The sequence below is a fragment of the Aeromicrobium sp. IC_218 genome (assembly GCF_004336805.1).
Lineage (GTDB): Bacteria > Actinomycetota > Actinomycetes > Propionibacteriales > Nocardioidaceae > Aeromicrobium.
On record NZ_SJXM01000003.1, the window covers coordinates 1 to 110,455 of the forward strand.

At 73.2% G+C, this 110,455-nt stretch carries 111 protein-coding genes, 2 tRNA genes and 1 other RNA gene (1 of these 114 cut by a window edge); 57 read left to right on the forward strand and 57 right to left on the reverse strand.

What is annotated here, in order from left to right:
* Both E0W78_RS04075 and E0W78_RS04080 read right to left on the reverse strand, forming a co-directional pair.
* Positions 1-726: HAMP domain-containing protein (locus tag E0W78_RS04075; protein WP_131402594.1), on the reverse strand; the 726-nt coding region annotated here is incomplete at its 3' end.
* On the reverse strand, positions 723-1,388 hold the full coding sequence (locus E0W78_RS04080) for a response regulator transcription factor (RefSeq protein ID WP_131402595.1): 666 nt from the start codon (positions 1,386-1,388) through the stop codon (positions 723-725). The genes E0W78_RS04075 and E0W78_RS04080, both read right to left, overlap by 4 nt.
* Before the next feature lie 87 nt (positions 1,389-1,475).
* Here E0W78_RS04080 and E0W78_RS04085 point away from each other — a divergent pair, with 87 nt between their 5' ends.
* The 4 genes from E0W78_RS04085 (at position 1,476) to E0W78_RS04100 (ending at position 5,473) form a co-directional block, all read left to right on the forward strand.
* A complete protein-coding gene (locus E0W78_RS04085) occupies positions 1,476-2,054 on the forward strand; it encodes a M15 family metallopeptidase (RefSeq protein ID WP_131402596.1) in 579 nt (192 codons plus the stop codon).
* A gap of 133 nt (positions 2,055-2,187) precedes the next feature.
* Positions 2,188-3,411 carry a SpoIIE family protein phosphatase gene (locus tag E0W78_RS04090; RefSeq protein ID WP_242686220.1) on the forward strand — a complete coding sequence of 408 codons (1,224 nt, stop codon included), beginning with the start codon at positions 2,188-2,190 and terminating at the stop codon, positions 3,409-3,411.
* Positions 3,408-5,033, forward strand: a complete 1,626-nt coding sequence (locus E0W78_RS04095; RefSeq protein WP_131402597.1) for a sensor histidine kinase — start codon at positions 3,408-3,410, stop codon at positions 5,031-5,033. Before E0W78_RS04090 ends, E0W78_RS04095 begins: the two co-directional genes overlap by 4 nt.
* On the forward strand, positions 5,030-5,473 hold the full coding sequence (locus E0W78_RS04100) for a response regulator (RefSeq protein WP_131402598.1): 444 nt from the start codon (positions 5,030-5,032) through the stop codon (positions 5,471-5,473). The genes E0W78_RS04095 and E0W78_RS04100 overlap by 4 nt, the downstream gene beginning before the upstream one ends.
* Before the next feature lie 72 nt (positions 5,474-5,545).
* Here E0W78_RS04100 and E0W78_RS04105 read toward each other — a convergent pair whose 3' ends face one another.
* On the reverse strand, positions 5,546-6,586 hold the full coding sequence (locus E0W78_RS04105) for an NAD(P)-dependent alcohol dehydrogenase (protein ID WP_131402599.1): 1,041 nt from the start codon (positions 6,584-6,586) through the stop codon (positions 5,546-5,548).
* A 148-nt stretch (positions 6,587-6,734) separates the two neighbouring features.
* Here E0W78_RS04105 and E0W78_RS04110 point away from each other — a divergent pair, with 148 nt between their 5' ends.
* From E0W78_RS04110 to E0W78_RS04120, 3 genes are read left to right on the forward strand one after another with little or no spacing between them, the layout of a single operon-like run.
* A complete protein-coding gene (locus tag E0W78_RS04110; RefSeq protein ID WP_131402600.1) occupies positions 6,735-7,619 on the forward strand; it encodes a helix-turn-helix transcriptional regulator in 885 nt (294 codons plus the stop codon).
* A gap of 18 nt (positions 7,620-7,637) precedes the next feature.
* On the forward strand, positions 7,638-8,045 hold the full coding sequence (locus tag E0W78_RS04115; protein ID WP_131402601.1) for a cupin domain-containing protein: 408 nt from the start codon (positions 7,638-7,640) through the stop codon (positions 8,043-8,045).
* Between the two features lie 37 nt (positions 8,046-8,082).
* Positions 8,083-8,616, forward strand: coding sequence for a DUF488 domain-containing protein (locus E0W78_RS04120; protein ID WP_242686221.1), 534 nt, complete (start codon positions 8,083-8,085; stop codon positions 8,614-8,616).
* Here E0W78_RS04120 and E0W78_RS04125 read toward each other — a convergent pair.
* Genes E0W78_RS04125 through E0W78_RS04140 form a run of 4 tightly spaced genes read right to left on the reverse strand, consistent with a single transcriptional unit; the run spans position 8,613 to position 10,822 of the window.
* Positions 8,613-9,308, reverse strand: a complete 696-nt coding sequence (locus E0W78_RS04125; RefSeq protein ID WP_131402602.1) for an alpha/beta hydrolase — start codon at positions 9,306-9,308, stop codon at positions 8,613-8,615. The two genes, E0W78_RS04120 and E0W78_RS04125, sit on opposite strands and share 4 nt — an antisense overlap.
* 40 nt (positions 9,309-9,348) lie before the next feature.
* Positions 9,349-9,645, reverse strand: a complete 297-nt coding sequence (locus E0W78_RS04130; RefSeq protein ID WP_131402603.1) for a hypothetical protein — start codon at positions 9,643-9,645, stop codon at positions 9,349-9,351.
* Positions 9,593-10,138 (reverse strand): hypothetical protein, encoded by a 546-nt coding sequence (locus tag E0W78_RS04135; RefSeq protein WP_131402604.1) that lies wholly within the window; start codon positions 10,136-10,138, stop codon positions 9,593-9,595. Before E0W78_RS04135 ends, E0W78_RS04130 begins: the two co-directional genes overlap by 53 nt.
* Before the next feature lie 3 nt (positions 10,139-10,141).
* Positions 10,142-10,822 carry a hypothetical protein gene (locus tag E0W78_RS04140; RefSeq protein ID WP_131402605.1) on the reverse strand — a complete coding sequence of 227 codons (681 nt, stop codon included), beginning with the start codon at positions 10,820-10,822 and terminating at the stop codon, positions 10,142-10,144.
* Positions 10,823-11,003: 181 nt separating this feature from the next.
* Here E0W78_RS04140 and E0W78_RS04145 point away from each other — a divergent pair.
* From E0W78_RS04145 to E0W78_RS04155, 3 genes are all read left to right on the forward strand, one after another.
* Positions 11,004-11,077 (forward strand) — tRNA-Ile (locus E0W78_RS04145).
* A gap of 150 nt (positions 11,078-11,227) precedes the next feature.
* A complete protein-coding gene (locus E0W78_RS04150) occupies positions 11,228-12,487 on the forward strand; it encodes an MFS transporter (RefSeq protein WP_131402606.1) in 1,260 nt (419 codons plus the stop codon).
* Between the two features lie 45 nt (positions 12,488-12,532).
* Positions 12,533-13,312 carry a hypothetical protein gene (locus E0W78_RS04155; RefSeq protein ID WP_131402607.1) on the forward strand — a complete coding sequence of 260 codons (780 nt, stop codon included), beginning with the start codon at positions 12,533-12,535 and terminating at the stop codon, positions 13,310-13,312.
* Here E0W78_RS04155 and E0W78_RS04160 read toward each other — a convergent pair.
* On the reverse strand, positions 13,296-13,823 hold the full coding sequence (locus tag E0W78_RS04160) for a DUF2243 domain-containing protein (RefSeq protein ID WP_131402608.1): 528 nt from the start codon (positions 13,821-13,823) through the stop codon (positions 13,296-13,298). The two genes, E0W78_RS04155 and E0W78_RS04160, sit on opposite strands and share 17 nt — an antisense overlap.
* Before the next feature lie 75 nt (positions 13,824-13,898).
* Here E0W78_RS04160 and E0W78_RS04165 point away from each other — a divergent pair, with 75 nt between their 5' ends.
* Positions 13,899-14,492: a DinB family protein gene (locus tag E0W78_RS04165; RefSeq protein ID WP_131402609.1), complete on the forward strand. Its 594-nt coding sequence runs from the start codon at positions 13,899-13,901 to the stop codon at positions 14,490-14,492.
* Here E0W78_RS04165 and E0W78_RS04170 read toward each other — a convergent pair.
* A complete protein-coding gene (locus E0W78_RS04170; RefSeq protein WP_165570405.1) occupies positions 14,489-16,660 on the reverse strand; it encodes a SpoIIE family protein phosphatase in 2,172 nt (723 codons plus the stop codon). The genes E0W78_RS04165 and E0W78_RS04170 overlap by 4 nt on opposite strands.
* Positions 16,661-16,845: 185 nt before the next feature.
* On the opposite strand from E0W78_RS04170, the gene E0W78_RS04175 reads away from it, so the two are divergent.
* Positions 16,846-17,361 (forward strand): DUF3145 domain-containing protein, encoded by a 516-nt coding sequence (locus E0W78_RS04175; protein ID WP_131402611.1) that lies wholly within the window; start codon positions 16,846-16,848, stop codon positions 17,359-17,361.
* Positions 17,362-17,367: 6 nt separating this feature from the next.
* On the opposite strand, the gene E0W78_RS04180 is transcribed toward E0W78_RS04175, so the two are convergent.
* The 3 genes from E0W78_RS04180 to aceE all read right to left on the reverse strand — a co-directional run bounded on the left by E0W78_RS04180 (position 17,368) and on the right by aceE (position 22,123).
* Positions 17,368-18,180 carry an acyl carrier protein gene (locus tag E0W78_RS04180; RefSeq protein ID WP_131402612.1) on the reverse strand — a complete coding sequence of 271 codons (813 nt, stop codon included), beginning with the start codon at positions 18,178-18,180 and terminating at the stop codon, positions 17,368-17,370.
* Between the two features lie 46 nt (positions 18,181-18,226).
* A complete protein-coding gene (locus E0W78_RS04185) occupies positions 18,227-19,270 on the reverse strand; it encodes a phosphatase PAP2 family protein (protein ID WP_131402613.1) in 1,044 nt (347 codons plus the stop codon).
* Between the two features lie 93 nt (positions 19,271-19,363).
* Positions 19,364-22,123, reverse strand: a complete 2,760-nt coding sequence (gene aceE, locus E0W78_RS04190) for a pyruvate dehydrogenase (acetyl-transferring), homodimeric type (RefSeq protein WP_131402614.1) — start codon at positions 22,121-22,123, stop codon at positions 19,364-19,366.
* A 133-nt stretch (positions 22,124-22,256) separates the two neighbouring features.
* On the opposite strand from aceE, the gene E0W78_RS04195 reads away from it, so the two are divergent.
* From E0W78_RS04195 to E0W78_RS04230, 8 genes are all read left to right on the forward strand, one after another.
* Positions 22,257-22,643 carry a DUF3052 domain-containing protein gene (locus E0W78_RS04195; RefSeq protein ID WP_131402615.1) on the forward strand — a complete coding sequence of 129 codons (387 nt, stop codon included), beginning with the start codon at positions 22,257-22,259 and terminating at the stop codon, positions 22,641-22,643.
* Between the two features lie 43 nt (positions 22,644-22,686).
* Positions 22,687-23,148, forward strand: a complete 462-nt coding sequence (locus E0W78_RS04200) for a redoxin domain-containing protein (protein ID WP_131402616.1) — start codon at positions 22,687-22,689, stop codon at positions 23,146-23,148.
* Between the two features lie 147 nt (positions 23,149-23,295).
* A tRNA-Val gene (locus tag E0W78_RS04205) sits at positions 23,296-23,369 on the forward strand.
* A 58-nt stretch (positions 23,370-23,427) separates the two neighbouring features.
* On the forward strand, positions 23,428-25,521 hold the full coding sequence (locus E0W78_RS04210; RefSeq protein WP_131402617.1) for a DEAD/DEAH box helicase: 2,094 nt from the start codon (positions 23,428-23,430) through the stop codon (positions 25,519-25,521).
* Between the two features lie 141 nt (positions 25,522-25,662).
* The gene (locus E0W78_RS04215) at positions 25,663-26,805 is read left to right on the forward strand and encodes a Nif3-like dinuclear metal center hexameric protein (protein ID WP_131402618.1); all 1,143 of its coding nucleotides are present in this window, start codon (positions 25,663-25,665) and stop codon (positions 26,803-26,805) included.
* Positions 26,806-27,206: 401 nt separating this feature from the next.
* On the forward strand, positions 27,207-27,542 hold the full coding sequence (locus tag E0W78_RS16835; protein ID WP_242686245.1) for a C4-type zinc ribbon domain-containing protein: 336 nt from the start codon (positions 27,207-27,209) through the stop codon (positions 27,540-27,542).
* A 13-nt stretch (positions 27,543-27,555) separates the two neighbouring features.
* Positions 27,556-28,725 (forward strand): bifunctional RNase H/acid phosphatase, encoded by a 1,170-nt coding sequence (locus E0W78_RS04225; RefSeq protein WP_207392631.1) that lies wholly within the window; start codon positions 27,556-27,558, stop codon positions 28,723-28,725.
* Positions 28,726-28,779: 54 nt separating this feature from the next.
* Positions 28,780-29,856: an alkene reductase gene (locus tag E0W78_RS04230; RefSeq protein ID WP_131402619.1), complete on the forward strand. Its 1,077-nt coding sequence runs from the start codon at positions 28,780-28,782 to the stop codon at positions 29,854-29,856.
* Between the two features lie 3 nt (positions 29,857-29,859).
* On the opposite strand, the gene E0W78_RS04235 is transcribed toward E0W78_RS04230, so the two are convergent.
* The 4 genes from E0W78_RS04235 to E0W78_RS04250 all read right to left on the reverse strand — a co-directional run bounded on the left by E0W78_RS04235 (position 29,860) and on the right by E0W78_RS04250 (position 32,883).
* Entirely contained in the window at positions 29,860-30,627 is a 768-nt protein-coding gene (locus tag E0W78_RS04235) for a peroxide stress protein YaaA (protein WP_131402620.1), read from the reverse strand.
* Between the two features lie 17 nt (positions 30,628-30,644).
* The gene (locus tag E0W78_RS04240) at positions 30,645-31,709 is read right to left on the reverse strand and encodes an SLC13 family permease (protein ID WP_131402621.1); all 1,065 of its coding nucleotides are present in this window, start codon (positions 31,707-31,709) and stop codon (positions 30,645-30,647) included.
* A 30-nt stretch (positions 31,710-31,739) separates the two neighbouring features.
* Positions 31,740-32,324, reverse strand: a complete 585-nt coding sequence (locus E0W78_RS04245; RefSeq protein ID WP_131402622.1) for a TMEM165/GDT1 family protein — start codon at positions 32,322-32,324, stop codon at positions 31,740-31,742.
* A 157-nt stretch (positions 32,325-32,481) separates the two neighbouring features.
* Positions 32,482-32,883: an ACT domain-containing protein gene (locus E0W78_RS04250; protein WP_131402623.1), complete on the reverse strand. Its 402-nt coding sequence runs from the start codon at positions 32,881-32,883 to the stop codon at positions 32,482-32,484.
* 47 nt (positions 32,884-32,930) lie between these two features.
* Here E0W78_RS04250 and rnpB point away from each other — a divergent pair.
* The 4 genes from rnpB (at position 32,931) to E0W78_RS04270 (ending at position 35,453) form a co-directional block, all read left to right on the forward strand.
* An RNA gene (rnpB, locus tag E0W78_RS04255) (RNase P RNA component class A) lies at positions 32,931-33,328 on the forward strand.
* Between the two features lie 93 nt (positions 33,329-33,421).
* A complete protein-coding gene (locus tag E0W78_RS04260; protein WP_131402624.1) occupies positions 33,422-34,876 on the forward strand; it encodes a GGDEF domain-containing protein in 1,455 nt (484 codons plus the stop codon).
* Positions 34,877-34,909: 33 nt separating this feature from the next.
* Complete coding sequence (locus E0W78_RS04265) at positions 34,910-35,257, forward strand: hypothetical protein (RefSeq protein ID WP_131402625.1); 348 nt, start codon at positions 34,910-34,912, stop codon at positions 35,255-35,257.
* A 1-nt stretch (position 35,258) separates the two neighbouring features.
* A complete protein-coding gene (locus E0W78_RS04270) occupies positions 35,259-35,453 on the forward strand; it encodes a hypothetical protein (RefSeq protein ID WP_131402626.1) in 195 nt (64 codons plus the stop codon).
* Here E0W78_RS04270 and map read toward each other — a convergent pair.
* Positions 35,450-36,298 carry a type I methionyl aminopeptidase gene (gene map / locus E0W78_RS04275; protein WP_131402627.1) on the reverse strand — a complete coding sequence of 283 codons (849 nt, stop codon included), beginning with the start codon at positions 36,296-36,298 and terminating at the stop codon, positions 35,450-35,452. The two genes, E0W78_RS04270 and map, sit on opposite strands and share 4 nt — an antisense overlap.
* A 52-nt stretch (positions 36,299-36,350) precedes the next feature.
* On the opposite strand from map, the gene E0W78_RS04280 reads away from it, so the two are divergent.
* Complete coding sequence (locus E0W78_RS04280; protein ID WP_131402628.1) at positions 36,351-36,533, forward strand: hypothetical protein; 183 nt, start codon at positions 36,351-36,353, stop codon at positions 36,531-36,533.
* 4 nt (positions 36,534-36,537) lie between these two features.
* Here E0W78_RS04280 and panB read toward each other — a convergent pair whose 3' ends face one another.
* From panB to E0W78_RS04295, 3 genes are all read right to left on the reverse strand, one after another.
* Positions 36,538-37,401, reverse strand: coding sequence for a 3-methyl-2-oxobutanoate hydroxymethyltransferase (panB, locus tag E0W78_RS04285; RefSeq protein WP_131402629.1), 864 nt, complete (start codon positions 37,399-37,401; stop codon positions 36,538-36,540).
* A 110-nt stretch (positions 37,402-37,511) separates the two neighbouring features.
* Entirely contained in the window at positions 37,512-39,263 is a 1,752-nt protein-coding gene (locus E0W78_RS04290; protein ID WP_131402630.1) for an NAD+ synthase, read from the reverse strand.
* A gap of 62 nt (positions 39,264-39,325) precedes the next feature.
* A complete protein-coding gene (locus E0W78_RS04295) occupies positions 39,326-40,375 on the reverse strand; it encodes a hypothetical protein (RefSeq protein ID WP_131402631.1) in 1,050 nt (349 codons plus the stop codon).
* A 109-nt stretch (positions 40,376-40,484) separates the two neighbouring features.
* Between E0W78_RS04295 and glnA (E0W78_RS04300) the strand changes: the two genes are divergently transcribed.
* The 3 genes from glnA (E0W78_RS04300) to E0W78_RS04310 all read left to right on the forward strand — a co-directional run bounded on the left by glnA (E0W78_RS04300) (position 40,485) and on the right by E0W78_RS04310 (position 45,687).
* Positions 40,485-41,822: a type I glutamate--ammonia ligase gene (gene glnA, locus E0W78_RS04300; RefSeq protein WP_131402632.1), complete on the forward strand. Its 1,338-nt coding sequence runs from the start codon at positions 40,485-40,487 to the stop codon at positions 41,820-41,822.
* Between the two features lie 61 nt (positions 41,823-41,883).
* A complete protein-coding gene (locus tag E0W78_RS04305; protein ID WP_207392632.1) occupies positions 41,884-44,802 on the forward strand; it encodes a bifunctional [glutamine synthetase] adenylyltransferase/[glutamine synthetase]-adenylyl-L-tyrosine phosphorylase in 2,919 nt (972 codons plus the stop codon).
* A gap of 30 nt (positions 44,803-44,832) precedes the next feature.
* Complete coding sequence (locus tag E0W78_RS04310; RefSeq protein ID WP_131402634.1) at positions 44,833-45,687, forward strand: DUF3152 domain-containing protein; 855 nt, start codon at positions 44,833-44,835, stop codon at positions 45,685-45,687.
* Here E0W78_RS04310 and E0W78_RS04315 read toward each other — a convergent pair.
* The 6 genes from E0W78_RS04315 to E0W78_RS04340 are packed head-to-tail and all read right to left on the reverse strand — an operon-like array spanning position 45,684 to position 51,590.
* Complete coding sequence (locus E0W78_RS04315; protein WP_131402635.1) at positions 45,684-46,928, reverse strand: cyclopropane-fatty-acyl-phospholipid synthase family protein; 1,245 nt, start codon at positions 46,926-46,928, stop codon at positions 45,684-45,686. The two genes, E0W78_RS04310 and E0W78_RS04315, sit on opposite strands and share 4 nt — an antisense overlap.
* A complete protein-coding gene (locus E0W78_RS04320) occupies positions 46,925-47,671 on the reverse strand; it encodes a DUF1365 domain-containing protein (protein WP_242686222.1) in 747 nt (248 codons plus the stop codon). The genes E0W78_RS04315 and E0W78_RS04320 overlap by 4 nt, the downstream gene beginning before the upstream one ends.
* Entirely contained in the window at positions 47,668-48,954 is a 1,287-nt protein-coding gene (locus E0W78_RS04325) for an FAD-dependent oxidoreductase (RefSeq protein ID WP_131402636.1), read from the reverse strand. Before E0W78_RS04325 ends, E0W78_RS04320 begins: the two co-directional genes overlap by 4 nt.
* Positions 48,955-48,969: 15 nt before the next feature.
* Entirely contained in the window at positions 48,970-49,182 is a 213-nt protein-coding gene (locus E0W78_RS04330; RefSeq protein ID WP_131402637.1) for a hypothetical protein, read from the reverse strand.
* 4 nt (positions 49,183-49,186) lie between these two features.
* On the reverse strand, positions 49,187-50,476 hold the full coding sequence (locus E0W78_RS04335) for a fatty acid desaturase (protein ID WP_242686223.1): 1,290 nt from the start codon (positions 50,474-50,476) through the stop codon (positions 49,187-49,189).
* Positions 50,477-50,489: 13 nt separating this feature from the next.
* The gene (locus E0W78_RS04340) at positions 50,490-51,590 is read right to left on the reverse strand and encodes an FAD-binding oxidoreductase (RefSeq protein ID WP_131402638.1); all 1,101 of its coding nucleotides are present in this window, start codon (positions 51,588-51,590) and stop codon (positions 50,490-50,492) included.
* 141 nt (positions 51,591-51,731) lie between these two features.
* On the opposite strand from E0W78_RS04340, the gene E0W78_RS04345 reads away from it, so the two are divergent.
* Positions 51,732-52,364, forward strand: coding sequence for a TetR family transcriptional regulator (locus tag E0W78_RS04345; protein WP_131402639.1), 633 nt, complete (start codon positions 51,732-51,734; stop codon positions 52,362-52,364).
* Positions 52,365-52,380: 16 nt separating this feature from the next.
* On the opposite strand, the gene E0W78_RS04350 is transcribed toward E0W78_RS04345, so the two are convergent.
* The 3 genes from E0W78_RS04350 to pip form a co-directional block, all read right to left on the reverse strand.
* Positions 52,381-52,776, reverse strand: coding sequence for an SRPBCC family protein (locus E0W78_RS04350; protein WP_131402640.1), 396 nt, complete (start codon positions 52,774-52,776; stop codon positions 52,381-52,383).
* 66 nt (positions 52,777-52,842) lie between these two features.
* The gene (locus E0W78_RS16465) at positions 52,843-53,001 is read right to left on the reverse strand and encodes a hypothetical protein (protein ID WP_165570406.1); all 159 of its coding nucleotides are present in this window, start codon (positions 52,999-53,001) and stop codon (positions 52,843-52,845) included.
* A 23-nt stretch (positions 53,002-53,024) separates the two neighbouring features.
* Positions 53,025-53,963, reverse strand: coding sequence for a prolyl aminopeptidase (gene pip, locus E0W78_RS04355; RefSeq protein WP_131402641.1), 939 nt, complete (start codon positions 53,961-53,963; stop codon positions 53,025-53,027).
* 45 nt (positions 53,964-54,008) lie between these two features.
* Between pip and E0W78_RS04360 the strand changes: the two genes are divergently transcribed.
* Both E0W78_RS04360 and E0W78_RS04365 read left to right on the forward strand, forming a co-directional pair.
* Positions 54,009-54,284, forward strand: a complete 276-nt coding sequence (locus E0W78_RS04360; protein WP_131402642.1) for an MARVEL domain-containing protein — start codon at positions 54,009-54,011, stop codon at positions 54,282-54,284.
* Positions 54,277-54,519, forward strand: coding sequence for a hypothetical protein (locus E0W78_RS04365; RefSeq protein ID WP_131402643.1), 243 nt, complete (start codon positions 54,277-54,279; stop codon positions 54,517-54,519). The genes E0W78_RS04360 and E0W78_RS04365 overlap by 8 nt, the downstream gene beginning before the upstream one ends.
* 68 nt (positions 54,520-54,587) lie before the next feature.
* Here the strand turns inward: E0W78_RS04365 and E0W78_RS04370 are convergent, their stop codons facing one another.
* Positions 54,588-55,214, reverse strand: coding sequence for a LysE family translocator (locus E0W78_RS04370; RefSeq protein ID WP_131402644.1), 627 nt, complete (start codon positions 55,212-55,214; stop codon positions 54,588-54,590).
* An 80-nt stretch (positions 55,215-55,294) separates the two neighbouring features.
* Between E0W78_RS04370 and E0W78_RS04375 the strand changes: the two genes are divergently transcribed.
* Positions 55,295-56,299 carry an SMP-30/gluconolactonase/LRE family protein gene (locus E0W78_RS04375; RefSeq protein WP_131402645.1) on the forward strand — a complete coding sequence of 335 codons (1,005 nt, stop codon included), beginning with the start codon at positions 55,295-55,297 and terminating at the stop codon, positions 56,297-56,299.
* Here the strand turns inward: E0W78_RS04375 and E0W78_RS04380 are convergent.
* Positions 56,296-57,435, reverse strand: coding sequence for an FAD-dependent oxidoreductase (locus E0W78_RS04380; RefSeq protein WP_131402646.1), 1,140 nt, complete (start codon positions 57,433-57,435; stop codon positions 56,296-56,298). The genes E0W78_RS04375 and E0W78_RS04380 overlap by 4 nt on opposite strands.
* Positions 57,432-57,587: a hypothetical protein gene (locus E0W78_RS16470; protein ID WP_165570407.1), complete on the reverse strand. Its 156-nt coding sequence runs from the start codon at positions 57,585-57,587 to the stop codon at positions 57,432-57,434. The genes E0W78_RS04380 and E0W78_RS16470 overlap by 4 nt, the downstream gene beginning before the upstream one ends.
* A gap of 108 nt (positions 57,588-57,695) precedes the next feature.
* On the opposite strand from E0W78_RS16470, the gene E0W78_RS04385 reads away from it, so the two are divergent.
* From E0W78_RS04385 to E0W78_RS04400, 4 genes are all read left to right on the forward strand, one after another.
* Positions 57,696-58,040 carry a hypothetical protein gene (locus E0W78_RS04385; RefSeq protein WP_131402647.1) on the forward strand — a complete coding sequence of 115 codons (345 nt, stop codon included), beginning with the start codon at positions 57,696-57,698 and terminating at the stop codon, positions 58,038-58,040.
* 45 nt (positions 58,041-58,085) lie between these two features.
* The gene (locus tag E0W78_RS04390; RefSeq protein ID WP_131402648.1) at positions 58,086-60,368 is read left to right on the forward strand and encodes a bifunctional diguanylate cyclase/phosphodiesterase; all 2,283 of its coding nucleotides are present in this window, start codon (positions 58,086-58,088) and stop codon (positions 60,366-60,368) included.
* Between the two features lie 173 nt (positions 60,369-60,541).
* On the forward strand, positions 60,542-62,617 hold the full coding sequence (locus tag E0W78_RS04395; RefSeq protein ID WP_131402649.1) for a hypothetical protein: 2,076 nt from the start codon (positions 60,542-60,544) through the stop codon (positions 62,615-62,617).
* Positions 62,618-62,730: 113 nt separating this feature from the next.
* On the forward strand, positions 62,731-63,105 hold the full coding sequence (locus tag E0W78_RS04400; protein ID WP_131402650.1) for a hypothetical protein: 375 nt from the start codon (positions 62,731-62,733) through the stop codon (positions 63,103-63,105).
* 3 nt (positions 63,106-63,108) lie between these two features.
* On the opposite strand, the gene E0W78_RS04405 is transcribed toward E0W78_RS04400, so the two are convergent.
* Positions 63,109-63,543 carry a MarR family transcriptional regulator gene (locus tag E0W78_RS04405; protein ID WP_131402651.1) on the reverse strand — a complete coding sequence of 145 codons (435 nt, stop codon included), beginning with the start codon at positions 63,541-63,543 and terminating at the stop codon, positions 63,109-63,111.
* A gap of 76 nt (positions 63,544-63,619) precedes the next feature.
* Here E0W78_RS04405 and E0W78_RS04410 point away from each other — a divergent pair, with 76 nt between their 5' ends.
* Positions 63,620-64,834, forward strand: coding sequence for an MFS transporter (locus tag E0W78_RS04410; RefSeq protein WP_242686224.1), 1,215 nt, complete (start codon positions 63,620-63,622; stop codon positions 64,832-64,834).
* 3 nt (positions 64,835-64,837) lie between these two features.
* Here the strand turns inward: E0W78_RS04410 and E0W78_RS04415 are convergent, their stop codons facing one another.
* The 5 genes from E0W78_RS04415 to E0W78_RS04435 all read right to left on the reverse strand — a co-directional run bounded on the left by E0W78_RS04415 (position 64,838) and on the right by E0W78_RS04435 (position 72,500).
* A complete protein-coding gene (locus E0W78_RS04415) occupies positions 64,838-66,973 on the reverse strand; it encodes a methyl-accepting chemotaxis protein (protein ID WP_131402652.1) in 2,136 nt (711 codons plus the stop codon).
* Positions 66,974-67,074: 101 nt separating this feature from the next.
* A complete protein-coding gene (locus E0W78_RS04420) occupies positions 67,075-67,578 on the reverse strand; it encodes a hypothetical protein (RefSeq protein ID WP_165570408.1) in 504 nt (167 codons plus the stop codon).
* Positions 67,579-67,667: 89 nt separating this feature from the next.
* Positions 67,668-70,160, reverse strand: coding sequence for a polynucleotide kinase-phosphatase (locus E0W78_RS04425; RefSeq protein WP_131402654.1), 2,493 nt, complete (start codon positions 70,158-70,160; stop codon positions 67,668-67,670).
* A complete protein-coding gene (locus E0W78_RS04430; protein WP_131402655.1) occupies positions 70,157-71,542 on the reverse strand; it encodes a 3' terminal RNA ribose 2'-O-methyltransferase Hen1 in 1,386 nt (461 codons plus the stop codon). Before E0W78_RS04430 ends, E0W78_RS04425 begins: the two co-directional genes overlap by 4 nt.
* Before the next feature lie 106 nt (positions 71,543-71,648).
* On the reverse strand, positions 71,649-72,500 hold the full coding sequence (locus E0W78_RS04435; RefSeq protein ID WP_131402656.1) for a 3-hydroxyacyl-CoA dehydrogenase: 852 nt from the start codon (positions 72,498-72,500) through the stop codon (positions 71,649-71,651).
* Between the two features lie 157 nt (positions 72,501-72,657).
* Here E0W78_RS04435 and E0W78_RS04440 point away from each other — a divergent pair, with 157 nt between their 5' ends.
* Positions 72,658-72,873, forward strand: coding sequence for a DUF2945 domain-containing protein (locus E0W78_RS04440; protein ID WP_131402657.1), 216 nt, complete (start codon positions 72,658-72,660; stop codon positions 72,871-72,873).
* Positions 72,874-72,877: 4 nt separating this feature from the next.
* Entirely contained in the window at positions 72,878-73,216 is a 339-nt protein-coding gene (locus E0W78_RS04445) for a DUF3140 domain-containing protein (protein WP_131402658.1), read from the forward strand.
* 4 nt (positions 73,217-73,220) lie between these two features.
* Here E0W78_RS04445 and E0W78_RS04450 read toward each other — a convergent pair whose 3' ends face one another.
* Together E0W78_RS04450 and E0W78_RS04455 are read right to left on the reverse strand one after the other, a co-directional pair.
* Positions 73,221-73,994 (reverse strand): glycoside hydrolase family 16 protein, encoded by a 774-nt coding sequence (locus E0W78_RS04450; protein ID WP_242686225.1) that lies wholly within the window; start codon positions 73,992-73,994, stop codon positions 73,221-73,223.
* Positions 73,995-74,110: 116 nt separating this feature from the next.
* The gene (locus E0W78_RS04455; protein ID WP_131402659.1) at positions 74,111-74,587 is read right to left on the reverse strand and encodes a MarR family transcriptional regulator; all 477 of its coding nucleotides are present in this window, start codon (positions 74,585-74,587) and stop codon (positions 74,111-74,113) included.
* Positions 74,588-74,669: 82 nt separating this feature from the next.
* On the opposite strand from E0W78_RS04455, the gene E0W78_RS04460 reads away from it, so the two are divergent.
* Both E0W78_RS04460 and E0W78_RS04465 read left to right on the forward strand, forming a co-directional pair.
* A complete protein-coding gene (locus E0W78_RS04460; RefSeq protein WP_131402660.1) occupies positions 74,670-75,074 on the forward strand; it encodes a RidA family protein in 405 nt (134 codons plus the stop codon).
* Between the two features lie 54 nt (positions 75,075-75,128).
* The gene (locus E0W78_RS04465) at positions 75,129-75,470 is read left to right on the forward strand and encodes a DUF1801 domain-containing protein (RefSeq protein ID WP_131402661.1); all 342 of its coding nucleotides are present in this window, start codon (positions 75,129-75,131) and stop codon (positions 75,468-75,470) included.
* Positions 75,471-75,475: 5 nt separating this feature from the next.
* On the opposite strand, the gene E0W78_RS04470 is transcribed toward E0W78_RS04465, so the two are convergent.
* The 3 genes from E0W78_RS04470 to E0W78_RS04480 form a co-directional block, all read right to left on the reverse strand.
* Positions 75,476-75,937, reverse strand: a complete 462-nt coding sequence (locus E0W78_RS04470; protein WP_131402662.1) for a VOC family protein — start codon at positions 75,935-75,937, stop codon at positions 75,476-75,478.
* A gap of 58 nt (positions 75,938-75,995) precedes the next feature.
* Complete coding sequence (locus E0W78_RS04475; RefSeq protein ID WP_131402663.1) at positions 75,996-76,385, reverse strand: VOC family protein; 390 nt, start codon at positions 76,383-76,385, stop codon at positions 75,996-75,998.
* Positions 76,386-76,507: 122 nt separating this feature from the next.
* The gene (locus tag E0W78_RS04480; protein ID WP_131402664.1) at positions 76,508-77,785 is read right to left on the reverse strand and encodes a Glu/Leu/Phe/Val dehydrogenase; all 1,278 of its coding nucleotides are present in this window, start codon (positions 77,783-77,785) and stop codon (positions 76,508-76,510) included.
* A gap of 154 nt (positions 77,786-77,939) precedes the next feature.
* Here E0W78_RS04480 and E0W78_RS16695 point away from each other — a divergent pair, with 154 nt between their 5' ends.
* On the forward strand, positions 77,940-78,440 hold the full coding sequence (locus E0W78_RS16695) for a DUF3253 domain-containing protein (protein ID WP_242686226.1): 501 nt from the start codon (positions 77,940-77,942) through the stop codon (positions 78,438-78,440).
* A 7-nt stretch (positions 78,441-78,447) separates the two neighbouring features.
* Here E0W78_RS16695 and E0W78_RS04490 read toward each other — a convergent pair whose 3' ends face one another.
* Positions 78,448-79,158 carry an SDR family NAD(P)-dependent oxidoreductase gene (locus E0W78_RS04490; protein WP_347559429.1) on the reverse strand — a complete coding sequence of 237 codons (711 nt, stop codon included), beginning with the start codon at positions 79,156-79,158 and terminating at the stop codon, positions 78,448-78,450.
* A gap of 147 nt (positions 79,159-79,305) precedes the next feature.
* Between E0W78_RS04490 and E0W78_RS04495 the strand changes: the two genes are divergently transcribed.
* Both E0W78_RS04495 and E0W78_RS04500 read left to right on the forward strand, forming a co-directional pair.
* Complete coding sequence (locus tag E0W78_RS04495) at positions 79,306-80,154, forward strand: helix-turn-helix transcriptional regulator (protein ID WP_131402666.1); 849 nt, start codon at positions 79,306-79,308, stop codon at positions 80,152-80,154.
* Positions 80,155-80,243: 89 nt separating this feature from the next.
* The gene (locus E0W78_RS04500) at positions 80,244-81,623 is read left to right on the forward strand and encodes an NAD(P)/FAD-dependent oxidoreductase (protein WP_131402667.1); all 1,380 of its coding nucleotides are present in this window, start codon (positions 80,244-80,246) and stop codon (positions 81,621-81,623) included.
* Positions 81,624-81,702: 79 nt separating this feature from the next.
* Here E0W78_RS04500 and E0W78_RS04505 read toward each other — a convergent pair whose 3' ends face one another.
* The 6 genes from E0W78_RS04505 to E0W78_RS04530 form a co-directional block, all read right to left on the reverse strand.
* Entirely contained in the window at positions 81,703-82,608 is a 906-nt protein-coding gene (locus E0W78_RS04505) for an ABC transporter substrate-binding protein (RefSeq protein ID WP_131402668.1), read from the reverse strand.
* Positions 82,609-82,623: 15 nt separating this feature from the next.
* A complete protein-coding gene (locus tag E0W78_RS04510; RefSeq protein WP_131402669.1) occupies positions 82,624-83,310 on the reverse strand; it encodes an ABC transporter permease subunit in 687 nt (228 codons plus the stop codon).
* The gene (locus E0W78_RS04515) at positions 83,307-83,981 is read right to left on the reverse strand and encodes an ABC transporter permease subunit (protein ID WP_131402670.1); all 675 of its coding nucleotides are present in this window, start codon (positions 83,979-83,981) and stop codon (positions 83,307-83,309) included. The genes E0W78_RS04510 and E0W78_RS04515 overlap by 4 nt, the downstream gene beginning before the upstream one ends.
* Entirely contained in the window at positions 83,978-84,784 is an 807-nt protein-coding gene (locus E0W78_RS04520; protein ID WP_131402915.1) for an ATP-binding cassette domain-containing protein, read from the reverse strand. Before E0W78_RS04520 ends, E0W78_RS04515 begins: the two co-directional genes overlap by 4 nt.
* 152 nt (positions 84,785-84,936) lie before the next feature.
* A complete protein-coding gene (locus E0W78_RS04525; protein WP_131402671.1) occupies positions 84,937-85,077 on the reverse strand; it encodes a methionine/alanine import family NSS transporter small subunit in 141 nt (46 codons plus the stop codon).
* Positions 85,074-86,630 carry a sodium-dependent transporter gene (locus E0W78_RS04530; protein ID WP_131402672.1) on the reverse strand — a complete coding sequence of 519 codons (1,557 nt, stop codon included), beginning with the start codon at positions 86,628-86,630 and terminating at the stop codon, positions 85,074-85,076. Before E0W78_RS04530 ends, E0W78_RS04525 begins: the two co-directional genes overlap by 4 nt.
* 257 nt (positions 86,631-86,887) lie before the next feature.
* On the opposite strand from E0W78_RS04530, the gene E0W78_RS04535 reads away from it, so the two are divergent.
* Positions 86,888-91,009: a M1 family aminopeptidase gene (locus E0W78_RS04535; protein ID WP_131402673.1), complete on the forward strand. Its 4,122-nt coding sequence runs from the start codon at positions 86,888-86,890 to the stop codon at positions 91,007-91,009.
* 19 nt (positions 91,010-91,028) lie between these two features.
* Here the strand turns inward: E0W78_RS04535 and E0W78_RS16700 are convergent, their stop codons facing one another.
* A complete protein-coding gene (locus tag E0W78_RS16700; RefSeq protein WP_207392633.1) occupies positions 91,029-92,342 on the reverse strand; it encodes an ankyrin repeat domain-containing protein in 1,314 nt (437 codons plus the stop codon).
* A gap of 138 nt (positions 92,343-92,480) precedes the next feature.
* Here E0W78_RS16700 and E0W78_RS04545 point away from each other — a divergent pair, with 138 nt between their 5' ends.
* Entirely contained in the window at positions 92,481-93,686 is a 1,206-nt protein-coding gene (locus tag E0W78_RS04545; protein ID WP_131402674.1) for a sensor histidine kinase, read from the forward strand.
* A complete protein-coding gene (locus tag E0W78_RS04550) occupies positions 93,683-94,309 on the forward strand; it encodes a response regulator transcription factor (RefSeq protein WP_131402675.1) in 627 nt (208 codons plus the stop codon). Before E0W78_RS04545 ends, E0W78_RS04550 begins: the two co-directional genes overlap by 4 nt.
* A 51-nt stretch (positions 94,310-94,360) precedes the next feature.
* Here E0W78_RS04550 and E0W78_RS04555 read toward each other — a convergent pair whose 3' ends face one another.
* A complete protein-coding gene (locus E0W78_RS04555; RefSeq protein ID WP_131402676.1) occupies positions 94,361-95,929 on the reverse strand; it encodes a hypothetical protein in 1,569 nt (522 codons plus the stop codon).
* Positions 95,930-96,145: 216 nt separating this feature from the next.
* On the opposite strand from E0W78_RS04555, the gene E0W78_RS04560 reads away from it, so the two are divergent.
* Genes E0W78_RS04560 through E0W78_RS04575 form a run of 4 tightly spaced genes read left to right on the forward strand, consistent with a single transcriptional unit; the run spans position 96,146 to position 100,567 of the window.
* Positions 96,146-97,504: an SLC13 family permease gene (locus tag E0W78_RS04560; protein ID WP_131402677.1), complete on the forward strand. Its 1,359-nt coding sequence runs from the start codon at positions 96,146-96,148 to the stop codon at positions 97,502-97,504.
* Positions 97,501-98,439 carry a LysR substrate-binding domain-containing protein gene (locus E0W78_RS04565; protein WP_207392634.1) on the forward strand — a complete coding sequence of 313 codons (939 nt, stop codon included), beginning with the start codon at positions 97,501-97,503 and terminating at the stop codon, positions 98,437-98,439. The genes E0W78_RS04560 and E0W78_RS04565 overlap by 4 nt, the downstream gene beginning before the upstream one ends.
* Before the next feature lie 29 nt (positions 98,440-98,468).
* On the forward strand, positions 98,469-99,716 hold the full coding sequence (locus E0W78_RS04570; RefSeq protein WP_131402678.1) for a CoA transferase: 1,248 nt from the start codon (positions 98,469-98,471) through the stop codon (positions 99,714-99,716).
* Positions 99,716-100,567 carry a CoA ester lyase gene (locus tag E0W78_RS04575; RefSeq protein ID WP_131402679.1) on the forward strand — a complete coding sequence of 284 codons (852 nt, stop codon included), beginning with the start codon at positions 99,716-99,718 and terminating at the stop codon, positions 100,565-100,567. The genes E0W78_RS04570 and E0W78_RS04575 overlap by 1 nt, the downstream gene beginning before the upstream one ends.
* Positions 100,568-100,610: 43 nt before the next feature.
* On the opposite strand, the gene E0W78_RS04580 is transcribed toward E0W78_RS04575, so the two are convergent.
* A complete protein-coding gene (locus tag E0W78_RS04580) occupies positions 100,611-101,615 on the reverse strand; it encodes a LuxR C-terminal-related transcriptional regulator (RefSeq protein ID WP_131402680.1) in 1,005 nt (334 codons plus the stop codon).
* 240 nt (positions 101,616-101,855) lie between these two features.
* Here E0W78_RS04580 and E0W78_RS04585 point away from each other — a divergent pair, with 240 nt between their 5' ends.
* From E0W78_RS04585 to E0W78_RS04605, 5 genes are all read left to right on the forward strand, one after another.
* Positions 101,856-103,004, forward strand: a complete 1,149-nt coding sequence (locus tag E0W78_RS04585; protein WP_131402681.1) for a glutathione-independent formaldehyde dehydrogenase — start codon at positions 101,856-101,858, stop codon at positions 103,002-103,004.
* A 1-nt stretch (position 103,005) separates the two neighbouring features.
* Entirely contained in the window at positions 103,006-103,581 is a 576-nt protein-coding gene (locus tag E0W78_RS04590) for a type 1 glutamine amidotransferase domain-containing protein (RefSeq protein WP_131402682.1), read from the forward strand.
* Positions 103,578-104,060 (forward strand): hypothetical protein, encoded by a 483-nt coding sequence (locus tag E0W78_RS04595; RefSeq protein ID WP_131402683.1) that lies wholly within the window; start codon positions 103,578-103,580, stop codon positions 104,058-104,060. The genes E0W78_RS04590 and E0W78_RS04595 overlap by 4 nt, the downstream gene beginning before the upstream one ends.
* Positions 104,057-105,232 (forward strand): zinc-dependent alcohol dehydrogenase, encoded by a 1,176-nt coding sequence (locus E0W78_RS04600; protein ID WP_131402684.1) that lies wholly within the window; start codon positions 104,057-104,059, stop codon positions 105,230-105,232. The genes E0W78_RS04595 and E0W78_RS04600 overlap by 4 nt, the downstream gene beginning before the upstream one ends.
* 204 nt (positions 105,233-105,436) lie before the next feature.
* Positions 105,437-106,039, forward strand: a complete 603-nt coding sequence (locus E0W78_RS04605; protein WP_242686227.1) for a DUF1345 domain-containing protein — start codon at positions 105,437-105,439, stop codon at positions 106,037-106,039.
* Here E0W78_RS04605 and E0W78_RS04610 read toward each other — a convergent pair.
* Both E0W78_RS04610 and glnA (E0W78_RS04615) read right to left on the reverse strand, forming a co-directional pair.
* Complete coding sequence (locus E0W78_RS04610) at positions 106,033-107,040, reverse strand: hypothetical protein (protein WP_131402685.1); 1,008 nt, start codon at positions 107,038-107,040, stop codon at positions 106,033-106,035. The two genes, E0W78_RS04605 and E0W78_RS04610, sit on opposite strands and share 7 nt — an antisense overlap.
* A 135-nt stretch (positions 107,041-107,175) precedes the next feature.
* Positions 107,176-108,597, reverse strand: coding sequence for a type I glutamate--ammonia ligase (gene glnA, locus E0W78_RS04615; RefSeq protein WP_131402686.1), 1,422 nt, complete (start codon positions 108,595-108,597; stop codon positions 107,176-107,178).
* 196 nt (positions 108,598-108,793) lie between these two features.
* Between glnA (E0W78_RS04615) and E0W78_RS04620 the strand changes: the two genes are divergently transcribed.
* A complete protein-coding gene (locus E0W78_RS04620) occupies positions 108,794-109,159 on the forward strand; it encodes an RDD family protein (protein WP_131402687.1) in 366 nt (121 codons plus the stop codon).
* Positions 109,160-109,220: 61 nt separating this feature from the next.
* Here E0W78_RS04620 and E0W78_RS04625 read toward each other — a convergent pair whose 3' ends face one another.
* Together E0W78_RS04625 and lipA are read right to left on the reverse strand one after the other, a co-directional pair.
* Positions 109,221-109,928 carry a DUF4191 domain-containing protein gene (locus tag E0W78_RS04625; protein WP_131402688.1) on the reverse strand — a complete coding sequence of 236 codons (708 nt, stop codon included), beginning with the start codon at positions 109,926-109,928 and terminating at the stop codon, positions 109,221-109,223.
* A 17-nt stretch (positions 109,929-109,945) separates the two neighbouring features.
* Positions 109,946-110,455 carry the 3' portion of a lipoyl synthase gene (lipA, locus tag E0W78_RS04630; protein WP_131402689.1) on the reverse strand. It continues 426 nt past the right edge of the window, so the window shows 510 of its 936 coding nt (coding positions 427-936); its start codon lies beyond the right edge, outside the window; the stop codon is at positions 109,946-109,948.

Sequence of the window (110,455 nt, forward strand, 5' to 3'; positions counted from 1 at the left end):
CCGCAGGTCGGCGTCGAGCCGGACGGGGGAGGGCGGGTCGATCCCGTCGACCACCGCACGTGCCACGTCCGCGAGGTCGCACCTCTCAGTCGGTCCGGACGCCTCCTGCTCGGTCCGGGCGAGGCGCAGCAGTGCGTCCACGATGGCGGTGGAGCGCGCGTTCATCTCCAGGGTCCGGTCGATCAGCCGGTCGACGTCACGACCTTCGGGGTCCGCCTTGGCCACGTCGAGCATCGCCTTGACCACGGCGTTCGGCGTCCGCAGCTCGTGGGACGCGTTCGCGGTGAACCGGCGCTGCTCGGCGAACGCCGCCTCGAGCCGGTCGAGCATCGTGTCGAAGACGTCGGCCAGCCGGCGCAGCTCGTCGTCCGGGCCGGGCAGGTCGATGCGGTGGGTCAGCGAGCCCTCGGCCGCCGTCGACGCCGCGGCGGAGATGGCGTGCAGCGGCCGCAGCACGCGGCCGGCGAGCAGCCAGCCACCGACCAGGCCCACCACCGCCAGGACGAGCGTCCCCGCCACGACCGGACGCACGGCGGCCTCGGCGAGGTCCGACCGGTTGGGTGCGGGCACCCCGCCGCGGGCGTCGACCAGGTTGGCGTCCGGCAGGTAGCGGAGCACGAAGGCGAGCACGAGCATGAATCCGGCCCAGGCCAGCATGAGGAAGCCGGCGTAGCTCAGCGTGAGCTTGAGCCGGACGCTCAGCCCCGGCCGCCGGGTGCGCGTCACGCGGGCTCGCCGAACCGGTAGCCGACGCCGGCGACCGTGTGGATGACGCCCGGTGGGCCCAGGCGCTTGCGCAGCGTCGAGATGGTGATGCGGACGGCGTTGGTGAACGGGTCGGCGGCCTCGTCCCAGGCCTGCTCGAGGAGGTCCTCGGCGCTCACGACGCCACCGTCGGCGGCCATCAGCACGCGCAGGACGGAGAACTGCTTGCGGGTGAGGGCGACGTAGTGGCCGTCGCGGTGCACCTCGCGGCGAAACGGGTCGAGCCGCACGCCGACCGCCTCCAGCACCGGGGGAGCGGCGCGTCCGGACCGCCGCGCCAGGGCCCGCAGCCGCAGCACCAGCTCGCGCATCTCGAACGGCTTGGTGAGGTAGTCGTCGGTGCCCAGTCCGAAGCCGGAGACCTTGTCGTCCAGGCTCGCCGCGGCGGTCACCATGATCACGCGCGTGCGGGGGTGGTCGGCCGCCAGCCGGCGGGCGACCTCGTCGCCGTGGACGACCGGCAGGTCGCGGTCGAGCACCACCGCGTCGTAGTCGTTGAGGCCGGCCAGATCGAGCGCGGCCTGCCCGTCGTGCGCCACGTCCGCGGCGATCGCCTCGAGCCGGAGGCCGTCGCGGATCGCCTCCGCGAGGTAGGTCTCGTCCTCCACCACCAGTACGCGCACGCCCCGATGCTACGAGCCGGGACCTTTCGTGGACGTATCGGAAATCGCGTACGTCCTGGCAACACGCCGGACGGTGCAGTGGATGCCATGACCCACCGACTCCGCACCACCGTCCTGGCCCTCGTCACCACCGTCGGCGTCGCCGCGCTCCTCGTGGCCGGGCTTCGCTCGTCCGGCGAGGCGTCCGCCGTGCCCGGCCTGTCGTTCCTGCCCGGCCCGTCGTCGACGCCCGTCGACAGCGCCGCCAGCCGTGAGGGCGACCTCGAGGACCGGACGGTGTCCGTGGACGCCGACGAGCCCGCCGTGACCCGGCTCGACCCCGCCCTGCGGGACGCGGTGCGGGACGCGGTCGCCGCGGCAGCCGACCAGGACGTCGAGGTGCGCATCAACAGCGGGTGGCGCAGCACCGGCTACCAGGAGCGCCTGTTCGCCCAGGCGCTCGTCAAGTACGGCTCGCAGGAGGAGGCGCTGCACTGGGTGGCGACGCCGGACACGTCCTCGCACGTCACCGGCGACGCCGTCGACGTCGCCCCGACGAAGGCGGCGTACTGGATGAGCCAGCACGGCGACCGGTTCGGGCTGTGCCAGGCCTACGCCAACGAGATCTGGCACTACGAGCTGCTCACCGAGCCCGGCGGCACGTGCCCCGACCCCGAGGTGCGCTGACGGGCCGGGACGGGTCGGCCGACCCGGTGCGGACGGTCACGGACGACTGCCCGCCGGGGCGGGAGCGCGGGTCGCTAGGGTTCTGCTGCGACCGCCTCCGGAGCGGTCGCCCGTCGAGAGGGGTTGAGTGCGGGTGTCCACGCGTCGCCCCGCCGCACCCGACGAGCCGCGGCTGCCCCGCACGGACGAGCCGACCATCCTGCTCGTCGAGGACGACGCGGGTGACGCCCTGCTCGTGGACGAGCTGGTCGCCGACGCCGGGTCGCCCATGCACCTCACCTGGGCCCGCTCGATGCGCGACGCCGAGGCGCTGCTCGCGGAGGGCCTCGAGCCCGACTGCATCCTGCTCGACCTCCACCTGCCCGACGCCCACGGGCTCGAGGGAGTCGCTCGCATCCAGGGCCAGGCGGGCACGGCGGCCGTCGTCGTCCTGACCGGCCTGGCCGAGCAGGGCTCGGGGCTGGCCGCGGTCGCGGCCGGTGCGCAGGACTACCTGGTCAAGGGACGCGTCGAGCCGGAGCTGTTCGAGCGCGCCGTGCAGTACGCGATCCAGCGCAAGCAGGCCGAGCAGGCCGCCGCCGCGCTGCAGGCGAGCCAGATCCGCGCCCAGGAGAACGCCCGGCTCGAGCGCGGCCTGCTGCCCACCCCGATGCTGGCCGCGTCCGGCCAGCTCGACGTCGCCGCCCGGTACCGCCCCGGACGCGCGCAGAGCGTCCTCGGCGGCGACTTCTACGACGTCGTGCAGACGGCCGACGGCACCGTCCACGTCCTCATCGGCGACGTCTCGGGCCACGGCCCCGACGAGGCGGCGCTCGGCGTGGGCCTCCGGATCGCCTGGCGCACGCTCGTCATCAGCGGCGCGACCGGCCCCGAGCAGCTGCGGCTGCTGGAGCGCGTGCTCGTCGCCGAACGCACGAGCGCCGAGGTGTTCGCGACGCTGACGAGCATCGAGCTCGACCCCGACCGGCGCCGGATGCGCGTGATGCGCGCCGGCCACCCGGGCGTGATCCTGCACCACCGCGACGGCGCCGAGCTGCTGGAGGTCGAGGGCGGCCTCGCGCTCGGTCTCGTCCCCGGCGAGGCGACGTGGCCCGTGGTCGAGCACCGCCTCGACGCGGGCACCGGCGTCGTCCTGTTCACCGACGGGCTCTTCGAGGTCCGCACCGGGGAGCGGGAGCGCCTGGGTGAGCAGGGCCTGCTCGACCTCGCGCGCGGTGCGGCCGGGCTGGACGCCGAGGAGTTCGTGGACCTGCTCGTCTCGCGGGCCGGTGAGCTGGCCGAGGCGCACGGCGGGCTCGGGGACGACGTGGCCGTCATCCACGTCCGTTGGACCGACGAGAACGACGAGGACGCATGAGCCAGGCAGCAACCCCCGGACGTCGCGGCTGGACGGTGTCGGCGATCTTCAACGCCGTCCTCGCGGTGATGCTCGTGCTGGTGCTCGCCGGCGCGACGATCGTCGCGATCCTCATGTCGCGCACGGCCTCGGTCACCGACGAGCTCGTCGGCGAGGTGCAGCCGGCCCAGGCCGAGGCGCTGCGCCTGCAGGCCGCCCTGGTCGACCAGGAGACGGGTGCGCGCGGCTACACGATCACCGCCGACCGCCAGTTCCTGACCCCGTACACGGAGGGCCTGGCGGCCGAGGAGGCGTCCGCGACGCACCTGATGGAGCTGGTCGAGGGGCGGCACCGGCTCGTCGAGGACCTGGAGCGCATCCGCCAGGCGGCCGAGCGGTGGCGGGCCGAGTACGCCGACCCGCTGATCGGCGGCGTCACGGCGGGCTCGCCGCGCCAGGCCGACGAGCGGGCCGCCCTGCGTGGCAAGGAGGCGTTCGACGAGATCCGAGCCCTGTTCGTGCGGCAGAACGCCGACCTTGCCGACGCGGTGGACGAGGGGCGCGACGACCTGGAGCAGATCCGCACGATCCGGTCGTGGGTGCTGTCCGGCGTCATCATCGCGTTCCTGGCCACCGCGGCGCTGCTCGTCGTGCTCGTGCGGCGCCTGGTGACCCGTCCCCTCGAGGCGTTGCAGGACGCGTCCCGGACGGTCGCGGGCGGCGAGTTCTCCCACCGCATCACGCCCCACGGCCCGACCGACGTCCAGGCGGTCGCGGTCGCCGTCGAGGCGATGCGGACGCGCGTCGTCGAGGAGCTCGAGACCTCGCTCGCCCAGCAGGACCGTCTCGAGCAGCAGAAGGCCGAGCTGGACGCCCAGGCGCTGGAGCTGCGCCGCTCGAACAACGAGCTCGAGCAGTTCGCCTACGTCGCGTCGCACGACCTGCAGGAGCCGCTGCGCAAGGTCGCGTCCTTCTGCCAGCTGCTCGACAAGCGGTACGGCGACGAGCTGGACGAACGGGGCAAGCAGTACATCGACTTCGCCGTCGACGGCGCCAAGCGGATGCAGGTGCTCATCAACGACCTGCTCACCTTCTCGCGCGTCGGCCGGGTCAACGACAGCCTCGAGCCGGTCTCGCTGGACGCCACGCTGGACAAGGCGCTCGCCAACCTGGAGGCCGCGATCGACGACGCCGGCGCCGAGGTCGTCCGCCCGGCGGCGCTGCCCGACGTGCTGGGCGACCCGACCCTGTTCGGGATGCTCTGGCAGAACCTGGTCGGCAACGCGATCAAGTTCCAGCGACCCGGGCAGGCCCCCCGCGTGGAGGTCGCCGTGTCGCGGCAGGCGACGGACGCCGGAGACGTCTGGCAGGTCAGCGTCACCGACAACGGCATCGGCATCGACGCCGAGTTCGCCGACAAGGTGTTCGTGATCTTCCAGCGGCTGCACAGCCGCGAGGCGTACTCCGGCACCGGCATCGGCCTGGCGCTGTGCAAGAAGATCGTCGAGCACCACGGCGGACGCATCTGGATCGACACCGACCACACCGACGGCACGCGCTTCTGCTTCACCGTGCCCGTCGCCCCCGAGACCAACCCCGTCACGGCGTCCGCGCGTGGCACCGCAGAAGGAGACCGCGCATGAGCCAGAGCACCGAGCCGATCGAGGTCCTGCTCGTCGAGGACGACCCGGGCGACGAGCTCATGACCCGTGAGGCGTTCGAGGACAACAAGATCCGCAACACGCTGCACGTCGTCCGCGACGGCGAGCAGGCGCTCGACTTCCTCTACCGCCGCGGCGAGCACGCCGACGCGCCGCAGCCCGACCTGGTCCTGCTCGACCTGAACCTGCCGAAGTACGACGGACGCCAGGTGCTGGAGAAGATCAAGTCCGACCCCGACCTGGCCCACATCCCGGTCGTCGTGCTCACCACGTCCAGCGCGGAGGAGGACATCCTGCGCAGCTACAAGCTCCACGCCAACGCGTACGTGACCAAGCCCGTCGACGTCGAGCAGTTCATCGCCGCGGTCCGCCAGATCGACGAGTTCTTCGTGACGATCGTCCGGCTCCCGAACCGCCGCTAGCCGCAGCCGCCCGCGCACGACCGAGGCCCGCTCCCGGGGAGGGGAGCGGGCCTCGGTCGTGCTGCGCGGAGGTCAGGCCAGCGTCGCGGTGTCGATGACGAAGCGGTACCGGACGTCCGAGGCCAGGACGCGCTCGTAGGCCTCGTTGACCTGCGCGGCGTCGATCACCTCGACCTCGGCGCCGATGCCGTGCTCGCCACAGAAGTCGAGCATCTCCTGGGTGAGCGCGATGCCGCCGATCATGGAGCCGGCGTAGGAGCGGCGGGCGCTGATCAGCGACATGGCGTTGAGGCTGAGCGGCTCGGCCGGGGCGCCGACGTTGACCAGCGTGCCGTCGACGGCGAGCAGACCCAGGTAGGCGTCGACGTCGATGACCGCGCTGACGGTGTTGACGATCAGGTCGAACGTGCCCGCCAGGTGCTCGAACGTGCTCGGGTCGGACGTCGCGAAGTACGCGTCGGCGCCGAGCCGCAGGCCGTCCTCCTGCTTCTTGAGCGACTGCGACAGCACGGTCACCTCCGCGCCGAGCGCATGGGCGATCTTGACCGCCATGTGCCCGAGGCCGCCCAGACCGACCACGGCCACCTTCCGGCCGGGGCCCGCGCCCCAGCGGCGCAGCGGGGCGTACGTGGTGATGCCGGCGCACAGCAGCGGCGCGGCCTGGGCCGGGTCGATGCCGTCGGGCACCGAGAGGACGTAGTCGGCGTCGACGACGACGTGGGTCGAGTAGCCGCCCTGCGTGGTCGTGCCGTCGCGGTCGGTGGCGGCGTACGTCCCCACCATGCCCTGGGCGCAGTACTGCTCGTCGCCGCGCCGGCAGCTGTCGCACTCGCCGCACGAGCTGACCATGCAGCCGACGCCGACGCGGTCGCCGACCGCGTGCCGGCTGACGTCGGCGCCGACCTCGGTGACGGTGCCGACGATCTCGTGGCCCGGGACGACGGGGAACGGCTGCGGGCCCCAGTCGCCGTTCACGGTGTGGATGTCGGAGTGGCAGATGCCGGCGTACTCGATGGCGATGAGGACGTCGTGCGGTCCGACGGCGCGGCGCTCGACCGTCGTCGGGACCAGCGGCTCGCCCGCGGCGGGGGCGGCGTACGCGTTGACGCGCATGGATCAGCTCTTCCTGTCGGTGGGCGGACGCCCTCGGGCGTCCGGGTTCGCCACCATCGAAGCGCGCCGCGCGAGCCGGTGACAGGGCGGACTTGTGGGGGTACAAGCTCGACCTGGCTAGCGGCCGTCGGCGGCCTACCGTGGAGACGTGGACAACCGCGACGACATCCGTGACTTCCTCGCCACCCGGCGGGCCCGGCTCACGCCCGAGCAGGTGGGCCTGCCCGCAGGCGGCGGGCGCCGGCGCGTCCCCGGGCTGCGCCGCGAGGAGGTCGCCGTCCTGGCCGGGGTGAGCACCGAGTGGTACACCCGCCTGGAGAAGGGTCACATCGCCGGTGTCTCCGAGGACGTCCTCGAGGCCGTGGCCCGCGCGCTGCGCCTGGACGAGGCCGAGCACACCTACCTGTTCGACCTGGCCCGGGCCGCGCGGACGATGAGGCGTCCGCCCCGGCGCCGCAAGGCCGACGACCTGCCCGCGCCGGTGCAGTGGATGCTCGACTCGATGGTCGACTCGGCCGCGTTCGTCGCCAACGGCCGGCTCGACCTGGTGGCGTCCAACGCCCTCGGCCGGGCGCTGTACTCGCCGGTGATCGACTTCGACCCGGTGCGGCCGAACATCGCGCGCTACCAGTTCCTCGACCCCACGGCCGACACGTACTTCACCGACCTCGCGGGCGCTGCCAAGGTCACGGTCGCGCTGCTGCGCACCGAGGCCGGGCGGCATCCCGACGACAAGGAGCTGCGCGGGCTCGTCGGCGAGCTGTCGACGGTGAGCGAGACGTTCCGCACCCGCTGGGCGTCCCACGACGTCCGCCTGCACCACGCCGGGCACAAGCAGTTCAACCACCCGGCCGTCGGCCTCATCGACCTGGCCTACCACTCGATGGACATCGCTCCCGGAAGCCCTCGGCCGCTCACCATGACCGTCTACACCGCCGAGCCCGGCAGCGCCTCGGACGAGCAGATGCGCCTGCTCGCCAGCTGGGCCGCGACCGAGGCCCCCGAGCACGTCCGCGCCGACCAGACCTCCTGAACCCCGAAGGACCCCGCCATGCAGATCACCCGCAGCTCCGTCGCCACCGTCAAGGGCCCGGCCGACTGGTTCACCGGCGACGTGTACATCGACGCCGTCGCCGCCGCGCCCGACCCGTCGCGGGTCAGCGCGAACCTGGTGCACTTCATGCCCGGCGCCCGCACCCACTGGCACCGGCACCCGCTGAGCCAGACCGTCTTCGTCACCGAGGGCGTCGGCCTGTGCCAGCGCCGCGGGGGACCGGTCGAGGTCATCCGTCCCGGGGACCGAGTGCTGTTCGAGGCCTACGAGGAGCACTGGCACGGTGCCGCGCCCGACCGGCTGATGGTCCACCTGGCCATCAACGAGGGCGACGAGCACCACGCGGTGGTCCACTGGGGCGAGCCGGTCACCGACGACGAGTACCGGGCCGAGCCGGCCGGCTGACGGTTTCGGTCGCGCCGCGTCCGGGCACCGTCGAGGCGTGGGAGCGCTGCTGTCGGTCGGGCACGGGACGGCCGGACGTGACGACCTGACCGAGCTGTTCCGCGGCGCCGGCGTCGAGCGGGTCGTGGACGTGCGGCGGTTCCCGGGCAGCCGGCGCAACCCCGAGGTCTCCACCGACGCGATGGCGGTGTGGCTGCCGGCGGCCGGTCTCGGCTACCGGTGGGAGGCCCGGCTCGGTGGCCGTCGCCGGGTGCCCGACGGCGGCCAGGACGTCGACCGGTGGTGGCGGGTGGAGGCGTTCCGCGGCTACGCCGCGCACATGCGCACCGACGAGTTCCGGGCCGGCCTGGACGCGCTCGTGGCCGACGCCGAGGCGGCGTCCGGCGCGGTCGCGTTCCTGTGCAGCGAGAGCCTGTGGTGGCGCTGCCACCGGCGGATGGTGAGCGACGCGCTCGTCCTGCTGCGCGCACGCGAGGTGCAGCACCTCGGCCACGACGGGCGCATGACGCCCCACGTCCCGTCCGAGGGGGCGCGCGTCGACGGCGACGCGATCTACTACGACGCCGGCTAGGCCTCGACCAGGAACGCCCGGACGTGCTCGACGAACCGCTCGGGCTCGCGCTCGTGCACGAGGTGCCCGGCCTCGACCGTCACCTGGCGGGCGTCCGGGAGGGTCGCCACGAGCGCGGCGACGTCCTCCTGGGGGACGGGGCTGGACGCTCCGCCGGCGACGACGAGCGTGCGGGCGGCCACGGACGCCGCCGTCTCCGGCCAGTGCGACGCGGGGCGGTCGATCTCGGGTCGCACCTGCTCGACGACGGCCCAGTCCAGCGGCAGGTCGCCGGGGGGACGGTCGGGCGGTGCGGGCGTGCGGGGCCGGGGGAGCGGCACGTCCTCGAGCACGACCCGGCGGACGAGCCGCGGGCGCCGGGCCGCGACCAGGAGGGCGACGAGCCCGCCGAGCGAGTGGCCGACCAGGTCGACCGGGCCCCGTCCCAGTCCGGTGAGGGCGTGCTCGACGTCGGTGGCCATGAGCTCGATGGCGTACGTGCCCGGCCAGTCGCTGTCGCCGTGCCCGCGCAGCGAGAGCGCCACGACGTCGCGGTCGCCGCTGAGGGCGTGGGCGACGGTGTCCCAGGTGCGGGCGGTGTCGCCGGTTCCGGGCAGCAGCACGGCCGTCGGTCGCGGCTCGTCCGCCGTGCGGCCCTCGTGCAGGAAGCCCCGCAGGCGGACCTTCCCGGCGTCCAGCTCGATCGGCCTCATGCCGGCAGCATGCCCCGGGCGAGGGGGCAGGCGGGGCGGGTCAGACGGGGGCGTCGACCTCGAGCGGACGGTGCTCGGCCCCGTCGCCCTGCAGCGCCTCCATGACGTCCTTCATCGGCAGCACCTTCGTGCCGGCCAGCAGCATGAGTGCCTCGACCTTGGCCGCGCTGCGTCCGACGAACGGCGCGCTGCGGACGGGGTTGTCGCCGATCCGCTCGCCCTCGTCCATCGACGCCAGCGCACGCTGGGCCTGGTCGATCACGTCGCGCAGGTGCCGTCGCAGGTCACCGGCCTCCGTCCGCAGGGTGTTGGCGAGGAAGGCGTTGACGTTGCTCATGAGGTCCTCTCGACGGCGTGACCCATCCGTGGTCATCGGCCCCATCGGCGGCGGGGGCGCCCACCTGAGCCGAACCCGGGACGTGCGGCGGGTCGAACGCCGACTCGTCGACCCCGGCGTGCGGGTCGACCGGGTCGGGTCCGTACCGGTCGAGCACGACGTCGTGCGGCCGGCCCACCCCGTCCTCGGGGCGGCACGCGGCGGCGACGCGCCCGGTCGAGCCGGTGAGTCCCCAGGGCTCCAGCACGCCGTGGTGGGCGGCGACGGCCACCGCCAGGCCCTGCAGGGCCAGCACGAGGGACGCCGTGGGCTCGAGCCCGTCCCCGGCGAGTGGCGGGGTCAGGAGGGCGGCCGCCACGACGAGGACCACCAGCGTCGTGGCCTTCACCGCCCGCGACGCCAGGCGCTTGGTGACGGCCGCGACGACCATGGGCAGGAGGAGCGCGACGACCAGGAAGGCCGCGACCGTGCCGGTGTCCAGACGGGTGGTCATGGCTCAGCCACCCTTCACCCGGTCGAGGGCCTCGGCGGGGAACCACTCCTTGGGGGCGGCGCGGCGGCGGTAGTTGCCGGTCGCGAACTTGGCCGTGAACGTGTACCCGCGCGGACGGTGGTGCAGCTCGCCGTAGTCCTTGCCCGGGCCGGCGAACGTCGTCGTCCCACCGGGGACGTCCACGACGTACTCGATCCGGGGGACCAGCAGGCGTCCGGCGATGGCCCGGGAGCGCCCCTGCCGCCGGGCCCACTGGACGCCGTCGCGCCAGCTCCGCAGAGGCATGGCGACGTCCGGGCCGTCGTCGTCGCCGCCCGTCCCGCCCGTGCCGAGCCCGTTCGCGTGGTGCTCCTGCAGGGCGGTCACCTGGTAGCGGGCGGGGCCGTTGTGCGGGCAGCCGTTGAGGACGCCGTGCTGGTGCTCCGGCTCCCACGCCGATCCCGAGCGCGACCACGCGGCGGCACCCATCTCGCGCGCGACGAGGACGGCCTCGGTGGACCGCTGCACGATGTCGTACGCGCCGCCCTTGGTGTGGGTCGGTCCGGACGCGGCGGCCGTGCCGATCAGCTGGTAGATGTCGATCGACCGGATGATGAGGCCGCGGCGCTTCAGCTCGCGCTCGTACACCGGCAGCCAGGCGGCGAGGCACGAGCAGGCGGGGCGGCCGCGGAACGTGGTGGCCATGGGGATCCTCCCGGACGTCGAAGGCGCCGGCTCCCCGCAGACCGACGGCCCTGATCAGGTCATTGTCGGACGTCCGCCGCCGAAAAGCGCCGGTGCGACGGCGACTTTCTCGCCCGCACGTCCACCGGGCGCGCGCTTCGCTACGCTCGTCGGGCGCGTCCGGCTGCGGCGGGACGCGCGAGGGGCGGTAGCTCAGCCGGTCAGAGCAGAGGACTCATAATCCTTGGGTCGTGGGTTCGAGCCCCACCCGCCCTACGAACGCCGTGCGGCGCACCTGGCGAGACCGGGTACCCTGGACCTGCTGGTCCACCGACCGGCCGGCGGGCTCGTCCCGCCGAAGGACGTGCATCTACCTCGGGCCCACGCGGGCCGTCCAAGGCGGCACCCGCGTACTGGAGACCCGGCATGACCCTTCCCGACGAGCTGCTTCGCACCGCCGGACCCGACGAGGACCTCACCCTGCGGCGCGCCGTCGGCCCCTCGTACTTCCCCGTGGCCTTCGTGGCCCGCTTCCCCTACGCGATGATGATCGTCGGCGTGCTGACGCTCGTCGTCGCCGCGCGCGACTCGGTCGCCCTGGGCGGCCTCAACTCGGCCGCGGTCGGCGCGGGCACCGCGATCTTCGGCCCCCTGCTCGGCATGGCCGCCGACCGCTTCGGCCAGCGCCCGGTGCTGCTGGTCGCGGGTGCCGCGAACAGCCTGGCCCTGCTCGTCATGGCCGCCGTCGCGTTCAGCTCGCTGCCCGACCTCGCCGTGCTGGCGACGGCGTTCGTCATCGGTGCCACCGCCCCGCAGGTCGCCCCGATGTCGCGCAGCCGCCTGTTCGGCGTCATCACCGAGCAGCTGCCGGCCCGCCGCCGGGTCAAGACGCTCAACGGCGTGATGGCGTACGAGTCGGCCGCCGACGAGACCGTCTTCGTGTTCGGCCCGGCCATCGTCGGTCTGCTCGCGACGACGATGAACCCGGTCGCCCCCGTCATCGGTGCGGCCGTCCTCACCGTGCTCTTCGTGACGGCGTTCGCGCTGCACCCGACCGGACGCGTGGAGCCCTCCGGCGCGGACGAGCGGGTCGAGGCGGCACCGGCCCGTGACCTGCTGCGCCCCGGCGTGCTCGTCGCGGTGCTCGGCACCCTGGGCGTCGGCATGTTCTTCGGCGGCATGCTCACCTCGCTCACCGCGGTCATGCGGGACGAGGGGACCGGCGACGCGGCCGGACTCGTCTACGGCGTCATGGGCATCGGCTCGACCATCCTCGCCCTGGCCGTGGCGGTCTTCCCCGAGCGGTTCGCCCTGCGCGCCCGCTGGCTCGTGTTCGGCGCGACCATGCTCGTCGCGGCGCTCGGGTACGCCCTCGCTGGCGGCATGGTCGGACTGGTCGGCGCGATGGTGGTCGCGGGCGTCGGCATCGGCCCGACGCTGGTCACCCAGTACAGCCTGGCCGCCACGCGCAGCCCGGTCGGACGCTCGGCCACGGTCATGACGATGCTCGGCTCGGCGGTCATCGTCGGCCAGTCCGCGGCGTCGGCGGTGACCGGCGCGATCGCCGAGTCGTCCGGCTCGGACGCCGCCCGCTGGGTCCCCGTGGTCGCGGCCGCCGTCGTCGTCCTCGCGGCCGTCCTCAACGTCCGCGTCCGGGACGAGCGTCCCGCGGCGCACCGCGACTGACGCCGTTCCGCCCCGCACGACCCGACCGGCGGGCATGCTGACGGGATGAACCTCCGGTCCGCCGCCGTCGTCCTGGCCGTCGCCACGGTGCTCGGTGCGTGCTCGGCGTCGGAGTCCGCGGAACCGCGAGCGACCCCTGAGCCGCGTCCCACCGCGCCGGTCCGCACCGTCGACGGCGAGCCGCTGCTCACCTGCGGTGGCCACGAGTTCCCCGTGTCCGCGATGGTCGACGGCATCGAGTCCCGGACGCCCGCGGCGGACATCGTGAACGCGCTGGACGGCCTCGTCCGGAGTGCGGGGATGGACGCGCCGCTCGGGCTCAGCAAGGACGGGGTCCGGCCCGGCGAGTGGAAGGTGCTGGCCGAGGACGCGGATTCCCTGCTGGTGGCCACGGGCCGGTGGGACGAGCGCGGCCCTGGGGAGCGTGCGCACCGGGTGGGTCTGGAGAAGCAGGGGGACCGCTTGCGCGTCGCCGGCTGGGGCGACTGCCAGCCACGGCCGGTGCCGGTCGACGCCGTGGCGTGGGCCATGGTGACGGCGTCGGCCGCCGACCTCGACCCCGACGCCGTGAGCGTCCCGGTCCGGGTGACCGAGCAGGAGTGCACCTCGTCCCGTGACCCGGAAGCGCACCTGCACGAGCCCGTCGTCGTCGAGACCGACCGGACGGTGACGGTCTACTGGACGACCGAGGTGGTCACCGGGCCCCAGAAGTGCCCGGGCAACCCCCTCGCCGATCGCATCATCGAGCTGGACGAGCCGCTCGGTGACCGGACCGTGCTCGACGGCTCGACCTGGCCCGCCATCCCGGTCACGCAGCGGTTCTAGACCGCGCCAGCATCGCGCGGCGTCCGCGTCGGTGCAGCAGCCAGCCGGCCACGACGAGCAGGGCACCGAGGGCCAGGAAGCCCAGGTCCCACGACAGCGGCCCGCCCAGGTCGTCGCGGACGTGGTGCACGCCCAGCACCTGGTGGTCGACCACGCCCTCGACGAGGTTGAACACGCCCCACCCGGCCAGCAGCAGGCCCAGGTGGAACGACCAGCTCGGCGCGAGCCGTCCCTGACGCCAGGCGTCGACGAGCAGCAGCGAGCCGACGAGCACGAACAACCAGGTCACGACGTGGAAGAACCCGTCGGCCATCGTGTTCACCTCGAGGCCCGCCAGCGTCGTGGGCTCCTTGCCGTGGATGTCGCTCACCATGTGGTGCCACTGCAGCACCTGGTGCAGCAGGACGCCGTCCACGAAGCCGCCCAGCCCCAGCCCCATCAGCAGGCCGCCGGCGATCGAGGGCGGCTCGGCGGACGGCGGGGGAGCAGGCGCTGCATCGGGTCGGGTCATGGCCGGGACGTACCCCGCTCACGCCCTGGGCGAACACGCAGGCGATGGGCCCCGCACCGGTGCCAGGCTGGAGGCATGGACCAGGACCAGCTCAAGCAGCACCTGCACCGCTACCTGCAGGCCGGACGTGACGCGCTCATGTGGAAGCTCGACGGACTCTCCGAGTACGACGTGCGGCGCCCCATGACGCGCACCGGCACGAACCTGCTCGGCCTGGTCAAGCACGTCGCCAGCATCGAGCTGGGCTACCTGGGGGACGTCTTCGACCGTCCCTCGAACATCCCGCTGCCCTGGCTCAGCCCGGACGCCGAGCCGAACGCCGACCTGTGGGTCCAGCCCTACGAGACCCGGGCCCAGGTCGTCCAGCTCTACCGCGACGCCTGGGCGCACGACGACGCCACGATCCGCGAGCTCGACCTCGACGCCGTGGGGCACGTCGAGTGGTGGGGCGAGGACGGGCGCGTGACGCTGCACCAGATCGTGCTGCACGTCATCGCCGAGACGCACCGGCACGCCGGTCACGCCGACATCGTCCGCGAGGCGATCGACGGCGCGGCGGGCATGCGGTCGCGCGACGACAACCTGTGGGGCCCGCCCGGCGGGTGGGACGCCCACCGCGAGCGGCTCGAGCAGGCGGCCCGCGAGGCGCAGGACGCGCCGGGGTCCTAGGCGGGCACCTGCGCCCAGACGGTCTTGCCCTCGCGACGCTCCATCGTGCCCCAGCGCGACGACAGCGCCTCGATCAGCAGCATGCCGCGGCCGCCGGTGGCCTCGGCGGACGCCAACCGAGGTCGTGGCTCGTGCGGGCTGTCGTCGCTCACCTCGATGCGCACCGCGTCGCTGAGCTGCCACAGCGCGAGGTGGGCGGTGCTGCGGGCGTGCACCAGCGCGTTCGTCACCATCTCGCTGACCAGCAGCAGCACGGCGTCCTCGAGCTTCTCCAGGCCCCAGCGGTGCAGGGCCTCGGCCGCCACCGAGCGGGCGGTGGCCACCTCGTCGCGCCGCTCGACGGTCGTGGTCACCCGCTCGCGTCCGTCGTGGCCCTCGTAGTCGCACACGAGTAGGGCCAGGTCGTCGTCGGCGTGCGTGCGGGCCGCCTGCACGATGGCGTCGGCGGTCGTCTCGGCGTCCTGCCCGTGCATGCCCTGCACGGACGTGACGAGGTCCGCGACCGTCACGTCCAGGCCGGCGTCGCGGCGCTCGACGAGGCCGTCGGTGTAGAGCAGCAGGCGGGAGCCGGGACGCAGCGTCGACCGGGTGACCGGCCACGTGGCGTCCTCGGCGGTGCCGAGCGGCAGGCCGCCCTCGCAGTCGAGCTCGGTGGCGTCGCCGGACGGGTCGACGACGATCGGCAGCGGGTGCCCGGCCCGGACGACCAGCAGCTCGCCGGTGCAGGGCGACAGCGTGGCGAGGCAGCAGGTGGCCAGCAGGTTGGTGCGCAGCGACAGCATGAGCTGGTTGACCTGGGCGACGGCCACGTCCGGGTCGTGGCCCTCGGCGATGTAGGCGTGCAGCGCCATGCGCAGCTGCCCCATGACGGCGGCGGCGCTGATGCTGTGCCCCTGGACGTCGCCGATGACGAACGTGATCGTGCCGGTCGGGGAGGCGATGACGTCGTACCAGTCGCCGCCCACCGCGGCACCGGCCGCGCCGGGCCGGTAGCGGACGGCGAGGGAGACGGTGTCGAGCTCGGGAAGCTCCTGGGGGAGCAGCGAGCGCTGCAGGGTGAGTGACGAGTCGGTCACCGCCGCGACGTGGGCGCGCAGCTGGGTCTGCGAGCGGACCTGGGCCTCGTCCAGCCGGGCCCGCTCCATGGCCGAGGCGAGCTGTCCGGCGACCGCCCCGAACATCGAGACCTCTGCCGTCTCGAGCGCGCGCGGACGGTCCCAGGCGACGGCGAGCACGCCGAGCGACGCCCCGCGCACGAGCAACGGCACGCACAGCACCGCACCGGCCTGAGGCAGCTGGGCGGCGATCGCCGGGTAGCGGGCCTCGAGGGACGTGCGGTCGGTGATCCGGACGGGCTGCTGGCTGCGGAAGGCCTCGGCGACCGGGCTGGCCACGTCGCGCGGCAGCGTCCGGGGCCCGGCCGGCTCGGGCAGGGGAGTGGCGCCGCGGACGGCGACGAAGTCCTCGCCGTCCGGCTCGAACAGCGCGATGCGCACCGCCTGCGTGCGACGGCCGAGCGAGTCGCGCAGCGCGTCCATCGCGTCGGCGGTCGTGCGGGCGTCGGCCAACCAGGACGTGACCTCCTGCAGCAGCGCGAGCCGGTTCGCACCCTGCTCGGCGCGCCGACGGGCCTGCTTCTCGGCGGCGAACAGCCGCGCGTTGTCGAGGGCGACGGACGCATGGGCCATGATCGCCGCGACGTCGGCCTCGGCGGCCTCGTCGAAGACGTCCGGGTCGGGATGGCCCAGCAGCAGGGCCCCGGCGACCTCCCCGTCGCGGCCGCGGACGGGACCGGCCAGGTAGCTGCGCAGCGGAGCGTCGTCGCCGAACGACTCGAAGCGTCCGTCGTGCTTCACGTCGGCCGAGCGGACGAGCGTGCCGGCACCCAGCGCGGGGGCCAGGAGCGTCGCGACGGCGTCAGGGTCGTCGGTCAGCGCGGGCGGCGTGCGACCGGCGGTGACGTCGAGGATGCGGACGTGACCGTCCTCGTCGCTGTCGGCGTGGCGCAGGACCGCGAAGCCGGCACCGGCCAGCTGGACGCCGGCCTCGGCCACCCGCTGGAGGACGCCCGTCAGCTCGAGGTCGGCGTAGATGACCTCGGCGAGGTGCGCCGTCGGCTGCCCGCCCGGCGACCGTCCCGCCCGGCGGTGTCGTGGGTTCTGGTCCACGGACCCTCCTGTCGTGCAGCGGGCCCTCGCCCGACGGGCACCACGGTAGCCCGTGCGGCGGGCCGCGCGTCCGGCAGCCTCGGGCCGGTCCGGCGGTCTTGGCACGCCCTGGTGGCGTCGGGCACAATGGCTGCATCAGTGCCGCCCGCCGGGTCGTTGGGGAAGACGTATCCAGGGAGGCACCGATGAAGTCGAGCCGTACGGACGTCCCCACGCGGGGCGTGCTGTTCGTGCACTCAGCGCCGTCCGCGCTCTGTCCCCACGTGGAGTGGGCAGCGGCCGGCGTCCTTGGCGCGCCCGCGGACTGGCACTGGGTCGACCAGCCCGCCGAGTCCGGCAGCTATCGCGCCGAGCTCTCGTGGCAGGCGAAGGCCGGCACGGCCGCGGAGCTCGCCTCCGCGCTGCGCGGCTGGGAGCGGATCCGCTTCGAGGTCAGCGAGGAGCCGACCGCCTCCACCGAGGGAGCCCGCTACTCCTACACGCCCGCGCTCGGGCTATTCCACGCCCTCACCGGCCTGCACGGCGACGTGCTCATCCCCGAGGACCGCATCCGCGCGTTCATGGTCAAGGCCGCCCGCGGCGACGTGACGATGGACCAGGCGCTCGAGGGACTGCTCGGGGCCCGCTGGGACGCCGAGCTGGAGCCGTTCCGCCACGCGGGCGACGGCGCCCCGGTGCGCTGGCTGCACCAAGTGATCTGAGCTCGGTCAGCCGACGGTGACCGTGGCGACCGGCGTCGCGGTGCGCGAGTCGCGGTCGAGCAGGCGGATCTGCCGCTCTCCGGTGCGCGTCGTGTAGATCTGCGTCGTGAAGCTGCCCTCGTCGTCGCTGACCTGCACGGTCACCGGGAAGTCGGTCCAGCCGCCATCGCCGTCCTTGGTCTGCACCTGCAGCACGGCGTTGTCGTCGGCGGTGGGCAGGCGACCGGACAGCGTCATCCGCTCGCCGGCCGAGACCTGGCGCGGGGTGATGCTCAGCTCGGGCTCCGGCGCGTCCTGCGTCGGCGCCGTGACGCTCGGGGTCGGCGTCGGCGTGGGGGAGGGCGTGACCGGCGCGGCCGTGGTGGGGGTCGCCTTCGGCACGTCCTGCGAGCCCAGGCCCATCACCTTGCCGACCGCCGCGAGGCCGAAGCCGCCGACGACGCCGATGACCAGGCCCACGCCGACGAACCCGGCGGCGTAGGAGACGGCCTTGCGCTTGCGCTGCTTGACCTCCTCCGGCGGGAGGCTGGGGTCGAGCAGCGGCGGGACGACGAACGGGGAGCCGGACGTCGTGGGGGCCGGGGCGTCGCCCGAGACCGCGTCGACGAGGTCCTGCACGGTGACGACGGCGTCCAGCTGAGCGTCGGGCACCGGACGTCCGAGCTGCTGCGACGCGCCCTCCGCGATCTCCACGAGGGCCAGGGAGTCGACGCCGAGGTCGCGCAGGCGCGCGTGCGGGACGACCGCCGACGGCTCGCAGTCGACGACCCGCACGATGATGTCCGTCAGCGCGCGGCTGACCTGGCTGTCCGAAGGCACGGGGTCAGCCTACCGATCCCGCGCCGGGCGCGACGTCCGCCACGGATCAGGCGGCCGGGGTCGGCTGCGGGTCCGGAGCGGGGTCCTTGCGCCGCCGGAAGAACGGCCGTCGTTGGCGGAAGTTGCCGGTGACCAGCGCGCCGATCGTGACCGACGCCCAGGCGATGAACGCGCCGGCGAAGTCGTCCAGGATGTAGTGCCAGCCGAAGTACAGCGTCGCGACGACGGTGAGCACGAAGTACGCCCACGCGATGTAGCGCAGGGCCGGCTTGAGGCCGATGTGGTGGAAGAACAGCGCGGCCGTGAGCGTGACCGAGACGTGCAGCGAGGCGAAGCCTGCGATGCCGTAGATCGTCTCGCCCGTCGGGTCGCTCTTGAAGATGACGCCGTTCTTGAACAGGCTCTGCTGCAGCGCCGTCACGCCGGTGTCGGGCAGGTCCAGGAACATCGACGGCTGGGCGAAGGCCGGGCCGAGCGTCGGGAAGATGTAGTAACTGACCGTGCCGAGCACCCAGTTCAGGCACAGCGCGGTGGCGTACCAGGCGCCGATCGAGACGTCGCGGTTCAGCACCAGGAACGCGGCCAGCGTGACCGGGATGAGCGGCAGGTACGAGACGTAGATGAACGCCAGGACCTGCGCCATGACCGTCGTGCCCAGCGCCGCGTGCAGCAGCTCGGCCGGGTTGTTGCCGAAGGCGAGCCAGTGGTCGATGCGCAGGAAGTCGGTGTCGTAGATGACGTCCTCGCGGATGAGCGGCAGCAGGCTCTTGAGGTTGCGGTAGCCGACGTAGCTCACGTAGAAGCACAGCAGGCCGGTCGCGATGTAGCCCGCGCGGCGCCACGTCCACTCCTCGCGGACGATCGTGCGCATGCCGCCCCAGAAGCCCTTGAAGCCGAAGCGCTTGAGCGCCTGCGGGACGATGCCGAGCGCGAAGAAGCCCAGGCCCATGACGGGCAGGCGGACGTAGGCTGGACCGAGGAAGCCCTCGGGGTCCTTGAGCGTGACGTCCAGCGCCAGCGTGGCCACGATCGCCGTCGCCCCGGTGATGAGGGACAGCACGACGGCAAAGGTGTAGGGCCAACGACGCATGGGCGCCATCCTAGCGATCGCTCGCTGAGGAGTTCCTGAGGACGGCGACGGCCCCCGCTCCGGTGGGAGCGGGGGCCGTCGGGGCGGGCCGGGTCAGGCGTCGCCGCCCTCCTGCGGGATGCCGGCGACCGCGGTCGGGTCGTCGATGCGGAAGCGGTTGAACGCCTCGCTGACCCGCTCGCGCGGCACCTCGTCGCGCTGGGCGAGGCTCTGCAGCACGCCGACCACGATCGACTCGGCGTCGATCTGGAAGTAGCGACGCGCCGCCGCGCGGGTGTCGGCGAAGCCGAAGCCGTCCGCACCGAGCGACTGCCAGGCGCCGGGCACCCAGCGGGCGATCTGGTCGGGCACCGCACGCATGTAGTCGCTGACGCCGACCGTGACCGCGTCGGAGTCGAGCAGCTTCTGCGTGATGTAGGGGACCCGCTGGTACTCGCCCGGGTGGTTGAGGTTCCAGCGCTCGACCTCCTCGGCGTCGCGGGCCAGCTCGTTCCACGACGTCACCGACCACACGTCCGCGCGGACGCCGTAGTCGTCGGCCAGGACCTGCTGGGCCTTGAGCGCCCACGGCACCGACACGCCGGACGCCATGATGCGCGCCCGCGGACCCTCGCCGCCCTCGGCCGGCTTGTACAGGTACGCGCCGCGGAGGATGCCCTCCACGTCGACGTCCTGCGGCTCGGCCGGCTGGACGATCGGCTCGTTGTAGACCGTCATGTAGTAGATGACGTCCTCGCCCTGCGGGTGGGCGTCGCTCGTGCCGTACATGCGCTGCATGCCGTTCTGCACGATGTGGCTGATCTCGAAGCCGAACGCGGGGTCGTAGTGCACGACGGCCGGGTTCGTCCGCGCGATGAGCGGGGAGTGGCCGTCGGCGTGCTGCAGGCCCTCGCCGGTCAGCGTCGTGCGGCCGGCGGTGGCGCCGATGAGGAAGCCGCGCGAGAGCTGGTCGGCCATCGCCCAGATCGAGTCGGCGGTCCGCTGGAAGCCGAACATCGAGTAGAACAGGTAGACCGGGATCATCGGCTCGCCGTGCGTGGAGTACGCCGAGCCCGCCGCGATCGCCGACGCCATGGCGCCGGCCTCGCTGATGCCCTCGTGGAGCAGCTGGCCCTGCTGGGACTCCTTGTAGGCGAGCAGCAGCTTGCGGTCGACCGACTCGTACTGCTGGCCCGACGGGTTGTAGATCTTCGCCGACGGGAACATCGAGTCCATGCCGAACGTGCGGTACTCGTCCGGCGCGATCGGGACGACGCGCTTGCCGATCTCGGGGTCCTTCATGAGGTCGCGCAGCAGGCGGACGAACGCCATGGTGGTGGCGATCTCCTGCTTGCCCGAGCCCTTCTTCAGCTCGCCGTACAGCTCGTCGGCCGGCAGCTTGACGCCGTTGGCCAGGATGCGCCGCTCGGGCACCGAGCCGCCCAGCGCCTGGCGGCGGGCCATCATGTACTGGATCTCGTCGCTGTCGGCGCCGGGGTGGTAGAACGGCGCGATGTCGGAGGCGTCGATCGCCTCGTCCGTCACGGGGATCTTCAGCTTGTCGCGGAAGCCCTTGAGGTCGTTCTTGGTGAGCTTCTTCATCTGGTGCGTGGCGTTGCGGCCCATGAAGGAGTCCAGCAGCCAGCCCTTGACCGTGTGGGCCAGGATCACCGTCGGCTGCCCGCTGTGCTTGGTCGCCGCGTCGAACGCCGCGTAGACCTTGCGGTAGTCGTGGCCGCCTCGGGGGAGACGCTCGATGTCCTCGTCCGACAGGTGCTCGACGAGCTTGCGCAGGCGCGGGTCGGGGCCGAAGAAGTTCTCGCGGTTGTACGCGCCGGTCTCGACCGAGAGCGTCTGGAACTCGCCGTCGGGGGTGCGGTTCATCTGGTTGACCAGGACGCCGTCGACGTCGCGGGCGAGCAGCTCGTCCCACTGGCGGCCCCACACGACCTTGATGACGTTCCAGCCCGCGCCGCGGAAGAACGACTCCAGCTCCTGGATGACCTTGCCGTTGCCGCGCACCGGGCCGTCGAGCTGCTGCAGGTTGCAGTTGATGACGAACGTGAGGTTGTCCAGCTCCTCCCGGGCCGCGAGCGCGATGGCGCCCAGCGACTCCGGCTCGCCCATCTCGCCGTCGCCCAGGAAGGTCCAGACGTGCTGCTGGCTGGTGTCCTTGATGCCGCGGTGGTGCAGGTAGCGGTTGAAACGCGCCTGGTAGATCGAGTTGATCGCCGCCAGGCCCATGGAGACCGTGGGGAACTCCCAGTAGTTGCTCATGAGGCGCGGGTGCGGGTACGACGACAGGCCCTGGCCGGCGCCGTGCGAGTGCTCCTGGCGGAAGCGGTCGAGCTGGGTCTCGGTCAGGCGTCCCTCGAGGTACGAGCGGGCGTACACGCCCGGGGCCGCGTGGCCCTGGAAGTAGATCTGGTCGCCGCCACCGGGGTGGTCCTTGCCCTTGAAGAAGTGGTTGAAGCCGACCTCGTACAGGCTCGCCGCCGACTGGTACGTGGCGATGTGGCCGCCGACGCCCAGACCGGGACGGTTCGCGCGCGACACCATGACCGCCGCGTTCCACCGGATGTACGAGCGGATGCGCCGCTCGATGTCCTCGTTGCCGGGGAACCACGGCTCGCGCTCGGGCGGGATGGTGTTGATGTAGTCGGTGCTGCGCAGCGCCGGCACCCCGACGTTCTGCTCACGCGCACGCTCCAGCAGGCGGAGCATGACGTACCGGGCGCGGTCGCGTCCGTTGGTGTCGATCATGTCGTCCAGCGAGGCAACCCACTCGTTGGTCTCGTCGGGATCGATGTCAGGCAGCTGCGTGGGCAGGCCCTCGTGGATGACCGGGGTGCGGTCCGAGCCGGATTGCGGCATTAGATCTCCTGAAAGTCTCGTGGACACGTCCATCATTCCACGCGACATTCGCTAGGGTGAGACCGGCGAGGGGGTCCGAAACCGTACTCGCGAGTAGGAAATCCGGTACGAAAGGACGCCTGAGGAGGCACCGTTGGACGCGGCTCGACTGGGCTTCACGCCCGGAACCGTCATCCAGGAGCTCGGCTGGGACGAGGACGTCGACGACGACCTGCGCTCGGCCATCGAGAAGCACGTCGGTGCGGAGCTCGTCGATGGGGAGTACGGCGACGTCGTCGACGGGGTGATCCTGTGGTGGCGCGACGGCGACGACGACCTCGTCGACTCGCTCGTCGACACGCTGCAGGACCTGGTCGAGGGCGGCACCATCTGGCTCTTCACCCCCAAGGTCGGGCAGCCCGGCTACGTCCCGGGGGCCGACATCGCCGAGGCCGCTCCGGTCGCCGGTCTGTCGACCACCACGACGTCGTCGACCGGTACCGACTGGGCCGTCACCCGGCTCACCTCGCAGAAGCGCTGACCCAGCGGGTGCCGAGGTCGTCGTGAGGGGGTAGAAACGCCTCATGACGATCGAGATCGGCGACCTCGCGCCCGACTTCACGCTCAAGAACCAGCACGGCGAGCCCACCACGCTCTCCGAGCTGGTCTCCGAGGGACCCGTCGTCGTGGTGTTCTTCCCCTTCGCCTTCACCGGCGTGTGCACGGGGGAGATGCGCGAGATCCGCGACAACCTCGGCGACCTCGAGGACGTGGGCGCCCAGGTGGTGGCGATCTCGTGCGACTCGACCGCCACGCTGCGGACCTTCGCCGACACCGAGAACCTCACCTTCCCGCTGCTGAGCGACTTCTGGCCGCACGGCGCGACGGCCCAGGCGTACGGCGTGTTCAACGACGTCACGGGCTCGGCGATCCGCGGCACGTTCGTGGTCGACCCCGAGCGCGTCGTGCGCTGGAAGATCGAGAACGGCATGCCCGACGCCCGCAGCTTCGAGGACTACCGCGTGGCCCTGTCCGGCACCGCCTGAGGAAACTTCCGCAAAACCGGTGCACACGTGTACGCGATGCGCTTACATGGACGTGCTGCGGCCGCTGGGGACCCGAGACCCCGGCGGTCGCAGTCTTTTCGTGCGGCCCGCCTCGCCGTCGCGCTGCGGTAGTCTGTGCCGCTGACCGGGCGAATAGCTCAGCTGGTCAGAGCATCCGGCTTACACCCGGAAGGTCGGGGGTTCGAGACCCTCTTCGCCCACCCCGCACCGTGTGGACGCCGCCCCGGCTCCGTCGGACCCGGCTGTCACGATGGCTCGGTGACCACGACCGCCGATGCCGCCCTCACCACCCTCCGCCGGCTGACCGGGCGCGACGACGCCGTCTTCCACCCCGGCCAGCTCGAGGCGATCACCGCGCTGGTCGGCGAGCAGCGCCGCTCGCTGGTCGTGCAGCGCACCGGCTGGGGCAAGTCCGCGGTCTACTTCATCGCCACGAGCCTGCTGCGCGAGCGTGGGTCCGGCCCGACGCTGCTGGTCTCGCCGCTGCTCGCCCTCATGCGCGACCAGGTGGCCGCGGCCGAGCGGGCCGGGGTGCGCGCGGTCTCGATCAGCTCGGCCAACGCGCACGAGTGGGACGAGGTGCGCGGCCGGCTCGCCGCCGACGATGTCGACGTCCTGCTGGTGTCGCCCGAGCGGCTCAACAATCCGCAGTTCCGCGAGGAGCAGCTGCCCGAGCTGGTGGCGCGCATGGGCCTGCTCGTGGTCGACGAGGCGCACTGCATCTCCGACTGGGGCCACGACTTCCGGCCCGACTACCGCCGCCTGCGCGACCTCATCGGCACGCTGGGCGAGAAGGTTCCGGTGCTTGCGACCACCGCCACGGCCAACGCGCGCGTGGTCGCCGACGTCGCCGAGCAGCTCGGCGGCGACGTCCTCACGCTGCGCGGCTCGCTGGCCCGTGACTCGCTGCGGCTGGGCTGCCTCGTGCTGCCCACCGCGCGCGACCGGCTCGGCTGGCTGGTCACGCACCTCAAGGACCTGCCGGGCAGCGGCATCGTCTACGCGCTCACCGTGTCGGCCGCCGAGGACACCGCCCGGCTGCTGGCCGAGGCCGGCTACGCCGCGAAGGCCTACACCGGCCGCACGGACCCCGAGGAGCGTGAGGCGCTAGAGCGGGCGCTCAAGAACGACGAGGTGAAGGCGCTCGTCGCCACGTCCGCCCTCGGCATGGGCTTCGACGCGCCGCGGCTGGGCTTCATCGTCAACCTCGGCGCCCCGTCGTCCCCGGTCGCCTACTACCAGCAGGTCGGCCGCGCCGGCCGCGGCACCGACCACGCCGACGTGCTGCTGCTGCCCGGGCCCGAGGACGCCGACATCTGGCAGTACTTCGCCACCGCGTCCATGCCCGACCCGGTCAAGGCGCAGGCGGTCATCGCGGCGCTGGGCGACGAGCCGCTGTCGACCCCCGCGCTCGAGACCCGCGTCGACGTCAAGCGCACGTCCCTGGAGCTCCTGCTCAAGGTGCTCGACGTCGACGGGGCGGTGCGCCGGGTGCGCGGCGGGTGGGTCTCGACCGGCGTGCCGTGGACGTACGACGCCGAGCGCTACGAGCGCATTGCCGCGGCCCGGCAGGCCGAGCAGCAGGCGATGCTGGCCTACGAGCGGGCCACGACCTGCCGCATGGAGATCCTGCAGAGCGAGCTCGACGACCCCACCGCCGCGCCGTGCGGACGCTGCGACGTGTGCGCCGGCGCCTGGTACCCCACCGACGTCGCGGCCGACGCGGTGGCGTCCGCGTCCGGCACGCTCGACAAGGTCGGCGTGCCGGTCGAGCCCCGCGGCCAGTGGCCCACCGGGGCGTCCCGGCTCGGCGTCGAGGCGAAGGGGCGGCTCTCGCCCGACGAGAAGGCCGAGACCGGACGCGTCGTCGCCCGTCTGACCGACCTGGGCTGGGGCGGGACCCTGCGCACGCTGCTGGCCGCCGGCGCGCCCGACCAGCCGGTCACCGAGGAGCTGCTCGGCGGCGTCGTGCGGGTCCTGCGCGACTGGGACTGGCAGCAGCGTCCGGCCGGGGTCGTGGCCATGCCGTCGCTGCACCGGCCCCAGCTCGTCGCCTCCACGGCGGCGGGCATCGCCCGGCTCGGTCGCCTGCCGCTGCTCGGCACGCTCGACGCCGATCCCTCGATGCCGGTGCCGGGCCCGGGCGGCAACAGCGCCTACCGGCTCGCCTCGGTGTGGGGACGCTTCTCGGTGGGCCCCGAGCTGCAGCAGGCGCTCGCGTCCGTCCATGGTCCGGTGCTGCTCGTCGACGACCTGGTCGACAGCCGGTGGACGCTCACCGTGGCGGTGCGCGAGCTGCGCCGGGCCGGGGTCAGCGCCGTGCTGCCGTTCGCGCTCGCCTCCGTCGCCTGACCCACCTCGGCGAGGACCTCGCCCCGCGCTGGGAGTGACGTCGTGCCCGCCCGCACCGGCATGTCGCGGGCACGACGTCACGCTCAGCCCGGACGGGCGCAGGCACGCGGGTGAGGGTGGTGGCTCACTAGAGTGACGCTCATGCCCACCCTGCGTGACGTCGTCGCCGTGCTGGACGAGCTGTACGACCCCGCGTGGGCCGACGACTGGGACGCCGTCGGCACCGTCGCCGGCGACCCCGACGCCGAGGTGCGACGCGTCCTGCTCGCGGTCGACCCCGTGCAGGCCGTGGCCGACGAGGCGGTGGCCGGTGGGTACGACCTGCTCCTCACGCACCACCCGCTCTACCTCAAGGGCGTCACCAGCGTGGCCGCGACGACACCGAAGGGCCGTGTCGTCCACACGCTCGTCCGCGGCGGGGTCGCGCTCCACACCTGCCACACCAACGCCGACGCGCCCCGCTTCGGCGTCTCGGAGTCCATGGCGCTCGCGCTCGGGCTCACCGACGTCCGCGCCCTCGACCCGGACCCGGCCGAGGACGTCGACAGCTGGACCGTCTTCGTGCCGGCGCCGGACGCCGAGCGCGTCCTGGCCGCCCTGCACGCGGCCGGCGCGGGAGCACTCGGCGACTACGACAGCGCCGCGTTCGTCAGCGAGGGCACGGGCCAGTTCCGGCCGCTCGACGGCGCCGACCCGCACACCGGCCAGGTCGGCCGCCTCGAGAAGGTGGCCGAGAAGCGGCTCGACCTCGTCGCGCCCGCCCGGCTGCGGGAGCGGGTGCGCGCCGCGCTGCTCGCCGCGCACCCCTACGAGGAGGTCGCCTACGACGTCATGGCCACCGCGCCGCGGCCCGAGTCGCAGCGGGGGAGCGGGCGCATCGGCACGCTCCCGGTGCCGATGACCCTGCGCGACTTCGCCGACCACGTCGGCCGCAGCCTGCCCGCGCACCGCAGCGCCCACCGCGTGGCCGGCGACCCCGACCGCGAGGTCCGCACCGTCGCCCTGTGCGGCGGCTCCGGCGACTTCCTGCTCGGCCGGGCGGACGCGGCCGGTGCCGACGTCTACGTCACCTCCGACCTGCGCCACCACCCGGTCAGCGAGCACCTCGAGCGTCCCGGCGCCTGCGCCGTCATCGACGTGCCGCACTGGGCCGCGGAGTGGACCTGGCTGCCGGTCGCCGCGACGCAGCTCGTCGCACGCCTGGGCGATACGGTGGAGGCGCACGTCTCGACGACCGTGACCGACCCCTGGACGTTCGTCCCCGCCCCGAGGAGCACACCCTGAAAGCCGACCCGTCCGCCCAGCTCGTCCTTCTCGACCTGCAGGCCCAGGACTCCCAGCTCGCCCACCTGGCCCACCGCAAGGCGTCGCTGCCCGAGCACGCCCGCATCGAGGAGCTGACCGCGCGCGCGGCCGAGCTCGACGGCCGCCGGGTCGAGGCCGAGACGGCCGTCTCGGACCTGACGCGCGACCAGAAGAAGGCCGAGTCCGAGGTCGAGCAGGTGCGCGTCCGGCGTCAGCGCGACGAGCAGCGGCTCAACAGCGGCGCGATCTCCAACCCCAAGGACCTGGAGTCGCTGCAGCGCGAGCTCACCGCCCTCGACCGCCGCATCGCGACGCTCGAGGACGACGAGCTCGTCGTGATGGAGGACCTCGAGCAGGCCCAGGCCGTGCTCGCCGACGTCATGCACGACGTCGACGAGGTCGAGGCCTCGCTCCAGCAGGCCCGGCAGACCCGCGACGCCGCGATCGCCGAGATCGACCAGGACGTCTCGGTCGCGACCCTCGACCGTGGCGCGCTCGTCGAGCGCGTGCCCGGCGACCTGCTCGGCCTCTACGACAAGCTCCGTGCCCAGTACGGCGCGGGTGCCGGTGCGCTGCGGGCCCGACGCTGCGAGGCGTGCCGGCTCGAGCTCAACGGGGCGGACCTGCGCGAGATCGCGGCGGCGCCCGACGACGAGGTCGTCCGCTGCCCCGAGTGCAGCCGCATCCTCGTCCGGACGTCCGAGTCCGGTCTGTGACCGAGGGGCCGGCATGACCGTGCGGAACGTGGTCGTCGAGGCCGACGGAGGCTCGCGCGGCAACCCGGGCCCGGCCGCGTACGGGGCCCTGGTGCGCGACGCGGTCACCGGCGAGGTGCTGGCCGACCGCGGCGAGACCATCGGCGTCGCCACCAACAACGTCGCGGAGTACCGCGGGCTCATCGCCGGCCTCGAGCTCGTCGCCGAGCACGCGCCGGACGCCGAGGTCGAGGTCCGCATGGACTCCAAGCTGGTCATCGAGCAGATGGCCGGCCGCTGGAAGATCAAGCACCCCGACATGAAGCCGCTGGCCATGCAGGCCCGCCAGCTGGCCCCGGCCGGCGTGCGCTGGACCTGGGTCCCGCGCGAGCGCAACAAGGCGGCCGACGCGCTGGCCAACGAGGCGATGGACCTCGAGGCCCGCACCGGACGTCCGGCCGTGGTCGGCACCGCCGCGCGCGAGGAGGTCGTGCCGCTGCCCGAGGGCCAGGACGTGCTCGCCGCGCCCGCCGCGGCCCCGGCCAAGTCCGAGAAGAACCCGCTGCTCGGCTGGCGCGGCAAGGCGCACGGCGACCCCACGACGATCGTGCTGCTGCGCCACGGCGTCACGGCGAGCACCGTCCGCAAGCTGTTCTGCGGCACCGGCGGCACCGACCCCGGTCTGACGTCCGAGGGCGAGGCCCAGGCGATCCGGGCGGCGGCCTGGATCGAGCGGCACGTCGACGTCGACGCCATCGTCGCCTCGCCGCTGCGCCGCACGCGCGAGACGGCCGGCTTCGTCGCCCGCGAGCTCGGCCTGGACGTCGCCACCGAGCCCGGCATCGCCGAGGCCGCCTTCGGCGACTGGGACGGCCTCACCTTCGCCGAGGTGATGGAGCGCTGGCCTGACCACATGAACGAGTGGCTGGGCTCGACGTCCGTCGCCCCGCCCGGCGGCGAGACCTTCGACGCGGTCTACGAACGCGTCCGTGACGCGCGCGACCGCCTGCTCCAGACCTACGCCGGCCGGACGATCGTCGCGGTCAGCCACGTGACGCCGATCAAGATGATGGTGCGCCTGGCCCTGGACGCGCCCATGCCGATCATCCACAAGATGGAGCTGGCCCCGGCGAGCGTCACGACCATCTCGTGGTGGCCCGACGGCACGCCCTCGCTGAAGAACTTCTCGGTCGTCCCGGACTGAGTGACGAGTCCCACACCGGGGAAGGGTGGGCCCGGGCCCGCCGTTGGCACCGGTATGGATCTCTTCACTCCCGTGACCCTGGGCGACCTCGAGCTGGCCAACCGCGTCGTGATGGCGCCGCTGACGCGCATGCGCGCCGGTGCCTCCGGGGTGCCGAACGACCTGCTGGTCGAGCACTACGAGCAGCGCGCCAGCCTCGGCCTCATCGTCACCGAGGGCACCTACCCGCGTCGTGAGTCGCAGGCGTTCGTCGGCCAGCCCGGCATCGTCGACGACGAGCAGCAGGCCGGCTGGGCCCGCGTCGCCGACGCCGTCCACGCCCGCGGCGGCGGCATCGTCATGCAGCTCATGCACGGCGGACGCGTCACCCACGCGGACGTCAACGGTGGTCGCCGCGTCGAGGCGCCGAGCGCCATCGCCATCCAGGGCGAGGGCCACACCGAGCAGGGCAAGCAGGCCTACCCGGTGCCGCACGCGCTGACGGTCGAGGAGGCCCAGGAGGTCCGTGACGACTTCGTCCGCGCCGCCCGCCGCGCCGTCGACGCCGGCCTGGACGGCGTCGAGGTCCACGGGGCCAACGGCTACCTGCTGCACGAGTTCCTGTCGCCGGCCTCGAACGTCCGCGACGACCAGTACGGCGGCTCGCCCGAGAACCGCGCCCGGTTCGTCGTCGAGGTCGTGCGCGCGGTGGCCGACGAGATCGGAGCCGGCCGGGTCGGGCTGCGCATCTCGCCCGAGCACAACATCCAGGACGCGCTGGAGACCGACCACGAGGACGTCCGCGCGACCTACGGCCACCTGCTCGACGAGCTGCGGCCGCTGGGCCTGGCCTACCTGTCGGTGCTGCACCGCGAGCCCGCCGGCGAGCTGGTGCAGGAGCTGCGAGCGCGCTTCGGCGGCCCGCTCGTGGCCAACAGCGGCTTCGGCTCGGTGACGACCCGCGACGAGGCGGTCGCGCTCATCGAGGCCGCGCACGCCGAGGCGGTCGCCGTCGGCCGCGCGGCCATCGCCAACCCGGACCTGCTCGAGCGCTGGCACGGCGAGCACCCGGAGAACGAGCCCGACCCGCGCACGTTCTACGCGCCGGGCGCCGAGGGCTACACCGACTACCCGTTCCTGGTCCGGGCCTGAGGCTCAGATCTCGGTCACGACGACGTCGAGCCGGTTCCCGGACCGCTCGACCGTCCAGCCGAGGTCGCCCAGCGCCTCGGCGAGCTCGTCGACCGACGTCGGACGAGCGTCCTCGACGAGCAGCGCCCGCACGAGGCGGCCCTTGGTCGCCTTGTTGAAGTGGCTGACGACCTTGCGCTGGCCGTCGGGGCGCTCGTGCAGCACCCGCATGGTCGCGGTGCGCGGCGCGAGCGCCCTGGACGACTTGCCCAGGTTCACGTATGTGCCTGAGCGCAGGTCGACGAGCAGGCCGTCGCCGGCCGCCTCGTCGAGCGCCGGGGGCAGGACGTCGCGCCAGACGCCGCTGACCGTGCCGAGCCGGGGCAGCGTCACCGAGCCCGACAGCCGGTAGGCGGGGATCGGGTCGGACGGCCGCAGCAGCCCGAACAGCCCGGACGCCACCGCCAGCGTCGCGTCGGCGCGCTCGCGGACGTCCGCCGGGAGCCCGGCCAGGTCGAGGTGGCTGAACAGCACGCCGGTGTAGACCTCGTCGGCGCGGCCGACCGGCTCCTCGAGCAGGGCGGCGTTGGTCGAGAGCGCGTCGGCCTGCGTCGGTCCGAGACCGAGCACGTCCATCGCCCGGGCCGGACGTCCGGAGCTGAGCGTCACGAGCGCCTTGAGCAGGCGCTGGCGGGTGCGGTTCAGCGTGGGGAACGAGAGGTCGTCGACGTCGAGGACCCGGTCGCCGGACGGACGGGTCTTGCCCTCCGAGGGCGGCAGCAGCACGAGCACCCGGTGACCCTACCGACTCACCACACGAGGCTCGTCCACGCCCACAGCACGGTGGTGCACGCGACCACGAGCGCGGGCGTCGTCGCCACCGCGAGCCGGTGGAAGGTGCCCAGCGTGGCGACCTCCCGGGCCGCCGAGCGCCACCAGAGCAGGTTGGCCAGCGACCCGACGATCGTCAGGTTCGCGCCCACGCCGACGCCGACCAGCACGGCCAGCACGGTGGCCGGCCCGGCGAGCGCCGCGGCCGGCAGCAGCACGAGCGTCGCTGGCAGGTTGTTGACGACGCCGGCCAGCAGCATGGCCAGCAGCGCGGCGCCCACGAGCGCCGCCCACGAGTCGCCGCGGGGGAGCAGGTCGCCGACGAACGATCCCGCCGGCGTCCGCGAGAACCAGGTCACGAGCATGCCCCAGGCGAGCACGAGCAGGGCCATGGGCAGGTTGGCCGCGTGCAGCAGGTCCCGCCACGTCGTCACGCGGCGCACCAGGGCCGGGACGCCCACGAGCACGGCTGCCACGGTCGCGACGACCCACGGGGTGGTGCCCGCACCGAGGCCCAGCAGCAGCACGACCAGGACGGCCAGCGGGTAGCGGGGCACGTCCGGCGGATCGCCGTGGGCCGGCGGCGGGTGGCCGATCTCGTCGCGGAACCACCAGCGCAGCACCAGGTACTCGCCGGCGACGGCGACCAGCCACACCGGCGCCATGGCGCCGGCGAACGCGGCGAAGCCGAGCCCGGTCGCCGAGAACATGAGCAGGTTGGTCAGGTTCGAGACCGGCAGGAGCAGCGACGCGGAGTTCGCCAGGCGGACGGTCGCGTACGCCGGCCAGCGCCGTCGACCCGCGGCCGCGAGCAGCACCGGGGTCAGCAGCACCGCGGTGGCGTCCAGGCTGAGCACCGCGGTGACGAGCGCGGCCAGCACCACGGAGAGGGCGAGCAGCGCGGACGCCGACCCGCGGGCCAGCCGCCGGGTGCGGGCGCCCAGCGCGTCGAACAGCCCGGCGTCCGCGCAGGCCCGCGCCACCACGGCGATGGCGACGAGGAAGCCCAGGGCCTCGGCGAGGGCGCGCAGGTCGTGGAGCACGGGGGAGACCCTACGGCTGCGCGCCCGGGGTCAGCCGAGCCAGCCCGCGCCCTCGGCGATCAGCAGCAGGCCGAACACCGCGAACGCCGCGGCGGCGCCGTACTTGATGACCTTCTCGGGCAGGTGCTTGCCCAGCGCGATGCCCACGACGATCGCGAGCGCGTCGGCCGCCACCATGCCGATGGTGCTGCCGACCCACGTGCCGAACCACTGGTGCTGCGTGGCCAGGGTGATCGTGGCGAGCATCGTCTTGTCGCCCAGCTCGGCCAGGAAGAACGCCACGCCCACGGCGAGCAGCGCCGAGCCCGACGCCTTCTTGGCCTTCTCCGCCTCGTCCTCGGTGAGCTCGTCGCCGCGCAGCGTCCAGGCCGCGAACCCGAGGAAGGCGATGCCCGCCGCGATCGCGATGGGGCCCTGGTAGTCGGCGAACCCACGGCCGATCCAGTAGCCGATGGCGACGCTGGCCAGGTGGACGATCGCGGTGGCGGCGGTGATGCCGAGCAGGACGTCCCGCGCACGGAACCGGGTGGCGAACGTCATCGCCATCAGCTGGCTCTTGTCGCCGAGCTCGGCGACGAAGATGACAGCGGTGCTCAGCCACAAGGCCTCGATCATGAAAAAAGCTCCTCGTCCGTCCCGGACGAAGAGCCGCACACGACGAGTCCTCGACCGGGCTCGTCGTATGACAATCCGGTCGAAAGTCTCGTCCGCCAGCTGGGCTGGCCTGCTGTGCCGGACCCGAGGGTCAGTATGTCGACACAGCCGTTGGGGACTACTCCCTTTCGCTCCGCAAGGATAGCGCACGGATCGCGGCGACCGCGTCGTGGCGTGCCTCCCACGGGACGACGACGTGGTCGTGGTGGGCTCCGGCCAGGACGTTGCAGGGGATCTGCGCGTCGGCCAGGGCGCGCGAGAACGTGGCCGTGAGGCCGACCGAGTCGAGCGCGCTGTGCACGGTGAGGGTGAGCCAGGCGCCCACGAACTCGTAGGCCAGCCCGATCTCGTCGGCGTCGTCGCGGCCCATCACGACCGTGATGCCCTCGTCCTCGACGACGACCGCGCGGATGCCGACCTCGTCGATGACCCGGGGCACGAGCGCGTAGACGACCGGCTCCTCGTCCATCCGGACGTCGAGGGAGGCCAGCATCACGTCCAGGTCGCTCTCGCCGCTCATGGCCGAACTCTAGGGGAGGGAGACGACGGCTACGATGGGGACGCGAATGAGCCGGCCGGGCGGCCGCGCCGGACGCCCTCGGGCGTGCGGTGAGGAAAGTCCGGACTCCACAGAGCGCGGTGGTGGCCAACAGCCACCCACGGTGACGTGCGGGACAGTGCCACAGAGAACAGACCGCCAACGGCCTGCGCCCTCGGGTGCAGGTGCGGGCAAGGGTGAAACGGTGAGGTAAGAGCTCACCAGCGGCCTCGGTGACGGGGCCGGCTCGGTAAACCCCACCGGGAGCTAGACCAAGAGGGCGCCTCGGCGCCTGCGCTGACGGGCTGCTCGTCCACGGGTCAGCGGGTAGGTCGCACCGAGCGGCGCAGCGATGCGCCGCCCAGATGGATGGTCGCCCAGCGCCTTCGGGCGTGGACAGAATCCGGCTTACAGGCCGGCTCATTCGCCTTCGCGCCGCTGGGCGTGGTGCAGTACCGTGGCTCGAGCGGTTCCACGGACGGTTCCGCTTCGGGGCCTCTCACATGGAGTCGTGCGTTTCGTGGCCACAGCATCGTTCCTCGCGGCGGTCGTCGCGCTGGGCGTCGCCGTGCTCGCGCTGCGCCGCCGCGACGTGTTCGGCACGGGCCTGCTGGCGGTCGCCGGCGTGGCCGTCGCCGCCTGGGACGTGATCGTCCCGCTCGCGGACGAGGACATCGACCCGACCGGAGTGAGCGACACCCTCTGGCTCCCGGTCATCGCCGTCGCCGCCCAGTGCTTCTACGTCATCGCCCGCCGCGGCGTCGTCGCTCGCTGGCCCATCCCGAACCCGGTCCTCGGCTTGTTCGTGGCCTACCCGGCCGTGCTCGTCTCGTTCCTGTGGCCGCGCCGGGACGTCGCGCAGTTCACCGACGACGGCGCGTTCGTCGCGGTGTGGATCGTCCAGGCCGCGTACTGCGCCACGCTCATCGGCCTGGCGATCGTCGCCATGGCCGAGCGCCGCCAGCACCACGACGCGACCCGGCGGCCGCTGCTCCTGCTGATGCTGCTCATGGTCGGCCTGCTGGGCGTCCAGATGGTGCAGGTGCCCGGCGTCCACCTCGTCGCCACGGCCGCGCTCGTGCTGATCTACCGGCTCGTCGTCGTGGTCCGCTACAACGACCGCGTCCCCGCGCCGGTGGTGAGCCCGCTCGGTGCCCTCGAGGTCCACGCGTTCGCCTTCGACCATCACGGACGCCTCGTCGAGGCGACCCGCTCGGCGCTGCGCCTGGTCGGTGCGGCCACCGGACGCGAGCCGCGTCCCGGTGACTCGGTCGCCGAGGCGCTCGGGCCCGACGTCGACCTGGGCACGCCCGGCAGCGACGGCGTCCTCGTGCTCGGCACCGGCACCCGGGCCGTCGTCGCGCAGGCCCGCACCGCGTCCTACCGGCCGCCCCGGGCCGCCGGGCTGGACGGGACGATCCTCACGCTCTGGTACGCCGAGGGCGTCACCGGCGCCGGCGGAGCGTCGCGTGACACGGTCACCGGCGCGCTCACCCGGGCGACGCTGGAGGCCGTGCTGCGCTCGTTCGCCCGGCACGCCACCCGCAGCGGCGAGGCGCTCTCGGTCGCCGTCGTCGACCTCGACCGCTTCAAGCAGGTCAACGACCAGCACGGCCACCTCGCCGGCGACGCGATGCTCGCCGCGGTGGCGGGGCGCCTGCTGGACGTCGTCGGCGACGCCGGCTGCGTCGGACGCTACGGCGGCGACGAGATGGTCGTGGTGCTGCCCGGCGCGAGCCTGGGGACCGCGCACGCCCTGGCGTCCCGCCTCGTGCAGGCCGCGGGTCAGCCGGTGCACGCGGAGGGTCAGCGGCTCGAGCCCTCGGTGAGCGTCGGTGTCGCGCAGCACGTCCCCGGCCAGTCGGCGACCGACCTCGTCCGGGCGGCCGACGCGGCGATGTACACGGTGAAGCGCGGCGGCGGCGGAGCGGCGGGCACCGCGCAGCGTGACCTGCGCAACAGCGCCGGTGCGTAACCTCTGCACAAGTTCGTCGTTCTAGAGGTCACCATGGACGATCTCACCCAGCCTGCAGACCGCGGATTCGTGCACCCTGCGCAGCGTCACCCGTCGATCGGGGGGCCGCGAGAGACGCTGCTGTACGCCGTGCCGGACGCGCAGGCGCAGGCCAGGGTCGTCCGGGCGCTGGAGCGCAGCGACGACGACGGGCTCGTCGCCCTGTCGCTGCGCTCCGGCCACGATCACCTCGTCGCCGTCCACTGCGCGCGCACGTGGCCGGCCATGCGCCGGGTCCGCGCCATGGTGACCGCCGCCGACCCCGAGGCCGTCCAGGTGCTCGGCTCGCGCGGCACGATCGACCTCACGGCCCCCGAGGGCCCCTGGGCCATCAGCGCCTGACATGGGCCGCGAGCTGGAGCCGGAGCCGCCCGCGCCCTACCGGTACGCCATCGGCGCCGGGCTCGGACTGATCGTCGGCGCCATCGTCGGGGCCATGGTCCACCGCCCGGTCGCCGCCATCGTCATCGGCGTGGCCGTCGGCCTGGTCGCCGCCTACATCCTCTCGGTGCTCCGCGAGGGGGCTGGCCGCTCCTAGGGGAGCGTCAGGATCTCCGCGCCGTCCTCGGTCACCAGGAGCGTGTGCTCGAACTGCGCGGTGCGCGAGCGGTCGCGCGTGACGGCCGTCCAGCCGTCGTCCCACAGGTCCCAGTCGATACCGCCGAGCGTGAGCATCGGCTCGATGGTGAACGTCATGCCGGCCTGGATGATCGTGTCGGCGCTCGGCTCGTCGTAGTGGTGGATCACCAGCCCGTCGTGGAACGCCGGGCCGACCCCGTGCCCGGTGAAGTCGCGCACCACGCCGTAGCCGAACCGCTTGGCGTACGACTCGATGACGCGGCCGATCACGTTGACCTGCCGGCCGGGCCGCACCGCCTTGATGGCGCGCATCGTGGCCTCGTGGGTGCGCTCCACCAGCAGGCGCGACTCCTCGTCGACGTCGCCGACCAGGTACGTCTTGTTGGTGTCGCCGTGGACGCCGCCGACGTACGCGGTGATGTCGATGTTGACGATGTCGCCGTCCTCGAGCGGACGGTCGTCGGGGATGCCGTGACAGATGACCTCGTTGACGCTGCTGCACAGGCTCTTGGGGTACTCGCGGTAGCCCAGGGTCGACGGGTAGGCGCCGTGGTCGCAGAGGAAGGCGTGGCCCACGCGGTCGAGCTCGTCCGTGGTCACGCCCGGCGCGATGGCCGCCTCGACGGCGTCCAGGGCTTGGGCGGCCAGCCGTCCGGCCACGCGCATCCGCTCGATCGTGCCGGCGTCACGCACCAGCGGGCCGCGGTAGGGCAGCGGCGCCGGCTGGCCGACGTACTCGGGACGCTCGATGGACTCGGGCACGGGAAGGGGTCCGGAGACGGTGCCGGGGACGAGGAGGCTCACCGCCCGAGCCTATCGAGGAGCGTCCGCCCTCGGCCTCGGGCAGGATGGCGCCATGAGCGACTCCGGCCCCTTCTACTTCTGCCTCAAGCACCACACGGTCGAGGGCAAGGACGGCTGCAAGGCGGCCGACCGGCTCGGCCCCTACGACACCCGCGAGGCCGCGTCCCACGCCCTGGAGTCCGCCGAGGAGCGGACGAAGGCGTGGGACGAGGACCCCAAGTGGAAGGACGACTGAGCGCTCAGGACTCGAACGAGTGCTCCGCCGCCGGGAACGTCCCGGCGGCGACGTCGGCCGCGTACTCCTGGGCGGCGGCGAGCATGACGCCGTGCAGGTCGGCGTACTTCTTGACGAAGCGCGGCGCGCGGCCGGTGCGCAGGCCCATCATGTCCTGCCACACGAGCACCTGGCCGTCGCAGCCGGCGCCCGCGCCGATCCCGATCGTGGGGATGTCGAGCGCCTCGGTGACCTGCGCGGCGACCGGCGCCGGCACCATCTCCATGACGATGCTGAACGCGCCCGCGTCCTGGAACGCCTTCGCCTCCTCGATCAGCCGCTGGGCGGCGTCGCCGCGCCCCTGGACCCGGTAGCCGCCCAGGTTGTGCTCGGCCTGCGGGGTGAAGCCGATGTGCGCCATGACCGGCACGCCGGCGTCGGTGAGCAGCTGGACCTGCGGCACCATCGGCAGGCCGCCCTCGAGCTTGATTGCGTGGGCGTTGGCCTCCTTCATGAAGCGCGCGGCGGTCTCGAACGCCTGCTGAGGCGAGCCCTGGTAGGAGCCGAACGGCAGGTCGGCGACCACGAGGGCGCGGCGGGCCGAGCGGGTCACGGCGCGGACGAGCGGGATGAGCTCGTCGACGGTGACCGGCAGCGAGGTCTCGTTGCCGAAGACGTTGTTGGAGGCGGAGTCGCCGACGAGCATGACCGGGATGCCGGCCTCGTCGAAGACCTGCGCCGTGTACTGGTCGTACGCGGTCAGCATCGCGAAGCGCTGACCCTGCTGCTTCCACTGGCGCAGGTGGTGGGTGCGCACCTTGCGGACGCTGGGGTCGCTGGTCGCGGGGCCGCCGTAGGGCGCGGGCTCCTCGGCGTGGATGTCGTTCATGATGTGCTCCTTGCGTCTCTCGCGGCCCGGACGGGTCCACGGATCGGCCCCAGCCTGGCACACCCCGCACGGGGTGCGACCCGAGGCGTCGCTCACACCGTCGGGCTGGTTCAGGCGTGCTCGCGCCAGCGGTTGGTGATCGGGACGCGGCGGTCGCGGCCGAAGTTGCGGCGCGAGATCTTGGGTCCCGGCGGGTACTGGCGGCGCTTGTACTCGGCCCGGTCGACCAGCGTCACGACGCGCTTGACCACCTCGGGGTCGAAGCCCTCGGCGAGCACGTCGTCGTAGCCGAGGTCACGCTCGACGTAGGCGTCCAGGATCGCGTCGAGCACCTCGTACGGCGGCAGCGAGTCCGAGTCGAGCTGGCCGGGACGCAGCTCGGCCGACGGGGGCTTGGCGATCGCGTGCTCGGGGATCGGCGGCTCCTGGCCCTGCGCCTCGGCGTGGGCGTTGCGCCACCGCGACAGCTCCCACACGATCGTCTTGGGGACGTCCTTGAGCGGCGCGTACCCGCCCACGGCGTCGCCGTAGATCGTCGAGTAACCGGTGGCCAGCTCGGACTTGTTGCCGCAGGCGAGCACCAGGTGGCCGTCGCGGTTGGACAGGGCCATCCAGATGTTGGCGCGGATGCGGGCCTGCAGGTTCTCCTCGGCCAGCCCTTCCAGCTCGAGCAGCTCCTCGTAGGAGTCCAGGATCGAGGCGATCGGGACGGTGTCGAGCCGCAGGCCGGTGCGGCGGGCGAGCTCGGCGGCGTCGGACTTGGAGTGCTCGGTCGACCAGGCACTGGGGTTGGAGACGCCGAAGACTCGGTCGGCCCCGAGGGCGTCCACCGCGATGGCGCCGCACAGCGTGGAGTCGATGCCGCCCGACAGGCCCATCAGCACCGAGCGGAAGCCGTTCTTCTCCACGTAGCCGCGCAGGCCCGTGACCAGCGCGAAGTAGCGCTCGCCCAGGTCGTCCAGGCGCTCGCGGACCTCGGCGGGACGCGGCTCGTAGGCGGGCTGCGGGTCGGACGAGACGATGGTGCGCTGGATGCGCAGGCCGCCGAACGACTCCTCGGGGTCGGGCATGCGCGGCGTGGCCGCGGGCAGGTCGAGGTCGACGACCAGCAGCTCCTCGGCGAACTGCGCGCCGCGGGCCAGCACGTCGCCCTCGGGGCCGACGACGATCGAGTCGCCCTCGAAGACCAGCTCGTCCTGGCCGCCCACGGTGTTGACGTAGGCGACGGTGCAGTCGCCCTCGCGGGCGCGGCGCGAGACCAGGTCGTAGCGGACATCGTCCTTGTTGGCCTCGTACGGCGACCCGTTCGGGACGACCAGCAGCGACGCCTCGGCGGCGCGCGCGGCGGCCGACGGGCCCTCCTGCCAGATGTCCTCGCAGATGGCGAGCGCGACGTCGACGCCGTGCACCTGGACGACGTTGATCGTGTGCCCGGCCACGAAGGTGCGCATCTCGTCGCCGACGCCGTAGTTCCACAGGTGGTGCTTGGCCTGCCGGGCGACGACGCGTCCGCCGTGCAGGACGGCCACGGAGTTGGTCGGCGCGTTCTTGGGCACGCCTGGCCCGTCGGCGACGCCGTCGGCGCGGTCGAGGTACCCGACGTAGACGACGAGGTCGCCCAGGCCTCGCGCCTGCAGGTCGCCGGCCAGCGCCTCGACGAGCTCGCGGGAGGCCTGGATGACCGAGGCGCGCATCGCGAGGTCCTCGATCGGGTAGCCGGTGAGCATCATCTCGGGGAAGACGACGAGGTGGGCGCCCTCGGCGGCGGCCTCGCGGCAGCGGTCCAGGACGATCTTCGCGTTGCCCTCCAGGTCGCCGACGACGGCGTCCACCTGGGCCAGGGCGATTCTCAGCTGCGGCACCCGGCCAGCGTAGTGGCGCACCGCGGACGTCCGCCCGCCGTGCGCGGCCGAGGGCCGACCGGTCAGGTGAAGGTGTCGATCGCGCGGCGCAGGGACAGCACGACGCTGTCGACCAGCAGCTGCTGGTGGGTCTCGTGCACACGCGCCTCGAGCAGGGTGGCGAGCTGGGCGTCGGCCGCCTCCAGCCGCGGGTCCACCTCGCCGCCCTCGCCGTAGGCCTCGAGCGCGTCGGCCACCCGGTGCATCGCGACGGCCAGCGGCTCGCGGACGTCGTCGCTGAGGGTCGTCTGCGCGGCGGGGTCGCCCGGCACGCCGTGCGGTCGCAGCAGCAGGTCGCTGACGTCGGCCATGAGGAACGAGATGCGGTCGAGGCCGTCGGCCTCCGCGGACAGGGTCGTGAGGGCGGTGCGGTGCCGCCGGGCGCGCGCGTTGGCGGTGAGCGACTCGTGCACGCGGGAGACGGCGTCGCTCATCTCGGTGCGCGCACGCCGCAGGTCGGAGTGCTGCTGGTCCCACTCGTCGATCGGGGGGAGCTCGTGGGTCACGAGCAGGTCGGCGATCTCGTGCAGCTGCTCGGCGAGCACCGATCGAGCCCGGCTCACGGCCGCGCGGGCGGGCGCCAGCGGCAGGGGAGGGGCGACCATGTTGACCACGATGCCGACGAGGGCGCCGAACAGGGTGAGGCCGCCGTAGGCACCGATGAACTGCGCATCGCCGTGACCGATGATCAGCGTGAAGACCGCCGCCGTCGGTGCCCAGCCGCCCATGGCGCCCAGCGGACGCCACCCGGCCACGCTCACCGACAGGGCGACGACGACCGCCAGGGTGACGGCCGCCAGGTCGTCGCCCGTCGCGGCGCCCACGAGCCACGCGACGACGCCACCCACGACGATCGCGCCGACCGCCTGCAGCGACTCGCGCACGGAGCCGGCCAGGGTCGAGGTCGTGGCGATGATGGCGCCGAACGGCGCGTAGTACGGGTAGTCCTGGGACCCGGGGACGAAGCGCACGAGGGTCCACGCGATCGCGGACGCCACGGCGGCCCGCAGCGCGAGAGCGATCCGGGGATGCTCGGTCCACCGGTCCAGGAGCCATCTGCGTGCCGTGTGCATCCCGCCACCGTGGCACGGGGCGCCTGACGCGGCACGTCGCTCGCGGTCGTCCACGGCGCCGAGGCACCCCCGAAACATCCCGGTAACACGTCCCGTAGAGACTGGCCCCATGGGTAAGCAAGAGGACTTCGTGCTGCGCGCGATCGAGGAGCGCGACGTGCGCTTCGTCCGCCTGTGGTTCACCGACGTGCTGGGCTCGCTGAAGTCGGTCGCGATCGCCCCGGCCGAGCTCGAGGGCGCCTTCGACGAGGGCATCGGGTTCGACGGCTCGGCGATCGAGGGCTTCGCCCGGGTGCACGAGGCCGACATGGTGCTCAAGCCCGACCCGGCGACGTTCCAGCTGCTGCCGTGGCGCGGCGAGACCCCGGCGACGGCGCGCATGTTCTGCGACATCCACATGCCCGACGGGAGCCCGGCGTACGCCGACCCGCGCTTCGTGCTGAAGCGGACGCTGCAGAAGGCCGCCGACGCCGGCTTCACCTTCTACACGCACCCCGAGGTCGAGTTCTACCTGTTCAAGGACAAGCCGGCCACGGGCCAGGTGCCGGTGCCGGTGGACGACAGCGGCTACTTCGACCACACCGCCCAGGGCGCCAGCCAGGACTTCCGCCGCGAGGTCATCGGGATGCTCGAGCACATGGGCATCTCGGTGGAGTTCAGCCACCACGAGGGCGGCCCGGGCCAGCAGGAGATCGACCTGCGCTACGCCGACGCGCTCTCGATGGCCGACAACATCATGACCTTCCGCACCGTCGTGCGGGAGGTGGCGCTGAGCCAGAGCAAGTGGGCCACGTTCATGCCCAAGCCGTTCACCGAGCACCCCGGCTCGGGCATGCACACGCACGTGTCGCTGTTCGAGGGCGACGAGAACGCCTTCTACGAGGCCGGCGCGGAGTACCAGCTGTCGCAGACCGGACGCTCGTTCATCGCCGGCGTCCTGCGTCACACGCCCGAGATCACCGCGGTCACCAACCAGTGGATCAACTCCTACAAGCGCCTGGCCGGCGGCGGTGAGGCCCCGAACTACGTGTCGTGGGGCCACAACAACCGCTCGGCGCTCGTCCGCGTGCCGATGTACAAGCCGCACAAGAGCGGCTCGGCCCGCATCGAGCACCGCGGCATCGACTCGGCCTGCAACCCCTACCTCGCCTTCGCGCTCATCCTGGCCGCGGGCCTCAAGGGCGTCGAGGAGAAGTACGAGCTGCCGCCCGAGGCCGAGGACGACGTCTGGGGCCTGAACGACTACGAGCGCAAGGCGATGGGCATCGACCCGCTCCCGGGCAACCTGGACGAGGCCATCCGGCTCATGGAGTCCAGCGAGCTGGTGGCCGAGACGCTCGGCGAGCACGTCTTCGACTTCTTCCTGCGCAACAAGCGGGTCGAGTGGGAGGCCTACCGCGCGCAGGTCACCCAGTTCGAGCTCGACCGCATGATGCCGTTGATGTGAACGGATCCTGCCCGCCGGACGTCGCCCGGCCCGCCTCCGTCCGCTCGGTAGGGTGCGGTCCGTGGTGACCCAGGCCCGCGTCGAGTCCCTCGCCCGCAAGGGCTTCCGCTCCCCGGACGAGGCGGTGGCCCGGCTGGCCGAGCTCGCCCCGGTCCCCGAGACGCTCGTGGACGCCGTGGCGGCCGTCGCCGACCCCGACGGCGCCCTCGCCTCGCTCGCGCGCATCGGCGAGGCGTGGGGCCGCGACCGGCTGCTGGAGGCGCTCGAGTCCGACGAGGTGCTGCGCCAGCGCCTGCTGGTCGTGCTGGGCACCAGCGCCGCGCTCGGCGACTTCCTGGCCCGGCACCCCGAGCTCGTCACCGACCTGGGCGACGGCCAGCTGCTGACCGAGCCGATGAGCGAGGACGAGCACCGTCGCCAGATGGCCGGGGCCACCACGGCCGACGAGCTGCGCGTCGCCTACCACCGCAAGCTGCTCCACGTCGTCGCCCGCGACCTCAACGGGCTCACCACGTTCGCCCAGTCGTCGGCCGAGCTGTCCGACCTCGCCGTGGCGACGCTCGGCGCCGCGCTGGAGATCGCCCGCACCGAGGTGACGGGGGCCGACTCCTGCCGGCTCGCGATCGTCGCGCTGGGCAAGACCGGCGGGCACGAGCTCAACTACGTCAGCGACGTGGACGTCATCTTCGTCGCCGAGCCGGCCGAGGGCGCCGACCAGTCCGCGGCCCTCACCGCGGGCACGAAGCTGGCCTCCACCGTCATGCGGCTGTGCGGCGACCTGACCGCCGAGGGCACCATCTGGGAGGTCGACGCCGAGCTGCGCCCCGAGGGCAACCAGGGCCCGCTCGTGCGCACCGTCGCCAGCCACGCCGCCTACTACGACCGCTGGGCCACGACCTGGGAGTTCCAGGCCCTCATGAAGGCGCGGTACGCCGCCGGCGACGCGGAGCTCACGCAGGAGTACCTCGACGTCGTCCGCCCGCTCGTGTGGCGGGCCAGCACGCGTCCGAACTTCGTGGCCGACACCCGGGCCATGCGCCGTCGCGTCGTCGAGCACATCCCCGCCGCGCACCGCGACCGCCAGCTCAAGCTCGGTGCCGGCGGCCTGCGCGACGTCGAGTTCGCCGTGCAGCTGCTGCAGCTCGTGCACGGTCGCCTCGACGAGTCGCTGCGCAGCCCCACCACGCTCACCGCGCTGCAGGCGCTCATCGACGGCGGGTACGTCGGACGCCGCGACGGCGCGGCGATGGAGGAGGCGTACGAGTTCCTGCGCACGCTCGAGCACCGCATCCAGCTGCACAAGCTGCAGCGCACCCACGTCGTGCCCGAGGACGAGGACGACCTGCGCCGGCTCGGTCGCAGCATGGGGTTCCGCCAGGACCCGGTCGCGAACCTCACGCGCGAGTGGCAGGCCCAGCGCCGCCAGGTGCGCCGGCTGCACGAGAAGCTGTTCTACCGGCCGCTGCTGGAGGCCGTCGCGGCGCTGCCGACCGACAGCCTGCGCCTGACCACCGAGGCCGCCCGCGAGCGGCTCGAGGCGCTCGGCTTCGTCGACCCGGCCGGCGCCCTGGGCCACATCCAGGCGCTCACGTCCGGCGTCTCGCGGCGCTCGGCCATCCAGCGCTCGCTGCTGCCCGCCATGCTCGAGTGGTTCGCCGAGTCGCCCGACCCCGACCGCGGGCTGCTGACCTTCCGCCGGGTGTCCGAGCAGCTCGGCGAGAGCCACTGGTACCTGCGCAAGCTGCGCGACGAGGGCACCGGCGCCGAGCAGCTGGCCCGGCTCGTGTCGTCCAGCTCGTACGTCGGCGACCTCATCGTGCGCGGCCCGGACACCGTCGCGCTCCTGGGCGACGACCACGAGCTCGTGCCGCGCAGCCGGGAGCGGCTCACGCACGAGATGGTGCTGGCCGCGGCCCGCCACCGAGGCGGGGACGCGGCGTTCAAGGCCGTGCGCCGCGTGCGCCGCCGCGAGCTGACCCGCATCGGCATGGCCGACGTGCTCGGCCGGCTCGACATCACCGAGGTGGGGGAGGCGCTGAGCGACCTCACCACCGCCACGCTCGAGGCGGCGCTGCAGGCCGCCATCGCGTCCGTCGAGGACGAGCGCGGTGAGCTCGGCACCCGCATGGCCGTGGTGCTGATGGGACGCCTCGGCGGCCACGAGTCGGCCTACGGCTCCGACGCCGACGTCATGTTCGTCCACGAGCCGCTCGAGGGCGCGGACGCGCAGCAGGCCCAGTCGGCCGCCACCGCCGTCGCCCAGCGGCTGCGCAACGCGCTCGGTGCGGCCGGGGTCGACCCGGCGCTCGAGGTCGACGCCGACCTGCGGCCCGAGGGGCGCAACGGCCCGCTCGTGCGCAGCCTGTCGGCCTTCGCCGCCTACTACGACAAGTGGTCGGCGGTGTGGGAGGCCCAGGCCCTGCTGCGGGCCGACCCGGTCGTCGGCGACGAGGGCCTGTGCGGGCGCTTCCGCGCGCTCATCGACCCGCTGCGCTGGCCCGAGGGCGGCACGAGCGAGGCCGAGGTGCGCGAGATCCGGCGCATCAAGGCGCGGGTGGACGCCGAGCGGCTCCCGCGCGGCGCCAGCCCGACCACGCACCTCAAGCTCGGCCGCGGCGGCCTCGCCGACGTCGAGTGGACCGTCCAGCTGCTGCAGATGCAGCACGCGCACGAGATCGGGGGGCTCCGCACCACCCGGACCATCCCGGCCCTGCACGCGGCCGCCGGGGCGGGCCTGCTCGACGAGGCGGACGCCGAGTCGCTGGAGGCCGCCTGGCGCATGGTCAGCCGCGTCCGCAACGCCGTGGTGCTGCTGCGCTCGCGCCCGGCCGAGTCGATGGTCGAGCAGTCGGCCGAGCGGGCCGGCGTCGCCCACCTGCTCGGGTACGGGCTCGACGGCGGCGAGGTGATGGTCGACGACTACCTGCGCACGACGCGCCAGGCGCGTCAGGTCGTCGAGCGCGTCTTCTGGGGGGACTGACAAGCCGGCCCTCCGGGGCGACACTGGATCATGCGATCCTTCCTCGTCGCCCTGCTGGTCGTCGGTGCGCTCGCGGCGCCGCAGACACCCGCGCTCGCCGAGGAGGCCGAGCCCACCCCGGCCGTCCGCAACCTGGCCGCTCCCACGGTGGCCGGCACGGCCGCCTACGGGCGCACGCTCGCCGTGCGACCGGGACGCTGGACCGAGGGCGCGCGGCTCTCGTACCGGTGGCTGCGCGACGGGCGGCCCATCGGCGGTGCCCAGGCGACCCGCTACCGGGTGAAGCCCCAGGACGTCGGCCGCCGGCTCGCGGTGCGCGTGACGGGCTCGCGGGCCGGCCACCGCTCGACGTCCGTGACGACCGCCCCCACGCGCACCGTGCAGCACATGGTGCCCGCCCGCCGGGTGGTCACCTACAGCGTCCGCACCAAGGGACGCATCAAGGCCGACCTGCGCGAGTTCAAGCGGCTGGCCCAGCAGACGTTCGACGACGCCCGCGGCTGGCGGACGTCCGGCACGGTGTTCCGCCGGGTCAAGCGGGGCGGCGACTTCACCCTCTACCTGGCCGCGTCGCGGACGCTGCCGTCGTTCTCGTCCGTCTGCAGCCGGCAGTGGAGCTGCCGCGCCGGACGCCACGTGGTCATCAACCAGACCCGGTGGCTGTACGCCAGCCCGGCCTGGCGGCGCAGCGGCGGCTCGCTGCGCGACTACCGGCACATGGTGGTGAACCACGAGACCGGGCACTGGCTGGGCCACGGCCACCGGTCCTGCCCCCGCAGAGGCGGGCCGGCGCCGGTGATGATGCAGCAGTCCAAGGGTCTCGGCGGGTGCGAGTTCAACCCGTGGCCGCGACCGGGCGAGCGGCGGGTGCCGCGCTTCGGCTAGGCCGGACGCTCCATGCGCAGCTGCACGACGTCCAGGTAGCCGACGGCGAACCCGGCCTCGCAGTAGGCGAGGTACAGCTCCCACATGCGGCGGAACGTCTCGTCGAAGCCGGCCGCGCGCACCTCGTCCGCGTGGCCGATGAAGCGCTCGCGCCACAGCCGCAGGGTGCGGGCGTAGTCGGTGCCCAGCGGACGCCGCCGGGTGACCCGCAGGGCGGTGTGCGCCCGCAGCACGTCGTCGACGGCCCGTTCGGACGGGATGAGGCCGCCGGGGAAGACGTACTTCTGGATCCACCCGTACGAGTGCCGCGTCGCGAGGTAGCGGTCGTGCGCCATGGTGATGGCCTGGATCGCCACGGTGCCGCCGGGCGCGAGGACGCGGTCGATCGTGGCGAAGTAGGTGGGCCAGAACTCCTCGCCGACCGCCTCGATCATCTCGACGCTGACGACGGCGTCGTACTCGCCGTCGACCTCGCGGTAGTCCTGCAGGCGGATCTCCACGCGGTCGTCGACCTCGGCGAGGGCGACGCGCTCGCGGGCCAGCTCGGCCTGCTCGGTGGAGATGGTGATGCTCGTGACCTGGGCGCCGCGGCGAGCCGCGCGGATGGCCAGCGCGCCCCAGCCGGTGCCGATCTCCAGGACGCGCGAGCCCTCGCCGACCCGTGCGGCGTCCAGGATGGCGTCGATCTTGCGCACCTGGGCGGGCTCGAGGTCGTCGAACACCCGCGGCTCGGTCCCGTCGAAGTCGGCCGACGAGTAGGACATCGTCGGGTCCAGGAAGAGCATGAACAGCTCGTTGGACAGGTCGTAGTGGCGCTCGATGTTCGACCGTGAGCCCTCGACGCTGTTGCGCTCGGCGTGCGGGAGCCGGACGTCCACGAGCTTGCGCAGCCGCAGCAGGGGAGCGGGCACGAGGGCGGTGAGCCGCTCGGCGAACGGCGCGAGCAGCTCGGCCAGGTCGGTGCCGGGGGCGGCGCGCCAGTCGCCGGCCATGTACGCCTCGCCCAGGCCGATCTTCGTGTCGCGGCCGAGCCGGGCGAAGAACGACGCCGGGCGCACGACCTGCAGCTCGGGGGAGTCCGGTCCGCCGGCGCCCCAGCTGGTGCCGTCGGGGAAGGTGACGCGCACGGGCACGCGGCTCACGGTCGTCCGCAGGATCGCCCTTGCCGCCCGAGCGCGGAGCGGGGTACGAGGCTCGTGGAAGAGGTCGGGCCAGCGCGTGGTGGTCAGCTGCTCGGTCATCGGATCCCTTCCTGGGGGGTGTGCGGGGTGCGGGGGACGATCGGGAGACGGCGCAGCCAGAGCCGGACGCCGTGGAAGCGGATGAGCGCGCTGGTGCGCTGGGTCATGAGCGGTCGCAGCAGCGCCAGGCGGGCGAGCCGCCACGGCGTCATCCGCTCCGGGACGCCGCGGAACGTCGCGCTGAAGGACGCCTCGGCGCCCTGGCGCAGCACGATCGCGGCGGAGACCACGTCGGGGCGGACGCGGAACTGCAGGTCGTAGCCGCCCTCGACGGTGAAGAACGGCGAGACGTAGAGCTCCTTGTCGACCCGGTCGCGGCCCTGCTCGTCCGGACGCAGGACGTACGCGTGGCGCTCGCCGTAGGTGTTGTGCACCTCGGCGACCAGGCAGGTCAGGCTCCCGTCCGGGGCGAACGCCCAGAACACGCTCAACGGGTCGAAGACGTGGCCCAGCACGCGGGCGTTCGCCAGCATGACGATGCGGTGGCCGGTCAGGTCGATCCCGCGCAACGCGCAGAACCGGCGGACGTTGTCGCCGAGGGAGGCGTCCGGGTCGCCGAGGTGGTCCTCGGACCGGAAGGTCGAGAACGCCCGCAGCGGCCAGGCCAGGCGCGGCAGGTCGTCGACGTCGACGAGCCACTGGTAGACGCGATGCCGGAAGCGGCGCGTCATCGGGGTGCGCCGGGTGTGCGACACCCAGCCGTCCACGAGGGCGGGCAGCGGCGGAAGCTCGGTCGCGGTCACGGGGCGTCCCAGTCGGCGCCGAGCGCGCGGGCCGCCTCGACGCCGGAGCGGCAGCCGTCCTCGTGGAACCCCCACCCGAGGTGGGCGCCGGCGAAGGCGGTGCGGTCGGTGAACAGGTCGCGCACCTGCTGCTGCGCGGCGACGGCCTCGACGGTGTAGACGGGGTGGGTGTACGTCATCCGCGCCTCGACCGTGGCCGGGTCGATGCGGTCGACGTCGTTGAGCGTCACCAGGAACGGGCGGTCGGCGTCGAGCCCCTGGAGCCGGTCCATCGCGTACGTGACGGCGGGCGCGGCACCGCGGTGCCCGCAGGTCTCGGTGCGGTAGTTCCAGGACGCCTGCGCCTGCCGGGCGCGCGGCATGGGCGCGGGATCGCGGTGCAGCACCGTCTCGTTGCGCGAGTACCCGAACGCGCCGAGGGCGGCGGTCTCGGCGTCCGAGGGGTCCGTGAGCATCGCCAGCGCGTCGTCGGCGTGCGTGGCGACGACGACCTGGTCGACGACGTGCAGGCGGTCGTGCGCGTCGACCAGCTCGATGCCGTCGGGCTTGCGCGTGAGGTGACGGACGGCCGAGCCGACGCGGACGTCGCCGATGGCTGCGGTGACCTTGTCCACGTACGTGCGCGACCCGCCCTCGACCGTGTACCACTGCGGCGAGCCGGTGATCGACAGGAAGCCGTGGTGGCTCAGGAACTCGAACAGGTAGCGGGCGGGGTAGTCCAGCGCCGTGCCGAGGCCCGACGACCAGACGCAGGCCACGACCGGGATGGCGTAGTGGTCGACGAAGTAGGTGCCGAAGCCGTGCTCGCGCAGGAAGTCGCCGTACGTCTGCGGCTCCGCGTCGCGCTGCGGGGTCTCCAGGAGCGCGAGGGCGGCCCGCTGGAAGCGCTTCACGTCCAGCAGCATGCGCAGGAAGCGCGGGTCGGCGGCTCGTCGCTTCTGGGCGAAGATGCCCTTGAGGCCGCGTCCGCCGGCGTACTCCAGGCCGCAGCCGTCGCAGCGGATGCTCATGCTCATCTCGGTCGGGCGCACCGGCACGTCCAGCTCGGCGAACAACCGGCGCAGCAGCGGGTACGTGCGGTCGTTGTGCACGATGAAGCCCGAGTCGACGCGATGGCTGCGGTCACCGTCGGCGACGGTGTGGGTGTGCGCGTGGCCGCCGGCCCGGTCGTCGGCCTCGAAGACGGTCACGTCGTGCGTGCGGCGCAGCAGGTACGCGGCGGTGAGGCCGGAGATGCCGGAGCCGACGACCGCGACGCGCGGCCGCGTGGGGGAGTGCGTCATGCTCCTGGTTCGAGGCTACGGACCGTCCGGATTGGTCGTGTCGTCCTCGTGCGCCCTGCGACGTGCCTCACGGATCTCGAACACCTCCGTGCCGAACGCGCCCAGCTCGGACGTGACGCGGCGGGCGGCGTCGAAGCAGATCGCTGCGACCCCGCCCGCCGTGCTCAACGCCGCCTCGACGTACTGCTGCAGGACGTCCTTGGTGATCTCGTGACGGCTCAGGCCCATGCGACTAGTGTGCCGCCGCCTGCTCCTGGGCACGACGCTCGGCCTCCGCCTCGCGCTTGGCCCGGCGCAGCGCCTTCGACTCCGGCGAGTTGCCGATCTTGTACGGGTCGTCGGGCTTCTTGCTCAGCTGGTGCAGCTGGGAGGCGACGCTCCACAGCTGCTTGGACAGCCGGCCGGTGTTGTAGCGCAGGTCGTACTTCTCGACCAGGCGGTGCACGTCCGCGGACACGTCGCCGTAGCGGCGCGCCGGGATGTCGGGGAACAGGTGGTGCTCGATCTGGTAGCTCAGGTTGCCGGTGAGGACGTGGAACGGCTTGCTGCCGGAGATGTTGGCCGAGCCGAGCAGCTGGCGCAGGTACCACTGGCCGCGCGTCTCGTTCTGCGCCTCCTCCTCCTTGAACGTCTCCACCTCGGCCGGGAAGTGGCCGCAGAAGATGATCAGGAAGGTCCAGATGTTGCGGATGACGTTGGCCACGAACGTGCCGGCCAGGACGAGCACCGGGGTCCACCAGGACGTGAACGGCACGAGCGCGAGCGACAGCACCGGGAAGGCCACGTAGTCCTTGACCAGCTGGCGGCGGATCTTGCGCATCGCGCGCTTCTTGCGGCCCTGGAACTCGGCCTTGTCCATGCGTCCGGCGAGGTACTCGTCGAGCTCGACGCCGTGGTACATCACGCCCCACTCGAACAGCAGCATGAGGACGAACGCGAGCGGCAGGTTGAACCGGTGGCTCGGGTACCACGGCTGCTCGGCGTCGATGCGGAACATGTTGTAGCCGATGTCCCGGTCCATGCCGTGGATGTTCGTGTAGGTGTGGTGCATGTAGTTGTGGCCGTGCTTCCACTCCTGCGCGGGGGCCACGTTGTCCCACTCGTACTTCTGGCCGTTGACCAGCGGGTCGTTCATCCAGTCGTACTGGCCGTGCATGACGTTGTGGCCGATCTCCATGTTCTCGAGGATCTTGGCCACGCCGAGCAGCAGGATGCCGGCGACGAACGCCGGCCAGAAGAACGGCATGAACAGGCCGATGCGGCCCAGCACCTCGAAGGCGTTGCGCAGCTTGATGACCCGCCGGATGTAGTCGGCGTCGGCCTGGCCGAGGTCGTCCAGGACGCGCTGGCGCACGGTGTCCAGCTCGCGGCCGAACTCCTCCAGCTGCTCGTAGCTCATCAGGTCGGTGCCGATGGTGGCGCGCCGGTCGGTGTCGGGACCGACGAGCGGCTGCGGCGCCTTGTTGTGGTTGCTGGCGCTCAGCGGCTCGATCGGCGCGTGCTTGGTGCGGTAGTGGGACACGGGTCAGTTCCTCTCAGAGGGCCATGCTGACGTCGCCGACGGGGACCTGGACGCAGATCTTCACGGTCTCGTCGGTGTTGGCGGCCACTTCGCCGGTGATGACGTGGCGGACGGCGCCGTGGTTCTTCTTGACGGCGCAGGTGTTGCAGACGCCCATGCGGCATCCGTAGCGGGGGGACAGGCCGGCGGACTCGGCCTGCTCCAGGATCGTGGCGCCCGAGTTGTCGGCGCTCACGGCGCTGTCCTCGAACGTGAGGGTGCCCGTGGCGTCGGCCGCGTCGAGGTCGACGCTGGGCACCTTGAAGTACTCGACGCGCAGCTGGTCGGCGGCGCCGGCTGCCTCGTACGCGTCGCGGACGGACGCGATGAGGCCCGCCGGGCCGCAGGCGTACGTGAGCGTGGTGGCGGGGTCCACGCCGAGCTGCTGGAGGTGCTCGGCGGTGAAGCGTCCGGTGAGCTCGGCGCCGGGCTCGGGCTCGCGCGTGTAGACGCGGACGACGCGGCCCAGGCCGGCCTCCTCGACGAGCGCGTCGAGCTCGGCGGTGAACATCTCGTCCTCGCGCGAGCGCGCGTAGTGCAGGAAGGTGACCTGCGGACGCGGGGTGCCGGGCTTGGCGTCGCGCAGCGTGCGCAGCATGGCCATCACCGGGGTGATGCCGCTGCCGCCGCTGAGCAGCAGCACGTGGTCGGGCAGGGTGCGGGGCAGGACGAACTCGCCGTCCGCCTGCGAAAGGTGCACGAGGGTGCCGGGCTTGAGCTCGTGGTGCAGGTACTGCGACACGTAGCCGTCCGGGTGGGCCTTGACCGACACGCTGAACGTGCGGCCGGCCCGCTTCTCGGAGCTGGAGACCGAGAAGACGCGCACGCGGCGCTTGCCCTCGACCTCGACGCCGAACTCGACGTGCTGGCCGGCGCGGAAGCCGCGCCACGCGCCGTTGGGGCGCAGCACGACCGTGCTCGCGACACCGGTCTCGCGGACGACCTCCACCACTCGCGCCCGCACCTGCGTGACGGTCCACATGGGGTGGACGTGCTCCAGGTAGTGGTCGATCGAGTGCGGCGACGTCAGCGACGCGACCGGCTTGGACGCCAGCGCGGCTCGGATCAGCCCCATCGTTCTCCTCGCTTCGAGCGTTCAGTGAACGCGTGTGCACTCCAAGGGTCGCACAGCGGGCCGAACGACGCAACGGCCGGACCCTGCACGAGACGGTGATGGGGAACACCTGTTCACTGGGGATGCCGATAGGCTGGCCGCATGGCGAGCCAGGGCGCCGCAGGGACGCGGCAGGAGCAGAAGGAGCGCACGCGTGAGGCCCTCATGGCCGCGGCGCTCGAGCTGAGCAGCTCGTCCGGCTTCGCCCAGATCAGCCTGCGCCAGGTCGCCCGCGCCGCCGGCGTCGTCCCGACGGCCTTCTACCGGCACTTCGAGTCGATGGACGAGCTCGGCCTGGCCCTGGTCGAGGAGTCGTTCAGCACGCTGCGGCGGATGATCCGCGAGGCGCAGCGCGACCCGCAGGTGTTCGAGAACATCATCGACGCGGCCGCCGAGGTGCTGGTCGAGGCGGTCAAGCACAGCAAGGCGCACTTCGGCTTCGTGGCGCGCGAGCGCGTCGGGGGGTCGCCGGTCGTCCGGCAGGCCATCCGGCACGAGCTGGAGCTGTTCGAGAGCGAGCTGGCCGTGGTGCTGGCCAAGCTGCCGCACATCGAGCGCTGGCACAGCGACGACGTGCACATGGTGTCGCGGCTGTTCGTCCGCAACATGGTCTCCAACGCCGAGGAGGTCGTCGAGATGCCTGACGGCCGGCCCGACCTGGAGGCGCGCATCAAGGAGGGCGCCCGGCGCCAGATGCGCCTGATAGTCCTGGGGTTCGAGAAGTGGCGGTCCTAGCCGCCCACCGCTGAGGTCAGCGGGTCGGGACCTGGGCGTCCTGCGCCGTGGTCGCCAGCTGGTCCAGCGCGACGTCGAAGACGTCGTCGCCGAGCTTGTCCTCGAGCTCGTCCTGCTGCTCGGGCGCGGCGTCGACGTCGGCCTCCCACGTGACGTACGCGGTGGAGTGCCCGTTGTCGCGCACCGTGATGGTGGCGGTGTGGTCGACGATGCTGAACGGCGGCTCGGGCATCGTGTAGCGCAGGCTCATCGCCGCGTCGTCACGCTCCACCACGGTGACGACCAGCTCGGCGGACGTCTCGGGGCCGCCCGTGTAGTGCGCGAGCTTGGGGTGCCACAGCGAGAAGTCGCAGGCCAGCTTCCACACGTCCTCGGCGGGGGCGGCGACGAACGTACGACGGGTGATGCGCATGCAGTTCCTCCAGGATCGCGGGACTCGGCCATTGTTCCCGACGTGGAGGTGCGCCGCCCGGCCGGGTCAGTCCTCGATCAGCAGCACCAGGAACGGCGAGCCGTACATGACCTGGGTGGTGGCCGAGATGGCGCGCCCGCCCTCGAGGTCGAACTCGATGTCGATGGGCTCGCTCTGCTTGAAGACGTCGGAGTCGAGGGGGACGATCGTCACGCGCTGGGACATGACCGCAGCCTAGGGCCTGGCGCTCACGCCTCGGCGGCGAAACGCGACACGGCCTCTCGCACCACCGCCTCCAGCGCGGCGCCCGTGCCGTGCCCGGCGTCCGGGACGATCACCAGCTCGGCGTCCGGCCACCGGGCGGCGAGGTCGTGGGCCACGTCCGGCGGACCGCTCACGTCGCCGTGGCCGGTGGCGAGCAGACCGGGGATCCCGCGCAGGCGGGTCATGCCGTCGAGCAGCTCGGTCTCGCCGAGCCAGGCCGCGTGGCTCCAGTAGTGCGTGACCAGCCGGGCGAACCCGAGGGCGAACTCGGGGTCGTCGTAGCGCGGGTCGTGCACCGGCGTGAGCGAGACGTGCCGGTCCTCCCAGGCGCACCAGGCACGGGCGGCGGCGTGGTGCACCGCGGGGTCCGGGTCGACGAGGCGCCGGTGGAAGGCCGCGGCCAGGTCGCCGTCGCGCTCGGGCTCGGGCAGCGCGCCGACGAACGTCTCCCACTCGCGCGGGAACAGCCGGCGCATGTCGCGGGTGACCCACTCGACCTCGCGGCGCGTGGTGGTGACGACCGAGAACAGCACGAGGGCCCGGACGCGCTCGGGGTGTGCCTGCGCGTACGCCAGCCCGAGCGTCGAGCCCCAGGACGCACCGAGGACGAGCCAGCGGTCGACGCCGCGCAGCTCGCGCAGCCGTTCGAGGTCGGCCATCAGGTGCTGGGTGGTGTTGGCGTGCAGGGCGTCGGCCGTGCGTCCGGCGTGCGGGGTGCTGCGGCCGCACCCGCGCTGGTCGAGCAGCAGCACCCGGTAGCGGCTCAGGTCGAACCAGCGCAGCCATCCCTGGCTCGCGCCCGAGCCGGGCCCGCCGTGCAGGACGACGGCCGGGACGCCCTCGGGGTTGCCGTGCTCCTCCCAGTGGAGCTCGTGTCCGTCGCCGACGTCGAGCCGGCCGGCGGCGAGGGGAGGGGTGCGCACCCCTCCATGATGGTTGACCCGGCGTCCGATGGGTACGGGCCGGTCATGGCAGCACCGCGAAGAGTGAAGAAGTACCGCAAGGGATACGCCATGCGCATGGGTGTGCTGGCGACGTTGTTCGTGGTCGGCGTGCTGATCATGGTCCTGAGCCGGTACGACGTGATCCCGGCCCGCCCGTGGGGCTACGTCGGCCTGGCCGCCGCCGCCGTCTCCGCGATCCTCGGCCTGATCTCGACCGTCGTCGAGGCGCGCAACGAGAGCGAGCTGGAGTCGAGCCCCGAGAACGCCCGCAGGATGAACGAGGAGGACGCCCGTGACTGACCAGAACCCCGAGACCCCGCGCGAGCCCAGCGGCGCGATCAACCATCACCAGGAGAACGTCGCTCCGCAGAGCGACCAGGAGCCGGTGCGCGGCGAGAACGCCGACGGCGCCGACCAGGGTGGCACGCCGGCCAACCAGGGCCCCGTGCCGGCCGAGCCCGAGGACATGTCCGACACCGGCTCCGACATCGGCAGCCTGGCGCCCGACCCGGCGTCCGAGGAGGTCGCCGAGTAGGCGACCCGCCCCAGTCAGCGAGGACCCCCGCCCTGCCCGGCGGGGGTCCTTCGCGCGTCCGGCCCGGTTCAGTCGCGGACCACGAGCAGGCCGGCGCCCAGACCGCCGAGCGCCACGCCGGTCGTGCGGTCCCACGCGCGCCGGACGCGCTCGCGGCGCAGCAGCGCGGCGAGTCGCAGGCCGAGCAGGACGACGACCGTCCAGGCCACGAGGCCGAGCAGCACGTCCACCGCGCCCAGCACGGCCACCTGGGTCCACACGGGGACGCCGTCGGCCGTCACGAACTGGGGGAGCACGGCGGCGAAGAACAGCACCGCCTTGGGGTTGAGCACGTTGGTGGTGAACGCCTGCACGAAGCTGCTCCGCACGGACGCCGGGGGCGCTGGCTCGACGCGTCCCGGACCGGCGTCCCGGCGCAGCGTCGGCAGCACGAGACGTCCGCCGAGGTAGAGCAGGTACAGGCCGCCGAGCACGCGGACGGCCGTGAGCAGCTCGGGGTGGCGCGCGAGCACGACGGACAGGCCCGCCACGGCCAGGCCCACGTGGACGCACAGCCCCGCCTGGGCGCCGAGGGCCGCCGCGGCCCCCGGCCGCACGCCGCGCGTGGCCGAGCGGAGGATGACCAGGAAGTCCGGGCCCGGCACGAGGTACGCGACCATCACGACGCCGACGAAGGCCCACCAGCTCACGTCCATCCCTCGATCGTCGCACCGCGGCGCCGGTCCGTCAGCACGAGGGCCGGGCGGCGACCCCGGCGCGGGATACGGTCCCGGCCATGACCGACGCCGGAACCCGCCGCCTGCTCCGCACCCGCCGCTGGAGCCCGCCACCGGCCCCGGCCGCCGCCGGCCGCACCCCGTCCACCCGTGCCTTCGACGTCGTCGCCCGCATCGCCACCGGCGCTGGCCCCGAGGACGTCGTGTTCGACCGCGAGGGACGGCTGCTGGCCGGGACGGCCGACGGCGAGGTGGTGCGGATCGACCTGTCGCGCGGCCACCGCGAGGTGCTGGCCCGCACCGGCGGGCGTCCGCTCGGGCTCGAGCCCGGCCACGACGGCAGCGTCCTGGTCTGCGACCACGACCGCGGGCTGCTGCGGGTGCGTCCCGGCGGCGAGGTCGAGGTGCTCGTCGACACCCTGGCCGGGACGCCGCTGCGCTTCGCCAGCAACGTCGTGGAGGCCCTCGACGGGACGATCTGGTTCACCGTGTCGACGCGCCGCTGGGACCTCGAGCACTACCTGGGCGACGTGCTCGAGCACTCGTGCACCGGCGTGCTGGCCCGCCGCGACCCCGACGGCACGGTCACCGTGCTCGCCGACGACCTGGCGTTCGCGAACGGACTGGTGCTCGCGCCCGACGAGTCGCACCTCGTGGTGGCCGAGACCGCGGGCTACCGCCTGCGCCGCTACCGGCTCACCGGCGCACGGGCGGGCACGTGGGAGCCGTTCGCCGACAACCTGCCCGGCATGCCCGACAACGCGAGCCTCGGCAGCGACGGCCTGGTCTGGGTCGCGTACGCCGCGCCGCGCAACGCGCTGCTGGACCGGCTGCTGCCGCGACCGGGGTTCCTGCGCACCCTGGTGTGGAACCTGCCCGCGTCGGTGCAGCCGAAGCCGGAGCCGATCGCCTGGGTGGCGGCGTTCGACCTGGACGGCCGGCTCGTCCACGACCTGCGCAGCGCCCGGGACGACTACGGCTTCGTCACCGCCGTCGCCGAGCGCGACGGGGTGCTGGTCGCCGGCGGCCTGCACGCCGAGGACGCCGTCGTGGTGGAGCTCTAGCTCGAGCCGGTGCTGAGCCCGCGCGCCGCGGTGCGCACCGACTCCAGGCCGAACATGGCGGCGGCCGGACGTCCGTCGACCAGGTCGGCCAGGACACGTCCGAGCACCGGGCCGAACTTGAAGCCGTGGCCGGAGAACCCGGCCGCGACCGTGAGCGGTCCGCGCCGGTCGAGCACGAAGTGCTCGTCGTCGGTGGTGGCGTAGGTGCAGCTGATCGGCTCGGCGGTCGCCGGGTCGAGGCCGGGGAACCAGCGGCCGACGTACGCGCGCAGCTGGGCCAGGCCCTCGGGCGTGGCGGCGTAGTCGCGCTCGTCGGGGTGCACGACCGGGCCGACGCCGTGGAAGCCGACCTTGTAGCCCTCGCCCGGCGTGGCCAGCGCGTAGGCGTCCGCCGGCGTGCCGTCGCCGGGACGTGCGTGGTGCACGACGGCGGGCCAGGCCTCGGTGGGCACGGCGGCCTGGAAGTGGGCCGGCTGCTCCTGGGTCACGGTGATGCGGGGGAGCGGCACGAGGTGCCCGACGAGGTCGTGCGCCCACCCGCCCGCCGCGACGACGAGCTCGCGGGTGCGCAGCCGCGTGCCGTCCTCGAGCTCGACGAGGGCGTGGTCGCCGTCGACGTCGAGGCGGGCGACGCGAGCGTGGTGGCGCACCTCGCCGCCTTCCAGCGCGGCGGCCTGCTGCAGGGCGGCGACGGCCCGGTCGGCGTGGACGCGTCCGGTGGCGGGCGAGAACAGGACCTCGGTCTCGAACGAGAGTCCCGGCCACCGCTCGGCCGCCGCGGCGGCGGGCAGCAGCTCGTGCGGCTCGTCGAGGGAGCGCAGCGTGGCGACGAGCCCGGCGAGCGCCTGCGCCGAGCCGTGGTCGACGCCGCCGGTCCGGGTCAGCAGGTCGGTGCCGGTCCGCTCCTCGAGCTCACGCCAGGCGGCCTCGGCCTCCTGGGCGAGGCGGACGTACGTCGGGTCGGCGTACGTGCGCCGGAAGATGCGCGACGCGCCGTGGGAGGCGCCGTGCACGTGGCCCGGGCCGAAGCGCTCCAGCAGCAGCACGTCACGGCCGCGCCGGGCGAGCTGCCAGGCGGCGGCCGAGCCGACCAGGCCGCCGCCGACGACGACCGCGCCGACGTCCGTAGTCGTCATCGAGCGTCCTCCTCGTCGTCGTCGCCGCGGAAGGCCAGGAACAGGCCGACCGCGAGCACCAGGAACGGCACGCCCTGCGCGGCCTCGCCGCGGGCCAGGCCCGCGATGCCGAGCACCGCGAAGGGGAGGGCCACCAGCTGCATCGAGCGCATGGCGGCACGGTACCGGCCCGGTGGCGGCGGTCGTGCCGAGCGGCGTCCGCCGGGACGCCCGAGGCCGGGCCGCGCGCGCCGACCTGTGACGCCTGGCACGATGACGCCATGACGTTCACGCTGCGGGCCGGCGACCGGGTGATGGTCAACGGACGCCTGCGCAACGTCACCGCGCTCGACGCCGTGTGGGCGCCGCGGGTCCGCGACCGGCTCGTCGAGCTGGCGCGCGTCCGCTCGACCACCACCTACGGCGCGCTCAAGGAGGACCTCGGCCTGCCGCACCCGGCCAACGGGTTCGGCCGGATCCTCGACCTCGTGGCCGAGGACTGCCGCCGTCGCCAGGAGCCCCGGCTGGACGCGCTCGTGGTCACCGTGGAGCACGACGAGGTCGGGGCCGGGCACGGCGAGGGTGCCGCGGCGCAGCGCGAGAAGGTCTACGCGCACTGGGTCTGAGCGAACCCCTCATTCGTGCGGACGTCCGGCCGATGGGCCGGACGCATGGACATCTCGGACCTCCCTCGTACGACGTCCCGCCCCGACGCGCGAGCCGGGCGGGTGCTCGCCGGACCCGCCGCGCTGGCGCTGCTGACGATCGCTGCCCAGGCGTCCGCCGTCGCCTTCCACCCGGAGCGCGCGTGGCTGGAGCTCGCGACCGCTCTGCTGCTCGTCCTGCAGGCGCGCTGGTTGGCCCGCCGCGTCGCCACGTACCGGGACCGGGGACCGCAGCGGGCCATCGTGATGACCGGTCAGCTCCTCGCCCTCGGACTGGCCGCCGACGCCGTGGTGCACCTCGCCTCCTGGGACGTCCCGCACTCGGCCGGCTTCGTGACGGGCTCGATCCTGGCCTCGGTGCTCGCGTTCCACGCCGTCCTGCAGTGGGACCAGCTCGGGTCCGGCGTTCCGGACGTCGGTGACTGGACCAACGCCCTGGGGATGGTCGCGGTGCTGGTCGGCGCCGGACTGCTGCTCACCGACGGGGCGCTGCTGCCCACGGCGGGCTGGAGCGAGGCGCAGGAGATCGTCCAGCTCGTGCAGGTGGCGAACGGTCTCGTGCTGCTCGCGGCCTGCCTCAGCGTCGGGCTGCTGGCCGGCATGGGCCGGCAGTCGCGCCTGTGGGCGGTGCTGGCGACGTCCGTCGGGTTCGTCGTCGCGCAGGGCCTCGCGCTGTCGCAGGGCTTCCACGTCTCCCAGCTCGTCAGCTCGCTCGGCCAGGTGATCGTCGTCAGCGTCGTCATGGTCGCGCTGCACCACCCCCTGCCGTCGCGACGTGTCGAGGGGGAGCGACCGCCGCTGACGACCAGCTGGTCCCTGGCGCTCACGGCCGGGGCGTGCCTGGTGCTCGTGGCATCCGCCGTCTCGGACGCGGACGACCGCGCGCTGGCCGGGATCGTCGGCGGGCTCGCGGCGCTGCTCGGTGTCGCCCGTACCGCCGGGATCGTGCGGGAGATCGAGGGTGCCAACCAGAGCCGCCGCGAGGCCCGCACCGACGAGCTGACCGGGCTCGGCAACCGACGCGGACTGGCCCGGGCTCTGGGAGAGGCGATGACCAACCTCGCCGCCGGCGAGCCGGTCGCGCTCCTCGCCGTCGACCTGCGCGGGTTCCGGGACGTGAACGACCGGTTCGGTCCCGCGGCCGGTGACGACGTCCTGCGGGTGATGGCCGGGCGGATGCGCGAGCAGCTCTCCGAGCGGATGGTGTCGCGCATCAGCGGCGACCAGTTCATCGTCGTGCTGGTGGAGCCGGACGCGTCGGACCCGGCGACCACGGCCGACGGTCTCGTCCTGGCGCTCGAGCGGCCGGTCCAGGTGGGTGCCACGACCGTCCGGCTGCGGGCCAGCATCGGGGTGGCCCAGGCCGCGCCCGGCTCCGGGCTGGGGGATGCCGACGAGCTGCTGCGCCGCGCGCACGTGGCCATGCACGTGGCGAAGCGGGCCGAGAAGCACGTCGCCTACTACGACCCGAACGAGGAGGCGGCCGCCCACGCCGCACGCGAGCGGGTCGAGGAGCTGGCCGCCCTGCTCGGGCCGGCCCCGGACCCCGCCGCCGGGCACCTGGTCGTGCACTACCAGCCCCAGCTCGACCTGCGCACCGGGCGCGTGGTGGGTGCCGAGGCGCTCGTGCGCTGGGCGCACCCCACGCACGGCCTGCTGTACCCCGACGCGTTCGTCGACCTGGTCGAGCGCCACGGCCTCATGCGTCCGCTCACCGACACCGTGCTGCGGCTCGCCGCGACGCAGGCGGCGGCGTGGGAACGAGCCGGCACGCCGCTACGCGTGTCGGTGAACCTGTCGTCGTCGCTGTTCCTGGACGGGCGGCTCGAGCGGATGGTCCAGGACGCGCTCCTCGCCACCGGGGCGAGCGCCCACCTGATCGCGCTGGAGATCACCGAGAGCGTCCTCATGGAGAACGCCGAGGCGGTGCCGCGGGTGCTCGACGCCCTGGCCGACCGCGCGGTGAGCCTGAGCATCGACGACTTCGGCACCGGCTACTCGTCGCTGGCCTACCTGTCCGACCTCCCGGTGGACGAGCTGAAGATCGATCGCTCGTTCGTCCAGCGGATGCTCCAGGACGTGCGGACCCACGCCGTCGTCGCCGGCACGATCGACCTCGCGCACCGTCTCGGCCTGCGCGTCGTGGCGGAGGGCGTCGAGGACGAGGACACCCTCGAGGCGTTGCGCGCGCTGGACTGCGACGTCACCCAGGGCTACCTGCACTCGCGCCCGGTGGAGGCGTCCGCGCTCACGGGCTGGCTGGACGCGCGCACCTCCGTGCTCGGCTGAGCGGCCGCCCGCCAGGACGCGTGCCGAAGCGTTTCCGCTCAGGTCCGGCCGGGAGTGGTCGATCGGTCCTCCGCTCGCCCTCGCACCTGCTGCGCCGCCGGCCGGTGAGCATCCGTCCCGCGTCCGCGGGCACCCCGCGGCCCCTCGTTCCGTCCCCTCGCCCTGGAGCTCCTGTGTCCATCTCCCGAGGTCCCGCCGCGCTCGCGGCCGGACTCGCGCTCGTCCTGTCCTTCCTGGTCGGCGGTGCCTGGCAGCCCGCTGTCGCGGCGGCCGACCCGGCCCCGACGACCGTCGTCCTGAACCCCGACGGCGGCGTGCGCCCCGACGGCTCGGACGGCCTGCGCTTCGCCGTCAACAAGACCCCCGGCATCGGCATGGCGCCGGTCGGCAGCGACGACCCGTACCTGGCCGGCACGTCGCAGTGGTGCTGCTCCGGTGGCGCCCCGATGCTCTCGGTCGGCGGCACGCTGTTCGGCAGCGCCGGTCCGGCGGCCGGCGGCGGCAACCAGGCCTGGACGTCGGTCGCGGTGACCTCGGTGACCGGCGACGCGACGACCGGTGCCGCGCCCCTGAACGACGGCACCCGCACCGTCGCCGGCGGCGAGAGCGAGGCGACGATCCGCTACACGGCCGAGAAGGGTGGCCTGCAGTACGTCGTCACGCGCACGCTGTCGTACACCTACCCGAACCAGTACGTGGACGACGCGTACTCCTTCGAGATCCCGGCCGGCAGCACCGACGTCGTGAAGTTCTACTACGGCGGCGACTCGGCGCCCGGCTCGTCCGACCAGGGCTACGGCATCATGCTGACCCGGCCCGTGCGCTCGGTCATCTCGCTCAACCCCAGCTCGGGCATCCTGGTCGGCATCCGTGAGATGCCCGGCTCCAAGCCGTTCGACGGCGCCCGCGCCGCGAGCTTCTACGCGCCCTACTCGGTCGTCGCGGCCGGTGGCGACATCGGCTTCGAGGGCGAGACCGCCATCCACGACGCCGGGCTCATGACCCAGTGGACGCTGGGCTCGACGCCCGGCGTGCAGCAGGCCGAGATGCGTCACATCGTCGGCTTCCAGGGCACCAACCTGGACGCCCGCTTCGACCGTGCCAGCGTCCGTCCGGGCGACGTGGCCCACCTCGACGTCTCGATCGAGAACCTCAAGCTGGCGCCGGCCTCGGGCCTGGGCTGGACGCTGGACCTCCCGGCCGGCCTCACCGCCGCCGGTGCGGCCGTGAACAGCTGCGACGGCACCGTCACGTCCTCCGGCCGTCGCGTGGAGCTCTCCGGTGCCGCGGTCGAGACCGCCGACAACTGCGTCGTGCGGCTGCCCGTCCGGGCCTCCGGCACGGCGACGCTGACCGCGGCGAGCTTCGTCGCGACCGCGGGCGGCCTCGAGAACCGCGTGGGCACCTCGCGCCTCTCGATCGGCAAGCCGGCCACGCCGCCGCCGCCGGTCAAGGCGCCGACCGTCGCGCTGTCGGCCTCCAGCGACACCGTCGCCGAGGGCGGCTCGGTCACCCTCACCTGGCGCAGCACCGACGCGACGGCCCTCGCCGCCACCGGCGCGTGGCGTGGCTCGGTGCCGGCGACCGGCACCCGCGTCGTCACGCTGGGCCGCTCGGGCACGCACGTGTTCTCGCTGTCGGCCACGAACGCGACCGGCCGGGCGGCCGACCGCGTGACCGTGCGCGTGCTGCCCCGCAAGAAGCTGCAGGCGCTGGCGCCGACCACGGTCGTCCGTCCGGGCTCGGCCCAGACGGTGACCGCGCGTGGCCTCGCCGCCGGCGAGAAGGTCACGGTGCTGGTGGGCGGCAAGGTCGTGGGCCGCGGCACGGCGGACGCCTCCGGTGTCGTGCACGTGCGGGTCGTCGTGCCCCGCTCGGCCGGATCGCGTCCGGTCGTCCAGGTGCGCGGTGCCGTCGCGGGCCGCGTCGGCTCGGTGCGGCTCAACGTCGCGGTGCCCGAGAAGCTCAAGCCGTTGCGCCTGCCGCGCTCGGCGATCCGCGCCTCGGACCACTTGACGTTCGACGTCCAGCTGCTTCCGCGCGAGGACGTCACGGTGCGCTACAAGGGCAAGGTCGTCCGGACCGGGCGCGCCGACGCCGACGGCCGCTACCGCGTCTCGTTCGACGTGGGGCGCAGCTGGGGCAAGCGCACGGTGAAGGTGACCGGCGCGACCCGTGACCGGAAGGTGACGGTGAAGTTCCGCGTCGTCGAGCGCTGCGTCGTGGAGCGTCCGCGCGTCTGCGACTGACCCCACGGCACGAGGGCCCCGGGACCGTCTGGTCCCGGGGCCCTCGTGCGTTCGCCGCCCTTGACCGGGACGACCGGGAGAGGGTTACTGGAGGTGTCGGTCCAGGAGGCGCCATGAACGACGAGCCCGTCGAGCGGCTGGTCCGCGCGATCGCCGGCCACGACCGTGCCGCGCTGGGTGCGGTGCTGGCGCCGGACGTGGACTTCCGCGGCCTGACGCCGGGGCGCTCCTGGGAGGCGAGCACGGCCGACGAGGTCGTCGGGATCGTGCTCGGGCACTGGTTCGAGGACACCGACCACGTCGAGGCGCTCACCCGGTTCCAGCGCGGACCGTCGGTCGCGGACGTCGAGCAGGTCGCCTACCGGTTCGAGCTCGTCAACGAGGCCGGCCCGCACGTCGTGGAGCAGCAGGCCTACTACCGGCACGACGGGGAGCGGCTGACGTACCTGCGGGTGCTGTGCTCGGGCTTCCGCCCGCGCGGGTCCTGAGGGTCAGCCCGAGACGGTGCGCACGAGGTCGGCCAGCTCGGGCATGCCCTCGGCCTCCGCGAGCGCCTTCTGCAGCGTCTCGTCGTGGGTGGGGTGGGCGTCGTCCAAGGCGGTGCGGCCCGCCGCGGTGAGCTCGGTGTAGATGCCGCGCCGGTCGTCCGCGCACAGGATGCGGGTTAGGAACCCGCGGTCCTCCAGCCGGTTGACTAGCCGCGTGGACGCGCTGGGGGAGAGGCCCGCGGCCCGGGCGAGCTGGGACATGCGCAGGTGGAAGCCGTCCTGGCGCGACAGCGCGTCCATGACGGTGAACTCCACGACGGACAGCCCGTGCTCGGCCTGCAGCGCCTTCTCCAGGCGCGACTCGATGAGCTGGTGCAGGGCGGCGAGCCGGCGCCAGCCCTGGGCGCGCACCTCGACGGCGTCGTCGCTGATCCCCATGGTTCCTCCTCGGGCATGTCCGAGGTCACTCTACCAGCGCTTTGCAATATCCCGCGTGTGCAACTACGTTCGACGCATGACTTCATTGCACACGCGGGATGTTGCACCCGCACAGAGGCGGATGCCGGCCGGCCTGCTCGCGCTGGCCGTGGGCGGCTTCGGCATCGGCCTCACCGAGTTCGTCATCGCGGGCCTGCTTCCGGAGGTGGCGAGCGACTTCGCGGTCAGCGAGGCCACGGCGGGCTGGCTGATCTCGGGCTACGCGCTGAGCGTCGCGGTCGGGGCGATCGCGCTGACCGCCGCCGTGACCCGGCTGCCGCGCAAGAACGTCCTGCTCGGGCTGATGGTGCTGTTCGTCGTCGGCAACCTGCTGTCCGCGATCGCGTCCTCCTACGAGGTGATGCTCGCCGGACGCGTCGTCGCGGCGTTGTGCCACGGCGCGTTCTTCGGCATCGGCTCGGTCGTGGCGGCGAGCATGGTCGCCCCCGCCAAGCGCGCCGGCGCGATCGCGCTCATGTTCGGCGGCCTCACGATCGCCAACGTGCTGGGCGTCCCGATGGGGACGTTCCTGGGCCAGCAGCTCGGCTGGCGCTCGACGTTCTGGGCGATCACCGTCATCGGCGTCGTGGCCCTCGCCGCCATCGCCGTGCTCGTGCCCGCCACCGCGGACGACGACGAGCCGGGCGACCTGCGCCGCGAGGTGCGGGCGTTCCGCAGTGGCCAGGTGTGGCTGTCGCTGCTCATGACCGTGCTGGGGTTCGGCGGCATGTTCGGCGCGTTCACCTACATCGCGTACACCCTGACCGAGGTGAGCGGCTTCGCCTCCGGGGCGGTGCCGTGGCTGCTGGTGCTGTTCGGGGCCGGCCTGTTCGTCGGCAACCTGCTGGGCGGCCGCGCCGCCAACGCCTCCGTGCCGCGGACGCTCGTGGTCGTCCTCACCGCGCTGACCGTGGTGATGGTCGTCTTCGCCCTGACCGCCGAGTCGCGCGTCGCCACCGTCGTCTCGCTGCTGCTCATGGGGGCGTTCGGCTTCGCGACCGTGCCCGGCCTGCAGATGCGGATCATGACGTACGCGGGGGAGGCGCCGACGCTGGCCAGCGGGGCGAACATCGCCGCGTTCAACGTCGGCAACGCGACGGGCGCGTGGCTCGGCGGCCTGACCATCAGCGCCGGGCTCGGCTACACGTCGCCGATCTGGGTCGGCGCCGCGCTCGCCCTCGGCGCCCTGGTCGTGCTGGTGGTCGCCGAGCAGGCGGCCCGCTCGCGTCGTGTGGGCGAGCAGGCCGGCTGAGCCTCAGACCTTGAAGGCGCCGATGAGCTCGGCCAGGCGGGAGACCGTCCGGTCGAGCTCCTCGGTCGCCTGCGAGGACTCCTCGACCGCCTCGCGGGTGCGTGTCATCGTGGCCTCGACCTCGTGCAGGCTGTCGAAGATGCGCTCGCTGCCGGTCGCGGCGGACGAGACGTTCTGGGCCATCTCGTTGGTCGTGGCGGTCTGCTCCTCCACCGCGGCGGCGATGGTCGACTGGTAGTCGTCCACGCGGCCGATGGTCTCGGTGATGGCGGCGATCGCCGCGACGGCGCTCGAGGTGTCCTGGCGGATGGCGGCCACCCGGTCGCCGACCTCGCTCGTGGCCCGGGCGGTCTGTCCGGCGAGCTCCTTGACCTCGCCGGCGACGACCGCGAACCCCTTGCCCGCGGCACCGGCCCGAGCGGCCTCGATCGTCGCGTTCAGCGCGAGCAGGTTGGTCTGCTCGGCGATGGACGCGATGACGTCCACGACCTCGGAGATCTGGCTGGACGACTCGCTGAGCGTGCGCATGACGCCCTCGACCTCGGCGGCCAGGCCGACGCTCTCGCGGGCGACGCCGGCCGCCTCCTGGGCGGACCCGGAGATCTCGGCGATGGAGGCCGTCATCTCCTCGGAGCCGACGCTCAGCGTCGCGACGTTGCGCGAGACCTCGCCGGCCGAGCCGGCCGCCGCGCCGGACAGCTGGGCGGCGGTCTCGGCCGAGCCGGTCAGGTCGTCGCGGACGCTGCCGAGGCGGCGGGTGGCCGAGTCGACGCGGCCGGCCTCCTCGGTGATGTCGGTGAGCAGCTCGTGCAGCTGGCCGACGGCGGTGTTGAGCTCGCGGCTCATCGTGCCGATCTCGTCCTCGCCGTCCTCGGGCACCGTCACGGTCAGGTCGCGGTGCGCCAGCGCGCTCATGGCGGTGGTGAGGCGGCCGATGCGGCGCGACATGCGGGTGGCGACGAGCCAGGCCACGGCACCGCCGGCGAGGGCCAGGAGCACGGCGACGACGGCGAACGACGTCAGCATGCCGCGCCGGCCGTCGGCGAGCGCCTGCTTGGCGGCGTCGAAGTCGGGTCCGTAGGCCTGGACGACGACGGCCCACTGGTACGGCTCGTAGAACGCGGTGAGCACGGTGCTCTGGGCGGCGTCCGCCCCGACGCCCGGCAGGCGGTAGGTGGCGTCGGCCTGCTGGCCGGGCTCCAGGGCGGTGGCGCGCTCGAGGGTCTCCTCCAGCCAGGGCTTCCCGTCGGCGTCCTCGGGCGCCAGTTCCTCGCCGACCTGCGCGGCGTCCGTGGAGGCGATGACGCGACCGCGGTCGGCGGCGCCGGTGCTGACGATCGACACCGAGCCGTGCTCGCCGACCGTCGTGGTCTCGAGCGCGTCGCTGAGCGCGCTGATCGCCTCGGCCTGCGGGACTCCGACGAAGATCGCACCGACCACGCGGCCGCCGGCGTCCTCGAGCGGGTCGTACGCCGTGACGTTCCAGGTGCCGACGACCTGCGCCACGCCGCGGTACGGCTCGCCGGACCGGATCGCGGCGGCCACGGCGTTGTCGGTGCCGTCGGCGTTCTTGGCCGGGATGAAGGTGCCGATGGCGCGGGCGCCCTCGGCGTTGCGCACGGTCGTGGCGACGCGCAGCAGGTCGCCGGCCGCGTTCATGCGCTGGAAGACGGTGATGTCGCCGCCGACGAGCTTCTTGAGCTCGTCCACGACAGGCGTGGTGCGGTCGGCGTCGCGGTTCTGACCGAGCGCGCGGCTACCGATCGACCCGCCCGGCAGCTGGACCCGTGACACCCTCTCGTCGACCTGGTTGATGGCGCGCCAGGTGACCGGCGCGCCGTCGAGCCGCAGCCCGCCGTCCTCGGCGACGCGAGAGGCGACGACGTCCATGCTCGCGCTCTGCGCGTCCTGCACGGACTGGCCGACCGCCGCCACGAGCCGGTCGACGCCGGCCGTGACGTGCTCGAGGTCGGAGGCGGTGAGGGCGTCGACGCGGGTGCCGGCGTCGTCCGTGAACCGGGTGGTCTGCCAGGCGCCGACGGACACGAGGATCGCGGCGGTCAGGACGACGCTGCCGGCGCCGAGCGCGACGAGACGGTGGCGGAGCTGCCATCGGGACGTGGAGGGGAGGGTGCGCATGGGCGCCACCATCGGCGCGACACGTGTCGGATTGAGCCGGAACGGCGGCGGATCCGCCGGATCGGGGTGAGTCCGGTCACGACCGGTGGTGCCAAAACGGTTCAGAGGTCGAGCCGGACCTCGTAGCCCGGACCGAGCTGGCGCTGCAGCTCGTCGCGCAGACGGTGGGCCTCGTGCTCCCACGAGGTCGGGAGCGGCTGGTCCTCGAACCGTGCGTGCATCTCCCAGGCGGTGTTCCAGGCGTCGAGGTCGCGCACGAGGTCGTCGGTCAGGGGCAGGTCGCCGAGGTCGGCGTCGTCGCCGTCGTCCCAGAGGGCGTTGCCGTACTCGGCCATCAGCCGCAGGTGGACGACGGCGGGGTCGCGAGGGAGCGCCACGACGGCGTCCGGCCGCAGCCAGGCGTCGATCTCCCGCTCGAGCCGCGCGCCCTCGGCGTTCCAGCGCAGCTGGGCATCGAGCGACTCCCACCCCTCGTCCTCGTCGTAGGTGGCGTCGAGGACCTCCAGCCACAGCTGGACGTCCTGGCGGTGCGGACCCAGCGCCCGGCTGACCGGAACGGGCACCTCGACCAGGAACCCGTCGCGCTCGCCGTCGACCGGACGCACGGACAGCCCGCCTTCACGCCAGTCGACCCGGTACTCGGGCACCCACGGGCCCACGGTTCCACCGCGCCGGCCCGGGCTCAGCGGCGGCGTCACAGCCTCGGGTCGACCGGCTCGGACTCCATCGCCAGCACCGCGAACGCGCACTCGTGGACGCGCCAGGTCGGCTCGCCCGTGGCGAGCCGGCGCAGGCCCTCGAGGCCGAGCGCGTACTCGCGCAGGGCCATCGAGCGCTTGTGGCCGAGGTTGCGGTCGCGCAGGCGCGCGAGGTTCTCCGGCGCGGTGTACTCGGGGCCGTAGATGATGCGCAGGTACTCGCGGCCGCGGACCTTGACGCCCGGCTGCACCAGCCCCTTGGGCCCGCGCACCAGGTTGGCCAGCGGCTTGACGACCATGCCCTCGCCGCCCGCGGCGGTGAGCTCCTCCCACCAGCGGACGCCGGCATCGACGGACGCCGCGTCGGCGACGTCGACGACGAGCCGCCGCGTGGCGGTGAACCGCTCGGGCGCCTGCTCCACCAGCCGGTCGGCGAGGCCGAGGTGCCACAGGTGGTCACGGGACTCGTAGGTGGCTCCGGCCGTGGCGAGCAGCTGGAACGGGGCGATCGACACGCCGGCGAGACCGTCGGTCTCCCAGACGTACCGGCGGTAGGCGGCGACGTACGAGTCGGCCTCCGCAGCACGGCGGCGCGTGCGCTCGAGCAGCCCGCCGACGTCCACGCCGCGTGCGGCGGCGCGCTCCAGCACGCCCGCGGCCGCCGGAAGGGCGGCCCGAGCGGCGGCGCCCACGGCCGCGTACTGGTCGCGCACGAGTGCCCCGGCCTTGAGCGACCACGGCAGGACCTCCGCGTCCAGCACGAGCCAGTCGGTGGCCAGCTCGTCCCAGAGCCCGGCAGCGTCGACCGTCGCGGCGACCTCACCCAGCAGCGCGGACTCCAGTGGAGCGGGGAAGAACGCGCGTCCGGTGCGGGTGTGGACGACGCCGCCACCGTCGCGCGTCACGTGCAGCACGGCCCGCGAGCCCATGTGCTTCTCCTCGCACACGACGGTGTCGACCCCGGAGCGTCCGTAGTACGCGAACGCCTCGGCCGGGTGCTCGAGGTGGTCGGGCAGCGCGGAGGTGTCGACGGGCGACATCGTGGGCGGCAGGTACGCGAGGCGGGACGGCGCCACGGCGAAGCGGCTCATGACCTCCAGGGCGCCGGCGGCGTTCTCCTCGCGCAGGGAGATCCGGCCCATGTGGGCGGTCTCGACGATGCGCGGTCCCAGCACGTCGGTGAGGCGCAGGGCCTCGGGGTCGCGCGGCGTCTCGACCGGCCGCACGGGCGCGTAGTGCTCGCGCTCGGCCGGCACCTGCACGACCTCGCGCTCGGGGTAGCGCAGCGCCGACAGGGAGCCGCCGAAGACGCACCCGGTGTCCAGGCACATCGTGTTGTTGACCCACACCGGCTCGGGCACGGGTGTGTGGCCGTACAGGACGGTCGCCCGGCCGCGGTAGTCGTCGGCCCAGGGGTAGCGGACGGGCAGGCCGAACTCGTCGGTCTCGCCGCTGGTGTCGCCGTACAGCGCGAACGCGCGGACCCGGCCGGAGGCGCGTCCGTGATAGGCCTCCTTCAGGCCGGCGTGCGCGACGACGAGCCGGCCGTCGTCCAGCACGTAGTGCGCGATCAGGCCGTCGACGAAGCGGGCGACGCGGGCGCGGAAGTCCTCGGGCTCGGCGGCGAGCTGGTCGAGCGTCTCCTGCAGGCCGTGGCTGACCGTCACCTTGCGGCCGGCGAGCGCGTTCGAGAGCTTCGCCTCGTGGTTGCCCGAGACGCACAGGGCGTGCCCGGACTCGACCATGCCCATGACCAGGCGCAGGACGCCGGAGGAGTCCGGGCCGCGGTCGACCAGGTCGCCGACGAACACCGCCGTCCGCCCCGCGGGGTGGCTCGCGTCCACGGGACGTCCCTGCTCGTCGCGGACGAGGTCGTAGCCGAGGTCGCCCAGCAGCTGCTCGAGCTCGGCCCGGCACCCGTGCACGTCCCCGACGACGTCGAACGGCCCGGTGAGGTCGCGCCGGTCGTTGTGCAGGCGGGTGCGCTCGAACGTCGCCGCCTCGACCTCCTCCGGCGACGACAGCACGTGGACGTGGCGGAAGCCCTCGCGGCGCAGGCCCTTGAGCGAGCGGCGCAGCTGGTCGTGCTGGCGCCGGACGACGGACGCGCCGAAGTCGCGGTCCGGCCGGTGCTCGTTGCGCTCGACCGCGACACCCGGGGCGACGTCGAGGACGACCGCGGTGGGCAGGACGTCGTGCGCCTTGGCCAGGGCCACCAGCTCGCGCCGGGCCGCCGGCTGCACGTTGGTCGCGTCGACGACGGTGAGCCGGCCGCGCTCGAGCCGTTTGCCGACGATGAAGTGCAGCACCTCGAAGGCGTCCTTCGTGGCGCCCTGGTCGTTCTCGTCGTCGGAGACCAGGCCGCGACACCAGTCCGACGACACGACCTCGGTCGGCCGGAAGTGCTTCGCCGCGAACGTCGACTTGCCCGCGCCGCTCGTGCCGACCAGGACGACGAGGGACACCTCGGGGATCTCCAGCGTCGTCATGCCGCCACCTCCTCGCGGAACACGGCCATCTGCGTCGGTGCCCCGTGCTGCGGGTGCTCCTCGCCGACCGGCAGCAGCTCGACGGTGTAGCCGTAGGTGGTGGCGACGCCGTCGGCCCAGGCCGCGAGCTCGGCGCGCGTCCACTCGAACCGGTGGTCGGGGTGACGCATCCCGCCCGGCTCCAGGTTCGGGTAGAGGACGTTGTGCTCGGCGTTCGGCGTCGTGACGACGACGGTGGCCGGGCGCATGGCGGAGAACACGTTCGCCGTCACGGCCGGGAGACGCTCGGGGTCGACGTGCTCGACCACCTCCATCAGCACCGCGAGGTCGAACCCTCGCAGCCGGTCGTCCTGGTACTGCAGGGACGACAGCCACAGGTCCAGGCGCGAGGCCTGACGCTCGGTCATCCGGTCGACGTGCAGCCGCTTGGCCGCCGTCGAGAGCGCGACGTCGCTGACCTCGGCGCCGACGACGTGCTGGACGCCCTGCAGCTCGAGCAGGCGGCGGAGCAGCGCGCCCTGGCCGCAGCCGAGGTCGAGCACGGTCGCCGGCCGCAGCCGCTCGACCTGGGCCATGACCGCGTCGTGGCGCACCGCGACCAGCGGACGCTCGGACGCCTCCTCGGCCGGGACATCCGGGCGGTCGTCCAGCTCCTCCAGGCGGGTGCGAGCGGCGTCGACCATCTCGCGCTGGTGGGCGAGGTACCGGCGGGTGATGAGCTCGCGCTCGGGGTGGGCGGCGAGCCAGCCCTCGCCGGAGCGGACGAGCTTGTCGACCTCGTCCGGCCCGACCCAGTAGTGCTTGCCGCCGTCCAGCACGGGGACGAGCGTGTACAGGTGGTTCAGCGCGTCGCGCAGCCGCAGCCGGCCGGTGAGGCGGACGGTCGCGTAGGCGGAGTCACCCCAGGCGGGCACCTCCGGGTCGAGGGCGACGGCCGTGGCGTCGACCGTCCAGCCGAGCGGCGCGAACATGCGCTCGACGAGGTCGGCTCCGGGCGCGGCGGGCAGCTCGACGGTCAGGTCGAGCGCGGCGTCGACGAGGTGCGGCCGCGCGTCGCAGCGTCCGCCGAGCGCGGTGCGGAAGACCTTGCCCATCGCCACCGACAGCAGCGACGTCGCCGCGTACGGGCGGTCGTTGACGTACTGCGCCAGCGAGAAGCCCTCGTGCTGACGACGCCGGCCCCGCACGAGGGCGATCGGGTCGACCTCCAGCACGAGCGCGACGGTGGTCCGCTCGGCCGAGACCTCGGGGTACAGCACGGTCGCCGTGCCGCCGACGACGTCGAAGGCCTGCACGCGCTCTGGGTGCTTGTGCAGCAGGTAGCCCAGGTCGGAGGCGTCCTCCAGCACGTCGGAGCGGTCGGCGGTGATGGTCAGCAGCACCGGCACAGTCTGTCAGCCGCCCGCCGCCCGCACCTCCGGTTCCCGAGTCGGTCGACGCACGAGGGCCCCGGGACCGTGCGGTCCCGGGGCCCTCGTGGCGCGTCGGTCAGGCGGTGTAGTCGTAGAAGCCCTTGCCGGTGGCGATGCCCATGCGGCCCTGGTCGATGTACTCACGCTTGATCTTCTCGGCGAAGGCACGCTTGCCGGGGTCGTCGCTGTTCACGTTCAGGTTGTAGGGCGTCTCCATGCCCACGACGTCGAAGATCTGGAACGGGCCGGCCGGCGCACCGGTCGCCTTGCGCCAGGTGAGGTCGATCGTCTCGATGTCCGCGACACCGCGCACCCACAGGTCGGCCGCGGCGCTGAGCAGCGGGACGAGCAGCGAGTTGAGCACGTAGCCCGGCTGCTCCTTGAGCACGCGGATCGCCAGCATGCCGATCTCCTCGGCGAACGTGGCGACGGCGTCGAAGGCGTCCTGGTCGGTGCCCGCGTGGCCCATGACCTCGCCGGTGTTGTTCTTCCAGATCTCGTTGGCGAAGTGCAGCGCCAGGAAGCGTCCGGGACGTCCGGTCGAGTCGGCGATGTCGCTGGGCAGCAGGGTGGAGGAGTTGGTGGCGAAGATCGTCTTCTCCGGCGCGACCTCGGCGACCTTGGCCCAGGTCTGTCGCTTGATCTCGAGCACCTCGGGCACGGCCTCGATGACGAGGTCGGCGTCGCGCAGCGCGTCGGCCAGGTCGCTCGTCGCGCGGATGCGTCCGATCGCGGCGTCGACCTTCTCGTCGGTGGCGTCGGGCAGGTCGGCCAGGTAGCGGGCGCGCAGGTACTCCCAGCGCGCGGGCAGCTTGGCCAGGGCGTCGTCGCTGAGGTCGTAGGCCACGACGTCCTTCCCGTGGTACGCGGCCTGGAGGATGATCTGCGACCCGAGCACGCCGGTGCCGAGCACGGTGAGGTTCTGCATGAGGTGTCCTTCCTGAAGCGGACGTCGCCAGGACAGGCGGCTACTAGGTGCAGCGCGCGACCATCGCCGGTTGTTCCGCATGTGAGCCACGAGACGCGTGGCGAGTAGCCGCCGCCGCGTCGGGTATCCCTCGTCCGACCGACGACGAGGAGCAGTCATGACCCAGGAGTTCAAGAAGGGCGACCACGTGACGTGGAAGAGCCACGGCGGCGAGGCCGAGGGCGAGGTCGTCCGCAAGATCACCTCCGACACCGAGGCCGGGGGACGCACCGTCCGGGCCAGCCAGGACGAGCCGCAGTACCTCGTGCGCAGCGAGAAGAGCGGGGGCGAGGCCGTGCACAAGCCCGACGCGCTCACCCGGAAGAAGGGCTGACCCGGTGGCGCAGACGGACGACGCCGTCGCCGACGTCTGGGACGAGTGGCAGGACGCGGTCAACATGACCGCGAAGCAGGTCGAGGACTTCCTCGCCACGGACGAGTCGAAGTCGGTCGGCGACAAGGGTTCGGGCGGCGAGTCGACCGGCCACCGGTCCGGTCGCCGCATCGTGGAGATCCTGCGGACGAACAAGACGGAGCTGACGGCCGACGACGCGACCCACATGCGCAAGGTGGTCGGCTACGTCCACCGGCACCTGGCCCAGCGGCCGACGGGGGACGTCACCGACACCGACTGGCGCTACTCGCTCATGAACTGGGGCCACGACCCCACGACGTAGCCGCCTAGACGTAGGTACGCACGTGGTCGACGAGCAGACGGGGCACGAACCCGTCGGCCCGGTCGACCGCGAAGTCGAAGACCGCGACCATCAGCTGCATCGGGTACGTCGGGGGAGCGGACGTCTCGCGCACGACCTGCCCGTCGACCGCGAAGACCGCGCGGCCCCGCGTCCAGTCGACGGCGTAGTCGTGCGACTCGCGGACGTCGATCGGCACCGGCACCGCGGCGAAGTCCTCGGTGACCGTGGGGTCGCGGAAGGCGTGCACCCCGGCGCCGACGTCGGCGCTGTCCGGCGTCACCGTGCGGCCGAAGACCTCGGCGACGCAGATCTCGGCACTGCGGCGGGGCTGGTCCTCGAGGCCGACGAGCCAGAAGGCGGCCATGCTGTCGGCGTCTAGCTCCATGCGCGCCCGCACCTCCAGGCGGCCACCGGCGACGGCGTGCCCGACGAACGTCCGCTGCTCCTCGCGGACGAGCAGGCCGTCGCGGTACGGCTGCTGGCCGCGCGTGCTGCCGGCCGGCCCGGACAGGTTGCCGCTCTGGACGCCCGAGACCCGCAGCAGCGGCGTGTGGTCGTCGGCGCACCACGGCGCCTGCGCGGGCGGGATGCTCAGCTCGAGGTGCGAGCCGGTCACCGCGAACGTCGCCCGGCTCTGCTCCAGCGACGACCACGCGGGCAGGTAGTGCGGCAGCCACACGGTCTCGTCGAGCGTGTCGCCGTCGAAGCCCTCGTCCAGGACGAGGCGGGACGGGTCGGGTCGGTCCAGCTGCACCACGCGTCCTCCTCCGGACGTGACGGGACGGGCGCCCGCCGCGGGCAAGGTACCGCCGGCCCGCCCGCAGACGCATCCCCCGGGACCGGGGGATGGGGCGATGCCTGACCGCGCGGCGGCTAGTGGTCGGCCGGCCGGATGCGCAGGCGCTCGGCGATGCGTGCCAGGGCGGCGCGGTCCTCGGGCGGGAGCGGGTCCAGCACGTGCTCCCGGACGGCCCGCACGTGGGTGGGGGCCGCGGCCACGACCACCTCGTACCCGGCATCGGTGAGCGCGGCGACGGTGTACCGGCCGTCCGCGGGGTCGGGGTACCGCTCGGCCCAGCCCTTCTGCTCGAACCGCTTGAGGACGTTCGACAGCCGCGACAGCGAGCCGTTGGTCAGGTAGGCCAGCTCGCTCATCCGGAGTCGGCGGTCGGGCGCCTCGGAGATGGCGCTCAACGACATGTAGTCGAACAGGGTCAGTCCGAAGTCGCGCAGGGGCGCCTCCAGGCGCCCGGGCATCAGCAGGGCGATCGAGATGAGTCCCGTCCACGCCGCCTTCTCCTCGGCGTCGAGCCAGGCGACGGGCTCGTCGGCGCGGGAGTCGTCGGTCATGAGCGCATGCTAGCGGCGCGACTTGAGTTCACGCGTGAAGTGAACTAGGTTCAAGCGTGAAGTCAAACGAGAGGAACTCCCCATGAGCATCGACCTGATCGACCCCCCGGGCCTGCCCCGGATCCCGCTGTACCGCCAGGTGTCCGTGGCCACCGGCTCACGCCTCGTCCACGTCGCCGGCCAGGTCGGATGGGATGCCGACGGCGCGACCATGGGCACGGACCTCGCCGCCCAGCTGGAGCAGTGCTACGTCAACGTCGCGACCGCCCTCGAGGGAGCCGGAGGCTCGTGGGACGACGTCGTCGACCTGACGGTCTTCGTCGTGGACTGGCGCCCCGAGCGGATGCCCGAGCTGGTCGACGGGATGGAGCGGGCGTTCGCCCGGCTGGGGAAGCGGTTCGTGCCGCCGGCGGCGATGGTCGGTGTCGCCGCGCTGGACGTCCCCGAGCACCTGGTCGAGCTCAAGGTCGTCGCCGTCCTCGACTGATCGCCCCGGTCGCGACCGTGCCGGCGAGAGCCCGGACGGCGGTACGGTCGCGGCATGAGCGAGGACTGGAGGAGTGGGCTGGTCGACCGCCTGCGTGGCCTGGTGCGGTCGGCCGACCCGGACGTGGTGGAGGACGTGAAGTGGCGCAAGCCGTCGAACCCCGACGGTGTGCCGACGTTCTCGTGCGACGGGCTGCTGTGCACGGTCGAGACGTACAAGGACAAGGTGAAGGTGACGATGGCGCGCGGCGCGTCGCTGCCCGACCCGGCCGGCCTGTTCAACGCGAGCCTGGACGCCGGCACCCGGCGGGCGATCGACCTGCGCCAGGGCGACGAGCTCGACGAGCAGGCCTTCGTGGCGCTCGTGCGCGAGGCGATCGACCTCAACCGCCCCTGACGCCGTCAGTCGAGGCAGAACTCGTTGCCCTCGGGGTCGGCCATGACCAGGTGCCCGGCACTCATCGGCGGCTCGGGGTCGAACCGGGCCAGCCGAGTCGCGCCCAGGCCGGCCAGCCGCTCGGCCTCCGCCTCGAGCGCCGCCATGCGCTCGTCGCCCTGCAGGCCCGGCGCGGCGCGGACGTCGAGGTGGACGCGGTTCTTGCCGGCCTTGGCCTCGGGCACCTGCTGGAAGAACACCCGGGGCCCGGCACCGTCCGGGTCCTCGATCGCGGAGCGTGTGTTGCGCTGCTCGGGCGGCACGCCGAGCGAGGCGAGGAACCCGTCCCACGCGTCGAGCGGGTCGGTGCCGTCGGGCACCGGGACGCCCGGCGGGCCGGGGTGGACGTACCCGAGCACGTCGCGCCAGAAGGTGGACAGGGCGCGCGGGTCGTGCGCGCCGAACGTGACCTGCAGCTGACGACTCATGGTGCCTCCTCGGATGGTGGACGCCTCCATCGTGCGTCCGGCCACCGACAGCGACGGGTCACGACGACGCGTTCTCCCACAGCCCGATCAGGTTGCCCTCGGGATCGGTGAAGTACGCGGCGAAGCCCATGTCACCGACCGGCGTCCGGGCGCCGACCGCCTTCCCGCCCGCCGCCTCGATGCGCTGGAGGGTCGCGTCGATGTCGGGCACGTCCACGACGACGTTCGGGCCGGTCCCGGGAAAGTCGGCGGTGCGCTCGAACATGCCGCCGTTGATGAAGCCCGGCTCCGTCGGCCCGGACGCGCCGTCGGTCGGTCCGGTCTGCAGCAGGGTGTAGCCCATGCCGGGCATGTGCTCGGTGTGCCAGCCGAAGATCTCGGCGTAGAACGCGCGGGCGCGGTCGCCGTCGTCGAACGGGATCTCGAAGTGGACGACTCTTCCGGACATCGTGACCTCCTGGAGCGTGTGTCTCCAGTGAACGACCGGCTGGACGGAGCCGTCAACGACCGTGGCGGACGGTCGGCGGTGTCCGCCGTCCGTCCGACACGTCGTTCAGCGCGCCGCGCGGCTCACGGGTAGAGGCCGCGCAGGCGGTGCGCCTCGGCGACCCGGCGCACGGCCAGGCAGGTGGCCGCGGTCCGCAGCGTCACGCCGCGCTCGGCCGACTCGGCCACGACGTCCGACCACGCCGACGTCATGCGCTGGGCGAGACGGTCCTCGACCTCCTCCTGGCTCCACCAGTAGGCCTGGTTCGCCTGCACCCACTCGAAGTACGACACGACCACGCCGCCGGCGTTGGCCAGGATGTCGGGCACCACGGTCACCCCGCGGGCCGCCAGCACGGCGTCGGCGTCCTGGGTCGTGGGCCCGTTGGCGCCCTCGACCACGACGCGCGCCCGCACCAGGTCGGCGTTGCCCGCGTGCAGGACGCCCTCGACGGCGGCCGGGACGAGCAGGTCGACGTCGGCGGTCAGCACGTCCGCGCCGTCCACGGCGTGCCCGCCGGCGAAGCCGACGACCGAGCCGGTCGCGTCGACGTGCGCCTCGAGCGCCGGGACGTCGAGGCCGTCGTCGTTCGCGACGCCGCCGTACTGGTCGCTGACGGCGAGCACGCGGACGCCGGCCTCGGCCAGGAACCGGGCGGCGCCGCGGCCGACCTTGCCGAAGCCCTGCACCGCGGCGGTGCACGCGGCCGGGTCGAGCCCGACGTGGCGCAGCGCGGCGAGCGAGACGTGGACGACGCCGCGCGAGGTGGCGCTCGGACGTCCGAGCGAGCCGCCCAGGCTGGCCGGCTTGCCGGTCACGACGCCCAGGACGGTGTGCCCGGCGGCCACCGAGAAGGTGTCCATCATCCAGGCCATGACCTCCTCGTCGGTGCCGATGTCCGGCGCGGGGATGTCCTTGGCCGGCCCGATGAGCGGCATGATCTCGGACGTGTAGCGCCGGGTCACCCGCTCCAGCTCGGCGCGCGAGTAGTTGCGCGGGTCGATCGTGACGCCGCCCTTGGCGCCGCCGTAGGGCACGTCCAGCAGGGCGCACTTCCAGGTCATCCACATCGCCAGGGCACGCACCTCGTCCAGGTCGACGTCCGGGCTGAAGCGCAGGCCGCCCTTCGCGGGCCCCCGGGACAGGTTGTGCTGCACGCGGTGGCCGGTGAGCACCTCGATCGTCCCGTCGTCGCGGCGCAGCGGGATGCTCACCGTCACCTCGCGCCGCGGCACGGCGAGCATGTCGATCAGACCCGGCTCGAAGCCGAGGATCTGCGCCGCCTCCGCGAGCTGCGAGCGCGCGTCGTCGAGCGGGTTGTGCTGGGTGGCCTCGCGGGAACCGTCCGCGGTCGTGGTCATGGGGACCTCCTCGTCCTCGCGAGCCAGTCTGGAAGCCGCGGCCCATGCTGTCCAATACCTGTTCCGGCTGGCTCCCATGCCTGTCAGGCATGTCTCGTGGTGCCACAGCCGGACGCCGGGGCTAACGTGGCGGCACGCCGACCAGGAGGTGACCGTGCCGGATGCGAAGGACGTCGAGCGCACCGACGACGGGCGCTACGTGGTCGTCGACGGGCGTCGCTGGCGGGCCAGCGACCCGGGCATCCCGGACGCCCTGCGCCAGGAGCTCGTGGACGAGCTGATGGCCGCCCGCCGCGCCGTCCGGGCCCAGGAGGACGACGCCCGGGACCGCGTCCAGGACGCGAAGGTGGCCCTCGGCGAGCGCGGTCCGCGGTGGTGGGACGAGCCGGGCGACGAGGACGTCGCCGTCCGCGCCGAGGCCACGATCCGCGCGCTCCTGCGCAAGCGCGACGGCCGCACCATCTGTCCCAGCGACGCCGCCCGCGTCGTCGGCGGCGACGGCTGGCGCCGCCGCATGGACCAGGTCCGCGGCGTGGCCGCCGACCTGGCGCGGCGCGGCGAGCTGGTCGTGACGCAGAAGGGGGTCGCGGTGGACCTCGACGCAGGCGTCAAGGGACCGGTCCGGCTCGCCCGCCCGGAGGACGTCGCGGGCTGACCTGCGCTCAGTGGCCGTGCGGGTCGAGACGGTTCAGCGTCGCCACCACCTGGTCGTAGTCGCCTCGCGCCTCGCCGTAGCGCAGGAACTTCACGTTCTCGACCTGGATCTCGGTCGCGTCCGGCTGGGTCTGGATCAGGTCGACGACCTCGCGCACGAAGGCGTCCAGCGGCATCGCGAACGGGCTGTCCTTCTGCCCGGGCATGAGGTCGGTGGCCACCGACGGCGGCTCGAGCTCGACCACCGCGACGCCCGTCCCGTCGAGCTGCAGCCGGATGCTCTCGCTGAGCATGTGGATGGCCGCCTTGGTGGCGTTGTACGTCGGCGTCACCTTCAGCGGGGCGAACGCCAGCCCGGACGAGACGGTCATGATCGTGGCCTCGGGCCGGGTGCGCAGGTGGTCGATGAACGCGTCGACGAGCCGGATGGGCCCGAGCAGGTTGGTCGTGACGACCTCCGCCGCGCCCTCGGCGAAGCCGCTCGTGGTCCAGTCCTCGGCGCGCATGATGCCGGCCATCGTCACCAGGACGTCCAGGTCCGGGTGCTCGGCGACCACCTGCCGCGCGGCGGCGGTGATGCTCGCGGGGTCGGCGGTGTCGATCGCGACGGTGCCGAGGCCGTGCTCGGCGGCGATCTGCTCCAGGAGGTCGGTGCGCCGGCCGCCGACGACGACCGTGGCGCCCTTGGCCTGCAGGGCGAGGGCGAGGGCCAGGCCGATGCCGCTGGTCGCGCGGGGATGAAGATGGTGCTGCCGTGGATTCTCATGGCTCGAGTCTTCGCGCCCGGCGCGGGACGGGCCAGGGTCGGCTCATCGGGGGACCCGCGGTCCCTGCCTCGGCCCGTGCCGGTCGGGCATGATCGGCGCATGGACCGCCCCGCGCTCGCCGACTTCCTCGTCCGGCGCCGCCACGAGCTGCGGCCGCGCGACGTCGGGCTGCCGGACGGTCCGCGGCGACGCACCGCCGGCCTGCGCCGCGAGGAGGTGGCGAGCCTGGCGCTGATGTCGACCGACTACTACACGCGCCTGGAGCAGCAGCGCGGACCGCAGCCCAGCACGCAGATCCTCGGGTCGATCGCGCGGGCGCTGCGCCTGACCCCGGACGAGCGCGACTACCTGTACCGCGTCGCCGGCCACGACGCCCCCGCCCGCGAGGTGGCGACCGAGTACGTCGCGCCGGCGCTGCTGCGCGTCATGGACCGGCTCTCCGACACGCCCGCCCTCGTGCTGAACCCGCTGGGGGAGGTGCTGGTGCAGAACGGCCCTGCGCGGGCGCTGCTCGGCGACGCGTCCGGCTACACCGGGCTCGAGCGCAGCGAGGTCTACCGCTGGTTCGCCCGGCCCGAGACCGAGCGGCGGCGCTACCCCGAGGACGACCGCCCGCGCCAGAGCCGGGCGCAGGTCGCGTCGCTGCGCGCGGCCTACGGGTCGATGGGCGCGGACTCGCGCGTCGGCGAGCTCGTCCGCGAGCTGCAGCGGCTCAGCCCGGAGTTCGCCGACCTGTGGGACCGCCACGAGGTCGCCCGCCGCTTCGCCGACCACAAGGTGCTGATCCACCCGGAGGTCGGGCCGATCGAGCTGGACTGCCAGGTGCTGTTCACCGAGGACCAGACCCAGGCGCTGCTCGTCCTCACCGCCGCGCCCAACACCAAGGACGAGGAGAAGCTGCGCCTCGTCTCCGTGCTGGGCACCCAGCAGTTCACCGACGCCCGCTGACGCGCTCCCGCCCGTCCGACGGTGCGCGGGGCGACCCGTGACAATGGACGCACGGGTCTGCGGGCCGACATCGACGAAGGAGCGGGCGCATGGGTGATCGGCAGCAGGTGGACCTGGTGGTCGTGGGTCTCGGACCCGGTGGCGAGGCGCTGGCGACCGGCGCGGCGAAGGCGGGTCTGACGGTCGTCGCGGTCGACAAGCACCTCGTGGGTGGGGAGTGCCCGTACTACGGCTGCATCCCCACCAAGATGATGCTCCGCGCGGCGGACGCCCTGGCCGAGGCGCGTCGGGCGGACGCGCTCGCCGGCGACGTGTCCGTCGTCCCCTCGTGGTCGCCGGTGGCGCGCCGGGTGTCGCAGGACGCCACGGCCGACTGGGACGACCGGGCCGCGGTGGAGCGCCTGGAGGCGGCCGGGGCCACGGTGCTGCACGGCACCGCCCGGCTCGACGGCGCGCGCCGCGTGGTGGTCGAGCCCGCTGACCGCGGTGACGCCGTGGCGTTCGAGGCGACCCGCGGCGTGGTGCTCAACCCCGGCACGCGCCCGGCCGAGCCCGGCGTCCCCGGACTGTCCGGCACGCCGTACTGGACGAACCGTGACGCGGTCCGCGCGACCGACCTGCCCGGCTCCCTGGTCGTCGTCGGCGGCGGGCCGATCGGGTGCGAGCTGGCCCAGGTCTTCGTTCGCTTCGGCGTCCGGGTGACGGTCGTCCAGCACGGCGAGCGCCTGCTCCCCGGTGACGAGCCCGAGGCGTCGAAGGTGCTGTGCGACGTCCTGGAGGACGAGGGCGTCGAGGTGCTCACCGGTGCCGAGGCGTCGAGCGTCGAGCACGCGGACGGGACGTTCACGATCACGCTCGCCGACGGACGCCGGCTCGAGGCCGACCAGCTGCTGGTCGCCGCCGGTCGCCGGTCGAACCTCGACGGCGTGGGGCTGAAGACGGTCGGGCTGGACGTCGACGGGCTCGAGGTCGACGAGCGGCTCCGGGCCCAGGACGGCCTGTGGGTGATCGGCGACGTGACCGGTCACGGCGCCTACACCCACGTCTCGATGTACCAGTCGGCGATCGCGCTGCGCGACGTGCTCGGCGAGGACGGGGCTCCGGCCGCCTACGAGGCCGTGCCGCACACGACGTTCACCGACCCGGAGGTGGCCGGGGTCGGCCTCACCGAGGCGGCCGCCCGCGACGCGGGGCTGTCCGTCCGGGTCGGCACCGCCGACCTCGGCGCGTCCTCGCGCGGCTTCACGCACGGGCCGGGTGCCGTCGGGCTGGTCAAGCTGGTCGAGGACGCCGACCGAGGGGTGCTGGTCGGCGGCAGCGTGGTCGGCCCGGCAGCCGGCGAGATCCTGTCGATGATCACGCTCGCGGTGCACGCCGCGGTGCCGGTCTCGACGCTGCGCACGATGATCTACGCCTACCCGACGTTCCACCGCACGATCGAGTCGGCGCTCGCCGACCTCGACGCCTAGCCGGCCGGCCTCGTACGACGACGGGGCGTCGCGAGCAGCGGCTCGCGACGCCCCGTCGTCCCTGCTGGGGGAGTGTGGGTCAGTCGAGTCCCTGGGCCTCGAGCCAGTCGGCGGCGATCTTCTCGGCGGGCAGCTTCTCGTCGACGCTGCGCTGGTTGAGGTCGACCAGGGCGTCGACCGTCATGGCGGCACTGACCTTGTCGATGACGGCCGCGGCCTCGTCGTCGACGTCCTCGCTGGCGACCGGGACGACGTGGGAGGCGAGGAACAGGCCCTCGGGATCCTCCAGGCTGACCAGGTCGTTCTTCTTGATCGACGGATCGGCGGTGTAGATGATCGCCAGCTGGATGTCGTCGTCCTTGAGCGCCTTGACCGTGAGCGGACCGCCGCCGTCCTCGATCGGCGCGAACTTCGCGGTGACCCCGTACGCCTGCTGCAGGCCCTTCGGGCCGTTGGGCCGGTTCTCGGCCTCGGAGTTGGCGCCCAGCGTGAGCGGGTCGGTGACCTTCGCCAGGTCGGCGATCGTGGTGAGCCCCCACTTCTCGGCGAACTCGCGGGTCACGACGTAGGAGTCCTGGTCGGTGGCGTCGGCCTGGTCGAGCACACGCAGTCCGTCGGGCGTGGCGTCCTGCAGCGCGGCGTACACCTCGTCGGTGAGGCGCGCCGGGGTCTTCGGCTCCCAGTACTGCAGCAGAGGACCGGTGTACTCGGGGAACAGGTCGATGTCGCCGGACTCGAGCTCGGGGACGTACGCCTCGCGCTGCCCGATGCGCAGCTGGCGGTCGACGTCGTGCCCGTCGGCCTCGAGCGCCTGGGCGTAGATCTCGGCGACGATCTCGTTGGAGTAGTAGTCCTGGGAGCCGACGACGATGGTGTCGCCGTCGCCGCCCCCGTTCGACAGCGGGTCGGAGCCGCCGCAGGCGCTGAGCGCGAGCGTGGCGACGGCGCCGGCGACGAGGCCGGCGGTCAGGCGGGAGCGGGACATGGGGACTTCCTTCGGTCAGGCACCGAGCCGGACGTCGGCGGCGGTGCGTCGGGAGAGGCGGGTCGCGCGAGCCTGCGCGACGGCCAGGAGCCGGTCGAGGACGAGGGCGAGCACGGCGACCAGGACGGCGCCGGCCAGCATCAGCGTGTAGTCGCGGGACTTGAGCCCCGAGAACAGGTACCGGCCCAGGCCGGTGTCGGACGTGTAGGCGGCCAGCGTCGCGGTGGCGACCACCTGCAGGGTGGCGGCCCGCAGGCCGCCCACGATGACGCCGGCCCCCAGCGGCACCTCGACGTGGCGGACGATCTGCAGCTCGGTCATGCCCATGGCGCGGGCGGCGTCGACGGCGGCCGGGTCGGCCGACTCCACGCCCGCGTAGGCGCCGGCGAGCAGGGACGGGACGGCCAGCGCGACGAGGGCGAGCAGCGGAGCCTCGACGCCCACGCCGAGCAGCAGGGCGAGCAGCGTGAGCAGGCCCAGGGTGGGCACGGCGCGGACCGCACCGGCCAGCGCCACCACGACGCCGCGGCCCCGCCGGGTGTGCCCGATGAGGATGCCGAGCGGTACGGCCGGCAGCGCTGCGACGAGCACGGCCGCCACGGTGACCGCCAGGTGCTGGGCGAGCCGGGCCGCGATGCCCTGGGACCCGCCCCAGTGGCCGGGGTCGAGGATCCAGGCGAGCGCGTCGACGAAGGTGCTCACCCGGTCACCTCCGGGGCCAGGCGGCGTCGCGCCCGAGCGCGGCGCGGCTGCCACGGCGTGAGCACCCGCCCCAGCAGGACGAGCAGCCCGTCGAGGACGAGGGCCAGCAGCATGGTCAGGCCGACGCCGATCGCGACCTCGCTGGTGATGCCGCGCTGGAACCCGTCGGTCAGCAGCGTGCCCAGGCTGGAGATGCCGACCAGGGCACCGATCGTGACCAGGCCGACGGTGCTGACGGTGACGACGCGGACGCCCGAGAGCAGCACCGGGACGGAGAGCGGGAGCTCGACGCGCCAGAACATCGCCGACCGGCCGTGGCCCATGGCGGTGGCCGCGTCGCGGACCTGCTCGTCGACCGAGGTGAAGGCGTCGACGGCGGTGCCGACCAGCAGGGCGGTGCCGTAGAGCGTCAGCGCGACCACGAGCGTCACGGGGGAGCGCAGTGGGACGCCCAGGACAAGCGGGACGGCGATGAGCAGGGGCAGCGCCGGGATCGCGTAGACGACGCTCGCGAGCGCCAGGACGGGCTGGCGGAGCCGGGGACGCCGGTGGGCGAGCCGGCCGAGGGCCACGGCCAGCAGGACGCTGGCCGCGACCGACGGCAGCGCGAGCAGCAGGTGCCGCACGGTCAGCTCCACCACCCAGGAGCCGTTGTTCTGCAGCCAGGTCACCGCAGGATCCCGAGCGGACGGCCGTTGGCGTCGACCACGACCCTGCGGCCCTCGACCTCGGCGGTCGTCAGGGTGCGGTCGGGGCGGTCGACCCCGACGAACTCGCGCACGAAGTCGTCCGCCGGTGCGGCGACGATGCTCTTCGGGGTGCCGGTCTGGGCGACGACTCCACCGGTGCGCAGCACGACGACGTCGTCGGCGAGCCGGAAGGCCTCGTCGACGTCGTGGGTGACGATGACGACGGTCTTGCCCAGCTCGGCCTGGAGCCGCAGCATCTCGTCCTGCAGCTCGCGCCGCACGATCGGGTCGACCGCCCCGAAGGGCTCGTCCATCAGCAGGATGTTGGGGTCGGCCGCCAGCGCCCGCGCCACGGCCACGCGCTGCTGCTGGCCGCCGGAGAGCTGCGCCGGGTAGCGGCGGGCCAGCGCGGGATCGAGGCCGACCAGGGCCAGCAGGTCGAGGGCGGCGGTGCGGGCCGCGCGTCGGGGCGTGCCGTCGAGCACCGGGACCGTCGCGACGTTGTCGACGACGGTGCGGTGGGGGAGCAGCCCGCCGGCCTGCGGGACGTAGCCGATGCGACGGCGCAGGGCGACCCGGTCGAGCTCGCGGACGTCCTGGTCGTCGATGAGGACCGTGCCGCTGGTCGGGTCGATCATGCGGTTGACCATGCGCAGCAGCGTCGTCTTGCCCGAGCCGGACGACCCGACGAGCGCGACGGTGGCGTGCGACGGGACGGTGTGGGAGAACCCGGCGACGGCCACGGTGCCGTCCGGATAGGTCTTGCCGACGTTCCTGAACTCGATGCCCACGCAGGTCTCCTCGCCTCGGCGATCGGCGTCGCCCACCCTAGCGACGCGCACCGACAACGGCGCGTCGTCGCAGATGACCCTCGCCCCGGCCGGCCACGGCTCACGACGTGCTCGGCGTCGCGGGCACGGGCGGTGGCGCGGCCGGTTCAGAGGTCGCGGTGCAGGTTCTCGCCCTCGTAGACGTCCTCGGCGTCCGAGCGCCGGGTCAGGTTCACGATGGCGCCGGCCAGCCCTCCCCACAGGACCAGCATGGCCAGGACCATCATCACGATCGCACCGGTGCTCATCGGCCGGCCTCCTTCACGGTGTCGTCGGCGTCGGGCACGGACCGGCGGCGGACCAGGGTGATCACGAGCGCGACCACCACGACCAGCGCGGCCGTGCCCCAGCCGAACACGTTCAGCATCCAGGTCGGGTAGCCGCCGTACGGCTCGTCGAGGGTGTCGAGGAAGTCGCGCAGCAGCACGTAGCCCAGCGCCAGCGGCGCCACGACGGACACGAGCACGAACCACGGCCGGCCGAGCTTCAGCGACCCGAAGCGGTTCAGGTGGGCGGCCAGGCCCGGCAGGGAGCGGACGCCCCAGGCCAGGACCACCATCATCACGACGGCGGCCAGCAGGATGCCGAACCGGTTGATGAAGTAGTCGACGATGTCGAGCACCAGCAGGCCGCTGGTGGTCGAGAACAGCAGCACGCTGACCAGCGTCGCGGGCACGCCCACGGCGAGCACGGCCGGGATGCGGCCGAGCTCGAACCGGTCGCGGACGGCCGAGATGACGACCTCGAGGATGCTGATCAGCGACGTGATGCCCGCGATGAACAGGGACGCGAAGAAGAGCACGCCGATGATCGAGCCGCCGGCGGCCTCGCTGATGATCGCCGGGAAGGCGACGAAGGCCAGGCCGATGCCGTCCGCGACCACCTCGTCGACGCCCACGCCGCTGGCCTGGGCCATGAACCCGAGCGCCGCGAACACGCCGATGCCGGCGAGCAGCTCGAACCCGGAGTTGGCGAAGCCGACGACCAGTCCGGAGCCGGTCATGTCGGTGCGCCGCCCCACGTATGAGGCGTAGGTGATCATGATGCCGAAGCCGATCGACAGCGAGAAGAAGATCTGGCCGAACGCCGCGGCCCACACCGACGCGTCCGTCAGCGAGCCCCAGTCCGGGCTGAACAACGTGTCGAGGCCGTCCGCAGCGCCGGGCAGGAAGAGGGCGCGCACGACGAGGGCGCCGAAGGCCAGGACGAGCAGCGGGATGAAGACGACCGAGGTGGCGCCGATGCCCTTCTGCACGCCGAGGCCCATGATGACCAGCACCAGGACCCACACGAGCACCAGCGGCACGAGCACGGCGGGGACGAAGTCCAGCGTCACGCCCGGGGCGCTGGTCTGCAGGAAGTCGCCGAAGAAGTAGCCCTCCGGGTCGTCGCCCCACGCCTTGTCGATCGAGAAGAAGGTGTAGCGCAGGGAGTAGGCGATGATCACCGCGTAGTAGACGGCGATGACGAAGCAGATGCCCACCTGCCACCAGCCGATCGTCTCGGCCCTGCGTGACTCGCGGGCCAGCGACAGCGGCGCCGAGCCGCGGTGCTTGTGGCCCAGCGCGTAGTCCAGGAACAGGAACGGCAGGCCGGCGGTCAGCAGCGCGACCAGGTAGGGGATGACGAAGGCGCCGCCGCCGTTCTCGTAGGCGACGTACGGGAAGCGCCAGATGTTGCCCAGGCCGACGGCGGAGCCGATGGCGGCGAGGATGAAGACCTTGCGCGACGAGAACGCACCGCGGCGCGCCTCCTCGGCGTCGACCTGTGCTGCGCCCTGCTCCGGGCCTGGCGTCGTCATGGTGTGAGCCCCCTCACGTCGATGTCCGGTCCCGGCATCGTAGGACACCTCCGTCGTGCGGGCCGCAGCGCCACCGCCGGGCCTCCACGGCGCTCGGCGTGCTGCCGGCCGGTGACGCCTCGACGACGACGTCGCCCGATCCGTGGGCGACCAGGATTGCCAAAACCCCTCCGCAGGGCCCGATCCGCCCGTAGCGTTCGAGCTGATCCCGCCGCGTGGCGTCGTCGGTGCGGGCGTTCCATCCGAGAGAAACCCGCATGCGTCTCGCACGACCGACCGGGCACGTCGCTGCCCTGGCCCTCCTGTCCGGACTCCTCGTGGGTGTCACCGGCACCTCACCCGCCGCGGCGGCCGAGCCGACCGCGGGCGGCCGGACGGCCACGCCGGCCGACTCCCTGTTCCCGAACCAGGGCAACAGCGGGTACGACGTGAGCCACTACGACCTGGACCTCCGCGTCGACGTGACGATCGCGTCCGCCCACAACGCGCCGTCGACCACGAACCTGCCCGACGCTACCGCGACCATCGAGGCACGCACCACCGGTGCCCCGCTGTCGTCGTACTCCTTCGACTTCCAGGGCTCGTCGTCCACGCTCGCCGCGTCGACGCTGGACGTCGACTCGGTCACCGTCGACGGGGTGCCGGCGACGTTCTCGCGCATCGAGAGCACGACGGTCCCGGACGCCACCACCGACACGCACAAGCTGGTCGTCACCCCGGCCACGCCCGTCGACGGCGCGTTCACGACCGTCGTCAGGTACTCGGGCCAGCCGGTCTCCCACCGCGACACCGACGGCTCGATCGAGGGGTGGAACAACACCGTCGACGGGGCCACCTTCGTCAACCAGCCGGTCGGGTCGATGACCCTCTTCCCGAACAACAACACCCCGCGGGACACGGCCACCTACACCTGGACGGTCGACGCCCCCACGAAGCTGGGCACGTCGAACCTCGCCGTCGGCGGCGACCGGACCTACCCGGCCGGCGTCGTCAGCAACGGCGAGCTGCTGTCGCGGACCCCGAGCGAGGACGGCTCCCGCACCACGTGGGTCTGGGACCAGAAGAAGCCTCAGGCCAGCGAGCTGTCGTTCCTCTCGATCGGCCGCTACGACATCTACGAGTCCGACATCACGCTGGCCAGCGGCCGCACGATCCCGGAGTGGACCTTCATCGATCCGGCCCTGTCCGCGGCGAACCGGGCCACGACGCTCAGCACCCGTGCCCAGCTGAAGCCCGTCCTCGACTTCCTCGAGAGCAAGTACGGTCCCTACCCCGGCAACAGCACGGGTCTGGTCACCGACAACACCACCGGCATCAACTACGCCCTGGAGACCCAGGACCGCCCGTTCTTCCCCAACAGCGCGAGCCGCAGCACGACCTACCACGAGCTCATGCACCAGTGGTGGGGCAACGCCGTCGCACCGACCGACTGGAACGACATCGTCCTGAACGAGGGGCCGGCCCAGTACTCGGAGTTCCAGTTCCCCTACGAGGGCGCCGGCGCCTCGACGACCACGACCGAGCAGCAGAACTTCGCGCTGTACACCTCCCGGTCCGCCTCGAGCGCCACGTTCGCGACCGCTCCCGCGGCCATGACGGCGGCCGGTCAGCTGTTCGGCGAGCAGGTCTACGAGCGGGGCTCGATCTCCCTCGAGGCGCTCCGCACCTCGATCGGCGCCGCCGACTTCGACACCCTGATGCGCCAGTACCAGGCGACCTACGGCGGCGGCCAGATCTCCGGACGTCGGACGGCCGCCTTCCAGGACCTGGCGGAGGACGTCTCCGGTCGCGACTTGAGCGCCTTCTTCCGCACCTGGTGGTACACCAGCGGCAAGCCGGCCTGGCCGGTCAAGTTCGACCTGAGCCTCGCCGGCCCGACCGAGCAGGTCGATGCCGGCGGCGCGGCGACGTACACCGTGAGCGTCCGCAACACCGGCAAGGTCGCGATGCCGGCCTCCGGCACGGTCGTCACCGTCGACCTCGCCGACGTCCTCGACGACGCCACGGTCGGCACCTTGCCGACGGGGACGACGCTCGACGGCGACACCCTGACCTGGACCGTCCCGGCGACCGCCCTGGCCGCCACCACCAGCGTCGCGATCCCCGTCACCGTGGACGCCGGGACGACGGGCAGCAGGCTCAGGGCCGTCGCGCGCGCCAGCACCCTCGGCGGCACCTGCACCGACTGTGCTCCGAGCACCACCGTCGGCACGGCGCCGATCTCGCCCGCGCCGGTCCCGACCATCATCGGCGGCACGCCGACGGTCGGCACCGCGCTGACCGCCGACACCACCGGCTGGCCCGACGGCACCTCCTTCGCCTACCAGTGGTTCGTCAACGGCTCGGCCGTGCCCGGTGCCACCAGCGCGTCGTACACCCCGACCGTGGAGGCCGTCGGGCTCCCCGTCAGCGTGAGGGCGACCGGCACCCTGGCGGGCTTCAACCCCACCTCGGCGACCAGCGCCGCCACCCCGGTGACCGTGCGGGGCACCATGGTGACCGCGACGCCGACGATCGAGGGCACCCTGCGGGCCGGCGAGCCGCTGACCGTCTCGCCGGGCACCTGGACGCCCGGGACCGTGTTCACGTACGCGTGGCGCAACAACGGCACGGCGATCACCGGTGCCACCGGCCCGGTCTACCACCCCACCGCAGGCCAGGTCGTCACGGTCACCGTGACGGGCACCCGGTCCGGCTTCACGACCGCCAGCGCGACCAGCGCCGCGACCGACGCCGTCCCGGCGGGCCCGGCCCTGGAGAAGACGCCCACCCCGGTGCTGACCGGCACCCCGAAGGTCGGTGCGCCCTTCGAGCCGGTCCTCGGCGAGTGGGACACCGGCACCGTGCTGACGTTCCAGTGGGCCGCCAACGGCACCAACATCACCGGCGGTGCCGGCACCGGGGCCACGATCACGCCGACCGCGGCCCAGCTGGGCCGGACCCTGATGCTCACCGTGACGGGCACGAAGCCCGGCCTTGCGCCGGTCACGCGGACCACCGAGTCCGCGAGCGCCCCGATCGAGACGGGTTCGCAGGTGCTGCAGCCGACCCCGACCATCGGTGGCCCGGCACGGGCGCAGTCGCCCGTGGTCGGCGACCCCGGCACCTGGGACGGCGGGACGACGAGGACCTACCAGTGGTACGTCGACGGCACGGCGGTCGACGGGGCGACCGGGACGTCCTACACCCCGACGCTCGAGCAGATCGGCCGCGCCCTCACCTTCGAGGTCACCAGCACCCGCGTCGGCTACGCCTCGGTGACGAGGACGAGCGCGCCCAGCACGGTGGTCGGCCTCGCCCAGACCAGCACGCCGACCCCGACGATCACCGGCACGCCGACGGTGGGCGAGCAGCTCACCGCGGTCGCGGGCGACTGGGACGAGGGTGTCGTGCTGGCCTACCAGTGGTCCGCCGACGGCACCGCGATCGAGGGCGCCACGGCGCCGACGTACTCGCCCGCGGCTGCGCAGGTCGGGGCCGTGCTGACCGTCACCGTCACCGGCTCCAAGCCGGACTCCGAGACCGTCAGCCGCACGAGCGAGCCGACCGAGGCGGTCGGCAGGCGAGGGCAGTCCAGCACCCCGGTGCCGACCATCACCGGCGTCCCGCAGGTCGCCCGTGCGCTGTCCGCGGTGCCGGGGTCCTGGGACGACGGCACCGAGCTCACCTACCAGTGGTTCGCCGGCTCCACCGAGATCGAGGGTGCCACGTCGTCGACCTACACGCCCGGCCCGAACCGAGTCGGCGACGTCATCGCCGTCGCCGTGACCGGCACGAGGACCGGCTACACCACCGTCACGATGCGGAGCGAGCCCACGGCGCCCGTCGCTCGGGGCTCGCTGGTGCGCACGCCCAGGCCCGTCGTCAGCGGCACCACCCAGGTCGGCCGCGTCGTGACGGCCGTCCCGGGCGCGTGGGACGCCGGTGTGGTGCTGACCTACCGGTGGACGCGCAACGGCGTGCCCGTCGCCCGCGCGACCGGCCGGACGTACGCCGTCCCCGCCCGGGACCGTGGTGCCCGGCTCGCCGTGGTCGTGACGGGCACCCGTCCCGGCTACGTGACGCAGAGCCGGACGTCCGTGGCGGCGGTCGTGGCCGCGGGCCAGCAGGTGTCGAGGCCGAAGCCGCGCATCGTCGGCCGGGCCGCGGTGGGCCGGACGTTGCGACTGGCGAAGGCCCGGTACGACGCCGGCGTGTCGCTCTCCTACACCTGGCTGCACGACGGCAAGCCGATCCGCGGGGCGACCGGCAAGCGCTACAAGGTCAGCCGGAAGTACGTGGGACAGCGGATCTCGGTGCGGGTCACGGCCGCGAAGACGGGCTACGTCTCCCAGACGAAGGTCAGCGCCAAGACGCGGAGGGTCGCGGCCAGGCGCTGAGCGTGCCGCCCGCCGCCGGCTAGCCGGCCTCCGCGGCACGGAGCAGGCGGGCGATCGTCCCGTACCCGCGGCGCTCGGCGTGCTGCCGGGCGGTGACGCCGTCGCGGTCGACGATGTCCGGGTCCGCGCCGGCGTCCAGGAGGGCGCGGACGACCTCCTGGTGGTCGCGCCCGCCGTCGCCGAGGATCACCGCCTCGAGCAGCGCCGTCCAGCCCAGGTCGTTGACGTGGTCGAGGTCGACGCCCGTGCGGACGACGCGGCGGACGTAGTCGGCGTGCCCGCGCTCGCTGGCCGGGATGGGCGACAGGCCGCCGAACCGGTTGCGGATCGTCAGGTCGGGCCGCGCGGGCAGCAGCGTCTCGAGCATCGCGACGCTGCCGGTCACGCCCGTCACCAGCCACGGCGTGTCGTGCCGGTCGTCGAGCGCGTCGGGGTCGGCGCCCATCGCGACGAGCAGACGGGCCACGGCGACCCGGTCGTGGGTCGAGGCCAGCAGCAGCGCCGTGCGGTCGTGGCCGTCCCGGGCCTCGAGGTCGGCACCGGCGCGCAGCGCGACGGCGACGGCGTCCGCGTCGCCCCGCTCGGCCGCGCGCAGCAGCGCGGCGTCCGGGTCGGACGGACGGTCGACGGACGTGATCGCCCGCAGCGTCCGCTCGAGCCGCTCGTGCCCGCGGCTTCGAGCCATCTGCAGCGGGGTGAGGCCGGCCGACGGCGAGCGGCGGTCGAGCTCGGCCCCACCGGCCGCGAGCGCGCGGACGGTGGTGACGTAGGACGTCGTGTCGCGGCCGAGCCAGACCGCCTCGTGGATCGCCTGGTAGCCGATGCGGTTGACGTGGTCGCGGTCGATCCCGGCGCGCAGCAGGGTGCCGACGACGTCCGCGTGACCCCGCTCCGCCGCTCGGATGAGTCCGGTGCCGTTCCAGGAGTCCTTGTCGTCCAGCCGCGCGCCGTTCCGCAGAGCGAGGCGCAGCAGGTCGAGGTGGCCCTCGCTGGTCGCCACCAGGTACGCCGACTGCTGCGTGTCGTCCTTCGCGTTCACGTCGGCGCCCTGCTCGACGAGCCGGCGGGCGCGCGGCACGTCGTCGTCCCACGCGGCGTCGCGCAGCTGCTCGTCCAGCGCCGCCTGCTCCCGGCGGCTCGGCTCGGGCGACGCGATCGGGGCCGGGGACGCGCTGGGAGTGGAGGACGCGCTGGGGGACGGCGGCGGCGACGCGGCGACGTCCTCGGCCGGACGCTCGGGAGCCGCGTCCGGCTCGCCCCCGCACGCCGCCAGCAGCAGCGCGACGGGCAGGACGGCGAGGGTCGTGCGGGTGGCGGGGGAGGTGCGCTTCATGCTCGCTCCTGGACGGGGGACCGGGGACCCCACCACCCTGCTCGTCCGCGACGTCCCGGACGTCGGGCGGACGGCGACGGATCGGTAGCCGATCGGATGATGTCGGGCCGCGCCGTCGCTGCCTAGAGTGGTCCGACCATGACCGCGTCCCTCGACCGTCCCGGCCCGGCCACGGGCGAGCACGGCATCCTCGCCCCGGCCTCCCGGCTCGACCGCTGGCTGCTCGCCGTCCTCGTGGTGCTGCTCGTGGCGTCCGCGGCCCGCTACGTCGACCGCCACGGCCTCGGCGCCACCGGCGTCGCGATCCTGCTCGGAGCCCTCGTGCTCGGGCTCGCCTACGCCACCCGCGGACTGCTCGCCGGCCGCGCGTGGTGGCCCACGGTGTGGGTGATCGGCATGGTGCTGCTCTGGGCGGCTCTCACCGCGGTGGCGCCGTCGTTCGCGTGGTGCGCCGTGCCAGTGGCGTTCGCCGTCCTGCGCGTGCTGCCGTTCGGGTGGGCCGTCGGCGTCGTGGTCGCGATGACGGTGCTGCTGACCGCGGCCTGGCAGCGCATCACGACCGGCTTCGACCCGGTGCAGGTCGCCGGGCCGCTTGCCGTCGCCCTGGTCACCGTGCTGGCGTACCGGGCGCTCGACCGGGAGTCACGGGCCCGGCAGGAGCTGCTCGACCGGCTGCTCCTGGCCCAGGACGAGCTGGCTCGCGAGCAGCACCGCACCGGGGCCCTGGCCGAGCGCACGCGGCTGTCCCGCGAGATCCACGACTCGGTCGGGCAGGGACTCTCGAGCATCCACCTGCTCCTGCAGGCCGCCGACCAGGACTGGGAGGTCCGTCCGGAGCGGGCGCGCCAGCACGTGCTCGGGGCGGCCGCCACCGCTCGCGACGGCCTGGAGGAGGTGCGCCGGGTGGTGCGCGACCTGGCGCCGAGCGACCTGTCCGACGGCGACGCGCTCGCGGACGCCTTGCGCCGGGTCGCCGGCCAGGCGGGGCCCGCCATGGACGTCGAGGTGCGCGTCGACGGGACGCCCGTCCCCGTCCCGCCCGAGCGGGCCGCGGCGCTGGTGCGGTCGGCGCGGGGCGCGCTGGCCAACGTCCGCGAGCACGCCCGGGCCCGGCGGGTCGTCGTGACGCTGACGTACCACCCCGACGAGGTCGTGCTGGACGTGCGCGACGACGGGCGCGGCTTCGAGCCGACGCGCACGCGACCGTCCGGCTCGCGCGGTCGCGGGCTGGCGGGCATCCGCGACCGGGCGACGCTGCTCGGCGGCGCCGCGGACGTCGAGAGCGCGCCGGGCGACGGCACGACGGTGTCGGTCCGGTTCCCGCTGGGCGGGGGAGCGGCGTGATCCGCATCGTCCTGGTCGACGACCACCCGGTGGTGCGGGCCGGGCTCCGGGCGCTCGTCGAGGGCCAGGACGACCTGACCGTCGTGGCGGACGTCGACGGGCTCGAGCCGGCGCTCGAGGTCGTCCGCGCCGAGCACCCGGACGTCGTCCTCATGGACCTCAACCTCGGCGAGGGACGGCCCGGCGGGGCCCAGGTCACCGCCGCGCTGCGGGCGCTGCCCGAGCCGCCCGAGGTGCTGGTGCTCACCACGTACGACACCGAGTCCGACGTCCTGCGCGCCCTCGAGGCCGGCGCCCGCGGCTACCTGCTCAAGGACGCCCCGCCGGCCGAGCTGTTCGCCGGCATCCGCGCCGCCGCCCGCGGCGAGACGGTGCTGGCGCCGTCGGTGGCGGCGACCCTCGTGCGCCGCGCGGCCCCGGGCGCCACGACGATCACCGACCGCGAGGTCGAGGTGCTGGAGCTGCTGGCGCGCGGCCTGGGCAACAAGGAGATGGCGCGCGAGCTGTTCGTCTCCGAGGCGACGGTGAAGTCGCACCTGTCGCACGTCTACACGAAGCTCGGCGTCGACACGCGCGCCGGTGCCGTGGCCGCGGCCATCGACCGCCGCATCATCCGCCGCTGAACGCCGCAGCCCCGCCCGGACGCGCCGGACGGGGCTGTGGAGCGGGGACGATCAGCGCTTGATCTTGCGTCCCTTGCTGTTCTTGGCGACGGTCGTGTAGCCCGGCTTGCTGACCGTGACCCGGACCTTGAGGGTCTTGCCGCGGTCGGCCTTGCGGACCTTGTACGTGGACTTCGTCGCGCCGCGGACGACGCGGTTGTTGCGCAGCCACTGGTAGCGGACCTTGACCGGGCGCGGGCCCCACGAGGTGGCGCGCGCCTTCAGCTTCTTGCCGACCTTCGTCGTGCCGGAGATCTTGACGCTGCCGGTCTTGATGACGCCCCGGGCCGCGGTCGCCCGCGACGTGGTCACGTACCGGTTCCACCAGCCGGGGCGGGTGACGGTGACGCGGACCGCGACGTTGCGGCCGGCGTCGGCGGCCTGCACGCGGTAGCGGCTGGACGTCGCCCGCGGGATGGCGCTGGAGCCGCGCAGCCACTGGTAGGTGACGGCGGCGCTCGGGTCCGCCGTGGCGCGCGGCGCGGACAACGTGGCGCCGACCGTGGCGCGTCCGGCCGGGGCGGGGGCCGCGGCGAGCGTCCGGACCGGACGGGTGCCGGCGACCTGCACCTGCACGCGGCGGTAGGTGTCGCTGCCGTCGACGTAGTTGCCGGTCCCTGCGTCGGTCCGGTACATCTTCAGCCGCGCCTCGACCTTGGCGCCGGCGTGGGCGGCCGTGACCGTGAACCGCGAGCTGGTCGCGTTGGGGGCGGGCGGGTTCGGCTGCGGCACGCCGTCGACGAACCAGGTCAGCTGGCTGTACGTGTTCGCGGGCCGGCCGAAGCTGGCGGTCAGCGTGGAGCCGGCCGTCGCGGTGCCGGTGATCTTGAGCGGCGAGGTGGGCTCGACGTGGACGGTGCCGATCTTCGTGACCGGGGACGTCAGCGTGGCCGGCTTGTAGCCCGCGCGGCTGGCGGTCACCTGCACCCACACCCAGCGCCCGGACTGGGCGTTCGTGGGGGTGAACGTCTTGCCCGTGGCGCCGGCGATCGGCACCGGCGAGGAGCCGTTCGCGTGCGACATCCACTGGTAGGTGAACGTGGCGTTGGTCGGGCGCCAGCCCTCCTGGCCGAGGACGGTCAGGGGCTCGCCGACCTGGTATGAGCCGCTGACGAACGGCTCGACCGGTGCCATGCCGAGGCCCTGGCGGGGCAGCTTCACGGTGAACGTCTTCGACGGCGCCTGGGCGGTGGACGTCCAGGTCGTCGCCGCGCTCATCGACGTCGCGTTCGGCCAGCAGGTGTCGCGGTGCCGGACCTCGGGCTGCCAGAACCCGCTCGCGGTGTCCATCTCGCCGTAGTAGGAGTCCTGGAAGCAGACCCGGTACTGGCCGTCGACGGGCACCTGCCAGGAGAAGCGGCCCTTCGCGTCGGTGAGCTTGGGACCGAACTGCAGGGTGTTCCACTGGTTGCCGTCGCGGATGTAGATCTCCCATCCGACGTTCTTCAGCGGCTTGCCGCTGGCGTCCAGAGCGACGCCGGTGATGGTGCCGTTCGCCGCGTTGGCGGGGGCGGCAGCGAGTCCGACGAGGACGAGGGAGGAGGCGAGGAGGGCACCGAGGGCTGGGCGGAGTCGACGCATGGGGCGGAACCTATCAACGCGGCGGCCCGCTCGCCGAGCGAACGACCCGCGGCCGGACGGCTGTCCTCGCCGACCCCGTGGTGGGACGGTTTGGCACACCCGAGCCATTGGTGGAGCCAATGGCTCCCTCCGGGAACCGGGCCTACCGCCGATGGCCAGGACGTGCTTCCCTCGGGGGACGTGACCGCGGTCACGCCTCACGAACGAAGGAGCCCCATGATCGTCCTGTACGCCTGTCTCGCCATCGGTGCGGTGCTCGGGCTCATCATCTGGCTCAAGGTCGAGCCGGTCATCGCCCTCGTCGCGGGCTCGTTGTTCCTCGGACTGGTCGGCGGGGTCGGCCTCACCGGGACGGTCGAGGCCATCGCCACCGGGTTCGGGGAGATCATGGCCGAGGTCGGCCTGCTGATCGGCTTCGGCGTCCTCGTCGGAGCGCTGCTGTTCGCCATGGGCGCGCTGCAGAAGCTGGTCGGCCTGCTGGTGCGGACCCTCGGCGCGCGCCGGCTGCCCTACGCGATGGCCGCCGCGATGACGACGCTGTTCCCGTCGATCTACGTAGACGTGCAGCTGGTGCTCGGTGCTCCGCTCGCCCGCTCGGCCGCGCCGAAGCTCGGGGAGCGCGGCCTGCCGCTGCTCGCCGGCGCCCTCACCAGCGGCATCCTCGTCGGCTACGTCTTCGTCATCCCGGGCCTGGGGACGCTCTCGATCGCCGGCCTGCTCGACATCCCGCTGGGCACCATGCTGCTGTTCGGCCTCATCGTCGGCCCGGCCACCGCCGTCCTCACGACCCTGGCGTTCGCGCTGCTGCTCAAGGCCGGCATCTGGAAGCCCGAGAAGGACGAGGAGGCCTCGCCGGCGCTGCTGGAGGCCGAGGCGGCCGACGCGGACCGTGAGGGCGAGGACGCGCACCGCACCCCGCCGCTGGCCGTCTCGCTGCTGCCCATCCTGGTGCCGCTGGTGATGATCGCCTTCGGGGCGATCGCCGAGGCGGCCGGGTTCGACAACACGGTCACGGCCTTCGTCGGCAACGCGGTGTTCGCCCTGTTCGTCGGCCTGGTCGGCGCCTACGTCCTGGCCCGCCGCTCGCTGGGACGCGACCGGACGGACGAGGCGGTCGACCGCGGGCTCAGCACCACCGGCCAGATCCTGCTCATCACCGGTGTCGGCGGCTCGCTGGGCGCGGTCATCGGCGAGACGGAGCTGGCCGACGTGCTCGGCGACCTGTTCTCGGCCCAGAGCACCGCCCCCGTCATCATGACGATCCTGCTGTGCTGGCTGGTCGCGGCGCTGCTGCACTTCGCGATCGGCTCCATCTCGGTGGCCGCCATCGCGGCGTCCGGCATCGTGACGCCGATCCTGGGCAGCCTGGACGTCGCGCCGGTGGTGGTGGGCCTGGCGATCGGGGCCGGTGCGCTCTTCGCCCTGCAGGTGAACAGCAACTTCTTCTGGATGTTCCAGAGCCTGCTCGGCATCACGACGTCCGGCGCCCTGAAGGCGCTGACGCTCGTCACCGCGATGGCCTCGGTGATCGCCCTGCCGATCATCATCGTCCTCGGATTCGTGGTGCCGGCTTGACCGACTCCACGAGCTCCCTGGACGTCGCGGCGCTGCGCGACTTCATCCTCGTCGTCGACTCCGGCAGCCTGACGCGCGCGGCCAGCCTGGCCGGGATCGCCCAGCCGACGATGAGCCAGCGCATCGCCCAGCTCGAGGACCAGGTCGGCCACCGCCTGCTGGAGCGCGGCCCCCGCGGGGTCGAGGCCACGACGGCCGGCCTGGAGCTGTACCGCGGGGCCCAGCAGGTCGTCCGCCAGATCGACCGGCTCTCGGAGTCGATCGGCGCCGCCGGCAGCGGCATCCAGGGGACGGTGTCGATCGGCCTGCCGGCGACCGTCGCTCCCACGCTCGTCCCCGAGCTGCTCGCCGCGGTGCGGGAGCGGCACCCCGCCGTCCGCCTGGAGCTCTTCGAGTCCATGAGCGGGTACATCGAGGAGCTGCTTGGCCGGGGCCGGCTCGACCTGGCCGTCCTGTTCCGCGTCCCCGGGCAGCTGCTGCCCGGGGACGTCCGGCTCTACGAGGAGGAGCTGTACCTCGCCGCGCGGCCGGGGTCGGACGCCGCGGAGTCGCCCACGACCGCCGAGGCACTGGCCGGACGTCCGCTGGTCGCGCCGGGACGCTACAGCAACCTGCGCCGCCTGGTGGACCGGTTCTTCGCCGACGCCGGGCTCGTGCCGGACGTGGTGGCCGACGTCGAGTCGCTGGCGGCCATGGTGCGGGTCGCGCAGGCGGGCGTCGCCTCCGCGGTGCTGCCGCGGTCGGTCACGACGTCGCTCACCGGCCCCGAGCTCGGCCTGCGTCCGCTGGACCCGCCCGTGCGGCGCACCGTCGTGGTCAACGTCGCCCCCGAGTTCTACCGCCCGCGGGCCGCGGTGGTCGCGGCCCGTGACGCCGTCGTCGACGCCGTCGCCCGCATCGCCGGACGCGACGAGTGGCCCGGCATCACCCTCTGACCCCTCGCCCCCGAGGAAAGGAACCCTCCATGACCAGCACGTCCCAGGCCCCGCTCGCCGGCCTGCGGGTCCTCGACCTGTCGACCATGATCGCCGCCCCGCTGGCCGCGACGATCCTGGCCGACTACGGCGCCGACGTCGTCAAGGTCGAGATGCCCGGCCCCGGCGACCACGTGCGGCGCTTCGGGGCGCAGAAGGACGGCCAGGGGCTGTACTGGAAGGCGCTCAGCCGCGGCAAGCGGAGCGTCGCGCTGGACCTGCGCCACCCCGAGGGCAAGGAGCTCCTGAGCCGGTGGGTCACCGAGTTCGACGTGCTCGTCGAGAACTTCCGCCCCGGCACGCTCGAGAAGTGGGGGCTGGCGCCGGACGACCTGCGTGCGCTCAACCCGCGGCTGATCGTCCTGCGGGTGACGGCCTACGGGCAGGAGGGCCCGTACGCGGCGCAGCCGGGGTTCGGCACCCTCGCCGAGGCGCTCGCCGGGCTGGCGGCCGTGTCGGGCTTCGAGGACCGGCCGCCGCTGCTGCCCGCCTACCCGCTCGCCGACATCATGGCCGGCAACCTGGGCGCGACCTCGGTGCTGGCCGCGGTGCAGCGACGGCACGCGACCGGCGCGGGGGACGTCATCGACCTGGCCATCTACGAGGCGGCCCTCAAGCTCGTCGAGATCAACATCCTGGAGTACCAGCAGCTCGGCACCGAGCACGGGCGCACGGGCAACCGCTACGGGCCGGCGGCGCCCCGCGGCAGCTACCAGTGCCGCGACGGGCTGTGGGTCGCGCTGTCCGGCAGCACCCAGACGATGGCGGTCAACGTGCTGCGCACGATCGGGGGAGAGGAGCTCGTCGCCGACCCGCGCTTCACGACCAACACCGAGCGGCGCGCGCACGTCGAGGCGCTCGACGCCCTGATCAGCGCCTGGTGTGCCGAGCGCGACCGGCCGACGGCCCTGGCCGAGCTCACCGCGGGCGGGTGCGCGGTCGGGCCGCTGGAGTCGGTGGCGACGATGGTCGACAACCCGCAGGTCGCGCACCGCGGCTCTATCGCGACCGTCGAGGATCCCGACCTCGGACCGCTCGCCATGACCGGCATCTACCCGCGCTTCCAGGACGCGACGACGAGCATCGGGCGTCCGGGACCGGCGGCCGTCGGCCAGGACACCGACGACGTCCTGGCCCGGGACCTCGGCCTGTCCGCCGACGAGCTGGCCCGGCTGCGCGAGGCCGGCGTGACCGACGGTCCGTCCGAGCCGCGCGACGCCATCCCGGGAGCCGTGTGATGACGACGCTGCGACCCGCGGCCGCGCGCCGCACCCAGCTGTTCCTGCCCGCCGACCGGCCGGAGCGGGCGGCCAAGGCGGCCACGTCCGGCGCGGACGCCGTCATCCTCGACCTCGAGGACGCGCTGCCGGCGGAAGCCCGGCCCGGGGCTCGCGACGGCCTCGAGCGCCTGGTGGCGGACGTCCGCGCGGCCGCCTCGGTGCCGGTGCTGGTACGGGTCAACTCCGACGACCTGGCCGACGACGTCGCAGCGGCGGTGGCGGCGCGTGCGGACGGCGTGCTGGTGCCGAAGGTCGAGTCGGCCGGCCGCGTCCGCGAGGTCGACGACCTGCTGGGCGGCGCCGACCTGGAGGTGCAGCTGCTGGTCGAGACGCCCCGCGGCCTGCTCGCCGCCGCCGAGATCGCGGCCGCCGGACGTCGGAGCACCGCGATGGTGCTGGGTGTGGAGGACCTCGCCGCGGACCTCGAGGTCGATCCCACTTCGCCGTACACCGACCTGCGCTGGGCCCACGCCACGGTGCTGCTGGCCGCCCGGGCCGCCGGGCTGACGCCGTACGGCCTGCTGGGCAGCCTGACCAACTTCCGCGACCTCGCCGCCCTGGACGAGGACGCCCGCGCCTCGCGCGGCTTCGGCTACGTCGGGGCGCTGTGCATCCATCCGGCCCAGGTGCCGGTGCTGAACGAAGCGTTCAGCCCGACCGCGGCCGAGCTGGACCGGGCCCGTGCCGTCCTTGACGCAATGGCCGAGGCCGAGCGGTCCGGGCTCGCGGCGGCCCAGCTCGACGGCCGGATGATCGACGCCCCCGTCGTCGCCCGCGCCCGCCGGCTCCTCGAGCGCGGAGAGTCGTAGCCCCGCACGCGACCGCGGCGTGGTGGTGTCGCTAGCGCGGCGATCAGGAGTCCGGCCGAGGGGGTACGTGGCAGCCCTCGCGCTCCGCGCGCACCGCGGCGAGCGTGCGGGACGGCACCTCCAGCTTGCGCAGGATGTGCTCGAGGTGGGTGGCCACGGTGCGAAGGGCCAGTCCGAGTCGGTGGGCGATCTGCTGGTTCGAACGGCCCTCGACCACGAGCCCCAGCACCTCCAGCTCGCGGCGCGTGAGGCCCCGACAGCTCGCCTGCGGTGTCACCAGGAGCATGCCGGTCAGGAAGCGCGGGACGCCGTTGGCGGCCAGCACCGTCACCCGCGCGTGGCCGGCGGTTCCAGCCTCGTCGTCGCCGGGCCACATGAACGTCCGGTACTCCTGCCCGGCCGAGATCATCCGCCGGGCGATGTCCACGACCTCGGAGTGACGATGCAGGAGCGGGTGGTCCTGCAGGCCGGGAACTGGGTACGTGGTCCCGTCGCTGACCAGGACGGCACCGGACGTGGCCCCGTGCATGAGGGCGGTGGTCGCTCCCACCGAGCGGATCGGCGACACGCCTCGCGCGATCAGCGGTGCGAGCTGTCCGAGGTGGTGGCGCACGGCCGATGACGGTGGCTCGTCGCTGGCGGCCAGGAGGCTGAGCATCCCCACCGAGAGACCTCCGGGTTCGCAGAGGGGCACCCCGAGGCCCCCGCGGAAGCCGGTGGGGATGAGGCAGTCGGCCCAGGTGGGCAGCTCGTCGACCGGAACCGGCAGCTCGGTCACGCTGACCGGCGGGCGGTCGTGGTTGAGCGCGGCCAGCTGGACCTCCTGCGCCACGGACGGGCTCGCCAGGTAGTCCAGGACCGGACGCTCCAGGCCCGTGCTCCCCACCGTGGCGTACGCGTTCGACGCGGGATCGCACAGCGTGAGCCACACCGCGTCGACCGACAACCATCGGCCCAGGCTCTCGACGAGCGACTGGGCTCGATCGAGCACCGGGAGGGTGGAGGCGACGATGTCGACCATCTCCGCGACAGGCGGGTCCTCCAGCATGTCGGCTCCCTCTGGCAGTCCGCGGTCGTGATCGGATCGTGCGCGTCCACCGTCGGCGGACGCGGGGCGGCGTACTCGTCCGGTACCCGTCCGAGCCGCCGGGTAACCGACGCGGGCTCGGGGTGGTCGCCGCGCGGGACATCGGTACTTCTGCCGATGGTGAGGCGGGGGTTGGCGGTCCTGTAATGGAGCGAGCGCCGCTGCTCGGCGGCACGAGACGTCAGCGACGAGGAGGCCGCCATGAAGGCAGTGGTGTACGAGGGACCCCGGCAGGTCAGCGTGAAGGACGTGCCGGACGCCAAGATCGAGCGACCCACGGACGTCCTGGTCCGGATCACGTCGGCGAACATCTGTGGCTCGGACCTGCACATGTACGAGGGCCGCACCGACTTCGAGACGGGGCGCTGGTTCGGTCACGAGAACCTCGGCCAGGTGGTCGAGGTCGGCGACGGCGTCGACAAGGTCCAGGTCGGTGACTGGGTGGTGCTGCCCTTCAACATCGCCTGCGGGCACTGCAAGAACTGCGAGCGGCAGCTGACGAACTACTGCCTGACCGCCCAGCCGGAGCCGCCGATGGCCGGCGCCGCGTACGGCTTCGCCGACATGGGCCCGTACGCCGGCGGGCAGGCGGAGCTCCTGCGGGTGCCGTGGGGCGACTTCAACTGCCTGCGCCTCGGTGAGGACGCCGAGGAGCGCCAGACCGACTACGTGATGCTCGCCGACATCTTCCCGACCGGTTATCACGCCACCGAGATGGCCGGCGTGAAGCCCGGCGACCAGACCGTCATCTACGGCGCGGGCCCGGTCGGGCTCATGGCCGCGCTCTCGGCCACCATCCGCGGTGCCGGCAAGGTGATGGTTGTCGACCGGCAGCCCGACCGGCTGCGGCTGGCCGAGTCGATCGGCGCGATCGCCATCGACGACTCGAAGGTCGACCCGGTGCAGGCCGTCCTCGAGCAGACGATGGGGCTCGGTGCCGACAACGGCTGCGAGTGCGTGGGCTACCAGGCGCATGAGCCCGACGGCCAGGAGCAGGCGAACCTGACCATGAACCGGCTGGTCGCCTCGGTCCGCTTCACCGGGACCATCGGCGCCGTCGGCGTCTTCGTGCCCGAGGACCCGGGCGCGAACGACGAGCTCGCGAAGCAGGGCAAGCTCGCGTTCGACTTCGGCATGTTCTGGTTCAAGGGCCAGCACCTCGGCAGTGGCCAGGCTCCGGTGAAGAAGTACAACCGGCAGCTGCGCGACCTGATCGCCGGTGGCAAGGCCGAGCCGTCGTTCATCGTCAGCCACGAGCTTCCGCTGGAGAAGGCGCCGGAGGCCTACGAGCACTTCGACCAGCGTGACGACGGCTGGACGAAGGTCGTCCTGCACCCGGTGGGAGCGTGACATGAGCTCGGCGCTGGACGGACGCCGAGTGGCGATCCTTGCCGCGGACGGCGTGGAGCGCGTCGAGCTCGAGGAACCGCGGCGCGCCCTCGACGGGGCGGGAGCCCGCACGGAGGTCGTGTCCCTCTCGGGAGGCGAGATCCAGGCGCGCGACCACGACCTCGAGGACGCCGGGACGTTCTCGGTCGACCGGACGGTGGCCGACGTGTCGCCCGACGAGTACGACGCGTTGCTCCTGCCGGGCGGGACGGTGAACCCCGACAAGCTGCGGATGGAGGCCGCGGCCGTGCAGTTCGTCCGGGCCTTCGTCGAGTCCGGCAGGCCGGTCGCCTCGATCTGCCACGGCCCCTGGAGCCTCATCGAGGCGGACGTCGTGCGAGGTCGCCGGCTGACCTCGTGGCCCAGCATCCGGACCGACCTGCGAAACGCGGGGGCCGAGGTGGTCGACGAGGAGGTCGTCACCGACGGCAACATCACGACGAGCCGGTCGCCGGACGACCTGCCCGCCTTCTGCGAGCGGATCGTGGAGGAGTTCGCCGCGGCAGGGTCGGACACCGGGGCGAGAGGCGTCCGATGAGCACCGTCCTCACCCGGGTCCTGAGCCGCGCCACCCATGTCGTCGGCTCCCTCGTCAGCCGGGTCCGGTCCCGGCTTGGCGGGTCGTCGCCGGCCGGGGCGGGGCGCTCCGCGTCCGGCTGGCTGTCCGTGACCGTGCTGACCGAGCCCGCCGCGCTCGAGGGGGCCGCACTGCCCGCGCCGCTGGCCGAGCTGGGGGACCGGATCGACGTCCGGCTGCGCCCGGCCCCGGGTGACAGGGGCACCGAGCTGTCCGCCCGGCTCAGGTCGGGCGCGCCCCGGGGGAGCGCCGGCAGCCGGCTCAGCGGCTCGGACCCCGAGGCGGACCTGCGCTCGGCCCTGCGCCGGGCCAAGCAGCTGCTCGAGGTCGGCGAGGTGCTGGCGGTCGATCCGGCACCGCACGGCAGGCGGAGCGCCACGCCTGGCGGGACCCTGCTCGAGTCCTGGACGAAGGCTGCTCCGAAGGCAGGTGTGCGATGAGGGCCGTGACCTGGCGTGGGGTCAACGAGATCGGCGTGGAGGACGTGCCGGACCCCAGCATCCTGAACGGCCACGACATCATCGTCGAGGTCGGCCTGAGCGCCACGTGCGGCTCCGACCTGCACCTGGTCGGCGGGTACATCCCCGCCATGCGGGCGGGCGACGTGCTGGGGCACGAGTTCATGGGCACCGTCGTCGAGACCGGCCCGGACGTGACCCGGCACCAGGTCGGCGACCGCGTCGTCGTCGTCTCGTTCACCAGCTGCGGACAGTGCTGGTACTGCCGCCAGGGCCTGTTCTCGCTGTGCGACAACGGCAACCCGAACCCCGGCATCACCGAGGCGCTCTGGGGCCAGGCGATCGGCGGCTGCTACGGCTACTCCCACGCCATGGGCGGCTGGGCGGGCAGCCATGCTCGCTACATCCGGGTGCCCTACGCCGACCAGGGAGCCTTCGCCATCCCCGACGGCGTGAGCGACCAGCGCGCCCTGTTCGCCTCGGACGCGGCACCCACCGGATGGACCGGCGCGCACCAGGCCGGGGTGCAGGCGGGCGACGTGGTCGCGGTGTGGGGTGCCGGCGGCGTCGGCCAGATGGCCGCGCGCGCCGCGATGCTCATGGGCGCCGAGCGGGTGGTCGTCATCGACCGGATCGCCAACCGGTTGGAGCAGGTGCGCACGCACGTCGGGGCCGAGGTGCTCGACTACGAGCAGACCGACGTGCCCGCCGAGCTGCGCGAGCTCACCGGCGGGCGGGGCCCGGACGTGTGCATCGAGGCGGTGGGCATGGAGGCCCACAGCCCGGGCCCGCAGCACCTGTACGACCAGGTCAAGCAGCAGCTGCGTCTGCAGACGGACCGTCCGACCGCCGTCCGTGAGGCGATCTACGCGTGCCGCAAGGGCGGCACGGTGTTCACCCTCGGCGTGTTCGGCGGCGTGGTGGACAAGTTCCCGCTGGGCGCCGTCATGAACAAGGCGCTGACGCTGCGGGGCGCCCAGCAGCACGGGCACCGCTACATCCCCGAGATCCTCGACCGCATGAGCCGGGACGAGGTGCGGACCGAGCACCTCGCCACCCACGTCATGTCGCTGGAGGACGGGCCGAGGGGATACCGGATGTTCAAGGAGAAGGAGGACGGCTGCGTCCGGGCCGTGTTCGTCCCGGGCACGTGAGCGGCGGCCAGAGGTCATGGAGTCGATGTGTGTGCGAGCGACGACCCGTCGCGGACCGCACCGGGTCCGCGTCGAGGGTCCGGGCGTGATGATCACTCGCTCGGCGCGCCTGCCGCGGGGGAGCGAGTGACGCCCCCGGCCGGGCGCCGGCGGGAGGACGACCGCCCGCGCCCGGGCCGCCTGCTGTCGGCCCGGCGCGCGCTGATGAGCCTCGTCGTCGGCCTGCTCGCCGGCGTGGCGGTCGGTCTCGCCGCGACCTTCCAGCTCATGCCGCTGGTCAGCTGGACCGTGACCGTGTCGGTGCTGCTCACCTGGGTGTGGTGGAAGAGCTGGCCGCAGGACGGCGAGGGGACCGAGCGCCTGGCCGAGCAGGAGCAGTCCACCCGGTCGACCGACGTGTGGCTCATCGCGGCCGCGGCCGCCAGCCTGGCCGTCGTCGTGGTCGCCCTCGTGCAGTCGAGCGGCCAACGCGGCCCCACGGCGGTGGCGTCCGTGCTCCTGAGCGTGCTCAGCGTGGCCCTGTCGTGGGCGTTGGTGAACACCGTGTACGCGTTCAAGTACGCACGGATGTACTACGTCGACGAGCCCGACCTGGGCGGGATCGACTTCAGGCACGACCACCCGCCGACCTACAGCGACTTCGCGTACATGGCGTTCACGATCGGGATGTCGTTCGCCGTCTCCGAGACGGAGCCGACGGCGACCCGCGTCCGGCGCGTCGCGCTGGGTCACGCGTTGCTGTCCTACGCGTTCGGCACCGGAGTCCTCGCGGTGGCCATCAACCTGGTGACCAACCTGGGTCAGTGACCCTTGGAGCTGTCGTCGTCCTCCGCCAGGCGCTCGCGGCGCTCCTCCTCCCGCTTGGAGTACGCCGCCGCGCGGATCGCCTCGTCCGACTCCAGGCCGCTGCCCAGCGCACCTCCGACGGTGGCGGCCGACGCGACGAACCAGCTCAGCAGGAACAGGTCGCCGTAGCCGAACGACATCCGCACGTACCCGCCCATCACGGACGGGTCGAGCACGAACAGCGCCCACGCCAGGTTCAGGACGTACAGCGCGACGTAGCAGATGACCACCCCGACGGTCAGCGTCAGGAGCGTCGAGGTGTTGTACAGCCGTGACCTATCTCGCGCCTCCGCGGAGTCGTCGTCGGGGCGGTCCCAGAGCCGGCCGTCGATCACCAGCCACCCGACGACGAGCGAGATCGAGATGACCGTCGCGATCACCAGGCGCCACCACGACAACGACCCGGCCAGCAGCCACACGGTGGAGTTGATGGTGGCGATGGCGCCCGTCGTCAGGGCGGCGACGAGGGCGGACTTCAGCCCGGGCACGAGCAGCCACGGACGGTTGGCGAGCACCATGCCGAGGAGGAGTCGCCACCGGCCGCTGCGCCGGGGGAGCGGCACGCGGTGGTCGGAGTCCGAGTCCGGCTCCGCCAGGCCGCTGACGACGTCGCGGAGCGCCCGTCCACTTCGGCTGTGCATGCTCACGCCGCCCAGCGCCGGCAGGGACAGCACGGCGGCCCGCTGCTGCGGGTCGGTCTCGACCTGCAGGTAGCGCCCGTCGTCGTCGCGGAGCGGAAGCTCCGTGAGTCCGACGACGACGTCCCAGTGGTGCTCGCGGGCCAGGTCGGTCAGTCGGGCGAACGCGGTGTCCACGTCCTCGCTCGCGACGGTGAACGGCTCGCTGAGGACGTGGACGTCCCAGTCGCGGCGGCCGTCGGACGGGTCGAGGTCGCGGTGGCCGTGGGCGATCTGCGTGGGCTTGGCGGGGTCGGCGACGAGGCCGACGCGAAGCGTCTCCATGTCAGGCGGGTAACCCCCGTCCGCGGCGGGGTAACGCGTGAGCGGCCGGGGCGCGGTCTGCACGCAGCAGCCCCCGCCCGGGCGTACCGGGCGGGGGCTGCTGTCGGGGGAGTGCCGGCGGTGCCGGGCTCCCGATCAGATGTCGTAGTACAGCTCGAACTCGTGCGGGTGCGGGCGCAGCTGCACGGGGAGGATCTCCTCGTTGCGCTTGTAGTCGATCCACGTCTCGATCAGGTCGGGCGTGAAGACGCCGCCCTGGAGGAGGAACTCGTGGTCGGCCTCGAGCGCGTCGAGCACCGCGTTGAGGGAGGTCGGCGTCATGTCGATCGCCTCGTACTCCTCCGGCGGCAGCTCGTAGATGTTCTTGTCGATCGGGGCGGCCGGCTCGATCTTGTTCTTGATGCCGTCCAGGCCGGCCATGAGCAGCGCGGCGAAGGCCAGGTACGGGTTGGCCGACGGGTCGGGGCAGCGGAACTCGATGCGCTTGGCCTTCGGGTTCGAGCCGGTGATCGGGATGCGGACGCACGCCGAGCGGTTGCGCGCGGAGTAGACGAGCGCGATCGGGGCCTCGAAGCCCGGCACCAGGCGGTGGTAGGAGTTCACCGTCGGGTTGGTGAACGCCAGCAGCGCGGGGGCGTGCTTGAGGATGCCGCCGACGTACCAGCGGGCGACGTCGGAGAGTCCGCCGTAGCCGGCCTCGTCGTAGAACAGCGGCTCGCCGTCCTGCCAGATCGACTGGTGGACGTGCATCCCCGAGCCGTTGTCGCCGAAGATCGGCTTCGGCATGAACGTGACGGTCTTGTCCGCGGCCCACGCCGTGTTGCGGATGACGTACTTGAACTTCATGACGTCGTCGGCCGACTTCAGCAGCGTGTCGAAGTTGTAGTTGATCTCGGCCTGGCCGGCGGTGCCCACCTCGTGGTGCCCGCGCTCGACGGTGAGGCCCACGTTCTCGAGGTTGCTCATCATGTCGTCGCGCAGGTCGGCGAAGTGGTCGGTCGGCGTGACGGGGAAGTAGCCGCCCTTGTAGCGGACCTTGTAGCCGCGGTTGTCGGCGATCTCGTCACCGGTGGCCCAGGCGCCGGCGGACGACTGGATCTCGTAGAACGAGCGGTTCGCGCTGGTCTCGAACTTCACCCGGTCGAAGATGTAGAACTCGGCCTCGGGCGCGAAGTACGCGGTGTCGCCGATGCCGGTGGTGGCCAGGTACGCCTCGGCCTTGCGGGCGACGTTGCGCGGGTCGCGCGAGTACGCCTCGCCGGTGATCGGGTCGTGGACGAAGAAGTCCATGGCGATCGTCTTGTGCGCGCGGAACGGGTCGACGTACGCCGTCTTCGGGTCCGGGAACAGCGCCATGTCGGACTGGTCGATGCTCTGGAAGCCACGGACCGAGGAGCCGTCGAAGGCCAGGCCGTTCTCGAACACGCCCTGGTCGAAGGACGACACCGGCACCGTGAAGTGCTGCTGGATGCCCGGCAGGTCGGTGAACCGGACGTCGATGAACTCGACACCCTCGTCCTTGATGAACTTGAACAGCTCGTCGGCGTTGCCGAACATGTGGCCTCCTCAGCCTGGCCGCCCGCTGCGCGGCCTGTCGTGCTTTGTTGGGCTTCTGCGGTGCGACGCGCGCACCCTCGCCGTCGAACCTAACGGGGCGCAGTTTCTCGTCAGTCACCGCATTGTTTCGGGCATGTTACGGCGGTCGGAGGGATGCTGCGACCCGGTTTCGCGGGCCCCTGGCTAGGCTCGCGGCGTGGAGAATGCTGGCTGGCCGCGTCGTGTGGGTGCTCTGTTCGTCGACTGGATGATCGCGTGGGCGACCACCCTGCTGATCACCGGGACGAGCTACGTGGACGCCTCCGACGAGCTGCCGTTCTGGCTCCCGATCCTCGTCTTCTGGGTCGAGGTGACGCTCGTGACGTCCCTGCTGGGCATGTCGATCGGCAAGCGGCTGTTCGGCATCCGCGTGGCCGGCTACGACGGCCAGCCCATCGGCCCGCCCGGTGCCGCGATCCGCACCGCGCTGCTGTGCCTGGTGATCCCCGCCCTGCTCGTGACCGACCGCCAGCGCGGCCTGCACGACGTCGCGGCCAAGTCCATCGTCGTCAAGGTCGCCTAGGCCGGACGCACGAAGGCCCGCCTCCCAGCAGGGAGGCGGGCCTTCGTGCGTGTCGGGCCGCTCAGCCGCGCATGGCCTTGCGGTGGCCGCGCATGCTCGTGGGGACCGGGCCGCGGGGCATGGGCGCCGGCGGACGCATCGCGTCGAGCGCCTTGGTGCGCGAGACGACCTCGGTGACCTGCGCCGGCTTGATCGCCTTCTTCATCTTGCGCACGTGCTTGACCAGCTTGGTGACCGGCACCTGGCCCTCGCCGCGGCCGACGACGACCTCGTGGATCGGGACGTCGGCGCCGACGATGCGCGCGTGCTTCTTGCGCTCGGACGACAGGAGCTGGCGGACGCCGCCGGGGGAGCCCTCACCGACGAGGATGACGCCCGGACGGCCCACGACGCGGTGGACGACGTCCTGCTGGCGGTTGAACGCGACGGCCGGCTTGGTGACCCAGCCGCGGCGCAGCATCGTCAGGACGCTCGCGCCGGCGCCGATCTGGCCCTCGACCTGGGCGTACGCGGCCTTCTCGGCGCGCTTGCCGAAGATGATGAGCGCGCCCAGCGTGCCGCCGAACAGCGCCAGGACGACGCTCATGATGATGCCCAGCACGCCGGTGCCGAAGATCCACAGGCTGAGGCCGACGAACAGGCCGCCGACCACCAGGAAGGCGAGCAGCATGTACAACGGCAGCGCACGGTCGGTGCGTCGCGTCATGGTGAACGCCTGACGCATCTGGGCGATGCGGCCGGCGGGGACTTCGGGCTGGGCAGCAGACATGCGACCCAGTCTAGTCGTCAGTGCTGAAGCGAGGCGCGCGCGTCGACGGCCTGCTGGTACAGGCGGCCGGCGCGGTACGACGAGCGCACGAGCGGGCCGGACATGACGCCCAGGAAGCCGATCTCGTCCGCCTCGTCCTTGAGCTCCACGAACTCCTGCGGCTTCACCCAGCGCTCGACCGGGTGGTGGCGCGGGGAGGGGCGCAGGTACTGCGTGATCGTGATGAGGTCGCAACCGGCCTCGTGCAGGTCGCGCAGCGCCTCGGAGACCTCCTCGCGGGTCTCGCCCATGCCCAGGATGAGGTTGGACTTGGTGACCAGGCCGTACGCGCGCGCCTGCGTCAGCACGTCGAGCGAGCGCTCGTAGCGGAACGCCGGGCGGATGCGCTTGAACAGGCGCGGGACGGTCTCGAGGTTGTGCGCGAGCACCTCGGGGCGGGAGTCGAAGACCTGCTCGAGCAGGTCCGGCTTGCCGTTGAAGTCGGGGATGAGGTTCTCGACGCCGGTGCCGGGGTTGAGCGCGTGGAT

What these genes read in the sequence shown, in the direction of transcription:
- E0W78_RS04085 (WP_131402596.1), top strand. Translation starts at nt 1,476, where the DNA reads ATGACCCACCGACTCCGCACCACCGTCCTGGCCCTCGTCACCACCGTC.
- E0W78_RS04095 (WP_131402597.1), top strand. Translation starts at nt 3,408, where the DNA reads ATGAGCCAGGCAGCAACCCCCGGACGTCGCGGCTGGACGGTGTCGGCG.
- E0W78_RS04100 (WP_131402598.1), top strand. Translation starts at nt 5,030, where the DNA reads ATGAGCCAGAGCACCGAGCCGATCGAGGTCCTGCTCGTCGAGGACGAC.
- E0W78_RS04105 (WP_131402599.1), bottom strand. Translation starts at nt 6,586, where the DNA reads ATGCGCGTCAACGCGTACGCCGCCCCCGCCGCGGGCGAGCCGCTGGTC.
- E0W78_RS04115 (WP_131402601.1), top strand. Translation starts at nt 7,638, where the DNA reads ATGCAGATCACCCGCAGCTCCGTCGCCACCGTCAAGGGCCCGGCCGAC.
- E0W78_RS04125 (WP_131402602.1), bottom strand. Translation starts at nt 9,308, where the DNA reads ATGAGGCCGATCGAGCTGGACGCCGGGAAGGTCCGCCTGCGGGGCTTC.
- E0W78_RS04130 (WP_131402603.1), bottom strand. Translation starts at nt 9,645, where the DNA reads ATGAGCAACGTCAACGCCTTCCTCGCCAACACCCTGCGGACGGAGGCC.
- E0W78_RS04135 (WP_131402604.1), bottom strand. Translation starts at nt 10,138, where the DNA reads ATGACCACCCGTCTGGACACCGGCACGGTCGCGGCCTTCCTGGTCGTC.
- E0W78_RS04140 (WP_131402605.1), bottom strand. Translation starts at nt 10,822, where the DNA reads ATGGCCACCACGTTCCGCGGCCGCCCCGCCTGCTCGTGCCTCGCCGCC.
- E0W78_RS04150 (WP_131402606.1), top strand. Translation starts at nt 11,228, where the DNA reads ATGACCCTTCCCGACGAGCTGCTTCGCACCGCCGGACCCGACGAGGAC.
- E0W78_RS04155 (WP_131402607.1), top strand. Translation starts at nt 12,533, where the DNA reads ATGAACCTCCGGTCCGCCGCCGTCGTCCTGGCCGTCGCCACGGTGCTC.
- E0W78_RS04160 (WP_131402608.1), bottom strand. Translation starts at nt 13,823, where the DNA reads ATGACCCGACCCGATGCAGCGCCTGCTCCCCCGCCGTCCGCCGAGCCG.
- E0W78_RS04165 (WP_131402609.1), top strand. Translation starts at nt 13,899, where the DNA reads ATGGACCAGGACCAGCTCAAGCAGCACCTGCACCGCTACCTGCAGGCC.
- E0W78_RS04175 (WP_131402611.1), top strand. Translation starts at nt 16,846, where the DNA reads ATGAAGTCGAGCCGTACGGACGTCCCCACGCGGGGCGTGCTGTTCGTG.
- E0W78_RS04185 (WP_131402613.1), bottom strand. Translation starts at nt 19,270, where the DNA reads ATGCGTCGTTGGCCCTACACCTTTGCCGTCGTGCTGTCCCTCATCACC.
- aceE (WP_131402614.1), bottom strand. Translation starts at nt 22,123, where the DNA reads ATGCCGCAATCCGGCTCGGACCGCACCCCGGTCATCCACGAGGGCCTG.
- E0W78_RS04200 (WP_131402616.1), top strand. Translation starts at nt 22,687, where the DNA reads ATGACGATCGAGATCGGCGACCTCGCGCCCGACTTCACGCTCAAGAAC.
- E0W78_RS04215 (WP_131402618.1), top strand. Translation starts at nt 25,663, where the DNA reads ATGCCCACCCTGCGTGACGTCGTCGCCGTGCTGGACGAGCTGTACGAC.
- E0W78_RS16835 (WP_242686245.1), top strand. Translation starts at nt 27,207, where the DNA reads ATGCACGACGTCGACGAGGTCGAGGCCTCGCTCCAGCAGGCCCGGCAG.
- E0W78_RS04225 (WP_207392631.1), top strand. Translation starts at nt 27,556, where the DNA reads ATGACCGTGCGGAACGTGGTCGTCGAGGCCGACGGAGGCTCGCGCGGC.
- E0W78_RS04230 (WP_131402619.1), top strand. Translation starts at nt 28,780, where the DNA reads ATGGATCTCTTCACTCCCGTGACCCTGGGCGACCTCGAGCTGGCCAAC.
- E0W78_RS04245 (WP_131402622.1), bottom strand. Translation starts at nt 32,324, where the DNA reads ATGATCGAGGCCTTGTGGCTGAGCACCGCTGTCATCTTCGTCGCCGAG.
- E0W78_RS04250 (WP_131402623.1), bottom strand. Translation starts at nt 32,883, where the DNA reads ATGAGCGGCGAGAGCGACCTGGACGTGATGCTGGCCTCCCTCGACGTC.
- E0W78_RS04265 (WP_131402625.1), top strand. Translation starts at nt 34,910, where the DNA reads ATGGACGATCTCACCCAGCCTGCAGACCGCGGATTCGTGCACCCTGCG.
- E0W78_RS04270 (WP_131402626.1), top strand. Translation starts at nt 35,259, where the DNA reads ATGGGCCGCGAGCTGGAGCCGGAGCCGCCCGCGCCCTACCGGTACGCC.
- E0W78_RS04280 (WP_131402628.1), top strand. Translation starts at nt 36,351, where the DNA reads ATGAGCGACTCCGGCCCCTTCTACTTCTGCCTCAAGCACCACACGGTC.
- panB (WP_131402629.1), bottom strand. Translation starts at nt 37,401, where the DNA reads ATGAACGACATCCACGCCGAGGAGCCCGCGCCCTACGGCGGCCCCGCG.
- E0W78_RS04295 (WP_131402631.1), bottom strand. Translation starts at nt 40,375, where the DNA reads ATGCACACGGCACGCAGATGGCTCCTGGACCGGTGGACCGAGCATCCC.
- glnA (WP_131402632.1), top strand. Translation starts at nt 40,485, where the DNA reads ATGGGTAAGCAAGAGGACTTCGTGCTGCGCGCGATCGAGGAGCGCGAC.
- E0W78_RS04310 (WP_131402634.1), top strand. Translation starts at nt 44,833, where the DNA reads ATGCGATCCTTCCTCGTCGCCCTGCTGGTCGTCGGTGCGCTCGCGGCG.
- E0W78_RS04315 (WP_131402635.1), bottom strand. Translation starts at nt 46,928, where the DNA reads ATGACCGAGCAGCTGACCACCACGCGCTGGCCCGACCTCTTCCACGAG.
- E0W78_RS04325 (WP_131402636.1), bottom strand. Translation starts at nt 48,954, where the DNA reads ATGACGCACTCCCCCACGCGGCCGCGCGTCGCGGTCGTCGGCTCCGGC.
- E0W78_RS04330 (WP_131402637.1), bottom strand. Translation starts at nt 49,182, where the DNA reads ATGGGCCTGAGCCGTCACGAGATCACCAAGGACGTCCTGCAGCAGTAC.
- E0W78_RS04340 (WP_131402638.1), bottom strand. Translation starts at nt 51,590, where the DNA reads ATGGGGCTGATCCGAGCCGCGCTGGCGTCCAAGCCGGTCGCGTCGCTG.
- E0W78_RS04345 (WP_131402639.1), top strand. Translation starts at nt 51,732, where the DNA reads ATGGCGAGCCAGGGCGCCGCAGGGACGCGGCAGGAGCAGAAGGAGCGC.
- E0W78_RS04350 (WP_131402640.1), bottom strand. Translation starts at nt 52,776, where the DNA reads ATGCGCATCACCCGTCGTACGTTCGTCGCCGCCCCCGCCGAGGACGTG.
- E0W78_RS16465 (WP_165570406.1), bottom strand. Translation starts at nt 53,001, where the DNA reads ATGTCCCAGCGCGTGACGATCGTCCCCCTCGACTCCGACGTCTTCAAG.
- E0W78_RS04360 (WP_131402642.1), top strand. Translation starts at nt 54,009, where the DNA reads ATGGCAGCACCGCGAAGAGTGAAGAAGTACCGCAAGGGATACGCCATG.
- E0W78_RS04370 (WP_131402644.1), bottom strand. Translation starts at nt 55,214, where the DNA reads ATGGACGTGAGCTGGTGGGCCTTCGTCGGCGTCGTGATGGTCGCGTAC.
- E0W78_RS04375 (WP_131402645.1), top strand. Translation starts at nt 55,295, where the DNA reads ATGACCGACGCCGGAACCCGCCGCCTGCTCCGCACCCGCCGCTGGAGC.
- E0W78_RS04380 (WP_131402646.1), bottom strand. Translation starts at nt 57,435, where the DNA reads ATGACGACTACGGACGTCGGCGCGGTCGTCGTCGGCGGCGGCCTGGTC.
- E0W78_RS16470 (WP_165570407.1), bottom strand. Translation starts at nt 57,587, where the DNA reads ATGCGCTCGATGCAGCTGGTGGCCCTCCCCTTCGCGGTGCTCGGCATC.
- E0W78_RS04385 (WP_131402647.1), top strand. Translation starts at nt 57,696, where the DNA reads ATGACGTTCACGCTGCGGGCCGGCGACCGGGTGATGGTCAACGGACGC.
- E0W78_RS04390 (WP_131402648.1), top strand. Translation starts at nt 58,086, where the DNA reads ATGGACATCTCGGACCTCCCTCGTACGACGTCCCGCCCCGACGCGCGA.
- E0W78_RS04400 (WP_131402650.1), top strand. Translation starts at nt 62,731, where the DNA reads ATGAACGACGAGCCCGTCGAGCGGCTGGTCCGCGCGATCGCCGGCCAC.
- E0W78_RS04405 (WP_131402651.1), bottom strand. Translation starts at nt 63,543, where the DNA reads ATGGGGATCAGCGACGACGCCGTCGAGGTGCGCGCCCAGGGCTGGCGC.
- E0W78_RS04410 (WP_242686224.1), top strand. Translation starts at nt 63,620, where the DNA reads ATGACTTCATTGCACACGCGGGATGTTGCACCCGCACAGAGGCGGATG.
- E0W78_RS04415 (WP_131402652.1), bottom strand. Translation starts at nt 66,973, where the DNA reads ATGCGCACCCTCCCCTCCACGTCCCGATGGCAGCTCCGCCACCGTCTC.
- E0W78_RS04425 (WP_131402654.1), bottom strand. Translation starts at nt 70,160, where the DNA reads ATGACGACGCTGGAGATCCCCGAGGTGTCCCTCGTCGTCCTGGTCGGC.
- E0W78_RS04435 (WP_131402656.1), bottom strand. Translation starts at nt 72,500, where the DNA reads ATGCAGAACCTCACCGTGCTCGGCACCGGCGTGCTCGGGTCGCAGATC.
- E0W78_RS04440 (WP_131402657.1), top strand. Translation starts at nt 72,658, where the DNA reads ATGACCCAGGAGTTCAAGAAGGGCGACCACGTGACGTGGAAGAGCCAC.
- E0W78_RS04455 (WP_131402659.1), bottom strand. Translation starts at nt 74,587, where the DNA reads ATGACCGACGACTCCCGCGCCGACGAGCCCGTCGCCTGGCTCGACGCC.
- E0W78_RS04460 (WP_131402660.1), top strand. Translation starts at nt 74,670, where the DNA reads ATGAGCATCGACCTGATCGACCCCCCGGGCCTGCCCCGGATCCCGCTG.
- E0W78_RS04465 (WP_131402661.1), top strand. Translation starts at nt 75,129, where the DNA reads ATGAGCGAGGACTGGAGGAGTGGGCTGGTCGACCGCCTGCGTGGCCTG.
- E0W78_RS04470 (WP_131402662.1), bottom strand. Translation starts at nt 75,937, where the DNA reads ATGAGTCGTCAGCTGCAGGTCACGTTCGGCGCGCACGACCCGCGCGCC.
- E0W78_RS04475 (WP_131402663.1), bottom strand. Translation starts at nt 76,385, where the DNA reads ATGTCCGGAAGAGTCGTCCACTTCGAGATCCCGTTCGACGACGGCGAC.
- E0W78_RS04480 (WP_131402664.1), bottom strand. Translation starts at nt 77,785, where the DNA reads ATGACCACGACCGCGGACGGTTCCCGCGAGGCCACCCAGCACAACCCG.
- E0W78_RS04495 (WP_131402666.1), top strand. Translation starts at nt 79,306, where the DNA reads ATGGACCGCCCCGCGCTCGCCGACTTCCTCGTCCGGCGCCGCCACGAG.
- E0W78_RS04500 (WP_131402667.1), top strand. Translation starts at nt 80,244, where the DNA reads ATGGGTGATCGGCAGCAGGTGGACCTGGTGGTCGTGGGTCTCGGACCC.
- E0W78_RS04505 (WP_131402668.1), bottom strand. Translation starts at nt 82,608, where the DNA reads ATGTCCCGCTCCCGCCTGACCGCCGGCCTCGTCGCCGGCGCCGTCGCC.
- E0W78_RS04525 (WP_131402671.1), bottom strand. Translation starts at nt 85,077, where the DNA reads ATGAGCACCGGTGCGATCGTGATGATGGTCCTGGCCATGCTGGTCCTG.
- E0W78_RS04530 (WP_131402672.1), bottom strand. Translation starts at nt 86,630, where the DNA reads ATGACGACGCCAGGCCCGGAGCAGGGCGCAGCACAGGTCGACGCCGAG.
- E0W78_RS04535 (WP_131402673.1), top strand. Translation starts at nt 86,888, where the DNA reads ATGCGTCTCGCACGACCGACCGGGCACGTCGCTGCCCTGGCCCTCCTG.
- E0W78_RS16700 (WP_207392633.1), bottom strand. Translation starts at nt 92,342, where the DNA reads ATGAAGCGCACCTCCCCCGCCACCCGCACGACCCTCGCCGTCCTGCCC.
- E0W78_RS04545 (WP_131402674.1), top strand. Translation starts at nt 92,481, where the DNA reads ATGACCGCGTCCCTCGACCGTCCCGGCCCGGCCACGGGCGAGCACGGC.
- E0W78_RS04555 (WP_131402676.1), bottom strand. Translation starts at nt 95,929, where the DNA reads ATGCGTCGACTCCGCCCAGCCCTCGGTGCCCTCCTCGCCTCCTCCCTC.
- E0W78_RS04560 (WP_131402677.1), top strand. Translation starts at nt 96,146, where the DNA reads ATGATCGTCCTGTACGCCTGTCTCGCCATCGGTGCGGTGCTCGGGCTC.
- E0W78_RS04570 (WP_131402678.1), top strand. Translation starts at nt 98,469, where the DNA reads ATGACCAGCACGTCCCAGGCCCCGCTCGCCGGCCTGCGGGTCCTCGAC.
- E0W78_RS04575 (WP_131402679.1), top strand. Translation starts at nt 99,716, where the DNA reads ATGACGACGCTGCGACCCGCGGCCGCGCGCCGCACCCAGCTGTTCCTG.
- E0W78_RS04580 (WP_131402680.1), bottom strand. Translation starts at nt 101,615, where the DNA reads ATGCTGGAGGACCCGCCTGTCGCGGAGATGGTCGACATCGTCGCCTCC.
- E0W78_RS04585 (WP_131402681.1), top strand. Translation starts at nt 101,856, where the DNA reads ATGAAGGCAGTGGTGTACGAGGGACCCCGGCAGGTCAGCGTGAAGGAC.
- E0W78_RS04590 (WP_131402682.1), top strand. Translation starts at nt 103,006, where the DNA reads ATGAGCTCGGCGCTGGACGGACGCCGAGTGGCGATCCTTGCCGCGGAC.
- E0W78_RS04595 (WP_131402683.1), top strand. Translation starts at nt 103,578, where the DNA reads ATGAGCACCGTCCTCACCCGGGTCCTGAGCCGCGCCACCCATGTCGTC.
- E0W78_RS04600 (WP_131402684.1), top strand. Translation starts at nt 104,057, where the DNA reads ATGAGGGCCGTGACCTGGCGTGGGGTCAACGAGATCGGCGTGGAGGAC.
- E0W78_RS04605 (WP_242686227.1), top strand. Translation starts at nt 105,437, where the DNA reads ATGAGCCTCGTCGTCGGCCTGCTCGCCGGCGTGGCGGTCGGTCTCGCC.
- E0W78_RS04610 (WP_131402685.1), bottom strand. Translation starts at nt 107,040, where the DNA reads ATGGAGACGCTTCGCGTCGGCCTCGTCGCCGACCCCGCCAAGCCCACG.
- glnA (WP_131402686.1), bottom strand. Translation starts at nt 108,597, where the DNA reads ATGTTCGGCAACGCCGACGAGCTGTTCAAGTTCATCAAGGACGAGGGT.
- E0W78_RS04625 (WP_131402688.1), bottom strand. Translation starts at nt 109,928, where the DNA reads ATGTCTGCTGCCCAGCCCGAAGTCCCCGCCGGCCGCATCGCCCAGATG.